The organism is Streptomyces sp. NPDC050439, from assembly GCF_040655335.1.
Classification (GTDB): domain Bacteria; phylum Actinomycetota; class Actinomycetes; order Streptomycetales; family Streptomycetaceae; genus Streptomyces.
Genome location: NZ_JBFAJT010000010.1, coordinates 111,483 through 222,856, shown reverse-complemented (window position 1 = coordinate 222,856; position 111,374 = coordinate 111,483). Strand labels below are relative to the sequence as shown.

The following is a 111,374-nucleotide window of genomic DNA, read 5'->3' as shown; positions in this document are numbered from 1 at the left end:
CAAGTGCTCGTACCAGGCCTGGTAGGCGGCCGCGCGGCGCCGCATGAACGGTGCGCCGCCACCAGTGCCGCTGTAGTCGTTGACGACCTCGTGATCGTCCCAGGTCAAGAACCATGGGTGGGCGGCGTGCGCCTCGCGCAGCGACTGATCGCCCTTGTACAGAGCGTGCCGTTTGCGGTAGTCGGCCAGGGTGAGGATCTCGGGGCCGTCATGGTCGCGCACGTGCTGCTCGGGTACGCCGCCGACCTGGCCGTGCTCGTAGATGTAGTCGCCCAGGTGGACGACGAAGTCGACCTTCTCGCGGGCGATGCCGCGGTGGGCCGCGTAGAAACCGTCGTGGAAGGCCTGGCAGTTGGCGGCCGCGAAGGTGACCTTGTCGATGCGTCCGCGCGGCGCCGTCTTCGTGCGCCCCACACGGGACGTCTTGCCCAGCGCCTTGAACGCGTACCAGTAGTGGCGGCCGGGGGCCAGGCCGTCCACCGGGACGTGCACGCTGTGGCCCAGCGTCGCCGAGGCGGGCGCCGTGCCCCGGGCGACGACGCGGCGCAGCCCGGCGTCCTTGGCCAGGACCCACTCGACCTCGACGACCTCGGGAAGCTGCTGTTCGGCGGCCAGTGGTTCGGGCGCGAGTCTGGTCCACAGCACCACGGAGTGCGGCTGCGGATCACCGGAGGCGACGCCGAGGGTGAAGGGCGCGGGATCGTACTGGGCGCCCAGGCTCTCGGCGGCCTCGCGGGCCTGTGCCGGGGTCAGACCAGGGGCGAGCGGCCAGGCGAGGTTGAGGGCACCGACGGCCGCGGCGGACTTGAGCAGGTCACGGCGGTTGACGGTCATCGACGGCCTCCGGTGGCGCTGAGGGTGAGGGAAAGGGCGTCTGCGTAGCCGTCGTTGGAGGTGCCGCTGCCGCTGCGCGTGAAGACGAGCAGGACGCGCGCCGAGCGGGCGGTGGGCGGCACGGCGGCTTCGGCCGTGCGCTCCAGGAGCCCCGTCTTGTTCTGCCGGTCGCCCGCGCTGACCGGGCCCAGGACGCTGAGGGCCAGGGGGGTGTTCTTGGCATCGCGGAATTCCACGGACAGGCGTGCGCCGTCCTCCTGTGAGGCAAATCCGCCGAGCCAGCCGGCCAGCATGTAGCGGACCTTGCCCGCGTCGACGGCGCGACGTCCGGTCGGACCGCTCCTGGGCAGGTCGATGTCCTGCATCAGCACGGTGCGCGGGCTGTTGCCGCCCGAATAGAAGCGGCTGCCGCGGCGGGCCGGGCCGGGGTCCGACGCGGTCGGGTAACCACCGCCAAGACTGTAGGCGATGAGCGCCGGGGCTCCCTGGGTGATGTTCCAGCCACGGACTTTCGAGACGGGGTCGGCGGTGCCGCCGACCCCGCTCTCCGCGTCGCCGTTGACGACGAGATTCACGCGCGCCTCCTTGATCGATGAGTTGAGCGCGGTCAGCCCACCATTCCCGCGTGAACCAGGAGAAGTATTCCGGCGAATTCTGTTACCACCGCTGCCTGACCGTGGCGGTCTGCCGTCGCTGCCATAGGGAGTCCCACCGTCTTCGGCGCCCGGCGCCCGGCGCCCGGCGCCCGGCGGGTGGTGCGCTATCGGCTTTATCGGTGCGGACCCGCTCGCTCGACTTCCGGATCGCTTCCGGGGCTGCCGGACTCGTGGTGGGGCGAGACACCGCTGACGATCCAGGCCCAACAGGCGGCAGGAGGCCTACGATCGGCAGACTGAAGCCGCGACCGGGCGCCAACACGGCGGCACCCCGTTCCCCGGCGGGACCCTCCACACGCCCGCCACGCAGCCAGGCGCCGCCCTCCATGACGGCCTCGCACGTGACCTCTACTTCGATTGAGCTCCAGCAGCCGGGGCCCGAGGGAACTCAACATCGCCTAGCGGCGAAGGAGAGTTGTAAGCCCAAGCCTTCGAAGCACGTTCCCTTGAACGAGAGGAGCCCCGATGACCGTCGAGCCAGGCGTCCGCACGGGGGCGGAGAGTGATGCCTCGGTGATTGCGCGGTCCCGGGACGACCCCGAGGCATTCGCCGCACTCTTCGATCGCTACGCGGAAGTGGTACACGGCTATCTGGCTCGCAGGCTCGGCGGCGAACCGGCCGACGACCTCATGGCGGAGACCTTCACCACTGCGTTCCAACAGCGGCACCGCTACGACCCCTCGCGAGCCACGGGCGATGGCGCCCGGCCCTGGCTGTTTGGCATAGCGACCAATCTCGTCGGCCGGCACCGGCGGGCCGAGGCCCGCCGCTTCAAGGCCCTGGCCCGCATCCCGGCTCCGGCCGATCACGAGGAGCCGCTGGCCGATCGTGCTGCGGCGCGGGTGGGGGCGCAGGCCGTGGGCCGCGAACTGGCAGCAGCGCTCGCCGCACTGCCCGCCCAGCATCGGGACGTGTTGCTGCTGGTGGCGTGGGGCGGTCTTGGCTACGAGGAGGTGGCCCAGGCCCTCGACGTACCCATCGGCACGGTCAGATCACGGCTGCACCGGGCCCGCGGCAAGCTGCGCGAAGCGCTGGGCGGATCCGATCCGACGACACTGCGAGAGGTATCCGACCATGACTGACGAACTGAAGCTCCTGCGGGACTGGGAAGCGGACGCCGCACCGCTCACCGAAGCGGCGCGGGCCACGGCCCGGCACCGACTGCTCAACACGATGGCGCGCACGCAGCGGCACACGGATGCCGCCCCCAGCCGCCGCCACGCACTGCGGCTTGCGACAGCTGCCGTGGCCGCCGTGGCGGTGACGGGAACAGCGGTAGCGCTCACCCAAGACGGCGTCGACGAGGGCGGTGGTCCCGACCGCGCCGATGGCCTGTCGGGCACGGCGACCCCGCCGATGGGCAATGTCAGTGCCGCAACGGTCCTGAACGGGGCTGCAGTGCACACGGGCAGGCACGAGAAGACCGCGGCGCCGCGTGATGACCAGTTCATCTACTCGAAGCGGATCATCAAAGAGACGGAACGCAAGACCGGTGAGGTCAAGTCCTACGAGGACGAGAACTGGGACTCCGTGGACGGCTCCAAGCGCTCCTTGACCATGGAGCTCGGCCGGGTGATCTGGGAGGAGCCGTTGCAGAAGGGTGAGGGCGTGTGGCCGCCTCGGGAATGGAGCAAACTGCAGAGGCTGCCCACCCGCCCCGAAAAGCTCATCCCGAAGATTGTCGGCGTCGGAACCTCCAGCAAGCCGTTGAGCGACTTCACCACACAGGACTGGTACGACGCCCACTTCATGCTCGGCGCGCTCCTGAAGTGGCCGGTACTGCCGCAAGGACTGCGTCCAGCAGCGTACGAGGCACTGGCCCTGGTGCCCGGGATCCAGGCGACCCCGGGGGTGAAGGACTCCGCCGGGCGCATCGGGGTGGGGATCTCCTATCCCGAGAGTCCGTTCGCGAGCGACAGTGCCCTCATCTTCGAACCGAAGTCCTACGAATTCCTGGGCTTCAGGGACGAGCGAACGTCGGCGTCCGGCGACAAGACGTACGACCAGGTGTCCCACGTAGTGGACTGGGCGATCGTCGACCGCTTGAAGCAGCGCCCCTGAAGCCGGCCCCGCTGCCCGCTGCCCTATGGGGGCAGGCCGTGTCAGAGCAGGTTCAGGATGGGCCGGTCGTGATGTCGAGGCACACGAAGGGGATATGGCGGCCGGCCTGCTGCTAGGAGCGGACGCTGCCGTCCAGGTCGAAGCCCATGAAGGTGCGCGCAGGTTCAGGTACCAGGCGGCGTTCGGACCGAATCCGGAGGCCAGGACCACGCTTCCCTTCTCGGCGTCGTACTCGACGACTTCCAGGACCACTTGCCGGTCAAGGCCGCTGGCCCGCCTGCGCATGCTCCCGGTAGCGCAGCAAGTTGCGTTGCCGGGTCCGTGCGGCTCCCACGTCAGCTTCCTACCCTGCCGATGTTGGTCACCAGGGGGCGCTTTTGCGCCACATCCCTACGATTGTTGTGCGGAAATATTTCGATGTGTGAAAGGTAGCGTCCTACTCCCATAGATTTTGTGGCTATTTGGCGGCTACATGTGGAAGGGCTAGTTCTGCCTCGCATGCTGGGGGACTTTGGGGGAACGCCCGGGCGCTGGTGGTGATGGTGTGTCAATTTGTGTGCCTCTCGTGGCCATTGGGGTCTGCGAGATGTGTCTTCCTGTGGGGGGAAGCCTTGATGCATCGCACCTTGGGTGCGCGCCTTTCGCGTGCCCGGAAGAGAACCAGCCTGGCCACGGCTGCAGTGGTGGCTTCTGGCGCCCTGGCCCTGTCTCTGCTGCCGGCCGCAGGCGTCGCCTCGGCCGCCGATGAGCCGGGATCGGCGTGGGGCAAGGACGCCCCGACGTTCACCATGCCGCCGGTGAAAGTGGGAACGAACGAGCCGGTGGAGCCGCAGGCCGAGCGCACGCCCTCCGATGAGCTGGCACGGTGGCGGGCGGAGCAGAAGAAGCGCGCTCAGGGCGGTGAGGAGGCCGGCAGATCGGGCCGTGCGGCGCCCAGTGACTACGTCCCCGAGGGGCAGGGTGATGTGCCCTGGCACAAGATCAGCAACTTCGCGATCACGGACGCGCTGACCGCCCGGGTCAACTACTCGACCGGCAACCTCATGCTGACCGCCACCGACTTCCAGATTGCCGGGGTGGGCCAGAACCTGAGCCTGTCGCGCACCTACAACTCCCTGGATGCCCCGTGGGGCAAGGTCTCCCAGCGGTGGTGGCAGCAGTACGAGCGCTACCTGCAGGTCCTGGACGGCGAGGTCGTCCTCTACGACGCCTCGGGCGACAGCCTGCGCTTCACCCAGAAGGCAGACGGTACCTACACCACGCCCAAGGGCTACTCGAAGGAACTGAAGAAGAACGCGGACGGCACCTACACGGTCACCAACTGGAAGTCCTCCTCCAAGGACACCTACAACGCTGATGGCACACTGACCAAGGTCACCGAGAAGAACAAGGGCACGATCACCGTCACCCAGCACGACGAGGGCGGCGAGCACAAGGGTTTCAAGCTGACCGAGACCCGCTCCGGCCGGTGGATCGACCTGGTCAAGACCGACGCCTCGCAGTGGCAGGCCAAGGACAACTCCGGCCGCACCGCCGTCTTCGACCTCGACCCGGCCGGCAACCTGCACAAGAGCACCAACGCCGAGGGCAAGACCACCACCTTCGACTACGACTCCTCCCGACGCCTGACAAAGATCACCACGGCGGAGAAGCGCGTCACCGTCTTCACCTACGACAGCGCCAACCGCGTCACCTCCATGCTCCGCGCCACCGAGTTCAACGGCTCTGGCCACACCGGCCCGACCTGGAGGTACGAGTACGACGCCACCACGCCCACCGCGGCGGGCACGACCAAGGTGACTGACCCCGAGGAGCACGCCACCCGGTACAAGCACGACGGTGACGGCCAGGTCGATGAGGTCACCGACGCCTTGGGGCACAAGCGCTCCACGAAGTACGACGCGAACCACAACGTGGATACGGCCACCGATGCGATGGGGTCAGGCACTACCCCCGGCAATGTGTCCGACTACGGGTTCAGCACTCGCAACAACCTGGAGAGCGCGGAGTCCCCGACGGGCGGGAAGTCACTCACCAGCTGGCAGACGATCGCCGGCGGCGACGTGCCCAAGGACTCCACCAACGCGGACGGCGAGAAGACCAAGTACGGCTACGACACGGCGGGCAACACGAAGTCGGTGGCTCAGGAGGGCACCGGCGGCGGCAGCGTCTCCTACACCTACAACCCCGCCACTCCCAACTGCGGTGGTTTCGAGGGCCAGCGGTGTGCGGCCGAGACGAAGATGTCCGCCTCCAAGACGGTGAAAACGTCCTTCACCTACGACGGCAAGGGCAACCTGACCAAGGTGAGCCCGCCGGGGCCGCTGGGCGAGAGCACCTACACCTACGACAGCCTGGGCCGCACCGAGACCCTGACCGACGGCCGGGGCATCAAGAAGGTCTTCACCTACGACCACCTGGACCGCATCAAGACGGTGTCGACGACCAACGACACGGTGCGCTACTTCTACGACGACGACGGCAACCTGCGTCAGCGCGACGACAACACCGGCACCGTCAAGTACCAGTTCGACCCGCTCCAGCGCGAGACGATCCGCACGCTGCAGGACGGCTCCCAGACCCTGCTCGCCTACACCCCGGCCGGCAACGTCGACTACTACCAGGACCCGGCCGGGAAGGTCGACTACACCTGGAACGACGTCAACAAGCTCAAGGAACTGAAAGACCCGCAGGGCCGGGTGACGTCGTACAAATACAACAACAACGACGTCCGCACCGAGACCGCCTACCCCGGCGGCACGGTGCAGAAGGTCGACGTCGACAAGTCGGGCCGCCCCGAGAAGATCAGGGCCACCTCCAGCAAGGGCACCCTGGTCGACCTCGCTTACACCTATGGATACGGGACGGACGCCAAGACCGACGGCGCCAAGATCCGCACCAGCACGGACGCCGTGGCAGGCACCAAGACGACCTACAGCTACGACGGTGCGGGCCGCTTCTCTTACGCCGCGGAGAACAAGGGCTCCACGCTGAACGAGTCCTGGCAGTACTGCTACGACCTGGCCGGCAACCTCACCAGCCAGGGCACCGCGAAGGGCTGCCCGCGCGGCACCACCTACACGATCAACGACGCGCAGCAGATCACCGCGAAGAACGGCTCGTCCACGAACTGGTCCTACGACAAGGAGGGTCACGAGACGGCGGCGGCGTCGACCCCGGAGGGGACCCGCACGGGCGAGAAGTGGTCGGATCACAGCCAGCTCACCTCACTGACCGTCGGTGGAAAGACCTACGCCGGCCAGTACGGCTCCACCGACCAGAGCGAGCGCATCAAGCTCGGCGACACCTACTTCCACAACGGTCCGATCGGCCTGTCGGCCAACTCAACTGCGGGCGTGGACACGGGCTTTAACCGGGAACCCGGGGGCACACTCAATTCCATGACCCGGGACGGCAAGGCCTACTACTACCTCACCGACGCCCTCGGCTCCGTCGTCGCCACGGCAGACGAGTCCGGCGCGAAGGTGAACTCGTACGGCTACAGCCCCCGCGGTGTCACCCGAGCGGCGAGCAGCGAAAAGGTCTCCCAGCCCTACCGGTTCGCCGGCGGCTACCAGGACCCGACCGGGCTGTACCACTTCGCGGCCCGCTACTACGACCCCAACATCGGCCGCTTCAACAGCCCCGACCCCTCCGGCCAAGAGAAGAATCCCTACCTGTACGCCGAAGGCGACCCCGTCAACCGCATCGATCCCAACGGATTGCTCTCGATTGGCGACGCGCTCGGTTATGCCGGTCAGGCAGTGGGGCTAGCAGCTGCCGTCACGGCACCTACCCTGGGCGTGGGGCTCGGCCTCGCAGCACTGAGCACTGGACTGGAAGTAGCCGGTGGAATCGCGAATGGCGATAGTCCCTCGAAAATCGCAGGCGGAGCCATGGTGAATCTCGTGGGCGCGAAGGTGGGACTCGGCGCGGACCTGCTCAAAGCCAGTAAGACGATGTCCCGTGGCGTCAATACCGCCTACTGGGGGCTCGGAGTCGTAGCGGGAAGGGTCATGTGAGAGAAGCGGGAGAGATATGACTGAGCTCAGTGCATTCATCTCGAACAGTACACCGATGATGATCATTGCGTTGCTGATCGGCGCGGTAGTCTTCATCCTGGTGACTGTACGGTCAAAGAAGAAAAAGTAGTCCGAGATGTTGGCAACCGGCCTTTAGGTGTCGGTTGCCAACATTTTGGATTGGTTGCGGCGATCGAGGTCAGTCCTCATTTGCTGGCTGTGCTGGTCGTTGTGCCTACGCTTCAACGCTGATCTGCAGTGGAGGGCTCTAAGCAGCCACGGGGCTGGTAGGGCCCGAATAGAAGGCCGCGCCCCGCAACCAGGGGGAGGGGAGAGGTCAATGATCCATGCTGGCGCAGGCATTACCGATAACCCGCCGGTGACGGTTGCCGTACTCGTGATCGGCTTCGCTATTGGGATCTTTGTCATAGTTCGAGGGCGAAACAAGTAAAGGATCTGGTATTGATGGCATGCCGGTCCGGAGGCTAGTGCCCCTGGACCGACGCTGCTCTGTAATCAGCCGGGCGGCGTGCGGGCCGTGAGACACCGCACCCCGCCTTCCCCGGAAAGAGGGGTCATCTTGGAAACGATCGCTGCGGGACGCTGGTACCCCGACGGCACTGGTGGTTTAGTTATTTTCCTCGTGGCTATGGCAGTGCTGGTAGCGATGATCTTCTACGGACGCCATCAGAAGAAGCGGGGCAAGCAATAAGACGACCGAGTTCTCGAGGGGTACATCCCACCCGGTAACGGGCTACATTTTCGCGTAGCCGCCGGCGGCTCGCCTTCGCCTCAGTCCGATTCACTCGAAGCGCAGGCGCAGCGACTCCCTTTCGGCTTCCTCGATCTGTTCAACCGTCAGGCCCGGCAGGTTCAGTTGGGCCAGCGTCACCTCGGCACTGGTCGGCTGGGCGTCGGCGGGTATCCACTTCTCCGGCTGCCACGCATGGGCGCGCATCAGCGATTTGGGGCAGTGGGGGTAGACCTGGTCGACGTGCACTACCAGCGCGGATACGGGCGGCTTACCGACCGGCGTGAGCTGCGCGAGCAACTCCGGGCGGGCCGAGACGCAGGCGCGGCCGTTGACGCGGAGTGTGGTCGGCCGGCCGGGGATGAGGAAGAGAAGGCCGACTTGTCCGGTCTGCAGCACGTTGTTCATGGTGTCGAGTCGCTTGTTGCCGGTCGCGTCGGGGATCACCAAGGTTGTCTCGTCCAGCACGGAGACGAAGCCGGCCGGGCCGCCGCGCGGCGTCACGTCTGCCTTGCCTTCGCCGTCGGCGCTGCCGATGAACACCAGGGACGAACAGCCGATCAGCGCGCGGGTCTGTGCGGTCAGGTGGTCGATCTCCTTGCGGAGCGCGTTCGGATTCGCCTGCGGGTAGAGCTCACGCAGCTGATCCGGGCTGGTCAGGGCATCGGCCCGGAGGGCGTCGAAGAGCGAACTGGTGGTCCCCGTGTCGGTCGTCATGCAACGACCCTAAAAGATGACCAAGGCCGCGCGAAGATCAATGGGCGATCTCGCCCGCGTTAACCGGTCGCCACGCCCCGGCGTGCAGCAGGAGGGGCGTGGTGGTGGCGAGGCGGGTCAGTGGCTCGTCATCGGACAACAGTGATCACCGGAAGTGGCTGCTGCCATTCACCTAGTTCCGCAACGAGAACCCGGCGCGCCAACTCCCGGGCCTGAGCCCAGCCGTTGTCGGTGGACAGGACACCCCTTGCCCACAGATCAGCGTCATCGCCCTCGTACATCCCGCTGAGGACCACGTCGATCTCACGCAGGTCCGCCATCACCTCACCGCTGAGTCGACCCTCCTCCACCAGGGCTTCGGCCATACGGAAGGCGTGATCGAAGTCCAGGGTGATCTCGTCTGTCGCCACGCCATGCTTGTCCAGCCAGTCCGCCTGGGTCTGGGCGTCGGCCGCCAACATGGTCAGCGAATCGATCAGCAGACGGCGGCGAAACGAAGCATCGGGACTCGGCACATCACGATCCTCGCATGCACTCGCATCTCACGAGGCAGGCGACCAACTAGTGCGGCAGGCCGCCCGCGGGAGTTGACCTCGGCGGGAGAGTGCCGAGTTCGTAACAGTCACCGCTCCCGAACGGCGTAGGTCACATGCGTCACCCTCGGGGAGCGCTCCGAGCGGACCTGTTCCAGGGCCACGCGGCCGGCGTCCACACCGTCGAACAGGCGGATTCCGGAGCCGAACAGCACGGGGGAGAGGGCAATCGAGAACTCGTCGATCAGGCCGGCATTGACGTACTCCAGGATCGTCGCGCCGCCGCCCGCGATGCGGACATCCCGGTCGCCGGCCGCTTCGCGGGCCTGGTCGAGGGCGGACTCGATGCCGTCGTTGACGAAGTGGAACGTGGTCCCGCCGGGCCGCTCCCAGGGATCACGCTTCTCGTGCGTCACGACGAAGACCGGCGTGTGAAACGGTGCCTCCTCCGGCCACATCTGCTCACCGGCGTCGAACATGTTCTTGCCCATCACGCTCGCGCCGGTGCGCTCGAAAGTCTTCCGCAGGATGTCGTTGTCACGCCCTTCCTCGCCGCCCTCGCCCAGATGCAGGTTCTCCCGGAAGAACCGCTGCGGGAAGACCCACTGCTGCAGCTCCATCCACTGCTGCCCCATCAACTCGGCGGAGGTCTCGGGTGCGATGAAACCGTCCAGCGACATCGACACGCTGAAGAACACCTTCCCGGCCATCAGCCCTCCGCTCCCTTGCGAACGTTCGAGGTGACGTAGGCAGCCAGGTTGCTCAGGGTCTGCTGGCCGGCCTCGATGGCGTGATACTTCTCGGCCGCCTCGTCGCGCGCCTCCTTGGTGGGGAACAGCGTGCGCATCTCGATCCGGGTCGCCGTGCCATCAGGCTCGAACGTCAGGACCGACTCGAAGGCGTTCGGGTCGTCGCGGGTCTCACCGTGAAGCAACGCGATCCGCTCCGGCGGGGTGAGCTCGGTCCAGGTGATCCACTCCTGGTAGTCCGTCCCGTCCGGTCCGTGCATCACGAAGTCCCACTCTCCGCCGACGCGGAACTCGAACGCTCGCGTGGTGGTGGTGAACCCCTCCGGTCCCCACCACCGCGACAGGTGCCGCTCCTCGGTGAACGCCTCGAAGACGAGCTCCCGTGGGGCGTCGATGCTCCGGGAGATGACGATCTCGCGGTCGGCTCTCGCCGACTGCGTCACCTGCCCCGGCGTTCCGTGTTCCGTGGTGCTCATCAGCTACTCCGCTTCCCTGGTCTGTTTCAGGTCCTGCACGTAGGCATCCAGCCGGTCGAAGCTCTCGTTCCAGAACTGTTCGAAACCGCCTGTCCACTCGTGAACGGGCCGCAGTCCGCTGGCGTCAAGGCCGTACAGGCGCTGCTTGCCCGCCTTGCGGTCACGCACCAGCCCGACCTCCCGGAGCACCCGCAGGTGTTTGGACGCCCCCGGCTGGGTCATCCCCAACTCCTGAGCCAGCTCGTTCACCGACCGCTCACCCGCCCGCAGCAGTGCCAGGATCTCCCGGCGCTGCGGCTCGGCGATCGCGTTGAAGACGTCCGATGTCGTCGCTGCTCGTGCCATGGATCCATCGTATGCCGATATGGGCATAGGTCAAGGAGGTGGTCCTCCGGGGTAGCGCTGCGAAGGCAGTCTGCGCACTGGCCCCTTGCGCTTTCGGGCGGGAAGGAATCGTGGCGCCGCAATGCGTTAGAGGGCGTCGAAGGGCCTGGCGATGAGGGTTTGCGCTTCGACGACCAGCAGCCCAGGCCGCGTGACGACGAAAACTCGATCGTTCCGGCCGCGCCATTCACGAAGTCTCAAGGAACTGCTGGCCCTCGTGATCGCTTCAACTCCTTGGTCGGCTTCGCGTCGCGGGTTTCTCGCGCGGCGCCCCATGGCGACGCGTATCAGCGGACCCACCATGATTCAGTTTCTCCGTACGGACGCCGCCCAACAGGGCAGACTGGTGGCCTGGGGGAGCACTGGCCCCCACGGGGGAGGGAAAGCTTTGTGGAACCTGCCGTTGTGACCGTTGCAGCAACCGCTGCGACCACGCTCGTCGCAGCCATGACCACCGACGCCTGGGGGCACGTCAAGCACGGCTGCGCCCGGCTGCTGCGCCTGGAGGGGGCGGCGCGGAGTGCGGAGGACACCGAGCAGGATTTGGAGCAGGCGCGTACGACGGTCCTCGCGGCCCGCGACTGTGGCGACGCGTCAAGGGAACGCGCCGTGCTCGACCTCCTGGCGGAACGGCTCGGGGCGGTCCTGGAGGCGAATGCGCAGCGTGCGGACGAAGTGGAGGACCTGCTGCGTCAGGTACTCGCCGGGAACCCGACCGCAGACCGCCAGATCCACGCACTCATGGAGGCGTTCAGGCAGCGCGGCAGCACCGTCTACAACCAGTGGGTGGACAACGGCGGTGGCGGCGCCCAGGGCCCGCAGGCCACGGTGACGGTGAACAACAACCGCGCACCCGGCACCCCCGACCCGTCGTGACGCAGAACCGGTACGAACAGCGGGTGGCGCCCGGCGCGGCGGGAGCCCAGGGGCCGTACGGGACGGCAACGGTCAACAACTACTTCGGTGCTCGCCTGCCCACGGTCGAGGAGTTACCCGCGCCGGTCGCTCCCGATGCGGCCTGGCTGATGGCTCAACCCAGCCGACTGCTCGACGCCCGCAGTCACGTCGTGCCCTTCACCGGCCGCGAGGGGGAGTTGGACCGGCTGCAGGAGTGGCGGGACGCCGGGGGCTCCCGGCTGTCCGTGCTGTTGCTGCATGCCCCCGGCGGGCAGGGCAAGACGCGGCTCGCCACCGAGTTCGCCGAACGCTCCCGGGCGCCGGAACGTCCGGCCGGGCAGCGGTGGCATGCCCTGCAGGCGGGGTTCCGTGGCCGAGCCAACGGCTTCTCCCTCGTCGACCCCGGGACCACTGCCTCGCCCGACGATGCCGCGGGGGTACTCCTCATCGTCGACTACGCAGACCGGTGGGTGCACAGCGAACTGGAACGCCTGCTGTCCGAGCCGGTGCTCCACCAGCAGCTCCCGGCCCGCGTACTCCTGGTCGGCCGGACCGCCAAGTGGTTCGCGGCGCTGCGCGCTTCGCTGGACGAACGCCGGGCTGACGTGAGTGACCTCCTCTTACCGGATCTGGCCACGGACCGGCTGCGCATGTTCACCGCTGCACGCGAGCGCTACGCCGCACCCGATCTGTACGGCTGCGACGACGCCGGAGCCATACAGCCGCCGGGCGCGCTGGAGCACCGTGAGTTCGGACTGACCCTGACCCTGCACATGGCGGCCCTGGCCGCCGTCGACGCCCACGCGCGCGGGGCACGGTCTCCGGACCGGCCGCACGAGTTGTCGGCCTACCTCCTGGACCGTGAACGCCTGGCGTGGCAGCGGCTCTCCGAGGCCGGGATTCACGGGCAGGACTTCCGCACCCGTCCGGCCACCATGGCCAAAGTGGTCTTCACGGCCGCTCTTACGGGGGCGGCCAGTCATCGCACCGGTACCAGGGCCCTGCGCACACTGGAGGTGCCGGGCGACCCGCAGGACCTTCTCGTGGACCACCGCTTCTGCTATCCGCCCGCAGACCGGGACCTGGTCCTGGAGCCGCTGTATCCCGACCGGCTCGCGGAGGACTTTCTCAGCTTGCTGACGCCGGGGCACGACATCACGGGCGACGACCCCGATCCATGGACCCTTGATGTTCCGGCCGCGTTGACGGAAGAGAGCATGCTCCGGTCCGTCGTGGCCCCCCGTACGGTCACCATGCTGGCCTCCGCCTCCGCACGCTGGGCACACATGGGCCGAAAGGTGCTGTATCCGCTGCTACGGGCCGATCCCGGCGTCGTGGTGGAGGCGGGCGGCCCCGCCCTGACGACGCTGGCTGAGATCGGCGGCTCGAATTTCTACGACGGCCGGCTCGACACCGACCTGCTGTCTGTCTTGGAAGCTGTCGAGACCCGGTTGCCGCAGGGGCGGCACGCCGACCTGGACGCCGGAATCCTGGCGATCGAGGAGATCCTGATCGCCGGGCGCCTTGCCGGCACCACCGATCCCGCCCGGCTCGCCCGGCTGCACAGCACGTTGGCCTGGCGCCGCGGCAACGCCGGCCGTCGGGACGAGGCACTCGCCGCCGCCCGGGAGGCCGAGAGGCTGGACCGGCAGGTGGCCGCGGTGGACCCACGCCACCGCCGCAGCCTGGCCATCTCCCTCACTGACCTGGGCAACCGGCTGTCCGATGTGGGCCTGGAGGAGGAGGCGCTCGCCGCCGCCAAGGAGTCCACTGCCATCAGCCGGGACCTGACCGGAACCGCGCAACAGGCCGACCGGGACGCTCTGGTGGCCTCGCTGATGAGTCTTGGCGCCAGGCTCAACGCCCACGACCGCCGCGAGGAGGCGCTGGCCGTCACCCAGGAGGCTGTGCCCCTGTGCCGCGCGCTCGCCGAGGAAGATCCGCATCGGCACCGGAGCAGCCTGGCAGGGGTACTGGGGAATCTCGGCGCGGGACTCTCCAGCGTGCGCCGCCACGAAGAAGCACTGCCCGTGATCCGGGAAGCCGTTGCCCTGCAGCGGCAGCTGGCCGAGGCCGACTCCGCCACGCACGGCCCCGAACTCGCTGCGGCCCTCATCAACCTGGGACACATAGCGTCCGTGGCGGGCCACGCAGAGGAGGGGCTGGCCGCGACGCGCGAGAGCGCCGACCTGTACCGCCCGCTCGCCGACGCCAACCCCGACGCGTTCCGGCCGGAGTTGACCAAGGCGCTGATCAACCTGGGGAACTGTCTGCGCGGCACGGCCACCGACGAGGAGGCCCTTGCCCCGGTAGAGGAAGCTGTGGCCATCCAGCAGCGGTTGGTCGAGCAGCATCCCGGAGCTCACCGGGCGGGTCTGGCACTGGCGTTGAGCGCGCTCGGCCACCAATTGGACGCGATGGGCCGTGCCGACCAGGCGCTGGTCGCAACGGAGGAGGCCGCCGCTCTCCATCGGCAGCTGGCCGAGGCGAACCCCACCATCACCTCTTCCGAGCAGGCACACGTACTGAACCATCTCGGCCGACGGCTGGCCGCCCAGGACCGCAGGGAACAGTCACTGGCCGCCACGCAGCAAGCCACCGAGTTGTACCAGCGCCTCGCCGAGGCACATTCGGCCACTGTCCTCCCCGACCTGGCCCGTTCGCTGCGCAACCTCGGCTGGTCCTTCACCTCCGTGGGGCGCATCGACGAGTCCGTGGCCGCATGCGAGCAGGCCGCGGACACCTACCGGATGGCGGGTGATCTGCGCCAGGCGGCCGAGGTCCTCAACGAGTTCGGCAATGCGCTGCTCGACATGGGTCGACTTCAGGAGTCAGCGGCCCTCAGCCAGCGGGCCGCTGTCCATTACGCCGACTCCGGCCACCGAGTCTCCGAGGCCGGGGCCCTGGTGAACCTGGGCCGGGCCCTTACCGAGGACGGGCGGATCGAGGAATCCATCGGCGTTCTCGAGCGGGCCGCGGCCCTCTTCCGGGAGACCGGGGCACTGTTCCTGGAAGCCGTGGTGCTGACCAATCTGAGCCAGGCTTGGACGAGCCGGGAAGAATTCGACCGGGCCGCGGAGGTGAGCGCCCGCGCGACGGCCGTCTTCGAGGAGGCCGGTGCCGGGCCTCAAGCACAACCGCTCCACAACCACGGCAACGCGCTCCTCTCCATGGGCCGCGCCGCAGAATCCATTCTCCCCAGCAGGCAGGCAGCGGAGACCTACCAAAACCAGGACGACCTCCGCCACGAGGCCGACTCCCGCCTCAACCTCGGCGACGCCTTGTCCCGGACCGAGCGGTACGACGAGGCCGCCACGGCCTACGAACGGGCCGCCGGCCTCTTCCGCGACACCGGCGACCACGTCCTGCAGGGGCGCGCACTCTTCCGGCTCGGGACCAACCTGATCCGGGCCCAGCGATACGAGGAGGCCGCGGCGGCCAGTGACCAGGCCGCGGCCGTCTTCCGCGCCACCGGCGACGGGCAGGGCGAGGCAGAGGCATTGACCAACGTCGCCGGTGCCCACAATCGGACCGGACACTGGGACGAGGCCCTCACCGCGGGGGCGCGGGCCGCGGCGTTCTTCCGCGAGACGGCCGACCCGAAGGGTGAGGCCGATGCGCTGGCCAACGTGCACGAGGCTCTGACCGGGGCAGGACGGTACGAGGAAGCCGTCGGCGTCGGTGAACGCTCTCTGGCCCGCTATCGCGAGGTCGGAGACCGCGCACGCGAGCGCGTCCTCCTGCACAGCCTCGCGATCAACCTTTTCGCCGTCCACCGCACCGCGGAGTCCGTCACCGCCTTTCAGCAGGAACTCGTGATCTGCCGCGAAACGGACGAACACCCTGATGAAGCGCCGGCGCTGCACGGCCTCGGCACCTCCCTCGTGGCCGCCGACCGCTTCGACGAAGCGGTGTCCGTCCTCGAACGTGCCGCGGTGCTCTACCGCGAGGCAGGTAACCACGCGGGTGAGGGCAAGGTCCTGGAGCGCCTCACGGCCGCGCTGCGTGGCCTGGGGCGAGGGGCCGACGCCGTACGGGCCCTGCGCGGGTCCGCCGCTGCCTCCCGGCGGGCCGGCAACCGTGCCGACGCGGCGCAGGCACTGGGCGAACTGGGCATCGCCCTCGGGGAGAGCGACGATCCCGAATCCCTGACAGCGCTGCACCGGGCCGCCGAACTCTACCGGGAACTTGGGAACAGCGGCCACGAGGCTCTGGCCCTGCTCCACTTGGGCACGATCCACGAGAGGTCCGGTCGCTCCGCGGAGGCCGTCCCCCTGTGCTCGCGAGCCGTGGCGCTGTACCGCGAGGCCGGTGACGGCCCCCGCGAGGCCAAGGCGCTGCGGGAACTCGGAGGGGCGCTGGGGTCGGCGGGGCGGTCGCAGGAGTGCATCGCCGCGTGGCGGCGTTCCGCCGCCCTCTGCCGGCAGGACGGCGACGCCGAGGGGGAAGCCCTGACGCTGTACGCCTTGGGCGGCGCCTGCCTGGACGTGGGTCTGTTTGAAGAGGCGGTCGCCGCGAATCAGCGGGCCGTCGAGGTTTTCCGGGCGGCGCAGGTCACCATGGCCGAGGCCAGCGCACTGCTCAACCTGAGCCGGGGCCTGCTGGAGCTGGAGCGCTGGGAAGAGGCCATCACCGCCTGCGGTCGAAGCGCTGTCCTGCACCGCGCGACGGGCGACCGCCCCCGCGAAGCGCAGGCCCTCTACGACCTTGGCAAGACGCTCCTGAGGGTGAACCGGCACAGTGAGGCGGTCCCCGCCTGCGAGGGGGCTGCCGCGGTGTACGAGGAGCTCGGTGACCGGAGGGCGGCAGCCTCAGCGCTGAACAACCTCTGTCTTGCGCTCCTGAAGACGAAGCACTTCGAGGAAGCCGTCGCGGCCGGCCGCCGGGCCGCCACCACCTGCGGGGCGGCCGGCGAGCGGAGCGCCGCGGTCCACATGCTGTTTCAGCTGGCCACCGGCTTGTTGGACGCAGGGCAGAAGCAGGTGGCCCTCCAGGTCCTGCGGCCGCTGCTCACGGCGTGTCAGCAGTCGGGGGATCGCTCGCGCGAAGCGCAGACGCTCCTCCTGCTCGGCGCCACGCTCGTCGATCTGGGCTCGTACGAGGAGGCCATCGGCATCACAGAGCAGGCGGCCGACCTGTACCGGGCGCTCGGCGACCTCAGCGGAGCGGAACTGACGTCGGAACACCGGCAGATCGCTTTGCGCGCCCTGGGCAGGGGCGGGGAGCGGCGGCGGCGCTGGCGCCGGTGACGGACGCCGACGTCGGTAGATCCTCGGGTCCGAGGCCCCGAGGGAGGGGCCGCATGTGTCCTCAGCCGAAGATGTCGTACGTCCGGCGGTAGATCGCGTCGGTGTGGCCGCGCACGTCTCGGAACACGTTCTCCAGGCGTCGGTACAGGTGGTGATGGGCCTGGGAGGGCAGGAAGATTTCGCCGGGACGGACCATCGCGTCGATCGCCTCGTCGAAGTCGGCGTACACGCCCAGGCCCACCGCCGCGCAGATCACCGCGCCGAGGCCGGCTGCGCTCGATGCCTCGGCGCGGCGGGCCGGGATGCCGTGGACGTCGGCCTGGATCTGCATCATGAGGTCGGAGCGTGAGCCGCCGCCCGAGACGATCACCTCGCCGTACTCGGTGGCGAGTTCCTTCGCCATCCGGGCCGCCGAGTCGTGGATCGTCATGGCGAGCGCTTCCAGGATGGAGCGGTAGATGTGGGAGCTGCCGTGACGTCCGTCGAAGCCGAGGATCGAGCCTTTGCGGAACGGGGCCTCGCCGGGCGCGAGCCAGTCCAGGATCGTCATCAGGCCGTCGGAGCCCGGTGGGACCTTCGCCGCCTCGGAGTTGAGGTGGTCCTCGACGCTCACTCCGGCTGCGCCGGCCCGGGCGACCGCTTCCTCGCCGAGCAGGTCGCGGTACCAGGTGACCGTCCACATTCCGCGGCGTACGCCGCCGGACTCGTAGAGGTACGAGTGCGGCAGGGATGCGTAGTTGGTCCAGAAGTCGGCGGCGTTCTTGACGTTGCGTGGGCCTGTCGTCATGCCCGCCACGTACGTGCCGAGTGAGACGAGGAGCGTGTCGGGGGAGCGCAGGCCGCAGCCGAGGGCCTCGACCGCCTTGTCGTTGGCGGTGGCCACCACCGGTACACCCGCAGGGATGCCGGTGTGCCGGGCCGCGGCTTCGGTGACCTCGCCGAGGATGTCGCCGGGCAGCACCAGGTCGAAGAGCATGGCGCGCGGGATGCCGGACTTGGCGAGCTCCGCGTCGTCGTCCGTCCACTGCCAGGTGTCGGAGTCCAGCGGCCAGATACCGGCGTAGTTGGCCGCGGTGTCGCGGAAGGCGGCGGTCATGCGGTGGCTGATGTAGCCGGAGGATGTCGTCACATACGCCGCGTCGGGGTTGGTGTGCGCGTAGGGCGTGCCGACCCGCTCGTCCATCCAGCTCATGACGGGCTGGGCGAGGGTGCCGTCCGCCTTGAGGACGGCACGGCAGAACCGGATGGTGCACAGGCCCACGCCCATGATGTCCGCAAGGTCACCGGTGAACCCCGCCATCGCCGCGCGGCTCGCCTCGCCGATCGACGTCCACAGGTCGTCGTCCGGGTGCTCCACGACGCCGGGGCGCGGGGTGTCGTAGGGGCGCAACGCGGAGCGTCCCTCGCTGACGGCGCGGCCGCGGTCGTCGAAGACGGTCACCTTGGACGACTGGGAGCCGTTGTCGATGCCGATGAAGTAGCGGGGACGGGTGCTGGACATGCCCACTCCGGGAGGATGGATGGAGGAATCTGCGGGGGAAACGGGAGGGGGCGGCGGCACCGGCCGGACGGGGGGTTGCGACCGGCGCCGCCGCGGAGGGGTGACTCAGGAGCCGATCGGGAAGATCGTGCCCTTGTTCATGATCCCGTTCGGGTCGAACGTCTCCTTGAGCTTGGCGAGGATCGCGTACGCGCTGCCGTGCTCCTGGGTCGTCCACGGGGCGCGGTACTTGCCGATGCCGTGGTGGTGGACCATCGAGCCGCCGACCTTGAGGGCCTCCTCGACGATGATCGCGTTGAGCGGGATGTGATACTTCTCGATCTCCTCGCGCGGCTCACAGTTGATCTTGTAGTCGTAGACGAAGTACAGGTTGGTGCCCGTCTGGTAGCTGTGCGAGGAGTGCGCGCCCAGCATGACCAGGTCGTCGGCGGCCGGGTACTCGCCCTGGATGCGGCCGATCACGTTCTCGTACAGCTCGACGGTGCGCGACCAGTCGACCGACACCTCGGTGGTGTAGCCGAGTTCGGCCTTGGCCAGCATGACCTGCTGTTCGGCCTCGATCTTGTCGACGCCCCAGTTGAGGTTGTCGAACCAGTTCTCGATGAGGGCCGGGTCGACCTTTTCGTGCGGGTACTGGTCGACGACGCGCCCGATCTCCTCGCTGGTGGCGCGCACGAGACCCTTGGGGCCCTCGGCGACGAAGACGACGACGACCTTGTCCTTGTAGAAGTGGGCGAAGTGCTGGCGGGCGTCCTCGGGAGAGTAGACGCGCACGACCGACGGCTTGAAGCCGTTGGTGACGACCTCGCGGATCACCTTGATGCCGGTGGCCATGTCGTCGACGAGGAAGCCGTGGAACTCGTTGTTCTCCGGCTGGTACTTGAAGATCTTGACGGTGACCTCGGTGATGTAGCACAGGGCGCCCTCGTTGCCGATGACGATGTGCCGGATGTCAGGGCCCGCCGCGCGGCGCGGCACGTTCTTGATGCGGGTGACCGAGCCGTCGGGGAAGACCGCCTCCAGGCCGACGACCATGTCCTCGATCGCTCCGTACAGGGTGGAGAACTGGCCGATGGAGCGGGTGGATACCAGACCGCCGTATTGGGCGAGCGGCTTGGACTGCGGGGAGTGGCCGGTCGTCAGGCCCTGCTCGCGCAGCTTGTCCTCCAGGACCTGAAGCGGTACGCCGCACTGGACCGTGACCTGCATGTTCTCGGCGTCGACCTTGATGATCTCGTCGAGGCCCGAGCCGTCGAGCACGATGGTGTCCTCGACCGCGGTCTCCAGGCCGCCCTCGGTGCCGGTGCGGCCGGTGCGCGCCACCACGTTGATCTTGTTCTCGTCGGCGAAGGCGAGGACCTTCGAGACGTCATCGGTGGAGCGGGCGTTGACGATCGCGGCCGGGATCGGGCCGTCGAAGATGCCGTGCACCGACTGGTACTTCTTGAATCGGTCGACGCTCGCGAGCTGGAGCTGCTCCTCGTCCGTGACGATCTGGTCGGCGGCGAGCAGGTCGGTGAGCCGGGCGCGGATGTCGTCGCGGGTGAGCTTGGAGAGCGACTGGGCCATGGTGATCTACCTCTTGGTGTGCGGTGTGGGGGGTGCGGGCGAACGGGGTGGGGGAGCGGTCGGGCTCAGCGGACCAGATAGCCTCCGTCGACCGGGAGCACGTGGCCGTTGACGTAGTCCGAGGCGCGGGAGGCGAGGAAGACCGTCGCTCCCATCAGGTCGGCGACGTCGCCCCAGCGGCCGGCCGGGATGTGGTCCAGGACGCGCTGGTTGGTCTCGGGGTTGGCCCGCGTCTCCTCGGTGATCTTCGTGGCGAAGTAGCCCGGGGCGATCGCGTTGACCTGGATGTTGTGCTGCGCGAGTTCGTCGCAGTACGCCTTGGTGAACCCGGCGATGCCGTGTTTGGTGGCGGCGTAGGCGGGTGACCACTGACCGCCGAGGAAGGAGAACATCGACGCGATGTTGATGATCTTGCCGGAGCGCTGCGGGACCATGAAGCGGATCGCCTCGTGGCTCAGCTCGAAGGGGGCCGTGAGGTTCACGCTGACCATCGGGTCCCACTGCGCGCGGCCGAACTCCTCGACATCGGCGATGTTGCAGATGCCCGCCGAGTTCACCACGATGTCGACCGACCCGAAGGCCTCCGCGCAGCCCTCGACGATCTGCTTGGGCACGCCCGGCTTGGTGAGGTCGGCCTCCAGGAACTCCATGCGGCGGCCCTCGGCCTCGATCAGCTTCTGCGTGGTGCCGTCGTCCGCGGCCATGGAGGGCACGAAGACATTGGCGCCGGCTTTGGCGAGCGCCAGCGAGAATGCCTGGCCGAGGCCGGTGTTGCCGCCGGTGACGATGGCGTTCTTGCCGTCGAGGGAGAAGAAGTCGCGGTTGAACTCGGTGATGTCCATGGGGAGTTCGCTCTTTCCGGTGCGGTACGTGGTGCGGTGGCGCGGGTCGGGTCGGGTGGTTCAGGCGGTCACGGGCACCGCCTCCGGGACGGGCCGCGGGGCGCCGGCGGCCAGTTCGCGGCGTCGGGTGCGGTCGGTGAGCGTGGTCAGTCCGACGCCGAGGAGCGCCATGGCGAGCAGGAAGAGGAAGAGGGTGGTGTAGCCGCCGCCGTGCTCGGGGACGGCGGGCGTCGCGGCCGGATCGCCGATCCACCAGGCGCTCAGGGTCGGCAGGAACGCGTCGGGCAGATACGCGATCCCGGACGCGAGGCCGATGACACCGCCCCGCTCGTTGGCCGGGACCTCGACCTCGCCGACCTGCGCCCAGTAGACGCCCCGGCTGGCGAACACCAGCAGGCACAGCGCGAACATCAGGGCCAGCGCCACCCACTTGAAGGCGGAGTCGCGCGGCAGCACCAGGAACGTCACGGCGACGGCCGCGCAGCCGATGAACATCCAGCGCAGGAAGCGGGGCGTGGACTTGGTGGCCTTGTCGACGACGACCCCGCCGGCCGGCCCGGCGACAAACTGGAAGACGTAGGTGCGCACGACGCCGATCACGCCGATGAGCGCGGCGGCCATGCCGTACTGGTGCTCCAGGAGCGGGGAGAAGTAGCCGAGTGTGGTGTAGAAGCAGTACATCAGCATGACCGTGCCGCCGATGAGCCACGTGTACTTGTTCCGCGCGGCCAGCCACAGCTGGCGCAGGGTGACGGTGCTCGAACCGAGGTCGGCGAGGCGCCGCTCGTCCCCCTTGACGAACAGCCACACGAGGACGGCGTAGACGAAGCACAGGATGCCGTAGATGCGGATCAGCCACAGCACGCCCGCCGCCTCGGCGACGCTCGCCGCGACGACGGCCGTCCCCACGAAGCCGACGATCGTCGACGTGACACCGCGCACGCCCTCAAGGAAACCGAACAGACGGCCCTGTTCCGAGGAATCACCCAGCATTCCGATGGCTTTCACCAGGGCGGCCCAGTACAGGCCCATCCCCATCACTGCCATCAGGATGTGCCCGGCCAGAATCCCCCAGTAACCCGGGACGGTCCCGAGGTAGAGGTCGGCGATGCCGGTACCGACCAGCGCGGTCACGATCAGGACCTTCGGCGAGAACTTGTCCGCGAACCAGCCGCCGAAGAAGTACATCACCATGGCGACGACGCCGAACACCGAGATGATGTTGGCGTACTGCTGCGCCGAGAGTTCGAGCGCCTTGGCCGTCGGCCCCAGGAAGACGAACCGGATGTACGCGACCTGATAGATGACTCCGCCCGTCATCGACAGGATCAGGAAACTGACCCACTTCTGGGACTTGGTCACGGCGCTCACCACCTCTTTGTGGAAATGCAGGGCAGGAAAGGTGCTCAGATGTGCGGGTGCAGGCAAAAGAGCACAAAAAAGAACAGCAACTCTCCCCTGTCGGGAAGGAGTTACTGTTCTCTGGTCTCTAGTAACTGCCCCGGAACAAGAGTCGACGACTCTTGTTCCGGAAGCCGATATGCGGTTGTGGTGTCAGCTTGGGGGCGGGCCTTTTCGGCCTGCCCGGCAAAAGTAAATCGAGGGTGTCGGCAGTGTCAACCCCCGATGTCACATCGCCCCGACCTGCACCGATGTGTCACATCGCCCAGACCTCGCGGTTGGACGAGGCGATGGCGCTCGCGCCCGCCTTCAGCGCGGCGAACACGTCGTCCCGGTCGCAGACGAGCCCGCCCGCGATGAGCGGCACGTCGATGTCCGCGACGACCCAGGAGATCACCCGTGGCATGCAGCCCGGCAGGATCTCCACGCAGTCGGCCTTCGACATGCGCAGCTGCGGGGCGAGATTGCGGTACGACATCGAGTCGATGAGGAAGAAGCGGTGCACCGCGTAGAGGCCAAGATCGCGGGCCGCGCGCAGCATGAACGCCTTGGAGCTGAGCACGCCGTCGGCGGCCGTGCGTTCCTTGATGTACCGGACCACGATCTCCTTGCCCGCGAAGCCCTCGAGCAGGTCCACGTTGACGAGCACGATCCGCCCGTCGTCCTTGAGTCGCTGCACGATCGCGGGCAGGTCGAGGACAGTGCCGTAGAGCAGGAAGACGATGCGGCAGTCCGATCGCAGGACGGCCTCCAAATCGTCGGCGTCCTTGACGCTGGCGACGACCGGGTGGTCCTCCAGGAGCGAGGGGAGCGGCGGGGTGTCCATGGGGATCTCCTGGAGTGCGGCGCGGTGACAAGCTCCCTCAGGAGCGACAAGCACCCTCAGGGTACGGCCGGGGGCGCTGCCGCCACGCGGGGCCCCGGCCCTCCGCCCGCCCTCCTCGACCCCGTCTACCGTTCGGCGCGCGCCGCGTGGGGGGATCCATGTCCGTGGTATCCGGCGCCAGGAAGTGCGAGATCACACCGCCGAGCGCGAGCAGCCCGGCCCCGACGAGCAGCACGAACTCCGGGCCGAAGCGCTCCAGGCCCATCGGCAGCAGGAACGTGCCGATCGCGGCACCGACCCGGCTCATCGCCGTCGAGAAGCCCACCCCGGTGGTGCGCAGCGCGGTCGGGAAGACCTCCAGGGGGTACGCGGCGGTCCGTGCGCTGGAGGCGGCCTCGAGGAAGATGAAAAACGGGGAGCCGCCCACCACGACCGCGGTGACGTCCGGGAAGAGCGCCACGACGGCCAGACCGAAGGCCCTGTCGTCGTCTAGGCACTGAACGGAGGCCCGAAGTCGGGCGTTCGCACCGGCCAGGGGTGCGGTCACAGCGTGCTGGACAGCCAGATGGTCGTGGCCGCAGTGGCAATGAGCCCGGTGTTGAGCGCGATGCGGCGGTCCTCCCCGGTCAGGTGCACGGCGATCGCACCGGCCTGCAGGAAGACGAAGCCGATGGCCGCGGCCGTCGCCAGCCAGGGCGCGATGCCGGTCAGCGGGGGTAGGACCAGGCCGATCGCGCCGAGTAGCTCGACCGTCCCCAGGGCCCTGATGACGGGCAAGGGCACGCGGTCGACCCAGGCCATCATCGGTCGGAGTTGACCGCGGCTGCGGAACACCTTCAGCGTGCCGGCGTAGAAGTAGAACGACGCGAGCAGGCCCGCGACGATCCAGTAGACGATGTTCATGGTTTCCGTTCATGGGCCGCCGGTTCGCGGCGACCTGTCGATTACGTCGACGTTCAGGAGTTCTCTGGACGTCAGGGCCCCGCGGCTGCAAGGAGTTCGACCTGGCCATTGCCATCTGGCCATTGCGATCTGGCCGTTGCGACCTGACCGTTGTGGCCCGGCCGTTCCCTCCGTCGATTTCAGGTGAAGTCGACGGCAGGCTCAGTCGCGTACCGGTGCATCGCGTCGATGTTTGCCTGGGGCGTCAGCGGCCGGCCGCCGGTGAGCACGTCCCGCAGGTCCCGGAAGTACTGCACGTACATGTCGGGGGTGAAGGTGCTGAGCATGACGGCGGGCTGATCCGTCCGATTGGCGAAGGTGTGGGGGGTGCCGGGCGGGACCATGACGAGCGTGCCCGTGGTGGCGTCGTACTCCTCGTCCCCGACGGTGAATCGCACGGTGCCGGAGAGGATGTAGAAGCCCTCGTCGTGTTGGGCATGGCGGTGCTGGGGCGGTCCCTGGGTGTGCGGGGCGAGGACGGACTCGGCTATCGCGAGGCGGTGCCCTGTGTGGCTGCCGTCCTCCAGGACGCGCATACGTGTGGGGCCCAGAACGATCGTCTCGCCGTCGCCGGGACCCACCACCGATACGGCGGGCTCGGCCTGCGGCTCACGGTGCTTCGCTTCTTCGGTCATGCTCACGAGTCCACCGCCAGGGCCCTGCCGGTGTCCAAGACCTGTCCCGCGAAGCCGATACCTGGTGGGTATCGTTGCAGCGTGGAGCTACGAACCCTGCGCTACTTCATCGCTGTCGCCGAGGAACTCCATTTCGGCCGGGCCGCCACCCGCCTGCACATGAGCCAGCCGCCACTGAGCCGGGCGATCAAGCAGTTGGAGGCCGAGGTCGGGGCTTTGCTCTTCGCCCGCTCGCCCACCGGCGTCACGCTCACTGCGGTGGGCGCGGTGTTGCTTGATGAGGCGCGGGCTCTGCTCGACCATGCCGATCGGGTCCGGGTACGCGTCAGCGCGGCGGCCGGCGTGGCGACCCTCACCGTCGGGATCCTGGGCGACGGCACGGACCCGGGAGTGGCCAGGCTTGCCGCTGCTTATCGGCGACGCCATCCCGGCGTCGACATCCGCATCCGCGACACCGACCTGACCGACCCGACGTGCGGGCTGCGCGCCGGTCTCGTCGACATCGCCTTGACCCGGGCGCCGTTCGACGAGTCCGCGCTGACGGTGCGTGCGCTGCGAAGCGATCCGGTGGGCGCAGTCCTGCGCGCCGACGATCCGCTGGCCCACCGCGACGAACTGCGGCTTGCCGAGCTGAGCGAGCGCCGTTGGTTCCAGTTTCCGCAGGGCACCGACCCCATCTGGCAGTCGTACTGGAACGGCGGCAGGCCGCGCGAGGGCCCCGTCGTGCGCGCCGTCCAAGAGTGCCTGCAGGCGGTGCTGTGGAGCGGCACAATCGGCCTGGCGCCGCTCGGACACGACCTGCCCGCGGAGTTGGCCGTGGTACCGCTGATCGACATGGCACCGAGCCGCGTGGTCGCGGTGTGGAACAAAGGTGACACCAACCCGCTGATCCGATCCTTCGTCGAGACCGCGACAGCCGCGTACCGCCACTGAGCGCCGGACCCCACCCCTCCCTGCTACCCCTGACCCATCCTGTTCCCCTGCGAGCTATCCTGCGCGCATGCGTGAGCAGTTCACCGGCTGGCCTGAGCAGGCCATGGACGTTTTGTTGCAGCTCCAGGGCGAGCCGTCCCAAGCGATTCGCGCGCGCTACCGTGCCGACCGCGAACGGCTGGTCCGGCAGCCGATGATCTCCCTGCTCAATGCTGTCGCGGACGCCGACGCTCGCTATGAGGACTTCTCCGTCTGGCACTACCGCACCGACTCCTGGTGGTGGCAGCACCAGGCCGCGGTGATCCGGCTCGGCCGCAAGATCGAGATCGGCCTTCGGTTCTCCTTGGACGGCCTGCGGATCCAGGGCGCCTGGTGGTACCCCGATCCCGGCCAGGTGGACGTGTTCCGCAAAGCGGTGGCCGCCGAGGGGAGCGGGCGCGAACTGTCCGCGATCGTCGACGACCTGGGTACGAGGGGTTACGACATCTCCGGGGACGTCATGAAACGGCCCCCGCGCGGCTATCCGACCGATCACCCCCGTACTGACCTGCTGCGCCACCGTTCTCTGATCGCCGCCCGGCCGCTGGGTTGCGAGGCGTGGCTGCACACCTCCGAGGCGGTCGACCGGGTCCTGTCGTCCGCCGCCGACCTGGACGCTCTGTTGATGTGGCTGGTCCGGCACGTGAAGCGCGTCGCCTGACGTCACGAGGGTGTGGTGCGGGGGCTGAGGAAGAACGCGCGGTCGGGGGCGATCGGTCAGGCGGCGTATACCGGCGCGAGGTCGATGTAGATGCGCCACTCCCGCGCCTTGTCGCCGCGGAAGGTGAGGATGTCGGCATTGGGCACCGTGACCTGCTTGCCGTCCTTCCTGGTGTAGGTGACCTCGGTCTGGACGATGATGGTGTCGCCCTCTTCCCAAGTGCGCAGCAGACGGTGCGACAGGCCCGCGATGGTGGCGAAGAAGTCGGCGACACCCTGCCGTACCGCTGGGCGCCCGATCAGCTCAGGGCTGTTGGCGAAGCGGAACACCACGTCCTTGGTGAGGTGGGCGACGAACTTGTCGGGGTCGAAGGTGTCGATGTCCCGGAAGATGCGGGCGACGTCACGGCGTCGCTCCGCCGCTCGGGCGTGGGGCACGGCGAGCCCTGCAGGGCCGTCGTCCTGCCCCCTGGTGCTGGTGTCGTTGCCGTGACGCGGTGTCGAGGGGTGGTCGCCAGTGCGGTCCACGGTGGTCTCCTCCGGCCGAGGGCTTGACTGCTTGCCCCAACCGCGCACGGTGCTCCGTGTGCGTTCGATGAGCGCAACTCCGCGTGCAGGCAGGGCAGTTGCACCAGCATCCCAAGAATGTCCCGACGGTGCGACCCGAACCCCGCCCGCACGGAGATTGCCCGAATGGGCGCCCGCGACCCGAACGCCGCCCGCGCGGAGATTGCCCGAATGGGCGCCCGCGATTCGAGCCGCGTTTCGCGTCTGTTGCTGCGCCCGCGACGACCCACAGCTCACCGAGGCCACCCTCCGCGCTCGCTTGGCCGGCGTGATCTGTGATCGAGGCGTTGCGCGCCGACACGTGAGCACCTGGTGATCGGACAGGGGCGGGGCGGACGTGGCGGGCCGCGGCGCGACCTGTCCCCCAGGAAACCTGGAGACCACACCTACTTGCCGTCATCTCCTGAACTCACCGCTTCAGCCCGTGATCGCCAACTCCTATTTCTGTCACGGATATTGACACCCTCCCTTCGGGAGTCCTACGTTCACCGCGCCTGAGAGCGCTCTCAGCAGACCGTCCGGTCAAGACTTCGAGGAGCTGCCTCCCATGCCCACCAACCGCCGCGCGTCCCGCGTGTGGCCACCCCTCAGACGCACCGTCGCCGGCCTCGCCTCGGCCGCGCTCGCCGCCACCGGCCTGGTCGCCCTCGCCGCCGCGCCCGCCTCCGCCGCCACCATCCCGGTCGGCGCCGGCAGTTACTCCGACACCCGCCCCGCAGGCACCGTCGGCCCCACCAACAACGTCGGCGGTGCCGTCACCCCCAAGGTCACCGCCGCCGCCAAGGACAAGCCCGTACCCACCAATGACTGGTGGTCCTCGCTCGCCTTCCAGCGATACCCGGACAACCCGTACTCCACCCCGATGTACGGCCACCCCCTCACCTACCAGGCTGCCTCAGGCGGCCTCGACGTCGGCTACCCGACATCGGCCGCGATCGTCGGCGACGGCCGCCAGTACGAGTACGCCCACAAGAGGGACCTCACCCTCGGGCTGACCGGCCTCAACTCGCCGGACACCAAAGCCGATTCCTGGTCCGACTGGACCGTCACCCCCTACTGGTCCGACGGCAGCCGCACCCTGCGCACCACCATCGGCCATGGCCTGCCCTTCGTCTACGCGACCGGCTCCGGCGGTGACGCCCGCGTCACCACCGCCAACGCGCCCACCGTCTTCTCCGACCAGGGCAACGTCATCGGCATCACCGTCGGCGGCCACCACTACGCGCTCTTCGCCCCCTCCGGCACCGACTGGAGCATCTCCGGCTCCACCCTCACCGCGCCCCTGACCTCGGCGAAGAACTACTTCTCCGTCGCCGTCCTCCCCTCGACCGGCGACCTCGCCACGTACAAGAAGTACGCGTACTCCTTCGTCACCGGCTCGAAGGTCTCCTGGTCGTCGACCGCGTCCGGCCAGACCAAGGCCACCTACGCCCTGGAGACCACCCCGAAGGAGGGCAGCGAGACCGGCACCCTCCAGGCGCTCTACCGCCACCAATGGCAGGCCACCGACTCCGCGCTGACCAACCTCACCTACGTCTCCCCGCGCGGCACGATGAAGGTCCGCGAGGGCACCTCCTTCACCACCACCCAAAAGGCTTCCCCGGTCCTGCCGACGCTGCCGTCGGTCTCCGCCGTCGACAAGGCCCGCCTCACCGGCTACCTCAACGATGTCGCGAACGCCTCCGACCCGTTCAACGGCGCCACCGACACGTACTGGACGGGCAAAGCGCTCGGTCGTCTCGCCCAACTGGTCCCGGTCGCCGACCAGATAGGCCAGACCGGCACCCGTGACAAGTTGATCGGCCTGCTCAAGGGCAAACTGCAGGCGTGGTTCACGGCAGGCGGCGGACACGAGTTCAGCTACGACAAGGACTGGCGGACGCTGATCGGCTACCCGGCCTCGTACGGCAGCGACGCCGAACTGAACGACCATCACTTCCACTACGGCTACTACATCTACGCCGCCGCCATCGTCGCCCAGTACGACCAGGCCTGGGCCGCCGACTCCGCCTGGGGAGGCATGGTCAAGACACTGATCCGCGACACCGCCAACCCCTCGCGCACCGACTCCGCCTACCCCTTCCTGCGTGGCTTCGACGTCTACGCCGGCCACAGCTGGGCCTCCGGCCACCAGGGCTTCGCCGCAGGCAACAACCAGGAGTCCTCCTCGGAGTCCACCCAGCTCAGCGCCGCGCTCGTCCTCTGGGGCTCTGCCACCGGCGACGCGTCACTTCGTGACCTCGGCTCCCATCTCCTGACCACCGAGTCCGAGGCGATCGCCCAGTACTGGTTCGACGCCGACGAGCAGGTCTTCCCCTCCGGCTTCGGCCACGACACGGTCGGCATGGTCTGGGGAAGCGGCGGCGCCTACTCCACCTGGTGGACCGCGAACCCCGAGGAGATCCACGGCATCAACGCCCTGCCCATCACCTCCGGCTCCTCCCTCCACCTGGCCGCCCACCCGGCCGCCATCAAGCGCAACCTCGCCGAGATGGAACGCGAGAACGGGGGACCGGCCGTCGAATGGCGGGACATCCTCTGGGAGTTCCAGTCCCTGGCCGATCCCGCCGCCGCAAAGTCCAAGTGGGACGCGGGCAACGGCTCCTACACCCCCGAAGCCGGCGAGTCCAAGGCCCATACCTACCACTGGCTCACCACCCTGGACGCCCTGGGCGCCCCCACCCCCTCGGTGACCGGCTCCATCCCCACCTCGGCCGTCTTCACCAAGGGCACCACCCGAACCTACGCCGCCCACAACTACACCTCATCGGCCGTCACCGTCACCTTCTCCGACGGAGGCAAGCTGAACGTCCCGGCCCGCTCCACGGCCACCGGCAACGGCACCGCCCCCGAGGAACCGGAGGAGCCCACCGATCCGCCCACAGGCAACACCTTCCGCCTCACCACCGGCGGCGCCCTGACCACCTCCACCTCCACCACCACCGGCTCCGACACCATCGCCTCCGCCAGTGGCGCCAACCACGACGGCAGCCCGAACCAGCCCCTCACCTACGTCATCAAGAACGTCAACGGCAAGGTGAAGTCCGGCAGTTCGACCAGTTTCCGACTCCAGGTCGACGCGGGAACGACCGTCGCCCTCGGACAGCAGGCCCGCATCTCCTACGACCTGACGGGCGACGGCACGTACGACCGCGTGGAGACCTACCAGTACTTCGCGAGCGACCCGGTCACCGGCTGGGAGGAGTACACCCAGGCCAAGGGCCTGAAGTCCACCACCGGCAGCCTCGGCGAGCTGAAGGGCGGCAGCGTCCGCCTGGAGGTCTGGAACGCCATCGGCAACGGCACGGCGAAGCTGAAGACGGGGGCCGCGGACACCGTGGTGGTCATTCCCTACGAGTGAGGAGTGCCGTGAAGGAACAGCCGCACCCTTAGCCGGCCGCAGGCCGCAGGCCGCCGGACCCGCGAGAGATTGCGGGTCCGGCGGCGATGTCACCCGGGCGGGCCCGCCGGGCCGCCTTCCGCGTCAAGGCGCGCCACCCGCCGGACGCCGGCTACCTGACGGTAGGACGTGTCGAGGAGTTCGGCCACCTCCTGCCAGCCCACCTCCTGGGGGAGCGTGGTGCCGCCGGCCGCGAGGTCGATGCCGATCCAGCCGGACGGAGCGAGGTAGGCAGGGACGAAGAAACGCTTGTCCCCGGTGAGGGCCGCACGGTCCGCGTCGTCTGGCAAGACGATCAGAGCTCGGTCGTAGCGGATACGGTCACCGGCGGTGCCCTTGGTCGAACCGCCGTACCAGGCGAAGTATTTGCCGGCCCGGAAGCCCGGCCGACCATGGGCGATCTGTTCCTCCGCATCCGGGAACGCGAGCGCCACCCTGCGCAGCCGCACCAGGTACGGGTCGTCGTCCTCGAACATCACAGCATGTGGCATAGCCCCAGATCCCGTCTTGATGCTTTTGCGACCTGTTCCAAGGTAGGCGTGTCCGGGCGGAGCCGGCCGAGAGACAGCGCACCGTAGGGCGTTTCAGGTGACGTGAGTCGCGCTCTCCGCGCGCCCATCGCTGGATGGCCCCTGTCTCCATGCAGGCTGAGCGTTCCCTAGAGGAGGAGTCTCATGTCTGTGTCTGTGACCGCCCGTACACCTCGCCGGATGTCGACTGCCCTCACCGCCGTGGGGGGCGGCGTCTGCGCCCTTGCGCTGGTCCTGTCCGGTACGGCGGATGCCGCACCCTCAGCACCCGAGCCCACCCACCCCGAAGACGATTTCGCCGGCTCGCAGATCTCCAAGCATGAGGCTGAGGCAACGACCAGGAGCGGCGGCGTTGGACTCACCGCCGCCGCGGGAACCGAGGGCGTGGACGTCAGCAGTCATCAGCGCAAGGTCGCATGGTCCACGTTGCGCAAGTCCGGGGTGAGATTCGCGTACATCAAGGCCACGGAGTCCAAGAGCTACAAGAACCCGTACTTCACCCAGCAGTACAACGGGGCATACAACGTCGGCATGATTCGGGGTGCCTACCACTTCGCCCTCCCCAACACCTCCAGCGGCGCGACCCAGGCCCGCTATTTCCTCGCTCACGGCGGTGGCTGGTCCAAGGACGGCAAGACACTTCCCGGTGCGCTGGACATGGAGTACAACCCCTACGGAGCCACCTGTTACGGACTGAGCAAGCAGGCCATGGTCAACTGGGTCAGGGATTTCTTCAACACCTATAAGGCCAGGACCGGCCGGGACGTCGTCATCTACACCTCGACCAACTGGTGGAAGAACTGCACCGGCAACTACGCCGGGTTCGGCAAGACAAATCCGCTGTGGGTGCCGCGCTACGGTTCATCGGTCGGAGCCCTGCCCGGGGGCTGGAAGTACCAGACCATCTGGCAGTACACGTCAAAGGGACCGACGGTCGGCGACCACGACCGGTTCAACGGGGGCCTGGACCGCGTACAAGCGCTGGCGAACGGCTGACCTACGGTCTCCTCTCAGGCGCATGAACCGGCTCCGCGCCCTGGGACGGCAGCCAGGTGTCGATGACCTCGGCGACCAGGTCGGCGCCGCGGCTGTTCTGGTGGATGTGGTCGGTCGTGAGCATGAGACCCCGGCGCCGCGAGACCGTGTCGAGGCTGCGGCGCAGCACGGCGTGCCGGACGAAGGCGCCGACGCCCGCTGCAAGCGTCGGCTCCCGGTACGGGATCGGCGGTGGGTCCGCCTGGCGTAGTTCCTCCATCTGGCGTTCGTGGAGCGGGAGATAGGTCGCCTTGTTGCTGGCGGCGACCTCGGCTATCAGCCGGCTGTACGCCTGTGAAGCCAGCGCCGCCGCCCCGTCGAGCTGTTGTCCCAGGACCGGGAGCGACAGCAGCCCGATCGTCGCGTCGGTCTCCGTGCGCAGCCTTTCGACCACGGCTCCCAGGCACTGCTGGAACCAGCCGGTCGACGGGCGCTCGGGGAGCCGCTTGCGCTTCATGGCCTGCTCGACGGGATAGCCGGCGAGGCTCGCTCGGGCATCGTTGGTCCCGATCAACACGGTGATCACGTCGGGCGGGTCCGCGACGACGGCATCGAGGCGCCGCAGCAGGTTGTAGGCGAAGTCGCCGTTGGCGCCGAAGCGGACGAGCCGCATGGCGCCAGGAGGGTGGCGTTGGCTGAGTAGGTCCAGGTAGTCGACGCTGAGCTGCGCACGGGTGAGGCTGTCGCCGAGGCACGCGACGCGGGTCGTCACGGCGCTTGCGGGCCGGGCGTGCCGACGTGCTCGGTGGGGCGGACGTCGACGCGGGGACGGTGATCGGTGCCGAGGCCGGCGGTGATGGTCAGGATGGTCGACGGCCCCGTCATGTCGACCGCGTGCCATGTTCCGGCCGGGTTGACGGTGGCTTCGCCCGGCCCGAGCACAACCTGCTCGTGCACACCGTCCACGTCGCGGGTGACGGTGACCGATCCGCTGAGGCAGACGATCACCTCGTCGCCGGCGGGGTGGCGCTCCCACTCCTCACCGCGGCCGTCACCGTCGAAGATCGTCACGATCCGGCCCTCGGCGCCGTCGGCTGCGACCGCGGCGCTGTATGCCTGGAGCACTTGCGGCTCCCAGGCGAAGCCCTCGATGGGTTTCGCTCGCGATCCCAGACCCAGGTGCACGGGAGTGTTGCGCAGGTCGATGGCGTTGCGTTCGTCGTTGAGGAGTCTCATGCCGACGATCGTCACAGGACGGCGCTCGGGTGGTCTTGAAGAAAAGGGAACGGAATGAAAGTGGGCGCAACGGGCGCTTGGTCGGCGTCTATGCGGTGCCGAGGAGGAGTTCACCGCGACGCCAGACTGTTGGTGATCGGCCTGTGAACTCGCGCCAGTCCCGGACGAGATGGGCCTGGTCGGCGTAGCCGCAGACGCTCGCCAGCTCGGCCCAAGCGAGCGGGTCGGGCGCCGTCGCCAGTTCGTGGGCGTGCTCGAAGCGCAGAACGCGGGCGAATGTCTTGGGCGACAGGCCCACCTCACCGCGAAACCGGTCGGTGAGGTAGCGGCGGCTCCACCCCAGTTCCGCGGCGACTGCCCCCACCGGGAGGCGGCCCCGCGCGGCGACGAGACGGCGCCATCCCTCGGCCACCTCGGGGCGAACCCGGGGTACGCCGTCGCCGCCTGCGCCGCGGGCCACGGCGCGCAGGAACACCTCATCCAGCACGGCGAACCGCGCGGCCCAGCTCCTCGCGGCTCGAAGCCGGTCGACCAGCTCAAGGCCGAGCGCTCCAAAAAGCTCCTCAAGAGGGACCAGCTGATGGGCGAGCGCGGCGGCTGGCATGCCGTAGATGGCCCGAGCCCCCAGCGGTGTCAGCGACACCTGCACGCCGTGCTGGCGTCCGTCGTGGTGGATCGCGACGGAGCGGCACATCAGACCGCCGGCCAGGCTGTCGAAACGGGTGAGGGGTGACCCGTCGTCGACGCCCGCCGCCACCTCCAGAGGGTCGGACAAGCTGACCACCGTAGTGAGCATGTGTCCGGGCGGCCCGCAGTGCACCCCCACCGGGAAGCCGCGAAGGTCGAAACCAATGTACGAGCCGACGTACCGCCGCAAGGCGGGCGCCGGAGGTGCAGCGATCCTGGTAGCCGAAGGGTCCTCCACCCTGCTCAGTGTACGAACCGGCCCGCCCGGCGGGACCATCACCCGAGCAGGGGCCGGTCGGCGGAGAAGGTCTCGCTGGAGTGGGTGGTGGCGCGCGCCCTACCCGTAGCGGACCCTCAGTGCCACAGTGCGGGTATGAATTCTCCGATCATGGCTGGGACTTCGCAGGCTTGGGCGGCACTGGGTGCCGATTCTGCGCTGCTTGACCGGGTGTCCTACGGCGGTGCGTCCGGAGGGCTGCCTGCGCGGCTGCCCGTCATGGAGCTGGCTCGGGCCACCGTGGCGGTGTGCTCGCTCGCGGCTGCCGAGCTTGCTTCCCTGCGAACTGGGCGCCCCGTGCCCCGTGTGCGGGTCGATGACGAGGCGGTCGCGACAGCGTTCCTCAGCGACCGGTTGGTGCGGGTCGACGGCAAGGCGTGGTCGACCTTCTCGCCGCTGTCCCGCTTCTGGCGGGCAGCCGACGGATGGGTCCGTACGCACGCCAACTACCCGCACCACCGGGCCCGATTGCTCGCCGCTCTCGGGGTGCCGGGGGACATCGGCGAGGAGGCGGTGGACGCGGTGGCCCGGGCGATCGCAGGGCTTACCGCGTGCGAGGTGGAGGAGAGCGTGTACGCGAGCGGTGGTCTGGCCGTCGCGGCACGCGGCCCCCAGGACTGGGCCAGGAGTGAGCAGGGGTCCCTGGTTGCGAAGCAGCCGTTGCTGACGACGGCGCGCCTCGATGAAGCCACCGAGCGGGTGCTCGGTGATGCCGCACTGCCGTGCGCGGGGCTGCGTGTCCTGGATCTGACCCGCGTACTGGCCGGACCGGTCGCCACCCGAACGCTGGCGCTGCTCGGCGCCGACGTGCTGCGGATCGACGCCCCACAACTGCCGGAAAGCCAGGAAGCCCACAACGACACCGGGATGGGAAAACGCTCGGCCACCCTGGACCTGGCACAGGCCGCCGACCGTAAACGCTTCGGCGACTTGCTCGATGCGGCAGACGTAGTGGTCACCGGCTACCGGCCGGGAGCGCTGGATCGGTTCGGGCTGACGCCTGAAGCGCTCGCCGAGCGCCGTCCGGGGCTCGTGATCGCCCAGCTCTCCGCGTGGGGCCGCTACGGGCCGTGGCACGAGCGGCGCGGCTTCGACAGTCTGGTCCAGGTGGCCACCGGAATCGCCGAGTTGGAGGGTTCGCCGGACTCGCCGGGTGTGCTGCCCGCCCAGGCGCTCGACCACGGCACCGGCTATCTGCTCGCGGCCGGGGTGCTGCGCGCGCTCACCGAGCAACACCGAACGGGCGGAACCCGTCTGGTCCGCCTGGCGCTGACGCAGACCGCGCACTGGTTGGTCCACGACCTGGCACACGCTCCGGGCGAGGACGAGGGCTTCGACGCCGGGCACCGGCTGACCGAGACCGACAGCCCCATGGGCCGCCTGCGGCACGCGCTGCCGCCCGTCTCGTACGAGGGGGGCCCGGCGAACTGGGCGCGCCCGCCGGGCCTGTGGGGGACAGACGCCCCGGTCTGGTGTGGCGCCTGACCGACGTGGATGAGGGAGGACAACCGGTGGAGCGTTACAGGGAGCCGGGGAAATTGGTGCGGGACCGGATTCCGCAGATCATTCGCGAAGCCGGTGCGGAGCCTGTCATTTACACCGCGGATGCGGAGGAGTACCGAAGCCGACTGCGAGACAAGCTCGGCGAGGAGGTCGCCGAGTTCCTGGGCGCCGACGAGGCCGCGGCGCCGGAAGAGCTCGCGGACGTGCTGGAGGTCGTGTACGCCCTTGCCGAGGATCTGGGGATCACCAAGGACCAGCTGGAGAAGATCCGTGAGGCCAAGGCGAAGGAGCGCGGTGGCTTCGCCGAGCGCGTCGTCTGGAGCGGGAACCGCTGACCGTCTAGCCAGCTAAAGTCAGACGCACTCGGAGTAAAATTTTTTGAGACAGAACTCAAAGTCTCGTGTAGCGTCCCTGTCATGTCCGAGACCGAAGAGTCCGATGTCACGCTGGGGGACCGCCTCCGGCGTCGTCGGAAAGCTCTCCAGCTGACGCTGCAGCAGGTTTCCGAAGCCACCGGCATCACGGTCGGCTATCTGTCGCAGCTTGAGCGCGGGCGCGCCAACGGAAGTGTCAGCACCCTGCAGAAGATTTGCGGTGTGCTGAAGCTCAACGTCGGTGATCTCTTCGCGTCCAGCAGTACGCCGACACGTCCGGTGCTGCGTTTCGCCGACGCCACCAGCAGGCAGTTCGGCAACAAGGCGTCGAAGGTCAAGCTGACCCCGGCGCACTTCGATCACCTCGAAGTGCTTCTCGGTACCTTCGAGCCCGGCGGCGACACCGGCACGGACCAGTACACCCACGGAGCTTCCGAAGAGCTCCTGGTGGTGCTGGAAGGCCAGGTCGAATTACAGGTCGGCGCCACCACCCACGTCCTCGGCCCGCTCGATTCGGTGAGCTACAACAGTGGTCACCCCCACAAGGTCAGCGAACGTACGGGCAGACACTCCGCCAAGGTCATGTGGGCCATGGCACCCCCCACTTACTGACCGCACGCACACCCCATGTCACGCCGGCGTGGCCCTGAGCCGCACCGTTCGCGCGCGTCCCGCCCGGGCGTTTGAGCCCGGCCGTCCCTGCGATCCGGCTCGGCGCTGCCAGGCCCCACCCGCTTGTGCCCGCCAACACCGGGCGGACGAACCCCCGTCCGGCACATCGACACGTCGACACGTCGGCATGTCGGCGCACCCGCACACCCTGGCGACGTAGCACTCGGCAATAGCCCGCGCTCACCTCTCGAGACACCCTGGGAGTCGTTTTGTCTGTTACGTCCCCGCAGCGTGCCCAAAACGCGAGATCCGAACTCCGAGGCGTCGGGGGAATGGCGTTCGCTGAACTCTGGGAACGCTTCTCCTTCTACGGCCTGCAGAGCATCCTCGCCTTCTACCTCCTCGATGCCTTGAGCGAGGGAGGGCTCGCGCTTCCTGCCGCCGCGGCGGTCGGCATCACGGGCGCCTACGGCGGCGCCGTCTACCTGGCCCAACTGCTGGGCGCCTGGGCGGGCGAGCGGCTGGTCAGCCCTCATGCGCTCGTCTTCGGTGGCGGCATCGTGATCGCGCTGGGTCACATCGTGCTCGCCGTCACGCCGGGGCTGCTCGGGCTCGGCACAGGTCTTGTCCTGATCGTCGTCGGCACGGGCGCGTTGAAGACCAACATCACCTCCATCGTGGGCTTCATCCTGGCGAGCGAGAGTGCGGCCAAGAAGGACGCGGGCTTTTCCTACTTCTACATGGCGATCAACACGGGAGCCGTTCTGGGCCCGCTGACCACGGGCCTCGCCCAGAACCAGTGGGGCTTCCACGTCGGGTTCGGGCTTGCCGCGGTCGGCATGGTCATCGCCCTTGTCCAGTACGTCCGTTCGGCAGCGTCTCTGCCGCCTCGTGCCCGTCAGGTCGTCAACCCCCTGCCCGCGACAGCACTGCGCAAGGCCCTCTGCATCGCAGCCGTCGCGATCGTGGTCATCACGCTGGCGGCCCTGTCCGGCCTCCTCAAGGCCGAACGGCTCTCCATGATCGTTACGGTGGGCACCCTCTTCACCGCCGCCGTCTACTTCACGCTCATCCTGCGCTCAGGGAATGTGGACGCCTTCGAGCGCCGCCGCGTGAGCTCCTACATCCCCCTGTTTCTCAGCGCGTCCCTGTACTTCGGGCTGCTCTTCGCGAAGTTCACCGCGATCTCGCTGCTGGTCAAGAGTCGTGTGGATCTCGACATCGGTGACTGGTCGTTCCCCGTCGGCTGGATCACCATGATCTCGTCGGCGTCCGGTGTGGCCATGCTCCCGGTCGGCGCCGCCATCTGGAAGAGGATGGGAGCACGTCAGCCGAAGGCCGGCACCAAGTTCGCCATCGGCCTCGTGCAGATAGGCCTGGGCTTCGCGTTCATCATGGTGATCTCGGCGCTGTACGACGGCACCACGATTCCGTTCGCCTACATCGTCGTCTTCATGTTCATCATGGGCAGTTCCGAGATCTTCGTCGGGCCCATCGGTCTCTCCCTGGCCACACAGATCGCGCCCAAGGCCTTCACCGCGCAAATGGTCGCCATCAACTTCCTTACGCTGGCTCTGGGTTCCTCTCTCTCGGGCCTGCTGGGCCAGTACTTCACTGCCGTCTCGAACAACACCTACTTCCTGACGCTCGCGCTCGGAGCAGTGGCTGCGGGCCTGACCCTGTACGCGTTCCGCAGGCCCATCCACCGCAGCCTGTACGCCGGAATCGAGATGTGATCCACATGCCCACTCCTCGCATCGCCGTCATCGGCACGGGAACCATCGGAGCGCAGACGCTCTGGCAACTCGCCAAGCTCGGCGCCGACGTGACCGGCTACGAACTCTTCAGCCCCGGACACTCACGCGGAGCCGCCGGCGGCGAAACCAGGCTGTTTCGCCACATCGACGTAGAACACCTCGAGTACCTGCCCATCACCGGGCGCTCAGACCTCATATGGCGCGAGCTCGAAAAGGAATCCGGGCGCACGCTGCGCAACCTGACCGGCGCCCTCGCCATCGGCAGCTCCACCAGCCCCGCAACGCACACCGCGCTCGAGAGCGCGGCCCTGCTCGGCAGCCGCGCCGAAGTACTCACTCGCGAGGAAGCACAGCAGCGGTTCCCGCACTACCGGCTGCACGAGGACGAGATCGCGATCCTCGACAAGGGCGCCGGGATCATCTTCCCCGAGCTCACCGTACGTACCGCCGCGGATGCGGCCATCGCACGCGGCGCACGCATCCTCCGCGAATGCCGTGTCACCGCCATCAACCAAGTCGGCAGCCAGGTCGACATCGTCACAGGCGACGGCACGCAACGCTACGACCGGGTTGTCGTCGCGGCAGGCGCATGGACTGCCACCCTCCTGCCGGACATGGCCCCTTACCTCGCGACGCGGCGCCTCATCTCCTCGTGGTACCTGCCCAAAGCCGGCAGCACACTCGACGGCATGCTCCCCTACCTGCGCACCGAACCCCACTACTCGTACGGGCTGCCGACCGCCGACGGCCTGGCCATGAAGCTGGGCGTCGGATTCCGTGACCACTTGCCCATCGAGTCCCCGGACACCGCGCCGCTGCGGATCGCAGACGAGGACATCGAGCCCATCCGCGCGGTCGCGCGCGACCTCTTCCCGATTCTGGAGGACTACCCGATGCGTGCCCAGGCGTACTACGAGGCCTACACGCATTCACGCATCGAGTATCTGCGCGAACACCCGGTCATGCCCTCGGTCTTCGTCTGCGCCGGGTTCTCCGGCAAGGGCTTCAAGAACGCACCGGTCTTCGGCGAGGCAGCCGCCCGAGCGGTCCTCGGGCTGCCGCCGGTCGACGACAGCATGGCGTTCATCCTCAACGCCGAGCATCCCGCCAGCCCGGTATCCGCCTGACCAACTCTCTTACTCGCGTTGTGCATTCGCTGCGGGAAGCACGTCACCGCTGTCCGCGCCCACTACGTCCAACCCCGCCAGCAGACGCAGTCCGTCCGCGGCGGGGGAGCCGGCGGCCGCGGTCAGCACCAACAGCTCCATGCCTGAGTCGTCGGGCAGCGCAAAGTTCTCCTGGTGCAACTCAAGCAGCCCGACCAGGGGGTGGCGGTACACCTTGCGACCATGGGTGCGGGCGCGCACGTCCGCGCGGGCCCAGAGACGACGGAAGCGCTCGCTGCCCATCGCCAGTTCGCCGATGAGCGAGGCCAGGCGCGGGTCATCGGGATATTTGCCGGCGGCCAGACGCAGGTGCCCGACCACGTCGAGGGTGCAGCTCTCCCATTCCGCGTACAGGCCGCGCTCGGCCTCCTCGAGGAAGATGTGCCGGGCGGTGTTCAGGCCCGGCAGCGGCCGGCCGAAGAGCAGCCCGGCGAGGCGGTTGCCGGCCAGCACATCGAGACGATGGTCCATGATCAGCGCGGGGGCGTCGGCGACCAGGTCGAGGACGCGTGAGACCTCCGGCCGGACCCGCCCGCCCGGCGCCTTCGCGCGCCGGCGGCGCTGCCGGGCGAGCCGGGAGAGATGCTCTCGTTCGGTCTCGTCAAGGCCGAGGACGCGGGCCAGCGCGTCGAGGACCTGCTCGGAGGGCTGGGTCGCGCGGCCCTGCTCCAGGCGTACGTAGTAATCGACGCTGACTCCGGACAGGTGCGCGACCTCTTCGCGGCGCAGCCCTTCGACCCGGCGGCGGCTGTCGGTGGGTATGCCGACGGCCTTCGGGTCGACCCGGGAACGCCGGGTCCGCAGGAAGCTCGCGAGATCGTCCATGCCTCCCAGTATGGCCACGGCGGGCCCCACGAAGGTGGTACTGCCGTTACCAGGAAGTCCCGTCCGACGGAAGCGGCGCCCCTGAACACCGGGCGCCAGGGTGCCCAGAATCGAAGGCATCCGATCCCAGGGAGTTCTCATGAAGACGCTGATCGTCTACGCCCACCCGGAGCCGAAGTCGCTCAACAGCTCGCTCAAGGACCTCACGGTATCCACATTGGAGAACGCCGGTCACCAGGTGCGGGTGAGCGATCTGTACGCGATGAACTGGAAGGCGGTCGTGGACGCCGCGGACTATGGCCCGCACGCGTCAAGTCCGCTGCAGGTCGCGCGGGATTCGGGCCGGGCCTTCGATGCCGGGGCACTCACCCCGGACGTCCGCAGCGAGCAGGAGAAGCTGCTGTGGGCCGACACGATCATCTTCCAGTTCCCGCTGTGGTGGTACTCGATGCCCGCGATCCTCAAGGGCTGGGTGGACCGGGTGTTCACCTTCCACTTCGCGTACGGCGTCGGTGAGCACAGCGACACGAAGTACGGCGAACGCTTCGGCGAGGGAACCCTCGCGGGCCGCAGGGCCCTGCTGTCGGTGACCGCCGGAGGCCCGGAGTCGCACTACGCCGCCCGTGGGATCAACGGCCCCATCGACGACCTTCTCTTCCCGATCCATCACGGCATCCTCTACTACCCCGGCATCGAGGTGCTGCCGCCGTTCGTGCTCTACGGCACCGACCGGCTTACCGACCAGGAGTACCCGGACGTCGCCAAGGCCTGGGAACAGCGCCTGCTCACCCTGAAGTCGACCGAGTCGCTCGCGTTCCGGAAGCAGAACTTCGGCGACTACGAGATTCCCTCGCTGCACCTGAAGGAGGGACTGGAGCCCGCGGGACGCACGGGTTTCGGGCTGCACGTGCGGGGCTGAGCGTCGGCGACAGTCCGCAGGCCGAGTCAGCTCCAGCTCGGTGAGGAGCTGGACCGCCTCACCCATCGGGTAGTAGCCCTTGCTCCACACCTCAGGTGCTTCGGAACCGTCCCAGGCGTCGACGACCTGGCGGGCCCGGACCTCCGGCTTCGGCGCCGAGCCGGGGTCGCTGATCTCCGCCCCACTGCTGCGGGGCTCCTCACTGCTGCACCCCTGCGACGGCCCAGGTTCGGGTTTTCCTGTTCTACCGTGCCGGTTGTTGGTACCTCACAGGCTCGCCCAGTTGCAGTCGCCACCCCGGATGGGCGGAGATTTTGAGGGGGAGTCAGGTCGGGGCCGTGGCGCCGAGATCAGCCGGGCCAGCGTGCCTGAGTGGGGGCGGTCAGTTGGTGACGCGCAGCAGCAACTTGCCGGTGGAGGTGCGTCCGCCCATGAGTCGGTGGGCGTCGGCCGCGTCGGACAGCGGGAACTCCGCGGTGACGGGCAAGGACACCACGCCTTCAGCCACTGCCTGCAGGGCATGTTCGGTCAGGGAGCGGACTGCGGCCGGTGCCGTCTGGGCGAGCGCGAGAACGGAGAAGCCACCGATGGAACGGCCTTGCGCGTACAGGTCGGGCTGCCCCACGTGCCAGGGCTCAGAGCCGCCGGCGTTACCGAACGACACCAGACGTCCGAAGACGGCCAGCGCGCTCAGCCCACGGCGCAGCGTGTCGCCGCCCACCGGGTCGAGGATCAGGTCGACCCCTCTGCCTGCGGTCGCGCGACGGACGTCCTCGGTGAAGGCATCGGCCAGGAACACCTCGTCGTAGCCGTGCTGGAGGGCGTACTTGGCCTTGGTGTCGGTGGAGACCACGCCGTACACCGCACTCGCGCCCGCCGCCCTGGCCAACTGCCCGACCGCCGTGCCAATGCCGCCCGCCGCGCCGTGCACCAGCACGCTCTCCCCGGCGCGCAGCCGCCCTACCTCGTGGACGAGGGCGCGTGCGGTCGGCAGCACAGTCGGCACCGTGGCCGCGGTCCGCAGGTCTACCCCGTCGGGCAGCGCAAACACGGCCGTGGCTTCGGCGAGGACCACCTCGGCATAGCCGCCGCCGTCGACGAGCGCGGCAACTTCCTGTCCCACCCGCAGCCCCTCGACACCTTCCCCGACCGCCCGGATGTGCCCGGAGACCTCCAAACCCGGGCGGAAGGGCAGCGTCGTCACTCGGTAGCCCTCCGCGCGCGCCTTGACATCCGCGAAGTTGACGCCGGCCCAGGCGGATTCGATGGTCACCTGGCCCGGCCCCGGCTCGGGAACCGTGGCCTGCACGCTCCGCAGGACCTCGGGGCCGCCGTATGTACGGAACTCGACCGCGCGCATGCGCATACCGCCCTTCCATGAATGTTCAACGGGAAGCGAACATCGGTAATGTAAGATAGGCATCGAACATTCGGCAAGCGGTTGTGACGGCCGCACAGGAGGACGAGCCATGGTTCAGCAGGCCGAAGCCTCAGGGCACCGACCGGCACCCGTGCATACGCACCCCGACGAGGTCTCGCTCCTCTCCGCGCTCTCCGCTCTCGCAGACCCCGTGCGCATCCAGCTGGTCCGCGACTTGGCCGGACACCCCGACTGGAGCCTGAGCTGCAGCAACTTCGACGTCCCCGTGGGCAGGGCGGCCAAGAGTCACCACTTCGGCGTCCTGCGCGACGCAGGCCTCGTCGAACAGCGCGATCAGGGCACCAAGCGCCTCAACCGACTGCGCCGGGCGGAGTTCGACGCGCGTTTCCCCGGGCTTCTCGACCTCACCCTTCGCGCCGACGACACCGTATGAGCAGCATTCCGTCGTGAGCTCGGCCTTTCCGGGAAGGGTCGTACGTAGCACCAGGAGCAGTCCGGTGAGGCTCGCGCGGAGATCCTCCTCGCCCGCGTGCCGGGACACGCCCCGCCGTATCAAGTCAGGCAAACACGGGCTCGATTCCGGAACGTGGGGGCTTCTGGCTTCCACCCATTCGTGTCATAACCCCGCCGTACCGCCTCCACGGACGGTGCGACCGGCACATGATGCTCCCCTCATCGCAGAGTCCCAGGGGGGAACCATGAGTGAGTCGCAGCAACCGTCTGGATGGGGAACGCACCCTCAGCAGACGCCCCAGCCCCAACCCCCGAAGAAGTCCAAGACCGGGAAGTTCATTGGCTTCGGCTGCCTCGGCGTCGTCGCTCTCATCGTCGTGATCGCTGCTGTCGGCGCAGCGGGCGGAGGCAACTCCACGGACGGGGCCGGCAGCAAGAAGGCCGCGACGACCGACGACAAGCCGGAGTCGGGCGATGCGAAGAAGGACCCGCCCGCCGAAAGCGAGGGAAGTCAGGCGGACCAGTTCAAGGCATGTGTCGCCAAGGGCGGCAGCGCGAGCGAGAAGGCGGCTGCCAAGCACGTCACCAAGGTGTCCGGCGCGGACAAGAACAATGACGTACTCGACGCGGCCGAAGTGTTCACCGACTTCACCGGCGGGATCGTGGGACCGCATGCGTCGGACGGGAAGCTCATTGCGAGCGCGTTCGGCTCTTGCTACGACTCGGAGAACGGTCTGGTGACCGTCTATGACAAGAGCGGCGAGGTTTTGTCGAACGGGAACTACTGACGAGACGCATTGAACCGTCACCTTGGTCAGCCGCCACGAACTGGGCTTTGCCGAGGGGTGAGCGCAATGTGGCAGCCGTTCGTCCTCGGTCTCGCCGATCGGGCTCGCCGTGCAGATCAGCTTTCGACAGGTACGGGTTGCGCGTGGACGGACACGGCGGCGAGGTAGAGACCGTCGCCGCTGAGCCGGAGCGTCGGGGGCAGGCTCTCACCGAGGGCGTCCGTAACTTCGGCGGTTGGGTAGCCAAAGAGGTCGATGCCGCCGAGGACAACCGGGCAGGCGGAGGGGCCGGTGAGTGTCAAGGGGTCGCGAGCGAGGCCGATTTGCGCCAGTCCCAGGGTGTCCTGGTGCCGGCCGCTGCGGTCCGTGGTGTCGCCGTATATGTCGAGTGTGAGTCCGTGGTACTGCGCGCTGAAGGCCCACCGAGCGCCACAGACCCAACCTTCGCGAACGTCCCCGATGGTGGCGACGGCCCGCTGAGCGGCGCGCTCGTCCATGCCGAAGTCAAGGGTGCCGGCAGAGCCAGGCAGCCGGAGGCCGACGTCGGGGAGCAACTCGAACATGCGGTGATGGTCGCAACGAACCGCACTGTGCCACAAGCCGGAAACGTCCTGCACGACACCCCCGGCGTCCTCGGCGAGCAGTAGCGCGTGGAGGTCTTCGAACGCCGCCAGGCGAGGTGACCCGCCCCGGCTCTGGGACCCCGTTGGGGCCGTCGCCGTTGAAGCCGGATGCACCGGCCAGAACGGCGGAGCCGCGGTAGTTTGGTCTGCTCGCCGTAGAGGTTCGCGCCACCGCCGCCGTACATGGTCAGTTGGACAGCGCCGCCGGAGCTGCACCCTCGTCGCGTCCGCCGCTTTGACGCTCACCACGGTCGCCACGGCGTGGCTATGCGGCGCATGTCAGAGAACTCCGGGGCCGTATGAATGGTCGACGCGCGGCGAGGCCCCCTCCTGGGGGGGAGAGGAAGGGGCGCCCGCCGCGCTTCCTGCCATCCGACACCGGGTGTGTGCCGCACGCTCGCCTGACAGGGCCGACCGAGTGCTGGAGCGGCGGGCCCGCCCCCGGTGTGGTGGGACCGGGGGTGGACCCTTCGACGGCTGCGCAGTCGGTCAGTCGTGCTTCGTCAGAACGGTGCGATTCCTGGCCGTGTCGGTACTCGGGTCGGGGAGCATGCCCACGGGCCGACCGGTCGAGCGTTCCGCCCCTTTTCGAGCGATCTCGCCGACGATGTGGGCGGCGGGCTGTATCTCTTCACGGGGGGTGGGGTGTGCGGCACCCTCCGGGTGATGCATGTCGGCGGTATCGGCGAACGCTGCCGCCGTCGGCATGGCGACGGCGGTCAGCGCGCCGAGGACGATCATCAGGGCCCTAAGGTGCACGCGCAGGGGCATCGTCTGGTCCTCGGCTCCGGCTTTCGCCTCAGGCGGCCGGTGCGAACGGGACGCCGGTGTCGGGGGCCGGCTGCGCGTCGGTCTTGGTGGGATCCGGCTTCGGAGCGGGCTTGACGGCGTCGGTGTCCGGGACGGGCTGCGGGTCGGGCTTCACCTCGTCGTCCGGGGTGGGCTCGGGGTCGGGCTGCACCTCGTCGTCGGGGGTCGGCGCGGGCGCGGGCTCGTCCTGTCCGGCCTTCTCCATCCATGAAGTGAGCTTGCCGTCGGGCTGAAGCGCTATGTGCATGCCGTTGTTCTGGCCGTAGGCGGCGCGTCCGTTGGCGTCCAGAGAACCGGCGCCGGCGATGTCGGCCTGGTAGTGGTTCGTCGAGAGCTTGTAGACCTTCGCGGTGGTGCCGTCGGCAAGCTTGGGCGTGGCGACCAGGACACGCTTGTTCGGGTTCGGCTTGGGCTTTGCCTTGTCCATCCACGAGGTGATGGAGCCGCTCGGGGTGAGCTTGATGTGCATGCCGTTGTGATTGACGTGCACGGTCTTGCGGTCGGCGATGAGCGTGCTGCCCTTGGGGCCGGAGATGACGGCCTTGGCCTTGTTCTTGCCGAGCTTGTAGACCTTGGCGATGGAGCCGTCGCGCAGCTTCACCGTCTTGGCCTTCTTGGCCTTCTTGGCCTTGGAATGCGCGACGGCCTCGACGTTGATCGGCTTGGAGCTGGTCGTCGGGGGAGCGGTGGCGGCCATGGCGCCGGAAGCGGCTCCCAGGCTGATGCCGGCGGTGGCGACGAGAGCGATGGCGGTGGTGCGCAGGGTGCGGGTAGTACGCATGGGGAATGAGGCCCTTTCGGGTCGTTCTCGGTGGGGGGATGAGCCGCTGCGTTGCGGCGACATCTACGAAGTTACGCATCTCACATCAAGGCAACCCGTAAGAGATGTAACAGTCATACTGCGCATATACGGCAAAAATGTCACTAAAGCGGGCGTGCCACCGTAAGATTTGTTGTTGGATCAGGGGCGTGGCGGGATGTGGGGGAGGGGCGCCCGTACTGGGCCTGCGGATGCCGTGCGGATGCGGGTCCCGCAGTGACAGGTGAGGCTGGCGCCATGGTCGAACCGCTCCCCGTCGTCGTGTCCCCGCCTTCCACCGCCGGAGGCCGCCGCGTCCGTGTGGACGGCCAGATCCTCGGTCTCGCGCACACCATCGCCGACATTGTCGCGTTGCTGCGGAGCGCAGGGATGGACGAGGCCGACGCCTACTTGGTCGAGACCTGCATGTTCATCCACTGGATGGGCGGTGGCCCGGAGGTGTGGTCCCGGTCGGGCAACGGCGGCAAGGTCTGACCGGTCGCCCGGATGTGTGTGGGGCGGCGCTGGTGTGCGTGGCGCGTCGCGAGCGGCTTCGGGGCCGCCCTCCGTCCGGCGTAGGGACGGAATTCTCGCCGACCGCCCCGACGGAACTCTCGCCGACCGCCCCGACGGAATCCTCGCCGACCGCCCCGGGGGGAATCGCGGGGGAATCCACGGACCCGTGATGCGCCCGGGTGATGTGTCGTTACCCCGGCACGCCCACGCCGTTGTCGGTGAAGGTGCCCGAATGCGCTACCCGCAGATGCCTGGGTTCCGTCCGCCTGCCGGAAAGGGTCCCCTCCATGCATTCGCGTTTCGCCACCACGGCCGTCGCCGCTGCCTGCTTCCTGGCCGCCCTCACCTGCTCGCCCGCGCTCGCCGCGGCGAGCGCGCCCGACGAACCCCGGCCGCACCACGACACTGCCCTCGGGGCCACCGTGCCCACCCTGCTCTCGCCCGCGACCGCCAATTCCAGCCCGCCCGGCGCCCAGGGGAACCCCACGATCCCCTGCCAGGCCGGCGCGGACCTGCGCGCCCACCCCCGGCCAGTGGTGCTGGTGCACGGGACGGCCATGAACGCCTACAACAGCTGGAACGCGATGGCCCCCGCCCTCGCCGACGCGGGCTACTGCGTCTACGCCCTGAACTACGGCGCCAACGGCAGCCCGCTCAACGCCCTGGGAGCCAAGGGTACCGGCCGGATCGAGGACTCGGCGAGGGAGCTGGCCGGCTACGTCAGCCGCGTGCTGCGCACCACCGGAGCTCACGCGGTGGACCTCGTCGGGCATTCGCTGGGCGGGCTCATGCCGCGCCAGTACCTGAAGTTCGAGGGGGGCGCCTCGAAGGTGCACCGGCTGATCGGGCTCGCCCCGGACAACCACGGAACGACGGCGAACGGCCTCGATGTCCTGGTCAAGGCCGTGGCCCCGACGACCGACGTGGTCGTAGGCCCCTCATCGCGGCAACAAATGGTGGGGTCACCGTTCCTCAAGCGGCTCAACGCCGGTGGCGACACCATGCCCGGGGTCGATTACACCGTGGTGGCCACCACCTACGACAAGATGGTCACCCCCTACACATCGGGCTTCCTCACCTCCCCAGCCGACCGCCCGGAAGCCGTCGACAACATCACGCTCCAACACGTGTGTCCCACCGACAGGTCAGGTCACCTCGACACCCTGTACTCGCCCAACGTGATCAACCTGACCTTGGACGCCCTCGACCCCGCGCACCGCGGCACTTGGGCCTGCAAGGCCCGTATTCCCCTCCTCCCGCTGCCCTGAGGGGGACGCTCCACGCAGTCAGCGCGGCGGGCCACGGCCGTGGTCACGCGGGGGAGTTGGGCTACGGCCGCTGCGCGCGCAGGGTAGCGGGCAGGCGAGGTTCAGTCGGTGGAGAGCGCTTCGAGAAGACGTCCCGCGTCGGGGGCGTCGAGAGCCCGGGCGGCGTCCGCGAGCGCGACCACGCCGACGAGGGCAGTGCCGTCGATGACGGGCAGGCGTCGGACCTTGTGCTGGGTCATCGTGTTGAAGACTTGTTCCGCGTCGTCGTCCGCGCCGATCGTGACGGCCTCGCCCTGCGCCAGGGTGCCCGTCTCCACCTCCGCAGGATCAAGTCCCTTCGCAAGGACCTTCACCACGATGTCCCGGTCGGTCACGACGCCGACCAGCCGGTTGTTCTCGCCGCAGATGGGCAGGGCACCCACCTGCAGTTCCGTCAGCTTGCGAGCCGCGTCGAGGGCGCTGTCGTGCCCCTGAACGCACTGCGCGCCGCCGGTCATGATGTCCCGTGCCCTTTTCGTGGCCATGGTGCTGAGCCGTCCTCTCTGTCTTTGGGTACTCCGGCATGCTTCCGCGCCGGAGGCTGTCAGGATCGGGTGACCGGGAGAGGTGCCCGCGAAACAGGATCGCCGGAGTTCATCGGTCCAGCAGAGAGGCAGGAAGCCTGGTGTCGGTCATCGATGCGTGGATGCAACACCCCACGCTCCGTCACTCCAACCACGAGATGTTCGAGTCGTTGCGCCGGTGGACGGGGCATGGGCTGCTGGACGAGCCATTGCCGGTCGAGGAGACGGTGGCGTCGATGGCTGCCGCCGACGTGGAGATCGGTCTTTCGGCAGCCTGGTACGGACCGCAGGGGCCGTTGATCAGCAATGATGAGGTGGCTGAGTTCGTGGCTCAGGCCGACGGGAGGCTGCGCGGGGTGGCCGGCGCGGATCTCACCCGACCGGTGCACGCCGTACGGGAGTTGCGCCGCGCGGTGCAGGAGCTCGGCTTCGTGGCCCTGCGCATCGTGCCCTGGCTGTGGCAACTGCCGCCCACGGACCGCCTGTACTACCCGCTGTACGCCGCCTGCGTCGACCTCGGCATCCCCTTCTGCACGCAGGTCGGACACACGGGGCCCCTGCGGCCGTCCGAAACCGGTCGCCCCATCCCGTACGTCGACCAGGTCGCGCTCGATTTCCCGGAACTGACCATCGTGTGCGGGCACATCGGCTATCCGTGGACCGCGGAGATGATCGCGGTCGCGGACAAGCACGCCAACGTCTACATCGACACCAGTGCCTACACGGCTCGCCGCTACCCGCCCGAGCTGGTCGACTACTTGCGTGGCCGGGGCCGCAGCAAGGTGCTGTTCGGCACGAACTACCCCATGATCACGCCCGCTCAGGCTCTCGAACACCTCAGTGAGCTGGGCCTGGACGAGGAGGCCACCGAACTGTTCCTGTCCGGCAACGCACGACGGGTCTTCCGCCTGTGACCGGGAGCTGAAGGAGTGCGGGCGTGAGTTCGTCGCCCCGCGCGAAGCGGCGGCCCTCGAGACCGCCGCGTGCCGCGTAACCGAGGCGTACCGCGTGCCCGACGCGCACAGGCACTCGGGCACCACAGCTGACGCTGGGTGGCTCAGAACGGAGCCGGGCCGTCGCCCGTGATCGCGGCGCTTCCACTCTCCGCGTCCATGTCGATCCGGGCGGTCCCCTGGGCGCCGTCGGGCATGCGGATCGTGACGCTGCTGCTCTGCACCGCGGGCCAGAACGATGCCTGCAGCCCGTCGGCGTGCACCGTGCCCGACCAGGTCCTGGACGCTTGGTGGTCGACGGCTTGCAGGGCAGCCATCACCTGGGTCGCCTCTCCGTTGATGACAAGGGTGACGGGGCCTTCGTAGATGTCGGTCATGCCTCCCGCCTGCCCGAAGAATCAGCGACGACTCCGTCCTCGCCTCCCCGAACTCGGCCGCCGCCATGCCGTGGGCGAAGTGGCGGGCAAGGGGGACCATGCGGATCGCCTTGACCGGCACCCGGGCTCTGACGTGCAGGACCGTGCCCAGTAAAGTGCGCCTTTGTTGTCCCCCTGAGCCCCGAGGTATCGAGCAGTGGCCCCCGCACGACCCGCGCCGTCCGAGTCCGCGGATGCAGCCGATTCCGCCGTGAGTGTCGTGGGTATCGGAGCCGATGGCTGGGAGGGGCTCTCCCCGTCCACGCGCGCGGTGCTGCTCGCCGCCGAGGTGCTGGTGGGCAGCGAGCGACAGCTGGCGCTGCTGCCCGTCTCCTGCACCGGGGATCGGGTCGCCTGGCCCTCCCCTCTGCGCCCGGCCGTCCCCGGTCTGCTCGCCGCACACGCGGGGCGCGCCGTCGTCGTACTGGCCAGTGGGGATCCGATGTTCTACGGAATCGGACGCACCCTCGTCGAGGAGTTGGGCCACGGAGCCGTGCGTGTCCTGCCGCACCCCTCGTCCACGGCGCTGGCCTGCGCCCGGCTCGGCTGGCCGTTGGAGGAGACCGAGGTCGTCACGCTCGTGGGCCGCCCGCTCGCCCGCCTCGCCGCCGCGCTGCACGAGGGCCGCCGGATCCTGGTCCTGAGCGCCGACGCCACCACGCCCGCCGACGTGGCCGCGCTGCTCCGCGAACAGGGCTTCGGCCCCAGCACGATGCGGGTCCTAGAGCAACTGGGCGGGGAGCGGGAACGTACGACGCGAGCGAGCCGTGCCGACGACTGGCAGCACCCTCCCGGCGACCCTCTCAACATCGTCGCCGTCGAATGCCGCCGCGCTCCGGAGGCATTGCGCCTGGGCGCGGTGCCGGGCCTGCCGGATGCCGCCTACGAGCACGACGGCCAGCTCACCAAGCGGCATGTGCGCGCCGCCACCCTCGGCGTGCTCGGCCCGGCCCCCGGGGAGCTGCTCTGGGACATCGGCGGCGGCTCGGGCTCGATCGCCGTCGAATGGCTGCGTACCCACTCCTCGTGCCGGGCGGTCACCGTCGAGCGCGACCCGGTGCGCGCCGAGCGCATCACACGCAACGCCGCCCGGCTCGGAGTGCCCCAGCTGCGGGTCGTCACCGGCGCCGCACCCGCCGTGCTGGCCGAACTCCCGCCTCCGGACGCGGTGTTCGTGGGCGGCGGCCTCACCGCGCCCGGTCTCCTCGAAGCGTGCTGGGAGGCGCTGCCCCTCGGCGGGCGGCTCGTCGCCAACACCGTGACGCTGGAGTCCGAGGCGCTGCTCGCCGACGCCTACCGGCGCCACGGCGGTGACCTGGTGCGGCTCGCGGTCGCGCACGCCGTGCCGGTGGGCGGCTTCACCGGCTGGCGCCAGGCCATGCCGGTGACCCAGTGGGCCGTGCGGAAGACGGCCGTTCCAGCTCACGAGACATCCGATCCGACCGATCCCGTTGCAGGAGCAGACAGATGACCGTGTACTTCATCGGCGCCGGTCCCGGCGCCGCAGATCTGATCACGGTGCGTGGCGCCCGTACGCTCGCCGCCTGCCAGGTCTGCCTGTACGCGGGCAGCCTCGTCCCGCGTGAGCTGCTCGCCGAGTGCCCGCCGGACGCACGGCTGGTGGACACCGCGCAGCTCAACCTCGACGAGATCACCGCCGAGTTGCTCCGCGCCCATGAAGCGGGGCACGACGTGGCCCGGCTGCACTCGGGGGACCCGTCGGTGTTCAGTGCGGTCGGTGAGCAGATGCGGCGGCTGGACGCGGCGGGGGTGCCCTACGACGTCGTGCCCGGCGTCCCCGCTTTCGCCGCCGCGGCGGCTTCCCTCAAGCGGGAACTGACCGTGCCGACCGTCGGTCAGACCGTCATCCTCACCCGTGTCGCCAACCGGGCCACCGCCATGCCGGAGGGCGAAGACCTGGCCACCCTCGGTCGCAGTGGCGCGCTGATCGTGCTGCACCTGGCCGCCCGGTACGTGGACCGCGTGGTGGGAGAGCTGTTGCCGCACTACGGTGCCGACTGCCCCGCGGCCGTGGTGGCCTACGCCTCCCGCCCCGACGAGTTGATCATCCGCGGCACCCTCGACGAGATCGCCGGAAAGGTGAAGGAGGCGGAAGTGCTGCGCACCGCCGTCATCATGGTCGGGCGGTCGCTGGGCGCGGAGCACTTCAGGGACAGCCACCTGTACTCGCCCGAGCGGGAGCGGCATTCCTGCTGACGAGGCACCGAGGGGCGGGCTGCGGACAGGACGGGCCGCGTGGCGGCGCCGTCGCCTAGCGGACCGTGCTGCGGCCCACGACCGTGCCCGCTCGGTCGATGCAGATCACGTCGACCGTGACGGGCGCACCCCGCAGCACCGCCAGTGCCTCGTCGCGGGCGGCGACCGCCACCAGGTCGCCGAGCGGAACCCCGGCGGCCTGGCACAGCTGGAGCGCGGCGAGCCCCGTGTTGGCCGAGGTCACTTCGGCGACCAGGGTCTGGTTCGCGCCGCCACGGCGGGCCAGTTCGCCGAGGAAGCCCTTGTCGACCTGGGAGCGGCCGGAGTGCAGGTCGAGATGGCCCGCCGCCAGCTTGGACAGCTTGGCGAAACCGCCGCAGATCGTGAGCCGGTCGACGGGATGCCGGCGTACGTACTTCAGTACGGCACCCGCGAAGTCCCCCATGTCGAGCAGGGCGTCCTCGGGCAGCCCGTACTCGGCGACCACCGTCTTCTCGGACGTCGACCCCGTGCACCCGGCGACATGCGTGCGTCCGGCCGCGCGGGCCACGTCCACTCCGCGCCGGATGGAGTCGATCCACGCCGAGCAGGAGTAGGGCACCACGATGCCGGTCGTGCCCAGGATCGAGATGCCGCCGAGAATGCCGAGGCGGGGATTCCAGGTGGAGCGGGCGATCTCCTCGCCGTGGTCGACGGACACCGTGATCTCGATATCGCCGGTGCCGCCGTACCGCTGTGCGGTCCGGGCGATGTGGTCGCGCATCATCCGGCGCGGAACCGGGTTCACAGCCGGTTCGCCGACCGGCAGGGGCAGACCGGGCCGGGTGATCGTGCCCACACCGGGACCCGCCTTGAACACGACTCCGGCACCCGCGGGCAGCCGCCGCACCGTCGCACGCACGAGCGCGCCATGGGTCACGTCCGGGTCATCGCCCGCGTCCTTGACGATGCCCGCCATGGCGTGCGAACCGGCCAGTTCCTCGGCCGCCAGCGCAAACGACGGGGTCTGCCCCTTGGGCAACGTGATCGTCACCGGATCGGGGAACTCGCCGGTCAGCAGCGCGGTGTACGCGGCGGTGGTCGCGGCGGTCGCACAGGCACCGGTGGTCCAGCCGGGCCGCAGGCCGGTGTGCTTGAGTTGGGCGCCACGACCGCCCTTGGGCTCATTCATGAAGGGAACCGAGCTTTCGTGCACGTATTGATCTTGGGCGGCACCACTGAGGCCCGCCGCCTGGCCGAACTTCTGGCTGAACTGTCGGCGGACGCCGCCCTGCCCGGGCTGCGGGTGACGAACTCCCTGGCCGGCCGGGTGGCCGCGCCCCGGCTGCCGCCCGGCGAGGTGCGCGTGGGCGGCTTCGGCGGGGCCGAGGGGCTGGCCTCGTGGCTGCGTGAGCACAAGGTGGACGCACTCATCGACGCCACGCACCCTTTCGCCGGAACGATCAGTTTCAACGCGGCACACGCCGCCGCCACCGCCCATGTTCCCCTGCTCGCGCTGCGACGCCCCGGGTGGGCCCCGGTGGCGGGCGACGACTGGCACGAGACCCACTCGCTCGAAGGAGCCGCGCAGCTGCTGCCCGCCTTGGGCCGCAGGGTGTTCCTGACCAGCGGGCGGATGGGTCTTGCGGCCTTCGCGGGCCTGGACGAGCTGTGGTTTCTCGTACGGTCCGTCGACGCGCCCGAGCCACCGCACCCGGCCCGCATGGAGGTCCTGCTCGACCGGGGCCCCTTCACCCTCGACGCAGAACGGCAACTACTGCGCCGCCACGCCATCGACGTCGTCGTGACCAAGGACAGCGGGGGCGCGGCCACGGCGCCCAAGCTGACGGCCGCCCGCGAGGCCGGGCTGCCCGTGGTGGTGGTGCGCAGGCCGCCCGTGCCCGAGGCCGTGCGCGTCGTGGCCGAGCCGGAGCAGGCGCTCCGCTGGATGAAGGACGTCCAGGGCTCCGGTCTCTTTCCCGAGACCGGCTGACGCCGAGCATGCCGGGCTGAAGGCGGCGGCGTGGCCCGGGCAACGGGCCACGCCGCACCGCCGATTCACGCCTCCGGATAGCGGCGCGGCGTCCAGACGATCTCCTCGCCGTCCCCGCGCCGCACGGCCTGCGTCTGGGACGAGCCGACCAGCAGGATGGTGCGCATGTCCACCACGTCCGGGTCCAGTTCGGCGAGGCGCACGATGCGCACCCGCTCGTCGGGCCCGCCGACGTCCCGCGCGACCACCACAGGGGTGTCCGGCGCCCGGTACTCAAGGAGCAGCTCGCGGGCCTTGCCGACCTGCCACGTGCGGCTGCGTGAGCCGGGGTTGTACAGGGCGAGCACCAAGTCGGCGGCCGCCGCCGCACGCAACCGCTCGGCGATCACTTCCCAGGGCTTGAGCCGGTCGGACAGGGACAGCGTCGCGTAGTCGTGGCCGAGCGGGGCGCCCGCGCGGGCGGCGGCCGCGTTGGCGGCGGTCACGCCTGGCAGGACACGCACCGGAACGTCCGCGTACTCCTTCTCGGCAGCGGCTTCCAGGACGGCCGTGGCCATCGCGAACACCCCGGGGTCGCCCCCGGAGACGACGGCCACCCGGCGTCCGCGCTGGGCCAGTTGAAGGGCGAATTCGGCGCGCTCTGCCTCCACGCGGTTGTCGGAGCCGTGCCGCTGCTGGCCGGGACGCACCGGTACGCGGTCCAGATAGGTCGTGTACCCGACCAGGTCGTCGGCGTCCGCGAGGGCGCCCCGGGTCTGCGGGGTCAGCCACAGCGGGCCGGCCGGACCGGTGCCCACCACGACGACCTCGCCGCGCTCCCGTTCGGGACAGGGGGCGTCGACCTGGCTCGGCAGGACGGCGACCGAGAAGTAGGGGACCGTCTCCGGCTGCACGTCGGCGAGCTCGGCCAGGCGCTCCCCGCTCATGGTGGCCCGCTCGACATACCGGGTCCGGCCGAGTTTCCCCGAGCTCTCCAGTGCGCCGCGCACCTTGGGGAACGTGCGCCCCAACTTCATGACCACGGCCGTGTCCGTGGCGGCGAGGCGGGCGGTCAGTTCCTCCTCGGGCAGGGTGCCCGGCAGGATCGTCAGGACCTCCTCGCCCTCGACGAGCGGCGTGCCGAGGCGTGCCGACGCGGCGGACACGGAGGTGACCCCGGGGATGACCTCGGTGTCGAAGCGGGCGGCGAGCCGCTTGTGCATGTGCATGTAGGAGCCGTAGAAGAACGGGTCGCCCTCGGCGAGCACGGCGACGGTGCGGCCCGCGTCGAGGTGGGCGGCGAGCCGGGCCGCGGCCTCGGTGTAGAAGTCCTCCATTGCGCCCTTGTAGCCGCCGGGGTGGTCGGTGGTCTCGGTGGTGACCGGGTAGACCAGCGGCTCCTCGAGGTGGTCGGCACGCAGGTGCTCGGCCGCTATCGAGCGGGCGATGGACCGGCCGTGCCGGGCACTGTGATACGCGATCACATCCGCCTCGGCGATGACCTCGACGGCCCGCAGGGTCATCAGGGAGGGGTCGCCGGGGCCGAGCCCGACGCCATACAGCTTGCCGCTCACGGTCACTCTTCCTCGCTTGCGATGGCGTTGAGCGCGGCGGCCGCGATGGCGCTGCCGCCACGACGGCCGCGTACCACCAAGTGCTCCAGGCCCAAGGGGTGGTCGGCCAGCGCGTCCTTCGACTCCGCCGCGCCGACGAAGCCGACCGGGACGCCGATGACGGCGGCGGGCCGGGGCGCGCCCTCCTCGATCATCTCGAGGAGACGGAAGAGCGCGGTGGGCGCGTTGCCGATGGCGACCACGGAGCCCTCGAGCCGGTCGCGCCACAGTTCCAGGGCGGCCGCGCTGCGCGTGGTGCCCAGCTTGGCGGCCAGTTCGGGGACGGCCGGGTCGGAGAGCGTGCACAGCACGTCGTTGTCGGCGGGCAGCCGCTTGCGGGTCACTCCGCTGGCCACCATCTGCACGTCGCAGAAGATGGGCGCCCCGGCGCGCAGGGCGGCACGGGCGCGGGAGACGACGTCCGGGGTGTAGGTGACGTCGCGGACGAGGTCGACCATCCCGCAGGCATGGATCATCCGGACGGCGACCTGGGCCACGTCGGCGGGCAGGCCCGCCAGATCGGCCTCGGCGCGGATCATGGCAAAGGACTGCCGGTAGATCGCCGGGCCGTCCTTCTCGTACTCGAACACCGTGCTCCTAGTCATGCGTTGTCCTGGCGGGCCACTGCCAAGGCGGCGGCCCGCTGTGAGGGGTTGTCGTGCGTGGTGACGGTCCGCGTACGACCGGCACGGCGTACGGAGATCTGGTAGGTGGCGCCGTGCCCGGCGACCACGTCCACATGGTCCCCTGGAGGGTGTCCGCAGCGGCGCTCGCACCCCGACCAATAGACCGGGAGTCCGCCGCCCGCATCCGTACTGTCCGTACGCGTCATGTCCGTACTCGTCGTGGTGGCGTCAGCCCGGACGTCGGCCTGCGCCTTCGCGCAGCCCGGACGCCCGATGCACGCGCCGACGCCGGCCAAGGCGGAGGCCGGGGAGGTGATGAGCCCGGCCGCGGTGAGGCCGTGCAGGAGCTCGGCGGGGGAGTCGGGAACGATCACGCCACGCCACGGCGTCAGGCGCAGCTCCCGGGATGCGGAGGTCGTCAACTGCGCCCACTGGGCGGGCGCCATGCGGCCGAGCGGGGCCAGGACAGACAGGGCCGTGGTGCCGTCCGGCGCGGTGACGACGCCCGGCTCCGGCTCCGTGCCGAAAGTCCAGGAGGTCTCGACCGGCCCGGAAACGGGTATGCCGCACGCCCGCAGGTGACCTGCGACCGCAGCGGTCAAGTCGCTTACGCTCGTGGGGAGTTCGGCCACGCGCCAGGCCTGCCCGCCGCTCGCCTCCAGGAAGACCTCGGCTGCGAGCAGCGCGGAGCGAGGCCCGTCGGCGGCGGGCACGCGCAGCACACCGCAGGCACCCAACCGGAGGAGGGCTCCTTCGTCCGGCGCGGCACGCAACGTGACATCGGCGTCGAGCGCGGCGACGTCACCGCGTCCATCGTCCAGGGCGAACAGGAACCGCCCCGAAAGCCCGCTCGCCGTGTCGCTCGCGCACAGCAGGCCATCGAGCGCGGTCAACCACGGCCGCACGTCACGGTGTTCGCGGCCATCGAGACCGGACAACGGCGATGCCACGATGTTGCGGACCCGCTCGTGTCGGGGCGATGGCAGCAGTCCCGTGGCGGCCAGCCGCCGCGCCAGCTCTACACCGTCGTCGGCGTCCAGGCCCCGCAGCTGCACGTTGCCGCGTGAGGTGAGATGAACATCACCGTCCCCGAGTTCGAGGGAGGCTTGTCCCAGCGCCGCGGCCTGATCGGTGCGCAGAACGCCCCCGGGCAGGCGTACGCGGGCGAGCGCCCCGTCGTGCGCGGAGTGCAGCCGCAAGGCGCCCGGGCATGCGTCACCGCGGTCCCGGACGGCAGCTGTGGCCTGGGACGAAGGAGGGAGGGGGGCCGAGGGCATGGCGGCGAGCATACCGACCATCACACTGGCCTCGTACTCCCCGCGTCGGGTCGCCGACCCTTACTATGCTCCTGGTGGATCATCAGGTCCGCCATCGCCACGACGGCGACAGGGAGGAAGCCCGGTGCGAATCCGGCGCGGTCCCGCCACTGTGAGCCCGATCCGTGAGGGTCGAGCGAGCCAGGAACTCCTGCCGTCCGACACCGCCCGGGGCGCGGACACCCCGAGGAAGGCCGCCAGCGCATGCCGCATTCGTCCGGGGGACACCCCACGCACTCCTCCATCCTGCTCCTGTCGACGTCCGACACGGACCTGCTCAGCGCCCGGGCTGCCGCCGGCCCGGTGAGCTTCCGCTTCGCCAACCCGTCCCGGCTGTCCCTGGACGAGCTGCCCGCGCTCCTGGACGGCGTGGACCTGGTCGTCGTACGCCTGCTCGGTGGTATCCGCGCCTGGCAGGACGGGCTCGACCTGCTGCTCGCCGACGGCCGTCCCGTGGTGGTCCTCACCGGCGAACAGGCACCCGACGCCCAGCTCATGGCCGCCTCCACGGTCCCCGTCGGGATCGCCGCCGAGGCCCACGCCTACCTGGCCCACGGCGGCCCGGCCAACCTGGAGCAGCTGGCCCGCTTCCTGTCCGACACGGTGCTGCTCACCGGCCACGGCTTCGACGCACCCGCACCAGCGCCCTCCTGGGGGCCCTTGGAGCGGTCCGCGCGCCAGACGCCGGACGACGGCCCCACCGTGGCCGTGCTCTACTACCGCGCCCATCACATGAGCGGAAACACCGCCTTCGTGCACGCGCTGTGCGATGCCGTGGAAGCGGCGGGCGGACGCGCGCTGCCCCTGTTCGTGGCGTCCCTGCGCGCTCCCGAACCGGAGCTCATCGAGACGCTGCGGGCCGCGGACGCGATCGTCACGACGGTCCTCGCGGCGGGCGGCACGAAGCCCGCCCAGGCCTCCGCCGGCGGCGACGACGAGTCCTGGGACGCGGGCGCCCTGACCTCCCTGGACGTGCCGATCCTGCAGGCCCTGTGTCTCACCGGCTCGCGCGCCGCCTGGGCCGAGAACGACGAGGGCGTCTCCCCGCTGGACGCCGCCAGCCAGATCGCCGTTCCCGAGTTCGACGGCCGTCTCATCACGGTGCCGTTCTCCTTCAAGGAGATCGACGCGGACGGTCTGCCGGCCTACGTCGCCGACCCCGAGCGCGCCACCCGCGTCGCCGGAATCGCCCTGCGCCACGCGCGTCTTCGACACATCCCGGCCGCCGAGAAGCGGCTCGCCCTGGTGTTGTCCGCGTATCCGACCAAGCACTCCCGGATCGGCAACGCGGTCGGCCTGGACACCCCCGCAAGCGCGGTCGCGCTCCTGCGCCGCCTGCGCGAGGAGGGCTTCGACTTCGGCGCGGCGGATGTGCCCGGCCTCGCCTCCGGTGACGGCGACGAACTGATCCGTGCGCTCATCGAGGCGGGCGGCCACGACCAGGACTGGCTCACCGAGGAACAGCTCGCCAAGAACCCCGTGCGTGTGCCCGCCGCGGACTACCGGCGCTGGTTCGCCACGCTGCCCAAGGAGCTGCGCGCCGCCGTCGAGGAGCACTGGGGCCCGGCGCCCGGCGAGATGTTCGTCGACCGCAGCCGCAACCCCGAGGGTGACATCGTCCTGGCCGCCCTGCGCCACGGCAATCTGCTGATCGTCATTCAGCCGCCGCGCGGCTTCGGCGAGAACCCCATCGCCATCTACCACGACCCGGATCTGCCGCCCTCGCACCACTACCTGGCCGCCTACCGCTGGATAGCCGCCGCGCAGGAAGACGGCGGCTTCGGCGCCGACGCCATGATCCATCTTGGCAAGCACGGCAACCTGGAGTGGCTGCCCGGCAAGAACGCCGGCCTGTCCGCCGCCTGCGGCCCGGACGCGGCGCTTGGCGACCTGCCGTTGATCTACCCCTTCCTCGTCAACGACCCCGGCGAGGGCACGCAGGCCAAACGCCGCGTCCACGCCACCCTCATCGACCACCTCGTCCCGCCGATGGCGCGCGCCGATTCCTACGGTGACATCGCGCGCCTGGAGCAGCTCCTCGACGAGTACGCGCAGATCGCCTCCATGGACCCGGCGAAACTCCCTGCCATCCGGGCCCAGATCTGGACCCTCATCCAGGCCGCCAAGCTGGATCACGACCTCGGCCTGGCCGATCGTCCCGACGACGACGGTTTCGACGACTTCCTGCTGCACGTCGACGGCTGGCTGTGCGAGGTGAAGGACGCCCAGATCCGCGACGGCCTGCACGTCCTCGGTGCGTCGCCGCAGGGCGGGGACCGGGTCAATCTCGTTCTCGCCATCCTGCGCGCCCGCCAGATCTGGGGCGGTGCGACGGCGCTGCCCGGGCTGCGCGAAGCCCTCGGCCTCGACGAGTCGGCTGCGACCCGCACCACCGCGGACGAGGCGGAGGACAGGGCTCGCGCCCTGGTCCAGGCGATGGAGGACGCCGACTGGGACCGTGCTGCGGTCCCCACCGAACACGGTGAACAGGTTGCCGCCATTTTGGAGTTCGCAGCCCGCGAGGTCGTTCCCCGCCTGTCGGCCACCACCGACGAACTCGACCACGCCGTCCACGCCCTGAACGGTGGTTTCGTGCCGGCGGGGCCCTCCGGCTCCCCCTTGCGCGGCCTGGTCAACGTCTTGCCGACCGGCCGTAACTTCTACTCGGTCGATCCCAAGGCCGTCCCCTCCCGCCTGGCCTGGGAGACCGGACAAGCCCTGGCGGACTCCCTCCTTGAGCGCTATCGCACCGACAACGGCGACTGGCCCACGTCCGTGGGCCTGTCCCTGTGGGGCACCAGCGCGATGCGCACCGCCGGGGACGACGTCGCCGAAGCCCTCGCCCTGCTGGGCGTGCGCCCGGTCTGGGACGACGCTTCCCGCCGCGTGACGGGACTGGAGGCCATCCCGGCCGCGGAGTTGGGCCGCCCCCGCATCGATGTGACGCTGCGCATCTCGGGCTTCTTCCGTGACGCGTTCCCGCACACCATCGGCCTGCTCGACGACGCCGTACGCCTGGCCGCTTCCCTCGACGAACCGGCCGAAGCCAACCACGTGCGCGCCCACGTCCAGGCCGACCTCGCGGCGCACGGCGACGAACGCCGCGCCACCACCCGCATCTTCGGCTCCCGGCCGGGCACCTACGGCGCCGGTCTGCTCCAGCTCATCGACTCCCGTGACTGGCGCACCGACGCCGACCTCGCCGAGGTCTACACCGTCTGGGGCGGCTATGCCTACGGCCGTGAGCTCGACGGTTGCCCGGCCCGCGACGAGATGGAGACGGCGTACAAGCGCATCGCGGTCGCCGCGAAGAACACGGACACCCGCGAACACGACATCGCCGACTCCGACGACTACTTCCAGTACCACGGAGGCATGGTCGCCACCGTCCGTGCCCTGCGCGGCAGCGCCCCCGAGGCGTACATCGGCGACTCCACCCGCCCCGAGACGGTCCGCACGCGCACCCTCGTCGAGGAGACGTCCCGGGTCTTCCGGGCCCGCGTCATCAACCCCAAGTGGATCGAGGCCATGCGCCGCCACGGCTACAAGGGCGCCTTCGAACTGGCCGCCACCGTGGACTACTTGTTCGGCTACGACGCCACGACCGGCGTGGTCGCCGACTGGATGTACGACAAGCTCACCGAGACCTACGTCCTGGACCCGGTCAACCGCAAGTTCCTCCAGGAAGCCAACCCCTGGGCACTGCACGGCATCGCCGAACGGCTCCTCGAGGCGGAGTCCCGGGGAATGTGGGAAAAGCCGGACCCGGCCGCTCTCAACGCCCTGCGCCAGGCGTACTTGGAGACAGAGGGCAACCTGGAGGGCGGGGACTGATACCGGCTCCGCCACGGACCCGTCCCTCGCGACATGCGTGCGCCGGCCGGGGAGTGATCCCCTCTCCCACGGCCGGCTCATCTGCGGGCCTTGTTTACGGAGCTACCTCTTCTTGCGGTGGGTGGTCCGCGTCTTTCCCTGGTGGATGGTTGCGCGGGTCTCCTCGGCCTGCGCCTTGATGGTCTTCTGGACCGAGGGGGGCAGGCCCTTGCCGCGGAACGTGTCGACCATCTTGTTGAGGACGGAGTCGGCTTCCACCAGGTTTCCGTCCTTGGCGTGGACACGGGCGAGACGGCGCATCGCCTTGTTGAGGGTGATGTTGTCCAGGCCCTCGTCGCCGGTGGAGGCGTTGATGGCGGCGCTGAGCTGCTGGACGCTTTCCTTGATGTCGGGTTCGCGGACGACGAGATGGCCGTCGCGTATGTACTGGAAGTGGCGGCCGGCGTTGGCGCCACGGGCCAGGCGGGCGTGCGCGGCGAGCGGGTGGTCGCCGTAACGCTCGATGATCTCCTGCAGGGCGTCGTTGCCGTGCTGCAGCTGCGGCGCGTCGGAGCCGAGGAACGTCAGCAGCTGTCCCTGGTCGTCGCCCTGCAACAGCTCGCCGATGTGCTGGTCCGCGGCGGCCAGCGGCTGGCGGACGCGGATCGTGCGCGGGGCGGAGACCACGCGGGATCCGTCGGGGGCCTGGTAGGCGGCCGTCACCTTGTACAGGCCGGGTTCACTGAAGTAAAGGCCGTCGGCGCCGTATCCGAGGTACACGCTGGTGTAGAGGGCCGGTGTCTCGGCGGTGAGCGTGGTGGTCTCGTGCGCGCAGGTGCGGGTGAGAGGCAGGAAGAGGCGGCTCTGCCCGTAGGGGTCGGTGATCGCCACGGTGACGCTTCCTGCCTCCGGGTTCAGGTCAGGGGTCACGGTGACCTGGCTGCGGCTGCCGGTGCGGCCCAGCTTGAGCTGGGCGACGACCGGCTCGCCGTAGGCGAAGGCCGCTTGTCCCTCCAGCTCCAGTGCGAGACCGGTTTCGTCGGTCAGGGGCTGCGCGACCAGTTCCAGGGAGGGCTGCTCCTTGGCGGCGCCGGTCCCGAAGTTGCTGCCGCCCAGGATCACGTTGCGGTAGAAGCCGTGCCGCAGGTGGCGGATCTCGTCGTCGGTGAAGCTGAAGGGGAAGGCCCGGAAGAACGCGGCGCTCCGCCCGTCCTCGGGCACGCTGGGATCTCCGTCGTAGAGGTGCGGGTAGGACATCCACGACAGGTCGCTGTAGCGGCCGCGGGGATTCAGCGGTGCGGGCGGGACGGCCGCGTCCTTGGCGAAGGAGTGCAGCAGGTTGAAGGCATGGCCGAGTTCGTGGACGTAGGTGTGCAGTTCGTCGTTGGTGCCGAGGGCGTTCCACTTCGTGAACACCGCGATTCCCTGCCGTTGCAGGCCGGAGGTGTCGAACATGACGCCGGCGACCTGGTTGCCGTCGGAGTAGTCACGCGCGACGAGGGTCCACAGCTTCCACTGGGGTATGTCGCGGTACTGGCTGAAGTTGGCCTCCATCGCCGCGTGCAGTTCGGCCTTGGACCACAGGAGGTCCGCGCCGGATCCGGTGGTGTCCAGGACGTTGGTGGTGCCGGCGGTGCGCAGCTCGACGCCCGCCTCGGCGAACGAGGAGGGCACCGTGAGCACTCGGTTCGTGTATCCGGGCGGGGTGGCGGCCTTCGACGTGTCGTAGCTGCCGATCGCGGTCTCCCCGGTCACCGTGTCGACCTCGTAGTCCACCGTACGGAAGTACGCGGATGTCCTGGGCAGATCCCGCCAGAGGGCGAGGTAGTAGGAGTTCGCGTCGTCCAGCGTCAGCCACGCGGCAGCCCGCTGCGGCTGACCGGCAGCGGTGAGATTGATCAGCATCCGGACCTGCACCAGGTCAGGGGAGGGGGTGGCCCAGGTGAGCCCCTTGGCCACGATCACCACGTAATCGTGGGTCCACTGCACATCCACGCTGGTGGAGCGGAAGGAGTTGGCGTAGGTGGTGGTCTGGCCCGACACCGTGAACAGGTCGCCGCTGACCGTGGACAGCGTGCCGACGCCGTCGACGTCGACCCGCGCCTCGATGCTCTGGCCTGTGTTGGTGCCCTGGTAGGTCCCGGACAGGGGGAGGTAGCGCGTCGTGTAGTTCGCCGGAAGCTTGCCCAGGCCGGTGGTGAGTGAGGTGAGAGCGCCCGACTTCTCCACGCCGGTGCTCCAGTTGAGGATGATCCCCTGGGTTCCCTTGATGAGCAGCGAGCGGCGTACGCCGGCGGCGGGCGGCAGCGCGACGACGTGGTCGAGGTCGGAGCGGAAGTCGGCCGGGAGCTTGGCCCACCCGGGCGCGTCCGCGTCCGGGCCTTGCGTGATCAGAACATTCCGTTCGACGGACTCGGAGTTGACACCCCAGTTGTAGGTGAGGACGCGGCTGCCCTTGAACAGGTACGTGCGCCATTCGTTCGCCGAGGAGTTGGGTGCCTGCAGCAGTGCGTCGACGTTGTTCTGCCAGTCGGCGGGCAGCCAGCCGCGCATGACCAGCTCTTCGCGCTGCACCACGCCGGTGCCCACGCGATAACGCAGACTGTCCGAGCCGGTGATGAACAGGTACTGTGCCGAGCCGTCCGAGTGGGCGGGCAGTTGAAGTACGGCGTGCGGGTATAACTTGAAGTCCTGGTACTGCGTCTGCTGCAGCTCGGTGAACTGGCTCCCGTACACCTGGTGCGTCGACGCATCGGAGAGCAGCGCCGTCTCGCTGATGGCCGCGGCGGTGGAGGGCCGCAGGAACATCGCGGACCACTCCTGAGCAGTCGGGCAGGCCACCGCGCAGCGGAACCCCGTGGACTTGTGCCTGAGGAACGCCATGAGCGTCCCCTCTCTGAAAAGGTCGCGGCTTCAAGCACGCGAACGCTGGGCCTTCACCACAGCACCGAGGCGCACATTCCCCCAGACGCGCTACCGGCCATCTCGTCCCGATGGGGACTCCGGTCAGCGGACGTGTCCGCCGGGCAGTCAGAAGACCCATGGGCCGGTGGTGGCCCGCCTTGCTCGCCAGCATCTGGCGCCCGACGCCTTGGCCCGGGACCGATGGCTCCGCCGGTCGCAAGAAGCTCTCTCGCCTCATCCGGCGGACCCGGGGCTTCCACCGTCCGGACACCGGACAACCACCACGGCCGGAGTTCGCGAACCAGCCGAACTGTCCATGTGGTACTGCTCGCGGACCCCGGTTTCAGCCGGTGGTTCGTCGTGGGGGTAGCACCGGAGGCGGCTGGGGCAACTTGCCCTGGGTGACGCCCGCAACAGCCTCACCGACGTCCCCGAACAGCACATTCAGCGCGGGGCAACGGGGCGATCGTAGATGTTCTTGGGGGTGACGATCTCAGTGATCGCTCGGGCGACCAGCGAGGACGGCTCCTGACCGTCATGCGTGATGTCGGTGTTGAGCAGCAGAACCAAGGTCGCCTTCTGCGAGGGAAGGTAGACCGTCACGCTCTCGAAGCCCGGGATGGAGCCGTTGTGCCCGATCCAGCCGCCGGTCTTGAAGATGCCGAGGCCGTAGCTCGTGCCGGGGTGGCCGGTCGGCAGCATCCGGAGCCGCTGCTTCTGGGTCTCCGGGCGCAGCAGCGTCCCCGTGGCGACAGTCTTGGCCCAGCGGCGCAGGTCATGCAGGTTCGAGATCATCGCCCCAGCAGCTCCGGCCCAACTGGGGTTCCAGTCGGTGGAGTCCTCGACCTTGCCGCTCAGCGTCTGGTTCGTATAGCCGCGGGCATGCGGCTCGGGGAACTCGGGGCCGTCGGGGAACAGCGTGTGATCGAGGTGGGCGGGGTGGAGCACCCGCTTGTGGATGACGTCGGCGACGCGATGGCCGGTGACCTTCTCGATCACCAGGCCCAGAAGAACCAGGTTGCTGTTGGAGTACTGGAACTGCTTGCCCGGCGCGAAGGTGTTCCGGTGCTTGAAGCCGTACGCGAGCACCTCCCGCTGGGTGAACGAGCGGCCCGGGTCGCTGAGCAGATCGTGCACGAAGTCCGGGTCCTCGGTGTACGGGAACAAGCCGCTGCGCATCTCGGCGAGGTGGCGCAGCGTGATCCGGTGCCCCTTCGGCACGCCGTGGACGTAGCGGGAGATCGGGTCGTCAAGCCGGATGCGCCCGTCGTCCACGAGCTTGAGCAGGGCGGTCACCGTGAAGGTCTTGGTCTCGCTGCCGATCCGCGTGTACAGGTCAGTGGTCATCGGTCGGCCGGTGGTGGTGTCGGCGACCCCGCTCGCGCGTACGTAGCGTCCCTTGCCCGGCATCCACAGCCCGACGGTGACGCCGGGGATGTTGGCCTCCCGCCGGACCTTCTCGACGGCCTTGTCCAGTCGCGCGGTCATGGCACGGCTGAAGCCACCCGGCCGGTGCCCGTCCTTGTCGTGACGGTCGGCATCCGCGATGCGGGGGGCCGTACCGGCCGCAGCGGGAACCGCCCCCATCGGGGCCAGTAGGGACGCCGCCAAGATCGCAGCTGCGAGCAGGCGTCGGGAGGGAGTACGTCGCATGTCGGTGCGCTTCTTCCGGATCGGGGTTGAGGGTGCAACGGCACCATCCGGAGTCCGGTGGGAGGCTCTCCTGCGGCAGGCGTCCTTACGAATCCACTCGATCGGACCGATGTTCTTTTGGTTGCCGAAGCGATCCAGGCGGGGCGCGGGACGGCATGGCGGGATGGCCCCAGGGTCACCGCGCATGCCCGGCTTCGGGCGGCGCTACCAGGCGGTCATCGCGGGCAGCGGCAGCCTGGCGCCCTATTTCTGCAAGACGGTCACGTCGCTGCAGCCATGCCGGGCTGCGGACTGCTCGGCGAATTGACGCAGCGCTGCTCGCGCGTAGCGGAGCTGCGGCTTGGGGTCGTCGTCGTATTCGCGATAGTCGATCGCGAAAACCGCCGGTCGCGGTGAGCCGGGGCAGGCTGCCTCGGCCCGGAAGAGATAGTCCGTCACGAGTGCATCGGCGTTGGACAGACCCCGCGTCGTCTGCGTCTTGAACCGCTGATCGTCCGCGAAGGTTCCGTAGTAGGAGGACAAGCGGAACAGGGGCCTGTCCTTGCCGTCGATCAGCAGGCAATCCTCGACGGGCGCGTGGCCTGTTGCGGTCCCGTGGGCACGAGTGATCAGCCAACCTGGCGTCACGCCCGCGCACGTGCCACCGGCCTGAGCAAGGGCCGGTGCATCCGGGTATGTCTCTCGGCCGTAGTCGAGTGTCTCAACTCGCCTTATGTGCCCGCCAGTACGGGCGTCGCAGCCGTACTCGCGGGCTGCGGCCTGCGCGGTCTGCGTCGCGAACTGGGCCAGCCGCACGCGCTGTGCCGCCTCCTTGTAGGGGCGCGAGCCCCAGCTGTGCACGAACAACGACAGACTGTCCCCGGCGCGTGACCCCTTCGCGTTCTGGCAGTCAAGGGTGACAGTGGCCGCGGCGCCCTCGTCCTTGAGATTCACCATGCCCGACCAGCCCTTGCCGATCGGCACCGGAAGCGCCGTGCTGAAGGACCTGGCCTCTCGTCCCGAGACGGTGTGCGGGCCCCACGCCTTGGAGCGCCACTCCATCCGGACCACTGCCCGCTGCGTGTACCCGCCGGGCCCATCAAGCCAACAGATGACCGGCGGGGTGGAACCATCTGGGGACTTGCCTGCCGCGGAGCTGTGGCTTGTGTCGCCGCTGACATCATCGGTGCCGAGCAGCGTGCGTGCCTGGTCGACAGACACCGTGCCGTCGCAGGCATCGGCCACGGACCGCTCGTCGCGCCAGCGCTCGTAGCCGCCGCCGACGAAGAACCATCCCGCCACGAGGATCACCAATAGCGTCAGCGCAGCGGCACCAAACCGTACGCCGCGGTGTCGTACAAGCCCTGCCCACTGCACCCCGGAACCCCCGCTGAACTTGTCATGATCGCGTACGCGACATTACAACGCGGCTGTCTGATCAGGTTGACCGCCGCGGCACAGTCCACAAACGGGTCCAGGGCTGTCGCACGCGCGCGGCAGGGAACGGTCGCGCCACAACGGGCTCGTCGCGGTCGGGCGACACGAGAGGGGGCCGCGGCCGGACGGGCCTTACCGACTTCGGTGCCCGCCTTCGCGAGGTCGTCACCTGCCAGGACGGACGCCGAGCCAGTTCGCCGCATGTCCACAACCGACGGCTATTTCATTCCGGAAATCTTGAACAGCACGTGCGCGGTCTCGCTGTCGAACCGCCGGGACAACTGGCGCAGCGCCGTCGCGCCGCAGGTCATCAGCCCCGCATCGCAGGAGCAGCGTGCGTCATGCTCGAGGAGGGCCCACAGGTCAGGGTTGGCGGTGAGCACGGTGGGGTCGATCTCGACCCTGGCGCCGTACAGATCGCGCAGCACGAGACGCTGAGAGACCCCATCGATCCAGCGCACGGAGATCAGGCGGTCGGTGCGCACGCGCTTGGTGCGCAGCAACCCCCGTGAGGCCAGCCACCCTTGACCGGCGCTGACCTTGGGCGGAAGCAGGACCGCGAAGAGCAGTGTCGCGAGCGTGAACCACAGCGCGGTCCGCAGGAGCGTGAGCTCGCCACGGCCCGCGTCGAGCACGATCAGGAGCGCGAGCAGCACACCGGCGCACAGGATGGTGTCGCGCAGGTCGGCAGACCAGTGGCGGTCACGCGCCACGCGTTCGGGCGGTGGCGCGCCGGCTTCGGCTGATTCGGTACGAGGTCTCATGAGACCGAAGCTAGGGAGCGAGGCAGCCCTGCTACATCCGTGTTGACGAGCCCCTGATGCCGTGCGAAGCGAACCTTGACGGCTTGGACCGGCCTGTCCGCCTTCGGGCGTCAAGGCTGCGTGAAGACCGGGGTCTTCGGCGCGAAGAAGGCGCAAGGACGGTAGGAGAACAGCCGGGAGCGGACCGAACCTGACGGGACCTGACCTGACGGGACCTGACCTGACCAGGTTGAGCTCGAAGGAGTACGTGCATGTCCGTCCTGACCTCCGATTCCGGTCCCGCCTCCCCAGCCGAGGAGCCCCCGGCTACCGCGGAGCGCCCGGATGCCGGGGAGCGTCACCGCCTCACCGCCCTCACCGGCCTGGCTGCGCTCTCGCTCGACGCGATGGCGTCGGTGGCGTATGGCCCGGAGGCGATCGTGCTGGTCCTCGCTGCCGCCGGCGGCTTCGGCCTCGGCTTCACGCTTCCCGTGACCCTGGCGATCGCCGGCCTGCTCGCGGTCCTGGTCGCCTCCTACCGGCAGGTCATCGCGGCCTTCCCGAACGGCGGCGGATCGTATGCGGTGGCCAAGACACATCTGGGCCGACGCACCAGCCTGGTGGCCGCGGCTTCCCTTGTCCTGGACTACGTGCTGAACGTCGCGGTGGCCGTCACGGCGGGCGTCGCCGCGCTCACCTCCGCCTTCCCGGGGCTCTACGCCGAGCGGCTGCCCCTCTGCCTGGGTGTGCTGGTACTGATCACCGCGGTCAATCTGCGGGGCATCGTCGAATCGGCCAAGGCCTTCATCGTGCCGACCGCGGTCTTCGTCATCTCGATCCTGGTCCTGATCACCGCGGGCCTCTTCCGCGATGGCCCGGTCTCCACGGCCGCAGCCGACGGACACGGCTCGGTCGTCGCGGACAACGCGACCACGGTCGGGGCCCTGCTCCTGCTGAAGGCGTTCGCCTCCGGCTGCTCCGCACTGACCGGCGTCGAGGCCATCGCGAACGCCGTGCCCTCCTTCCGTAGCCCGCGGGCGCGCCGTGCCCAGCATGCCGAGGTCGCACTCGGCGCCATCCTCGGATTCATGCTGATCGGCCTCGCGGTACTCATCTCCCGCTTCGGCCTGCAACCGGTCGAGGGCGTCACCGTTCTCGCGCAGCTCGCGGATGCCTCGCTCGGACACAACTGGGGTTTCTACGTCATCCAGTTCGCGACCATGCTCCTGCTGGCGCTGTCCGCGAACACCTCTTTCGGCGGCCTGCCCGTCCTGCTCAAGCTGCTCGCCCGCGACAACTATCTGCCGCACGTCTTCGCGCTCAAGGCGGACCGTCAGGTGCACCGTCACGGCGTGCTGAGCTTGGCCGCCGTGTCGGCCGCGCTGCTGCTCTTCTCAGGCGGCGACACAAATACCCTCGTCCCGCTCTTCGCGATCGGTGTCTTTGTCGGCTTCACGGTCGCGCAGACCGGCATGGTCCTGCACTGGCGCCAGGTACGCGGGCCGAGATGGCTGGGCAAGGCCGCCCTCAACGGTCTGGGAGGGCTGCTCACGGGTGTTTCCGCGATCGTCGTCACGGCCACCAAATTCCACGACGGCGCCTGGCTCATCGTGATCGCCCTGCCTCTGCTGGTCGCCGCCTTCGAGGCGATTCAGCGCGCGTACGCCGGAATCGGGGACCGCCTCGGCATCGGCCGCGTACCCGAAGCCCCGCACCGCACCCGTTCGTTGGTGATCGTCCCGGTCTCCGGCCTTTCCCGACTCACCAGCGAGGCGCTCAACGCCGCTGTCTCCCTCGGCGACGAGGTACGCGCCGTCACCGTCACCCACCTCGAACCCGAGGACCGCGAGGCCGCCGCCGCTCTGCACCGTGACTGGGAGCTGTGGAATCCTGGCGTCGAGCTGGTGGAACTCAAGTCCGAGCACCGTACGGTCGGCCGCCCGGTCGCGGCGTACGTCCGGAGAATCTACGACTACCACCCGGGCACCCGCGTCACGGTCCTGATCCCCGAGGTCGAGCCGCCCAGACTCTGGCAGCGCCTGTTGCAGAACCAGCGCGGCGCGGTCGTCGCCCACGCGGTGCGCCGCGACACACCTGCGGTCATCTGCCGACTGCGGTTTCGTCTCCCCGGTCAAGCCCTGCACTGAGCACGCGCGCGAAGACGTCGCTGTCTAGGCACCGAACGACGCGCCAGCTCCTGCCCACCACGCCAGACTGAGCCACCCGCAGCCCGGAACCTCGTGCGGCGCGCGCGAGGAAAGCCCGGCCAAGCCCGCCACTGTGCCGTGACTGATGTGGGGGTGCTCAACTGGCCTGATGGACAGGAAGTTTCAGAGAATCAGCACTCACCGCGCCAGGTGACCCTCTTCCCTGTGACGCCGACGTAGTTCGTCTTGTAGGGGGAGTCTGGGGGGTAGTGGAAGCACTTGCTGAACGTGTTCCCGTTGTACTGCCAGGTGAAGGTGACGTGGTCGTATCCCGGTTGCGGATTCCCGTTGTTGTACACGGACCTGATGCCGTTGAGGGTGCCGGACCAGTTGCTGTACTTCGGGTACATCGTGCCGGTCTGGTTCGGTCCGGTGTACATACAGAATGCGCCCGGGGGACAGGCCGCGGTGGCGCCGGTGTCCCGAGCGGCGGCAGTACCGGAGAAGCTGACGGTCGCCGCCAGTGCTCCAATGGCTGCGACCATCCCAATGATCCTCATACGCATGGTGTGTACCCCCAGGTCAGGCTGCTGTTCGGACAGGATCAGCATCCTGGGCAGACCAGTCGGGGGGAACCTCTGACAACCGAGGGTCGAGTGCATTGACACGCTTGGTGTTGCAGGATGTCGTCGGGGAGAGCCGCGAAGAATCCGCATCCCGCCGCTACTGCGCCCTCGTTACGTCGAGTTTGGGCCGGCGGCGGGCGCGGTCTGTTCCTGCTTGCGGAATCGGGCCGACTTCAGATGCTCCGAATCACGTGGGAAACTGCCTTCCCCGCTGTGATGACGGCGTCGGCTTTCTCAGTGTCAGGCCTCTCCACCCCTTGCTCTTTCCCGGCTGCTCGCTTGCCGGCGTCGTAAGCAATGATGCGAGTGACGCGGCCGTTGTAGCGCATGACGGCCACCGAATAGTCGATGAATTCCCGCCGCTGCGCGGGTTCCATGTGATGGATGGTGGACAGGCTCCCGGACAGCATCGGCGCTGGTAGGTGGGTGGCCGTCTGCTGGTGGGCCATCTCCACTGTCACGCCCACATCCATGTCGATCGCCCGGAAAGTCGCTGCCTCAGCCTCCAGTTGGTCCTTGGCGGCGGCGCGTGCGACGAGGCGGAAGCGGCGCACTCGCGCGCGGCGTGTTCCTGGCCATGGGGCGCGGCTAGTGTGCCCCGCGTTTGAGGTGGGTCGCGGGGACGCAGCCTTTTGGGGTGGCGCGTAGAAGGAGAAGGCCGGACGCTCTGCCCGGGCACCCGGTGCGGGACGTGTCGCCGCCTTCCGGGCGGGGTTCTGGGGTGCGAAGGCCTGGCCGGGCGTGGGTGCTGGGCGTCGGTGCGGTAGGGGTGAGCTTGCTGCTCGTCGCGCTGATCGTCGTCGTGGCGCCGCGCCACCTGCTGGACTGGGACACTGCCGGAGCCCGCGTTCCCGACCGCGCGAAGGCGATCAACGACATTCGGACCACGCTGCTGCAGGGGCTGGCCGGAGTGGCATTGCTTGTCGGAGCCTTCTTCACCTGGCGGCAGTTGCAGGTGACGCGGTACGGACAGCTCAGCGAGCGATTTACCGCGGCGGTCGAGCAGTTGGGCAGCCCGAGCGTGGAGGTGCGCATCGGGGCGGTTTTCGCCCTGGAGAGGGTCGCAGTCGATTCCCGGGACGATCGCGAGGCCGTTTCCGAGGTGCTCTGCCTCTTCGCGCAACGCAACGCACTCGCCACACCGCTCGAAGCCCGCCCGGCTCCTCGCGACATCGCAAGAAGCGCTGAGGTGGCACTGGCGCACGCGGGTGACACTCTGCTGGTCCTCCGCTCCCCGGATGTGCACGCGGCGGTCACCGTGCTCGGCCGCGCTCCACGCCCCCAAGGGCTGACACTTCGTCTCCAGCGGGTGGACCTACGACGCTCGATGCTGGACCACGCAGATCTCGTCGACGCGGACCTGCACTATGCCGATCTGACGAACGTGCATCTGCAGGGAGCCCGGCTGCAAAGAGCCGACCTGTCCGGAACGTGGCTGGTCAGAGCCATACTTCTGGGGGCCGACCTGCGGCAGGCTTCTCTGCGGTCCGGGCTGCTGTGCCACGCTCGGCTCGACGACGCCGACCTGCGCGCGGCGGACTTGAGCAATGCCGACCTGACAGCGGCCGTCATCGGCGCCGCACGCTTCGAACTGGCCGATCTGCGCGGCGCGGTTCTGACGGGCACGGACCTGACCGGGGCGACGTTCACCGAGGCGGTGGCCGACACCACCACAGTCTGGCCTCACGGTTTCGACGCGGCAGCCGCCGGGGTGCTCTCCGCACACAACGCGCCGCCGATCCAGCCCCTGAGTTTCTTTCCGCAAGATCCCGCCTAGCGATGGGCTGCCTCACGTAACTGGAGCTGGGGTCAAGGCGAAGGTGCCAGAGATGGTCGCAGTCTTGGCCCGTGGCAGGGCTGAGCTGTACGGCGTGGGTTGGCGTGGGATCTAGAACACGTCGCGGAGGGTTTGCAGGAGGCGGGCGATGTTCGCTTCGTCGCGGCGGTAGTAGGTCCACTTGCCCCGCCGGGTGGCGATCACCAGCCCTGCCTGGCGCAGCATCGCGAGGTACTGCGAGGTGGTGGACTGTCCCAGACCTGCCCGCTGCTGGATGTCGCTCACGCAGACGCCGATCTCGACGTCGTCGGGCTCCTGGCCGGGAAAACCCATCGGCTTCTTGAGCCACACCAGTATCTGCCGACGGGCCGGGTTGGACAGGGCCCGGAACACGGCCAGCAACTCCTCCTCCGAAAACACGTGGTGATCGTAACGCAAGTACATATTGATAATTCGCGATGTGTCGATCTAAGGTCGTCGCATGTCGACCTTGATGCGTGTGATGGAACTGGTCCGCTTCGGTGACGCGGACACCGCCTTCGCCACCCGAGAACTGCCACGTCCTGCTCCCGGACCTGGGCAGGTGCTGGTGCGCGTGCTGGCCACATCCGTGAACCCTCTGGACCTGCAGACCCGGCGCGGCGACTACCGCGCCCAGCTGACGCTGCCCGCGGTGATCGGCAACGACGTGTCCGGCGTGGTGGTCGAGGCGGGCCCCGGGGCGGGTGACTTCCTGCCGGGGGACGAGGTCTGGTACCTGGCGCCGGTGTTCGCCGGGCAGGGAACCTACGCCGAGTTCCACGTGGTCGACCAGGCTCTGGTCGCCCGCAAGCCCGCACGGTTGTCGCACGTCGAGGCCGCCGCTCTCGCGCTCGTGGGTGTGACGGTGTGGGAGGCGCTGGTCGAACGCGCCGGGGTGCGGGCGGGGGAGCGGGTCTTGGTGCACGGCGGCGCAGGCGGAGTCGGCTCGGCCGCGATCCAGGTCGCCAGCGCGCTGGGAGCCGAGGTGGTGACCACCGCGCGCGCACGCGATCATGAGTTCGTCACCGAACTGGGAGCCGACATCGCGATCGACTTTTCGGCCGGCGACTATGTGCCCAGGTCCGCGCGCTGGGCGGGGTGGACGTCGTGCTGGACACGGTGGGCGGGGACACTCTGGCCCGCAGTCCTGAGGTCCTTGCCGACCGAGGCCGGCTGGTGTCCATCGTGGACATCCCCGAACCGCAGAACCTGCTTGCCGCGTGGGGCGTGAACGCGACCTACCACTTCCTCTTCGTCAGCCCCGGCCGGGCCAAGCTCGCGGCCCTGGGCCGACTGGTCGACCAGGGCAAACTCCGGCCGGTGATCGGTACCGTGCTCCCGCTGACCGACATCGCCCAGGCGCACACCCTGTTGGAGGGCGGTTCTGACGGTCGGAGTCGCAGACGCCCACGCGGCAAGATCGCCGTCGCTGTGCACCCCGTGGACGAGCCACCGAGCCGGGCCACGCCTTCGCCGTAGCTTGCTGCGCAATGCGTGCAGGTAATCCGGCCCGATACGGAACTTGCACTTGGGCGAGGGAGGTGACGGAGGCGACGGGGCGACGACTCGGGTGTTGCTCAGCTACCCGGAAGACTTGAACGTTGCATCTATGACGACCTGCGGACACGCCAGAGCCGCGGGTTCACGCAGGCCGCCGGTACGCCGTCCAGTTCCACTGCGCCTTGCAAGACGACGCCTGGTGCGTCGGAATGATCATGCAGTGGATGGCGAGTTCACGGCGTCGGCCCTGACACCGGCGGGGCGCCAGACCGGGGAGACGGTCGGACGGCAGGGTTCATCGCTGCCGGTTCCTCTGCACGCGGCGCTGCACTTCGGCGGAGGGGCATGCGGCCTCGGCCTGGTGCTCGCGGTCGGCATGGCGCCGTAGATCCTGCTCCTGCTGATCGGTGGCACGGTAGGTGACTGTTGATCACGCGCCACCGTGATGGTGTGGACCCCTCAGAGGTGACCGAGAGTGCTCTCAACATCATTTGCGTGTCCATGTGCAACAGGGGGTACACGGGCCTCATGGCCCTCACCTTGATGCGCCCCGCATACGACGTGTGGCGCCCAGGCGAGCACCATGGCCCGTTGAGGGGCAGCCGTCAGGCGTCCGTCGGTGCCATCGGGGCACTGGAGTTGGACCGGCCGAGTGAGGCACGTGGGGTGCGTGAGGCCGTCTGCCGGGCGGGGCTCATCGTCGAAACCGCCGGCCCCCGAGACGAGGTGGTCAAGCCGGTGCCTGCGCACTGACCGTGGCGGAGTAACCGCGCGAACAGCCCCTGGCGCGACTCGATGCGTCCTTCGACCACGTCGTCGACGCACGCACACCAGCCACCGGGAACCCGGACCGGAGACACCCCCACGCCCGCGCCCGCGCCTGCGACCGCCAGGCTGCGGGGCTGATGAACGGAGAATGGATGTCAGTCGACCTCATCGGCTTTCTGGGCGTGGTGCTGGTTGCCTATGTGGTCCCAGGGCCGGACTTTCTGGTGGTGCTCCGTTCAGCGGCCGAGCACCCCTCCCAAGGCCGGGCGGCAGCGCTGGGAGCCCAGGCGGGGCTGTGCGTGCACATGCTCGCCGCCGCCGTCGGCCTGTCCGTGATCGCTGCTCGTACACCCGTGGTGTACGACTCCATCAAACTCCTGGGCGCCGCCTATCTCGTCTACCTGGGCGTACGGGCGGTGCTTGCCGCGCGGCGCAACGCCCGGGAGCGTGCCGCCGCGGGCCCAGAACAGCGCACGAGCTTCCGCGCCGCCGCCCAAAACGTCCCGGGGCAACCGCAGTCGGCGGCCGCACGATGGCGCTCCAGCTTCACCCAGGGATTTTTCACCAACGTACTCAACCCGAAGGCGGCGCTGTTCTTCCTCAGCATCCTGCCGCAATTCGTCAACGGAGGCGGCTCCAGGACCCAGCAGATCTTCTTGCTGGGGATCTTGGATGTCCTCATCGGGGTCGGCTTCTGGTTCGCCCTGGTCGCGGTCGCCGTGCGACTACGCACCTTGTTGGCCCGGCCGAAGATCCGCCACCGCTGGGAGCTGACCACCGGCTGGCTGTTCATTGCCATGGGCATCGGGGTCGCCACCGCAGCTTGACCGCAATCACAAGTGGGGGTGCTCTATGAGGCCCGAGGTCTTCCTCGGCGGGTGGAGTGTCACTTACGCCACGACTGTAGCGTCGGGAGGGGGCCCGGCGGTTGGGTGGTCAGTGTGTGGCCGTCGGTGCGCCCGGTGAGCCAGCCCAACAGTTCCGCCGCTGGGCCGTTCACGCGCAGTCCCGGACCGTCGCCGATCACCCGGAGAATCTGATCTTCGTCGGCGCACAGCGTCATGGGTGGCGTGTGGGGGTTGGTGCGCAGTTTCGCGGTGGTCGTATCCAGTTCGCGGGCGGTGAAGAGGGCGGGCCAGTGAGCCGGTTGGTGACCGGTGGCCAGGTCGGTGTGGTGGACCTCCACCTCGCGCAGCATGCTGCCGACGGCGCGGCGCACCGGCCGCAGGCCGGCCCCGAGCCAGCGCACCGGCACGTCCCAGGCGTCGTGGGGATGGTCATCGGCTGCACAGAGGAAGCGGCGCAGCGCGGCGTCCATGTCGTCGAAGAGGGCGCCGGCGAGCCGACCGGCACCTTCCTCGATCTCCCGCTCGCGCTGGTCGTCGCTGGTGTATTGCGGCAGGTCGGCGCCCGTCCGCGCGGAGGTGAGCAGCCGGGTCCGCGAGTCGGCGCTGCGGGCGAGGTGCGTCAGGACGTGGGCGCGGGTCCAGTCGGGCAGCAGCGATGGCGCCCGTACGTCCTGGTCCGACAGTGCGGCCGCCGTCGCGAGCAGCCGGTCCACGCAGGTGCGCAGCAAGGGCAGGAGCGTGGCGATGCTGTCTTCTTCGTCATCGTGCGGCATGAGTCTCCGATGCGTGTGGTGGCGTCGCCCTACCTGTTCCCGGCATGCGACGTCGTGCACGCCTGTCACCGGTCTGAGCGGGCGAGGACAGCGCACCGACACGGGCCGGTCAAGAAGCGACGTACCTGCGCCACCATCTGCGGCGCCGTTCGATGATGGGATGGTGTTGCCCCGCTGTAGTGGCTTGGCCAGCAGCGCACGGCAACGGCCTGCGCGGGCGGGCGTCACGGTTGGACGTCCCACCCGCGCAGGGCAGCGAACATTTCGCGGATGACTTGCCGAGCAGCAGTGCTCAGCTACGGGCCCGTCGTGTCCGGTCCAGGAGGATGAGGGGCACGGCGGCCGCAGCGAGGGCGGCTCCGATCCAGCTGACCGACGTGAGAGCGGCGCCGTGGGTGAGTACCGCTGCGGCCAGTACGGGGGTGATGCTGATGCCCAGTTGGAAGGCCGAGACGGTGGTGGCACCGGCGAGAGTCGGGGCATCGGCCGCGATGGCGAAGACCCGTCCGTACAACGCCGGATTCAGCACGAATGCGGCGACACCGAGCAGGAACACCGTGGGCAGCACGGCCCAGACCCGGTGAACGGCCGCCACCATCAGGAGCGACAGCAGCGCGGTTGCCAGGGCGCCGGTGAGCAGAGCGAGGTGGGGGCGCCGGTCGGCGATCCGGCCGCCGATGGAGAGCCCGGCGAAAGCCCCGGCGCCGAACAGCGCGAGGACCGCCGGGATCCAGCTCTCGGGCATCTTCGTGATCTCGTCGAGCATCGCCGCCAGGTAGTTGAACGTGATCATGTATGCCGCGGTGGTCAGGACCGTGATCGCGTAGATGCCCCACAGCGATGGCTTGCGCATCGTGGCCAGCTCTGCCGCCACCTTCGGCCGCCCGGCGGGCGTGGCGCCAGGGCGAGCGGCAGGGAGACCGACCAGGCAGCCGACCATCCCGACGACGGTCAGCACCACGACTGCCCAGAAACCGCCGCGCCAGGTGGTGAAGTGGCTCAGCAGCGTGCCCGCCGGTCCGCCGGCGACCATCGCCACGCTCAGACCGCTGACCACGACGGCGGAGGCCCGCGCGGTGAGGTCCGGCGTCACCAGCCGCTGCGCGGTCACCGAGGCGACGGCGAAGAATCCGGCGTAGGCGATGCCCGATACTGTCCTGCTGAGCAGCAGGACCTGGTAGTTGCCCAGCAAGCCGGCCGCCACACTCGCGGCGAAGACGGCCTGAGTGGCCACGAGCGTGGTGCGCCGCGGCCAGCGCAGGCTGAGCACGGCGAACGGGGGCCCGCCGAGCACGACGCCGACCGCGAACGCCGTGATGAGCAGCCCGGCGGAGGGCAGCGTCACGTTCAGATCGTCGGCGACCGACGGCAGCACGCCGGCCAGCAAAAACTCCGCGCTTCCCATGGCGAACAAACTGAAGCCCAGCAGGTACACCCCCGCGGGCAGGCGGTCGGCGCGTCCGCCCCAACGCCGCCCGGCAGCCATGGTCGTCGATTCCGTCCCGACCGGATCCATCCCCATTGTGTCCATTCGGATCACCTCCGCCCACAGGATCCGCAGCCCTGGCCGATATCGGCAAAAGGCGTTGCCGTTTCCGGGACGGAATGGTTGCCTGCTGCTCATGGACGATCAACCGAGTGTCGATGCGGTCATCGAGCAGATCGCCCCCCGGCTGCGGCGCGCGCGCGAGAAGAAGGACCTGAGCCTGGCCGAACTCGCCCGCGCCACCGGCATTTCGACCAGCACGTTGTCCCGCCTGGAATCCGCGCAGCGCAAGCCGAGCCTGGAGCTTCTCCTGCCGGTCACCGCGGCGCTGGGCATCCCCTTGGACGAGATCGTCGCCGCGCCGCGGATCCTCGACCCGCGCGTACAGCAGCAGCCTTCCAGGAAGAACGGCCGCGTACTGGTCCCGCTGTCCCGGCAGCAGGCGGAACCGCGTGCGTACAAGTTGACGATCCCGGCCCACGACACGGAGCCCCATCTGCGCACCCATGCGGGCCACGAATGGCTCTACGTGCTCCGCGGACGGCTGCGCGTTCAGCTGGGCGAGCGCGACTTCATCGTCGGGGCAGGGGAGGCCGCCGAGTTCGACTGCCGCATTCCGCACTGGTTCGGTGCCGCCGGGCGCGGCAGCGTCGAAGCGCTGAGCCTGTTCGGCAAGCAGGGCGAGCGCATCCACTTCCATACAGCGAGGCGGTGACGACCGATTCCGGGACGGCGTACGGGACACAGCCACCCGACGGGATAGGTCCGCCCACGACTGAGCCGTGATGCACTGAACCGGTAGACGTGCAGGGGACGTTGGCGGGTGCTGTACGTCTACCGAGCGTGGCGAAGCAGCTGGGCTGTTCCAGCAGAGTGGAATGATCGACATAAGGTGTCGTCCATGTCTACCCCACACAGTCAGCACGCCGCCCGTCTCGGGCGGCGGTTTGCGCTGATAGCCGTCGGTGCGATCACGGTGTGCGCCGTCAGTGCCTGCTACCCCTCCGAGGCCGAGTCGTCGAAAGACGCCGCCGGCAAAGGATCCGAGGCTCCTAAGAAGCTGCGGATCGGTCAGCCGAGCCCGGAGCAGGAGATTTCCAGCTACAAGAAGACCGCCAAGTTCGTGTTCACGCCGACGAAGGTCGTTGAGGGCAAGCCGAAGGATCTTGACGAGCTCGATGAGCCCGACAAGTACGCGGGCAAGAAGGTCGTGTGGGTCTACGTCAACGCCCGCCACGTCGGAGGCGACGCGCTCAGAAAGCCGCCGTCGGTGATGAGCAATGTCAATGTCGAGACCGCGTCGGGCCCGGGCACGAAGTTCATCCTCATCGGTGCGCTCAGCAGCACGCCCAAGGACTGCAACCTTCTCAACGGTGTCAAAGAACTCGGGACCGAAGACGTGTGGAAGAAGGGCGAGAAGCGCACTGTCTGCGACCCCTACCTCATCCCCGAAGGGGACAAGGTGGACAAGGTCACCTACTCCCAGGGGTACTACAACGAGCCTCTGAAGTGGAACGTGAAGTAACCCGTGCCTGCGCGGGTCCTGCGGCGGGGCGTCGCTCAGCCATCCAGTAGCAGGTAGGCGATGACGAAGGCCACGAGGGCGTGCCCGGCGACACTCAACCGCAGTCCCCAGATGTACTCGCGGCTGTGGTGTTTCCAAACGCCCCCGCTGCCCGCCCATAACTCGCGGGCGTGCCTGGCATTGGCAGAGGCCAGGCATCGAACCAGTGCCATGCGGGCCCGGTGTATGGCCTGCACGTACCGGAAGAAGAGCGCCGACCCGATGAGAGCTATGCCAACGCCCAGGACCAAAACGGTCCGAAGGGCCAGAGGAAGCCCTATGAGCCGTGAGAACGGGAGCTGTGTCAGCGTCACCAGGATGGCCGTGAGCGACACCGTCACGTACATGTTCACGTGCTTCGCGTCTTCACCAGCCATCTCAGCCAGGGCAGTGATGTACTGCAACTTCCGTTCTTCAGGCCCATCCAGATCTGAGTGATCTGGCGGAAACGAATGATCTGCCACGGCGCCCCCCTGGTATGGCCTTCGGCCTTCTGGGAACAATGCCCAAACCGTGGCTGTGGACACCACTCACTCACGAGCCCGAAGCCGCAGCAGTTCGCACGACCGGATGGCACGCCCCGGGCCTCCGCCCGCGAACGGGGGCGCCGTCACCAGTACTGGATCATCACCTTGGTCAGGACGATGACCCCCACACCGAGCACACCGAGACCAAAAACCATCCCGAACATGTCCTTACCTGGCTGAGGTTCGCAGCCAGTGGCCTTGTCCGGCTCGTCGCATGTGTAGTACACCAGCGCCTCGTCGCCCGGCTCGCGGCCGGCCGGGCCGCCTGACTCCTTGAAGCGGACGGCCAGTCCGTCCGCCGTCGTGAAGTCGTACTCGTGCCACTGAATGCGCCGCGCCACGTTGTTGACCATCTGGACAGTGACCCAGGCGCGCACCACCCGCGCCGGCGCAGTGAGTCCGCTCTCCCACGCCGTTCGGCGTTGCCGCGTTCGGCGCACGATCGCGTAGGCGGCCCAGAACATCAGCACGATGAACAGCGGGAAGAGTATGTGGAAGACAAAATCCATGTCGTATGTACCCCCGTACATGTGGAAAGCGATCGATGCGCGCGCCGCGCGGCAGTCGATCACGGTGCACGGGGACCCTATCCGAGTGTGTCAGGGGCATGGCATCTGGGCGGCGGTGGACGGTGAGGCGCTGAAGGGCCGAGGACTCGGTTGGGGCCGGGCGGGAGCCGGGCACCCCCGGCCGCTTTCCACACGCCGCTCTCGTGATCCGGAGCAGTTCAGTTCGACCGGGAACGAGTAGCGGGGCGGGGCCCTGACCGGCGAAGGCGCCGAGAGCGCCCAGTGTGTTGTGCCGGCCAGACCGCGCAGTCAGTCACGTCCGCAACGACGAATCGGCACGTCTGGAGCCACACCCCCGGGGTACACGACGGCGTGTTGTCCACTGCAAGCCCCCTTGAGACCCCGAAGAACTGCGAGGCCTGATGACCGCCAAGCCGTCGACCGAGCAACCGTCGAGCACACCGGCGGCGGCCGAGCAAGCGCCCAGCGAGCAGGCCGCAGAGAATAAGTCGTCGAAGGACCAGGAGACGAAAACCACCGTGTGGGTGGCGCTTGCCGCGAACCTGGTCATCGCCGTGGCCAAGGTGGCGGGCGGACTGTTCGCGGGCTCACCCGCGCTTCTCTCAGAGGCAGCCCACTCGATCGCCGACAGCATGAACGAGGTCTTTCTGCTGGCCGCGCTGCGCCGCAGCCGTAAGCCGGCCGACCCCCAACACCCCTTCGGTTACGGCAAGGAACGCTTCTTCTGGTCCCTGCTCGCCGCCGTGGGCATCTTCGTCACCGGTGGATGCTTCTCCGTCTTCCAGGGCATCGAGGCGCTGCGCTCTGAAAGCTCCGAGACCACGACCGGCTACATCATCGGTCTGGTCGTGCTCGGAGTCGCCTTCTTCGCCGAGGGTGCTTCCCTGGTCCGTGCGCTGTGGCAGGTGCGGAGGCAGGAGGGCGGCATCGGCTCCGACCCGGCCTTGCGCACCGTCATTGCCGAGGACGGTACCGCCGTGCTCGGCGTGACCCTCGCGATGATCGGCATGGGACTGCACATGGCGACCGGCGAGGTCGTCTACGAGGCGGCTGCCTCCATAGCGATCGGCCTGCTGCTCGTCGCGGTGGCCTACCGCCTGGGCAAGGAGGCCAGGGAGCAGCTCATCGGCGAGGCCGTCGACCCCGAACTGCGCGAGGAAATAGCGCACTTCCTCGCCGAGCAGCCCGAGATCGACCGTGTCGCCAGCCTGCTCACGATGCGGCTCGGCATGGACTCGACGCTCGTCGCCGCCCGCATCGACCTCGCGCCCGGCCGGGACAGCGAGGTGGTGGAACTCGTCATGGAGCGCATCAAGGCCGGCGTGGTCGAATGCTGGCCGCAGGCCGACCAGGTCTTCCTCGACGTCACCGAAGCGCCACCCGTGCCGGGCGCCGAGGTCGACCAGGACCTCACGGCGCGGTAGAAGACGTTGCCCGCCGCCACGGACAAGCTTCTCCGTTGACCGTGGCGGTTGACCGCGGCAGCACAGTCAGTCCGGCAGCTGCCGGAGGCGTTTGCTATTGCTTGTTCCTCCGCAGCCGGACTGCCGCGTCCACGGAAGGCTGGCCCGGGCACGATGGGGCCCGGGCCACAGAGTTGTTTCGCCGAGGCCAGTGGCGCATACATCACCGGGACGGGACGTTCGATTCCTCTGGCCCAACGCGCCGCGCATGCCGGAATGTTGACGTCTGCATGGCGCACCGCCTGGGCCCGTCAGCGGCTCCATGTACCTGCGGAAGGGCTGCGGGCTCGCACCGCACCTCGTGTCGCTGCCAGCCGCAGCCGCGGCGCCCTCTCACCGGCCATGCAGGTTGCCGTCCGACGTGAGTTGTCGGGATCAGATCCGTCGAGCGCGGCCCTTCTTGATCCATTGCCACCTGATGGTGCAGGCCATGAAGGGCGAAATGAGCATCGATAGCATCCACAAGCCCACACTTGCGGGGGAGTAGATGTAGTAGTGCCACGCCACCGGCAGCAACGAAGGCGCGAGCAGCAGGACGATCAGCCCACCCCACACGGCCAACGTTACGGCTGCGATGCGTGCCCCCACCATTCTCCCCACCTTTTACCGAACCGACGGACTCCTTGGGGAGGACCGTAACGCTTACCCCATCCCCCCTGCGCCCGGGGGCGGGGACGGCAGCCCAGTAGCTGACCACGAGCCCCGGCACGGTAGGACGGTGTCTCGACCATGGCTCGCGGATGTGACGTGCCTGGCATGATCCCCTCCTATGAGTTCTGGTGCATGGAGTACGCACGCGGTGGAGTTGACTGCTGACCACGTGGTCAAACGGTTCCCCGGAGGGGACGGCGGGTGCGCCGAGCGTGAATGGCGTGCCCTGCGACTCTTGTCCGTTCATGCACCAGGGCTGGCCCCTGAGCCCGGGGAGGCCGACATCACCAAGACCGGGTCAACCGTGGTGATGTCTCGTCTTGCCGGTGTGCCCTTACGGGGGTTCGTTTTGAGAGACGAGCAGGTCAGGGCACTGGCTGAGGCAGCACGCAGGATGTATGCCGCAGTGCCCGCCGACACGCTTCGTGAGGTGCCGATCAGGCCCGGACAGCAAAGCGATCTCATCGCTCACCTCAAGGGCTGGGCAGCCACTGCCCGTCCCGCGGTTTTGGATGGCCCGGTGGCACGGGCCATGGACTGCGGGCTGGACTGGCTCGCCCACTCGGGCCTGGATGCGAACCCAACTGTGGGTGTTCCACCGGTATTCGGTCCGGGAGACGGCAACCTTGCCAACTACCTCTGGGATGGCTCCAGCGTCCGGGTGGTCGACTTTGAGGATTCGGGTCGCAGCGACCGCGCATTCGAGCTTGCGGAGATCACCGAGCACGTGGGGAGCTGGGTGGAGCACCCGCTCGATGTCCCGTTGTTCTTGAGTCACTTCGACCTGTCCGCATCTGAAACCGCACGGCTTGAGCACTGCCGCCGACTCCTCGCCTTGGTCTGGCTGTTCCTCCTGAACTTCGACAACACAAGGAACCCCGCCGGCACGGCGGAGCGGCAGGCTGACCGTCTGATGAACCTGCTTGCCTGAAGGAATGTGTCTCCCGCCGACGCATGCATGCTTCGGTGGGCCAGGTGGCTAGGCGGCCCACGGCATCACGTTGCCGTAGGCGATGCCGCGGTGTGTTGCTGACGGAGCTGCAGGCCACTGGCCTGCAAGACGTGGGTGACACCGCGGTCGATGATCCACACCTCCGCTCCCTGAGAGGCCGGTCCATCCATGCGGGACTTTCACCGGCTGACCAGCCCGGCCCGGCCCAGTCCGGCAGCGAGCGTAGTCGTCGGGGGCGGGACCCCGGCGGGCGGTGCCTGGGCAATTTCCAGGATCCAGGATTGCGGTCAGCCGGGTCCCATCGTGGGCGCTAAATCGGGACAAACCGCACGGGATGCTTCTCGACGGGGAGGGAAGCGCGTCGCTACCTCACCGACGGCCTAGGCTCCGCCGATGTGGCGGTCGTCGAAACATTCGGCGCCAGGGTCGGGCATGCGCGATCATCACGGGAATGAACCCTCGTTTCCTTGGCATCCCTGAGTTGGTCGAAGTCCCGTCCGTGGCGGTCGTGGTCGACGTCATGCGTGCTTTCACCGTGGCCGCCTGGGCTTTTGCCCAGGGGGCGGAGAAGATCGTTCTTGCTGAGTCACTGGACGAAGCCCTGGCGCTCAAGGCCCGCCACCAGGATTGGGTGGCGCTCAAGGACGGTCCGCCCGCGCCCGGTTTCGACACCGTCAACTCGCCGGGGCTGCTGCGGTCAATGGACCTTGGCGGACGGACCGTTGTGCAGAAGACCACGGCAGGGACAGCCGGGGCCCTGGCGGTGAAGGAGGCGTCACTGGTGCTGTGCGCCAGCTTCGTGGTGGCGGAGGCGACGGCTCGGCTCTTGCGGACACACAAGAGCGACAGTGTCACGTTCGTGGTCACTGGCGAGGACGGACGGGCCGATGAGGATCTGGCGTGCGCTCAATACATCGCTCGCAGGGTCACCGAGTCCGGGACGGATGCTGCTGAGTTCGTCCGCCGTGCCGGAGAGTCGCGCGCCGCGGTCGAGTTGACGGAGGGCGTGCGCCAGGGAGTCCATCCTGACCACGTCGCACTCTGTCTTGAGCTGGACCGGTTCTCCTTTGCCATGGTGGCGAAGGTGGAAAACTCACTCATGGTCCTCCGCCCACGCGCCATGCCTTCGCCGGCCGACGAGACTTCGAGCTGATCCCTGGTGGGGTCCAACTCCCGCCATCAAGCGGTGACTGGGGTGATCACGGTGGCCACCCCGGCGCGCAGGAGAATCAGGCGCGCTGTCACCTCACTGACGTCCTCCTCGGCGCCATCGTCGCGCGCGCCGACGGGACTGATACGAAGGTGACCGCGTACGCCTGCAGCCCCGGCGGCGTCACCCGGGCTGCGTGCAGTAGAAGGTCGCCATCGACCCGTCATGCCTATTCAGCTTCAAAGCTGGCTTGGCCCCGAGAACACGCAAGCGGAGGCTTGAGGATGAGCGCTCTCACTATTGCTCTGGTCGGTGCCGTCATCGGGCTCGTGGTCGGACCGATAGCCGTACTGCTGGTGACAAAGGCCCGTAGGAGGCGCTGAGTTGGCGTGAAAGGACGACAGGCGCACGAGGTCGCCGCCTCACGTGAAGCTTTCCGCGCCCGCGCCGACCGGGGAACCCCCCTCCGTTTGCCTTCACGACGCCTGGCCGTGCCCGTGGACGTACTACGAATGCGAAATCCAGCATCAAGCGGTCGTCTGATGGGTCAGGGCCGTTGTGACAGGTCGGCCAGGCGCACGCCGTGCCGTATGCGCAGGCGTCGCAGTTGCCAGTAAGCCAGGAGGACCAGCGTCACCGGGCCGGTGAGGCCAAGGATGAGGCGCACCGGCATGGAGACCTGGTCGTACATCGGGTCTCCCAGGGTGGGCAGGGTCAGGCAGAGCATGAAGGCTGTCGGCAGCAAGACGGGCAGGCAGTCGTGGACATCGGCGCTGCGACCTCCGTTGAGGACGAGGAGCACCATGCCGTACAGGCCGAAGAGTCCCAGCCACAGGCCGCAGGCGGCGGACAGGGGTGAGGCGGGCGGCCAGTCGGAGAGCCTGGTTTGCATGACGACCATCCAGGATGTGCAGGTGAGGACGTAGGCCAGGAGCGGGCCGCGCCACAGCTTGGCCGCGGCCCACTTGCGGCCCTTGGGCGCCAACGCGATCGTCATGCCGCAGAGATTGAAGATCAGCAACATGGCGCCGACGGTGTAGGCGAAACTTTCCCAGAACCGGCCGGGGATTTCACGCACGGGCACAAGGCCAAGGATCAACCAGGTCGCGACGGTCAGGGATAGGCCCAGTGCACCACGCCCGATCTGCGCCCTGCCCATCGCGCGGTCCCTGACCCGGTCGGGGCGGGTCGGTGAGCACAGGCGGTGCGCGGTGATCACCGGCACCAGCCAGCTCAGCCACCACCAAAGACCGCGCCGCTCACGGGGGATGACCCGGAGAATCGGCGCGGGGGCCTGGCGGGGCCGTGGCCCTGGGAGTGGCGGACTTGGACGTCTGGTACCCGGTTGCGCCATCGCTGCCCCCCGTGTCCGGTGTCGGCACCACTGTAGGGAGACGCGGACGGGGTGTCACCGGCGCTTCGCCGGAGAGAACCGGCCCGGTGACGGGGTGTCACCGGCGCTTCGCCGGAGAGAACCGGCCCGGGTTTGTGGTGCGGTCGAGACCGGTCGGTGGGAAACGGCCACAGGCCGACCCCGGCCACACCACCCCACCCCGCGACATCACCGCCCCGACCCGCCCAGAGTTGCGGGCTATCTGCGGTCGTGGCGGCCCGAACGGTCAGCGTGAGGAGGCAGCAGGCGAGGGCGGAGAGACTGGGGACGTTGCTTGGAGGGGCTGTCGCGGCGCCTTCTTGTGAGCATGGCGGTCATGTGGGCTGGGGTGATGCGTCTCAGGCTTTTGGTTGGCCAGGGACGCGGTCGGCAGCGGTCATGGCTGACCGAGCCGTGGCAGATCTGTGCCACGCCGACGCTCAACCTCCAGCGCTAGTACCTGCACACCGTCTGCCCCCGGCATCTTCCTTCTTCCTCTCCGACGCAGGAGGCAGGGAGCCGGATTTCTGCACTTGGGAGTGCCGCACTGTCCAGACTGTCAATGTTCACGGCCGCGTTTTGTACACATACAGACCGCGACGGGGAGGGGGTCCAGGCGTATAGCCTGGACCCGCGATCAGCGCGATACGCCAGAGGCAGGGAAGCCCCGGCCCGAACTTGAGACACCTCCGCGCCCAGGCCATCTCGGACTGATCCCAGCAGCTCGAACTCGCCCTACAGCAGGGGCGGCTGATATCCACCGGACCACTTCTCATCGCTGCGTAACGGCGGTGCGACCGGAGATACCGCGTCGTATCGCCCAGCGCCTATGGCCTACGTCAGGCAACGGCGCGCGACAGGAGCCAGTGGCCATGAGACCAAGCACGGCGAAGCCCAGAAAGAGGACGCCAACATGAGTCGCAGAGCGGACCGCCCCACCGAACCTCCTGCAGTCGAACTCCGTTGCGGTGGGCTGCATTTAACCGTGCAACGCGTGCCTGTGTGGCTCCTCTCGCTGCTCGCCACGGCCGCCGGAGCCGGGGCGGCCTGGTGGACGAGTCATGGCTGATCGTTTGTGGATGGCGACGCACGACGTCATCTCGGATTCGCCCGAAGACGGCCGCGAGCTGGACAGCGGACCCATCGGCGAAGGGACGTGCTGGTGGAGATGGGGGCAGGGCATTGGCATGCACAGCCTGCGGACGGTGGGTGGCAAACGCCGCCCCTGGTGTTCGTCCACGTCGAGAACACCGGAGCCCGCCCGGTGGAGGCGCAGGACTACGCCGCTTTCGCCGAGGACACGTTCGGCTCGCGCATCCGCTTCCCCGGGCGGCTGGTGGCCGGATTGGTGGTGGCCGGATTGGCGGTGGCCGAGGTCAGCCACCCTGCCTGGGCCCGGTCATCGGCCTGAGCATGGCTGCGGTCATCAAGGCGGTCGCCTCGCTCATCCACGCCAAGGCGGACATGTTGAGAGCCCGAGCAGATGCGCAACAGGGGCGGCCCGCGCAAGAAACGCCGGCCGAGGAGGAGGCGGGAGGCACGGCCGGGGAGGCGGCGTTGGGCGCTCGTCAAGCGGACCCTCATTGAAGCGTGCACTTGTGGACGTCACATGTGGGATGCCGCGGGCCGAGCTCCGGATCGTCTCGGCCCGCGGCAGCCCGTGGCCGCCCGTGGCCGCCACCGCATGGAAATCAGTGCTTCACCATGGCCGGGCGACGGTCACAATCGTGAGATCGCCCTTCTCGCCGGCGACGCCCTCGATGTCGCCGAACGGGTTCTGCCAGGAGCCGTCGCCGAATCGAATGGTGTGCCACAGCCGTCCCGCAGCGTTGACCGCACAGACATGGAGCTCGGCACCCGCGGCAGCCGCGCCGACCTGGGCGAGGTCACCCATCTCCCCGGTCTGGCCCTCGATGTCACCGAACGGGAACCAGGATCCATTGGCGCGACGGATGGTGTGCCACAGCCGGCCGGCGGCATTGACCGCGCAGACGTGGAGCTCGGCGCCCGACCCGGCGGCTGCGACGCGTTTGACGCCCCCGACGTCGCCGGTCTGCGCTTCGATGTCGCCGAAGGGGTTTTGCCAGGAGCCATCGGCGAACCGGATCGTGTGCCACAAGCGGCCCTCGGCGTTGACGACGCAGAGATGGACTTGGCCGTTGGCGCCTGCGGCCAGCGCAATGTCGGTCGCTTCGCCGATGTCACCGGCCTGGCCCTCGACGTCCCCGAACGGGAACCAGGATCCATCGGCACGACGGATGGTGTGCCACAGCCGGCCGTCGGCGTTGACCGCGCAGACGTGCAGTTCATCTCCCACTCCCGCACATGCCACCTTGACGACGCTCCCGATGTCGCCCGTCTGTCCTTCGATGTCGCCGAAGGGGTTTTGCCAGGAGCCATCAGCGAACCGAATCGTGTGCCACAAGCGGCCGGCCGCGTTCACCGCACAGACGTGCAGGGTGGGTCCGACGCCGGCGCAGGCGGTCTCGGTGGTGCTTCCGATGTCACCGGCCTGCCCCTCGATGTCACCGAACCCGAACCACGACCGGTCCCCACGGCGGATGGTGTGCCAAAGGCGACCCTCGGCGTTGATGGCACAGACGTGGACGCTCTTCAGGGCCTCGAGTGTCCGCAGGACGTTGATCCGCCCGTAGCCCATCTGCTGGTTGCGGGTGCCGTTCGGGAAGCCGGCGGCCGCAGCATAGGGAGTACTGCCGACCTTGTCGGTGCTGCGTTCGATGACCTCGCGTACATCGTCCGCCGACAGGTCGGGACGAATGCTGCGGACCAATGCGGCAAGGCCGGCGACGTGCGGCGTGGCCGAGGAGGTTCCGTTGAAGGTGGCGAAGTAGTCCCCGGTGCCGTTGTATCCGTCGCCGCCTTGGATGTCGGTGCTGGGGATCCGGACACCGGGGGCGACCACCGAGACGCCAGGGCCGTAATTCGATCCCCACCAGGTCTCGCCGTCCGGGCTGCGCGGGTTCTTGCGCTCATCGGCCTGATCGGAGGCGCCGCACGCGATGACTCGGGGGTGCCGGGCGGGATAGCGGTTGATCCGGCCGTAGTCCTCGTTCCCGGTCGCGGCACACAGGATCACACCAGCTGCGAACGCCCTCTCCAAGGCCGGATCGATGAGGGCGAAGTTCCATCCTGTGGGGCCCCTGCCGTCGCCCGGAGCGTATACCCCGAAGCTCATGCTGATGACCTGGGCGCCGTTGTCCACGGCCCAGTTGATGCCGCGTACGACTTCGACGTCGGTCCAGTTGACGAAGGCCGCGGGCAGGACGCGGCAGCCGCCGGCCACGCCGGCCACACCACTTCCGCTGTTGATGCGGGCGGCGACGATTCCTGCACAGCAGGTGCCGTGGCCGCGGACATCGGCGCTGCCGTGCGGGCTACCGGGCGCGGTCATCCTTGCGAGCTCCACACCGGGACCGGCCAGCGGCAGCAGGTCGGGATGGGTCTGGTCGACGCCGCTGTCCAGTACGCACACCAGCACCGACGCAGAACCGGTCTCCAGGTCCCACCCGGTGACCCCAGGGCCGCCCGCCGAAATCCTGGTCATGCCCCACTGGCTCGGAAAGAGCGGATCGTTGGGGACCAGCGAGAGCGGCACGGCCATCGGCATGACCTCGAAGTGCACGTCGGAGACCAGGGGTGCGGTGGCGCCCTGCGCTTGCAGCTCTTCGCGCATCTCGTAGGCGTTCGAACGGTCCGGGTGCTGAGTCTGCCAGTACTGCAGCCCGTCCAGATGCGCGGAGAGCTCGGTGGACAGCTCCCAGCCGCGTCGGCGCAGCTGCTCGGCCAGGGCGACATCGGCCTGCTCGTCGCGTGATGCGATCACCAGGACGTTGGGCAGTGCGGCCACCAGCCCTTCCAGCCCCTGTACGCCGTCGAGCCGGTAGACCGGGGCGACCCACTCGACCTCTGTCGCCGTGGCGAGCAGGGCGATCTGCGCTTGTGGCACTGCGTCTCCGGTGGTCGAGTGCGCCCAGATGCGCTGCTCGGTTTCGTTGACCACCGGCTGGTTCATGGCTCCCGTGGCCGCCGTGGCCTGACCGCCGCTTTCTCGTTCCAGTTCCGCGCCGCGCAGCAAGGCGTCCACCACCGCTCCGGGGTCCGTCGCGGTGAGCGCGGCGGGCGGAGCGAACGAGACGAGAACCCTGTCCGGATCCCGGACCATGGTCGTGCCCGAGCTGTTGGGCAAGCTGTCTGGGAATACGCTCATTGGACATCCTCCCCCAAGGATGAGCCGTCAGATGCGCTCATGCTGCTCCTGCTCGGGGCGGCCCAAAAGAGGCCGGGACGGAGAATCATCGAATGCCGAACACGAACGAGACAGCAAGGTGACAAGAGTGGGGCGAGGGCTGATGGATGCCCGCTGTGTCGCGCCCAGCGCCTGAGCGACGATCAAGACTGAGAGTGCATCCACCAAAGATCCGGTCCTTCGCAGCCCGCGTGCACCTTGGAAGTGGATCTCTCAGGGCTGCTGGGTACTCACCTCCACGTGCTCTTCCTGCACGGTCGTGGAGCCGATGGCCGCCGTGCCCGCGCCGAGGAGGACTGCGACAGCTGTCGCCACGCCTACGACCGCAACTCGCAGGCGCGGGCGGCGCCGCCGTACGGAAGGCGTTGCGACAGGTGCCGCGGGCATTACGGGTGCGACGGGCACGGCGGGTGCGACGGGCATGGCGGGTGTGGCAGATGGCGGTGCGCCCATCGCGAGTTCCCGGCGGGCGGCTACCCATCGCCGGGTGTCGTCGGCGTCGAGGCCGCAGGCAACGACGAAGGCGACCAGGACGGCCTCACGGGGCAGGCTCTCCCGGCGCAGCATGGTCGCCGCCGTCGAATACGGCAACACCTCACCGGCCGCGGCAGCCGCGCGCTCCAACTCCCGGTAGCTGAGCCCCGACCAGGCCTTCAGGCGGCGCAACTCCGCCATGAACGCCGACGTTTCGGCGGTGCGGGGTGGCACGGGCGGTGGCGTCATGCGGGTCCCTCCGGTTCCGATGTGTGTCGCTGACCTGTGCATAGGCAGACTCGCACAAGCTCGAACAGCTCATCCGTTGAACGAGCTCGCACGCGGCGATCAGCCTTGGTCTCACATCCGTCGTCGTTGTCTTGGAGGCATACGTGGGCCGCCTCGGTTCCCTCGTGCTGTTGCTCGTGCTCGCACTCGTCGGGTGCTCGGATGCGCACACCGTGGCCGGAACAGGCTCCGGTGGCAGGAAGGCGGGGGAGACCCCGACGAGCCGTGACCCGGCGGATCCGGACATCGACCGTTACCTCGACCGCGTGCTTCCGCAGGGGGTGAGCATCACCGTGGCCGCCGCCCGCGGAGGCACGCTCCAGCATTGCGCGGGCCGCGGACTCGCCGACCGCGCGGCGAAGACCCCCGCGACCTGCGACACCGTGTACGACGTCATGTCGATCACGAAGCAGTTCACCGCCGCCGCGATCCTGAAGCTGGAGATGAGCGGCAAGCTCCGGGTGAGCGACCGGATCGGCGCCCATCTCGGCTCCGTGCCCAAGGACAAGCGGGCCATCACCCTGCACCAGCTCCTCACACACACGGCGGGTCTGCCCGACTCACTCGGCGACGACTACGCGCCCCTGTCACGCGCGGACATGCTGGACGGGGTGCTCAAGGCCCGGCTGCGGTCGGCTCCCGGCAAGGAGTTCCGCTATTCGAATGTCGGCTATAGCCTGCTCGCCGCGATCGTCGAGAAGGCCTCGGGCCTCAGCTACGAACGCTACTTGGCCGAGAGCCTGCTCAGGCCCGCCGGAATGACCCGTACCGGCTACGTCCTGCCCGCATGGAGGCGCGAGCAAGTCGCCGTCGAGTATGACCAGCACGGGCGCGCGCAAGGACGGCCGATGGACCACCCCTGGGCCCCCGACGGCCCGTCCTGGAATCTGCGCGGCAACGGCGGAATGCTCTCCACGCCCCGGGACATGTTCCGCTGGCACCGTGCCCTCCTCGGCGACGGCGTCCTGTCCGAGACCGCGAAGCGGAAGCTGTTCGCCCCGCAGGTGCGGGTGCCGGAACTGGACGGTGCCTACGGCTATGGCTGGGTCGTAGTTGACTCCGACGACGACCGGGTCGCCTGGCACGACGGGGGCAACGACTGGTCACTGGCGACCGTCGCCAGGTTCCGCCGCGACGGGATCATGGTGTTCTGGGTAAGCAATCAGGCCTACCAGAAGGGGAAATGGAACCTAGAGGACGATCAGATGAAGCTGACGCATGGCATCGCTGAGCGGCTGCGACGCCGCACCTGACGACAGGGGCCGTCGGCGCGGGCTGGTTGGCATCGGTCCGCACCCGCACCGCGCCTGCGCGGCCGTCTGCCTCAACCTGCCCGAACCCATGTCGTGAAGGCATCAGCGAGTCCGGGCGGGTTGGCGGCTTCTGTTCGGCGGGCGATTGCCTCGTGGTATTCCAGCTCGTGAACGATCACCGGTATGCGCCTTCCGATCGCGCCCTCGAGGACACCACTGTCGTGGAGGTGCTGAGCGAGCTGGACGCATGCCTGGTTGAAGTGGGCCTCGATCTGCGCGGCGAGCGGTCCGACGGTTGCCGCCCAGTCCGCGGAGTCAGCGGGTTCGTCGTACCAGAGGCCGAGTTCGCTGATCCACCGGCGGCGTGCTGCCGCTCCACCGGGGTCCCGGGTGCGGTCACCGATCACAGCCAGCTCGTTCTGGAGCCAGAAGGCGTAGTTCCAGCGAGCTTCTGACCTGTCGGAGGCATCCGCGCTGCTGCGCCGGAACTGTGCTTCGGTGTTGTTTCCGATGGTCAGGACGGGGTGTCGTGGGTCGTCGTCCTCGTTGCCGACAAGGAACGAGATGGCGTAGATGTCGGTCGCCTCGGCGGCCGTGATCGATGTGATCACTTGCATGGCTTGCGTGTGGAGATGGCTGTGGAAGGTCACGAATACGGGGCCTTTCGAGTGCGATTGCTGACGGCGACGGCGGCGGTGAAGTCGGCCCAGTCGCCGGCGGGACCTCATCTGGCGTCGCAGGCCCTCGTCGATGCTGCTTACCCTGGCACCAGGGGGTGGCTCGTGGGCGGTTCGGGCAGCCAGTCTCGAGCCGGGTCGTACTCCAGCCATCGACTTCGCCCGGCTTCTGCCGCGCAGGCGGCGATGAGGCTGTCCAGCCCCGGGTGCCCGTCGCCGGTCCGCCACAGCAGTGACCAGGCGTACAACGGCGTTGGGTCGATCAGAGGGACGGTGCGCAGTCCGGGGACCTCCGGCAGTGGCACGTCGGCGGGCAGCAGGGAGAAGCGACGCGGCTCCCTTGCAACCTCGGCGAGGAAGTGGGCGAGCCCGAGATTGACGCTCGTGGCCGTGTCGTGGATCTCGAATCGGTCGGCGAACCGGTGGAGGAAGTCGAGCCGGTCCAAGGTGCCCGGTGCCCACAGCACGCTGCCGCGCAGCTGGTCAGGCCGCAGCGCCGGTTCGGCTGCGAGCGGGTGGTCGGCGCTCAGTACGGCGTCCACCGGTTCGAGGCGGACAAGTCGGTGGGCAAGGCCGGCGGGCAGCGGGGGGTGGACGCGGCCGAAGGCCGCGTCGATGTCGCCGTGCAGCAGTGCTATCGACACCGACGGCAGATCGCGGCCGTGACCTAACGTCAACTCTCCGGTCTGACCTGCGACGTGGGCCAGCGTCCGCGTTGGCGCGTAAAGGTGACCCCAGACATCTACGCGCAGGGGACGGTCCTTGCCGACTGCCGCTGCTACGGCGGCATCGGCGGCGGCCAGGGCCTGCCGGGCAGGTGAGAGGAAACGCCGGCCGGCCTCGGTGAGGCGTACGCCGTTGCCGCCGCGCTGCAACAGTTGGGTGCCGAGCAGGGATTCCAGCCGCGCGATCCTCTTGGACAGCGCCTGCTGGGAGAGGGCGAGCGTCCCGGCCGCCCGCCCGAAGTGCAGTTCCTCGGCGGTGCGCACGAAGGCTCGTACCTGCGCCACGTCGAGATCCATGGCTCCCACCATAGGCGACAACCAGAAGTTGTCGCCGTTGCCTGTTCGTTGTTGGATCGCGGGGCTGCCCCGAAGGTTGCATCCTCTGCATGCAAAGACTGATTCCCACCGGAGAAGCGGCGCGCCCGGTCGCTTTCGCCGAGGCCCCCCAACCCGTGCCGGGGCCCATGGAGGCACTGATCAAAGTCGAGGCGTTCGCCCTGAACCGGGGCGAGACCTTCCTTCTCGAGGAACCCCGGCCGGGGGCGCTGCCCGGCAAGGACATCGCAGGGCTCGTCGTACAGGCGGCGGCTGACGGCTCCGGCCCCGGCATCGGCACCCGCGTGGTCGGGCACCCGGCGCAGGGCGGCTGGGCCGAGTACGTCGCCGTGCCCACGCACTCGCTCGCGGTACTCCCGGACAGCATCGACAGCGCACAGGCGGCGGCCCTGCCCCTGGCCGGGATCACCGCCCTGCGGCTGCTGCGTACGGCCGGCTCCCTGGCCGGCCGACGGGTGCTGCTGACCGGCGCCTCGGGAGGCGTCGGCCACTACGTCACCGAACTGGCCGTCGGCGCAGGAGCCGAGCTGACCGCAGTGACCGCCACGCCCGCGCGGGGCGAGCGGCTCGTGGAGCTGGGCGCGCAGGTGGCGCACGAGGTCGCCGCAGCCCACGGACCGTTCGATGTCGTGCTGGAGTCCACCGGCGGGCCGACTCTGCCACTGGCCCTGGCCAAGGTACGCCCGGGCGGCACGCTCGTCTGGTTCGGCCAGGCCAGTCGCACCCCGGTGACCCTCGACTTCTTCCAACTCCTTGGCGGGCCCGAGCGCGTCACGATCCAGCACTTCCACTACGCCGACGCCCCCTACGGCTCCGATCTCGCGGCACTGGTACGCCTTGTGGAACACGGCCGGCTGCACCCGGAGATCGGTCGCATCGCCGACTGGGGGCAGACCGTCGACACACTGATCGACCTGCGAGAGCGCCGGATACGCGGCAAGGCCGTCCTGCTGATCGGAGGAACACGATGAACGCCGCCGACTTCGCCGCCGCCCAGTGGACACGTGCCACGGGGGCGGGCGTGGACCCGCACGAGTACCGGCGCGTCACCGAGGACCTCACCTCCCTCGACGACTGGGGGCCCTCCTTCGTGCGGACCGCAAACAGTTACCTGCAACGAGCGGACGACGCGAGATCTCCCCGCTCGGCGGGCGAGTCCCTGCTGATGGCGGCCCGGTGGTTCCACCTGGCCACCCTGGCGCCGTACGCGGACGCACCGCGGGCTGTCGTAGAGGCGGATCACGCCTTGGGCCAGGCGCTCACCGTGCTGGATCCTGGTGCGCGACGGGTGAGCGGCGAGGGATTCGACGGATGGCTGCGTGGCCCCGTCGCCGCGCCGGGGACCGTGGTTGTCGTTCCCGGTCTGGACTCAGCCAAGGAGGAGTTCCTCGATCTGGTGTCCGCGCTGCTGGACAGGGGGCTTGCGGTGTTCGCGATGGACGGCCCCGGACAGGGCGTGCTCGCCGCCACCACGACGTTCATACCGGACTACGAGCGGGTCATGGGCCGGGTCATCGACGCCCTCGGCGTCGCACGCATCGGCCTCGTCGGCTTGAGTCTGGGCGGATACTTCGCGGCCCGGGCCGCAGCACTGGAGCCGCGCGTGGCGGCCGTCGCCACCGTCAGCGGTCCCTTCCGCCTCGACTGGGCGGAACTGCCCCCGCCGGTACGGGACATCATGGCCCGGCGCACCGGAGGAGTTGCCGCCGCCCACCAGTTCGTGGGCCACGTGGACCTTGCCGCCCTGGCACCCCGCATCACTGCTCCGCTGCTGGTCGTGGACGGCGGCCAGGACGTCATCCCTGGGGTGGCGAAGGGTGAGCCCCTGGCCCGATTGGCGCCGCACGGCACGTACCTGTCCGTCCCACACGGCGACCATCTCCTCGGCAACGCGCGGCCCGACTGGCTGCCCCACCTGAGCGACCACCTCACGCACACCCTGACGGGAACATCGGCATGACCGGCATGAACCGCTTCACCCACAAGACCGTCCTCATCACCGGAGGCACGAGCGGCATGGGCCTCGCGACCGCCCGCCGCCTCATCGCCGAAGGCGGCCACACCATCGTCACCGGCCGCACCCGGGCACGAGTGGACGCCGCCGTCCAGGAGCTCGGCCCGCGGGCCTCGGGGATCGTCGCCGATGTCACCGACCTCGGCGCGGTCGACGCGCTGATGGCGACCGTCCGGGAGCGTCACGGCCAGCTGGACGGCCTCTTCGCGAACGCGGGCACCGGCACGTTCCTGCCCTTCGAGAACATCACCGAACCGGACTTCGACCACGGCATCGACGTCAACTTCAAGGGCGTGTTCTTCACCGTACAAAAGGCACTGCCGCTGTTGGCGGACGGAGGCGCGATCGTCATCAACGCCTCCTGGACCCTCCACCGGGGCAACAGTGTCCTGACCCTGTACTCGGCGACCAAAGCCGCCGTGCACAACCTGGCTCGAACCCTCGCCGCCGCACTCGCCCCGCGCGGCATCCGCGTCAACTCCGTCAGCCCCGGCTACATCGACACCCCGATGTACCCGCCGACGCACTGAATCAAGCGGAGGCGAAGGCGGTCACCGGGCAGATCGTCTCCGGCCGCTTCGGACGCCCGGACGAGGTTGCCGCCGCCGTGGCGTTCCTGGCCTCTTCCGACGCGTCCTACATCAACGGCCAGGATCTCGTCATCGACGGTGGCCTGGTCGGTGCGGTACCCGTCTGACGAAACTCATGGTTTGTGGGTGACCCAGAGCAGTTCCGCCGGCCAGCGGTGTGCCCAGTCGGGCGGGTCGGTTTCGTTGTAGCCGTTACGTGTGGCGCGTTCGGGCCGCGGTTCGATGAGGTCGTCGATGATGAGACCCGCGCCGCGCAGGACTCTGACCCAGTCGCCGTAGGTGAGCTGATAGCTCAGCGCGCCGTCGTCTTCGGCGATGGTGTGCAGCCCGAAGTAGTCGGTTTGCATCGTCGTGGTCACGCGGCTGGCTGCTTCGTCGTAACACGCTTCGAACCAGGGGCTGGCGACGTTGAACACCAGGCGCCCGCCTGGGCGCAAGACGCGTGCGGCCTGGGGTACGGCCAGGTGCGGGGGCGCCCAGCTGAGCCCGCCGAAGTCGCAGAAGACCAGGTCGAAGCTCTCGGCGGCGAAGGGTAGTTGTTCGGCCGCGCCCTGCACCAGTGGGTAGCGGGCCGTCCCCATCGCTCCGGCTGCCGCGGCGAGCTGGGCTTCGGACAGGTCGAGCCCGACCACGGTGGCGCCCTCGGCGGCCAGCGCCCTGGACCACTGGCCGGCGCCGCAGCCGAGTTCCAGGACGCGCTTGCCGCTGACGTCGCCCAGGGCCTGCAGCTGCGCGTCGGGGATGGAATACATGCCCCACAGCCGGGGGGTGGCGCCGATTTGTGGGTCGTGCTCGTGCTGGTAGGCGCTGCTGATCTGATTCCAGAGCCGCCGGTTGGCGGGGATGCTGTCCACGTGCCGACTCCAGCACTGCCTGCCAGGAGAGGTCAACACGTTTAGGGCACCGGCCGGCCCTCACCTCGATCCGGCGTTCCGGTGCTCAACTCGCCTTGGGTACACGACCGAGCGTAGGTCGGAGAAGCGGTGCATGGCGGGCCAAGAAGTCCCAGAGCTGGCCGGCGATCGGTCCGTGCGGGCGATCGCGCCGACGCGCTGCCGAGAGATCCTCCACCACACCGGGAAAGTGCCGTCCGGCGATGGAGAGCAGACTTCCGTCACGCAACTCCTTCTCGATCATGAATCGCGGCACGTGCCCCCACGCCATGCCGTGCAGGATCAGTTCCTTCTTCATGAGGTGGTCAGGAACAGAGCTTTGGGGCGCGCCTTCGACCAGGAAGTGGCCTTGCTCGAACGGTTGCCGCGCCGAGTCCCGGACCACGCATTGGGTGAAGGCCTGCATGCGCTGCGGTGTGATGTCGGCGTCCGGAGGGAAGGGCAGGAAACCGGGCGCCACGACGGGCACCAGCGCGACGCGGCCGAGATCGATCCACTCCATCCGCACGTCGCTCTTGGGGACGCGATGCACGATGAGGTCGGCTTCGTCCTCCAGCAGCCGCTCCCAAGGACCGGTGACCGTCTCGAACTGCAGGCGCAGTCGTGTCTGCGGGCACTGCGCGAAGAAGCGGCTGAGCCTCTCCAGCACCGGTGGAAGGGGGCACAGGTCTCCGAGCACCACGCGCAATTCGGCCTCTTCGCCCATCGCCAACTGTGCCGCGTAGGTCTGTAGTTCCTCCGCCTCGTGCAGCAGGAAGCGCACCTTGCGGTGAAAAGCTTGCCCCGCCTCGGTGAGTTGCACCCGGTAGCCCGAGCGATCCAGCAGGTCCAGACCCAACTGGCGCTCCAACTTGGCGACTGCCGCGAACACGGAAGGGTGCGAACGGTGCAGCCGCTCGGCGGCCGCCTGGAAGCCGCCGTCGATCACAACGGCGTTGAAGCACTGCAACTCGTGGAGCGTGAAGTTCGACATCGTCCAGGAAACCTACAGGGTTCTTCTGATCTTTGTAATAGAAGTTTGCAGAGGGTGTTCTTAGGCTGGGCGCATAGCCGCTACGAGCACTGGAGCTGACATGACGTCACAAACAAGTACTGCTATCACCACCGGCGATGGCGTCCGCATCGCCTATCGCTTCGACGGTGACGAGAACAAGCCGGTGCTGCTGCTCTCGAACTCCATCGGTACCGACCTCCACATGTGGGATGGCCAGGTATCGGCCCTGACGGAACACTTCCGGCTGCTGCGCTACGACGCGCGCGGCCACGGCGCCTCAGATGTCCCCAAGGGCTCGTATTCCCTGGACCGGCTGGGACGCGACGTGGTGGAGCTGCTGGACGCCCTCGGCCTGCAGCGGGTGCACGTACTGGGCCTGTCTCTGGGCGGAATCGTCGCGCAGTGGTTGGGAATCCACGTTCCGGAGCGCGTCGACCGATTGGTGCTCTCCAACACCGCCGCCTACCTCGGCCCGGCCAATCAATGGGACCAACCGATCGCCGAACTGTTGGCAGCCCCCGACATGCAGGCCACTGCGGAGATGTTCCTGCACAACTGGTTCCCGGCCGGCATGCTGGGAGGCGACGACGAGGTGGTCGAGGGTTTCCGCCGCACCCTGCTCGCCACGCACCGCGAGGGTGTGGCCGGGAGCTGGGCCGCGGTACGCGACTACGACCTGCGCCGCACGGCCACCCTCATCCCGAACCCGACCCTGGTCATCGCGGGCGAGCACGACACCGTCACGTCCGCCGACCACGGCAAGGAGCTCGCCGCGATTGTCCCCGGCGCGCGGCTCACCGTTCTGCCCACCGTGCACATGGCGAACGTCGAAGGGGAGGCGCAGTTCCTGGATGCTGTGCTGGCCTTCCTCACCGCGTAGCCGCGACGAACACTGCCGCCACGCGCGCAACTGCTTCCGCGCGCCCAAGCGGCACGATCCTCACACGCAGTAAGGGCGGTCTGCCCGCATCGGAGCGATTCGGTCACGGTGTGGGTCAACGGACACTGCTTTCACCTCTGGGACAGGAAGGGCAACGAGATCGACCCGTACGTCTACGGGGGATGCCCAGCCCAGAACCCTGCCCAGAATCAGGCGACCTGAGGATGTGCTTAATTGGACCGCTTGTTTCCCTGGTGCGCCCGGCGTCACGGTTCGCGGGAGAACTTGGCATCGAAGCCGCACGGGTCGTCCGGGTCGATGGAGGCGCAAAGCTTTCTACCGCCGTCGACCGCGGCGAGGTCGATGTTGCAATCTCCCTGCGGCACACCGTTGAACGACAGCCCGATCCAGGATCCCGATGCCGCTTTCTCCGAGACCACCGACAGTGCGTCGCTCTTATCGACCCAGAAGCCCCAGCTGCCCGCCACTTTGCCCGGCCGGCATTGGCTGTCGGCAAAGAAATCCGCCTTCAGACCGGACGCTGTGAAAGTCCGGTCGGCGGACAGGGAGAAACTCCCTCCGCCGGGCTCGGCCCATTCGCCGACGACGTCAGCCACGCTGACCTTCGCCGTCTTGTCGCCGTAACCGCACGAGGGAACGACGAGGATGGCTGCCATCACCAGCGGCAGGCAGCATCTCAACTTACTCATCCGCGCATGATGCCCTCTCATGACCAGCTGCTCTCACTGGGGGGGCGTCGCATACACGGGTATCCGTCTCGTGCGATGCGAAAATCCTGAGGCAGTGAGAGGTGATTGCGCTACGCCGGACTCGGCGGGGGCGGGGGCAGCCGCTCGGTGATCCGGTCGAACAAGTCCGTCAGCGGTTCGCTGATGTGCCGCCCGAACTCGCTTAGCCCATACGTGACTTGGGGCGGTGTCGTCGGCTCCACCGCCCGCCAGACCAGACCGTCCTTGACCAGCGCGCGCAGGGGCTGGGCGAGCATTTTCTCGCTGACGCCCTGGATGCTGTCCCGCAGCTCGTAGAACCGAAGGTCGCTGTTTCGCAGAGAGATCAGCACCCAGACGCCCCACCTGCTGGTTACGTGGTCGACCATGTCCCGCGCGGGGCAGTCGGTGTGAAACACCTCATACCGGGGGCCCGCTTCGGCCCCTGTCAGCTGCGTGCCTTCCTTCATGTCCGGAGCTTACCTCTGGGTATGTCCTTACGGAATGTAAGCCCGGCTCCTAGCGTCAACCTCCGCCGTGCACAACCACCGTGCACAGCCGCAGCGCGCAGCGCACAACAAACTAGGAGCTGAACATGATCGTGGTGACCGGGGCTACCGGGAATGTGGGCCGGCCTCTGACGCAGGCTCTGGCCGAAGCGGGCGAGCAGGTGACGGCGGTGTCGCGGCGCGCGGCGACTGCGCCGGAGGGGGTGCGGCACGCGACTGCCGACCTGGCCGAACCGGCAAGCCTCAAGCCGGTGTTGAAGGGGGTGAAGGCGCTGTTCCTCCTGCTGTCGGGCGATCTGCACGCCCCCGAAGCCAGGGCCGCCGACCTTATCGACCTGGCCGTGTCCTGCGGGGTCCGCCGGGTCGTCCTGCTGTCTTCGCTGGGCGTGGCCACCAGACCGCTGGGCCCGACGCGGGTCGCGATGCGCGCGCTGGAGGACGCGCTGCGGGAGTCCGGTCTGGACTGGGCCGTCCTGCGCCCGGGCGGCTTCGCCTCCAACGCCCTGGCCTGGGCGGAGTCCGTCCGTACGAACGGAACGGTCGCCGCACCGTTCGGCGATGTGGGAGTGCCGGTCATCGACCCGGTGGACATCGCAGAGGTCGCGACGGCCTGCCTGCTGGACAAGCGGCACACCGGTGGGGTGTACGAACTGACCGGGCCGAAGGTGATCACACCGCGTCAGCAGGCGGAGGCGATCGCCGCCGCGCTTGGTTCGCCCGTACGGTTCGACGAACTGACCCGTGACGAGGCGAAGAGTCAGATGACCCGGTTCGTGCCCGCCGAACTCGCCGACGACACCCTGGACATCATCTCCGCCCCGAACCCGGCCGAACTGCGGATCAGTCCGGACGTGGAACGCGTACTCGGCCGTGCCCCGCGCCCCTTCGACGCCTGGGTCGCCCGCAACATCGCTGCTTTCCGCTGAGGCACATCGATGCCTCGGGTCGCTGGTGCCGTGACCGAGAAGGTTCGCCGGGGTGGTGGTGCCCGGCGTCGCTCCGGTTGGATGTGACAACACGACTGATTCGGTGCGGGGAGGCACGACGACACATCCGGTCCGGGTGCGGACGTTGGCCGAGGGGGAAGGGCAGAGGCTTCAACGCATCGTGCGCCGGGGTAGTGCCAACACGCTGCGGTTTCGCAGGGCGATGATGCTGCTGGCCTCGGCGGGCGAGAACAGCGTCCCGGTCATCGACCGCCTCGTGCAGGCTGACGAGGACACCGTCCGCGCCGTCCCCGCCTGCTCAACGGTGACGACGAGAACATTGTCATCGAGGCGGCCACTACCCGCCCCACAAGCTCGGCAAGCCCTTCACCCGCTGGTCGATCTGGAAGCTCACCGACCACTCGCGTCGCACGTCGCTACGGGTCGGACGCGAGGCGCTGCGCTGCCTGCTGGTCCGCCGAGGGATCACCTTCCAGCGCACCAAGAGGTGGAAGGAATCGAGCGCCCCGGACTTCGACGCCAAGCTTGACCGGATCGAGTACGCGCTCACCCAGTGGCCCGAGCGGACCTTCGCCTTCGACGAGTTCGGGCCTCTGGGGAGCCGTCCGGCCGCAGGGTCTTGCTGGGCAAGGCGGCACAAGCCCGACCGATTGTCGGCGACCTGTCACCGCACCCACGGCACCCGCTACTTCCACGGCTGTTACGCGGTCGGCGATGACACTCTGTGGGGTGTGGTCCGGCGCCGCGAGGGCACCGGCCCGACCTGGTCCGCGCCCAAATCGATCCGGGCGGCCCGTCCGGACGGCGCCCCGATCTACGCGCACTTCGGGCCGCTGAGGCAGTTCACTCTCGACAACTCCAACCACCCCAACCGCACACTCCAGACCCGCGAGTTGCACCGCTACCTGCGCCGGCGCAACCAGTACCCCCGGCACCCCGACGTTCTCGCGGCCCAACGCCGCGAACGAGCCCGCGTCCGAAGCGAGCAACGCATCCGCTGAGGTGGCCGACCCGTCGCTGCAGCAGCCTGAACAGCACCGGAGCGCTAGGAGGTCTCCTTGTGGACGGCTTCGATGTTGTTGCCGTCCGGGTCGCTGACGAATGCACAGTAGGCGCGGTACTCGCTCCATACGCGGGGCGCGTGCCGGGAGGTGCCTCCGGCCGCTACCGCAGCCGTGTGGAAGGCGTCCACCGCATCCCGGTTGACCGCCGTGAACGCGATGTGCACCCCTGTGGTGACGCTGGTCTCATCCTCCGCGCGTTCCAGGGACAACGACGGCGTGTCCTGCTCCGGACTCCAGTACTCCGCGACGCCGTCGGCCCGGTAGCCGACGCCGATCCGCAGTGCCTCCAGCGCAGAGGTGTAGAACCGTTCGCTGGCCTCGAAATCCGAAGCGACCACGCCGAGGTGATGAACAAAGGACACCGTTGTCTGCATGACGACCGAGCCTACGGACAAATCGAGCGAACACGCCGACGCTCGCCACCACCCCGGCGAACCTTCCCGGTCACAGAACTAGGAACGCTCGGCCCGGGCGGAGTGCACGAGCCGTTCGGCAAGGGCCTCGACGAGGTCGCGGAGCTCTTCCGGGCGTTCGATGACGAAGGGCCGGTCCAACGAGGCCAGTACGGCAGGCAGCCAGTCGAGCCGGTCCACGCGCATCTCCACGCGGACCCACGGCTCGTCCGGTGGATCCGAGCTGTTCGGGGTCTTGTGGGCCGCCAGTTCCTCCACGAGCGCGACGCTCGGCGGAAGCCGGGTGTGGATGTGCTCGGCCGTGCCCTGGACGCGCAGGGTCACCGCATGCCGGTACGGAGCCGTGGCGAGTGTCGTCAGGACGTGTTCGGCAGGGTCGAGTCCAGCGGGTGGTGCGAAGGAGCCCGGCAGGGTCCGCACGTCGGTGACGCGGTCCAGACGGAACGTGCGGTCCTGGCCGCCGGTCGAGAGGTCCGCCCCCGTCACGTACCACTTGCCGGAGTGGGCCACGAGTCCATAGGGGTGCAGTGTGCGTTCGCTGGGACGGCCCTTCGTGTCGGTGTACTTGATCGAGATGGACCGGTGGTGGTTCACCGCGTCGGCGACTGGCAGCAGGACTGCAGAGTCCGGGGCGATTGTTTCGTCGGGTTGGGCGGTGAAGGCAAGGGAGGTGAGCACGGCGTCGAGTCGGAGCCGCAGCCGCTCGGGCAGTACTCGGCGGATCTTGGCCGTCGCCGTCTCACCCGCCGTCCCGGTGGCAGCCGTCAGTCCGGCGCGCCGGCCCGCGACCAGGCCGAGCAGCACGGCCAGCGCCTCGTCGTCGCCGAGCATCAGCGGAGGCATGCGATGGCCGGGGGAGATCCGGTAGCCGCCGTAGCGGCCGCGGACCGCTTCGACGGGCACATCGAGGTCGACGAGGTGGCTGACGTAGTGCCGCACCGTGCGTTCGTCGACGCCGAGCCGCTCGGCGAGTTCGGACGCGGTCCTGAGGCCGCCCGACTGCAGGAGCTCAAGGATGGTGAGGACGCGGGCGATGGGACGGGTCATGTGCGGAAGTCTGCCCGATAAACCGGGCGGGTTTCGCCCGGTATTGGTCATAGCCTCAGGTCAGAAGCACGGAACGACCTGGAGAAAACCCATGAACTTCGCCAACTTCGTCTCTGTCCGCATCATCACGAGCGACGTAGCCCGCCTCGTCGACTTCTATGAGCGCGCCACCGGCATGACCGCCGACTGGGTCAACGAGGACTTCGCCGAGCTCAGGGCCGCCTCGGCCACCCTCGCCATCGGCAGCACCCGCACGGTCCCACTGTTCGCGCCCGGATCCGCCCGCCCGGCCGACAACCACAGCGTCATCCTCGAATTCCTCGTCGACGACGTGGACGGTGTGCACCGGAACCTGACCGGCTTCGTGGAGGACTTCGTGAACGAGCCCACCACGCTGCCCTGGGGCAACCGCTCGCTCCTGTTCCGCGACCCCGACGGCAACCTGGTCAATTTCTTCACCCCCGTCACACCGGCGGCCATCGCGAAGTTCGGCCGCTGAGGGGGAGCAAATAGTCTCAATGGTGCTGGAGCGCGGAGTCGCTGCCATCGAGGCCGCCGGCATCGACGACGGGCCCGCGCCCAGCGCGACGGGACGGGCCGCCTGACCCATGACACCCGCCCTGCACATTGATGTGACCTCCCTTCACCCCCGGGCCGAGCCCGGCCTGCCGTCCCTGCGTGACCCTTTCGAACAGCACCTCGGCCAACTCAAAGGCTGGGTCAGCGACTTCTGCTCGTTTGCTGGCCTCGTCACCGAATGGGGAGAGGTGGTCACCGAGGCCGCCGGGCGCGGGTGGGGCATCATCGGCCTCACATGCTGATCGCCCCGCGCAGCGCTGGTCGCCCATGACGACATGGAAGCCATGATCTCTTCCTTGTCGGGGTCAGGGACGATCAGTGCGTGAGAGCACTCCGGAGACACTGGCGGAAAAGGGCTCTCGGACGGTGCGAGGGAGAGTGACTTCGGTGAGCTTCCCGTCGTACAGCATCCACAGGCCGAAGCAAGCATCCTCCTCGTCACGTACCAGTACTTGGACCGACTGAGGGTCGGGCCAGGGAAGTGATTCGAGGTGGGACAGCAGACCGTGCCAGTTGTGGCGAATGAGCTGAATGACCCACGCGTAGCACTCTTGGGACGGCTCAGCCGATCCGGCGAACACGTGGTCTCCGACACGCGTGAAGCACTGGTGCCATTCACGGTTGTCATCGCGCCGGATGAGAGGCTCCATGACCTCTTCGGCCTCTCTGGCCAGGACCATGACTTCGGCGAATCTGCTCATCCGCTGAATATCGCGGCCTCGCCCCATGACAGCAACTCATTATTGTCCACGCCATGAAGTCGGGGTGTGTCAGGGGTTGTTGAGGTAGGTGAGGACGGCCAGGACGCGGCGGTTGTTGTTGTCGTCCTCGGCGATGCCGAGTTTGTTGAACAGGGAGGTGGTGTATTTGCTGATGGTGCTTTCGCTGAGGAAGAGTTGTTGGCTGATGGCGTGGTTGGACAGCCCTTGGGCCATGAGGCTGAGCACGGAGTGTTCGCGTGGGGTGAGGGGGTGGAGGCGCCGGTTGGTGGTTCCGCTGGACAGGAGTTTGGCGATGACCGCGGGGTCCATGGCGGTGCCGCCGGCGGCGACGCGTGCCAGAGCGTCGATGAATTGATCGGCGTCGAAGACGCTCTCCTTGAGGAAGTAGCCGATGCCGCCGGTGGCGTCGGCCAAGAGTTCGCGGGCGTAGAGCTGCTCGACGTACTGGGAGAGGATGAGGATGGGCAGTCCGGGCAGTTCGCTGCGGGCGGCCAGGGCCGCCCGAAGGCCCTCGTCGGTCTGGGTCGGGGGCATGCGGACGTCGACGACGGCGACATCGGGCCGCGTCGTCAGCAGTGCGTGCAGGGTCTCGGGGCCGGTGGCTGCGGTCGCCACCACCTGGTGCCCGTAGGCCTCGATGAGGCGGACCATTCCCTCACGCAGCAGGTAGAGGTCTTCGGCTACGACGATGCGCATGGCACCTGCATCCTCACCCGTGTCGGGCCGCCGTGCGGGCTGGTGATCTCCAGAGCACCGTCGAAGACCGCGAGGCGGCGGCGTAGCCCCGCCAGTCCGCCATCGGTGTGCAGGACGGCCCCGCCGCGGCCGTTGTCTTCGACATCGATGACGATGCTGGTCTCGTCCGCGGTGATGGAGACGTGAGCTGTCGTCGCGTGAGCGTGCTTGACGGCATTGGTCAGCAGTTCGGCGGTGGCGAAGTACAGGGCGGACTCGATCGGCGGCTCCAAGGTGAGTTCGAGGTCTGCGCTGACAGATGCTTCGAGCCGGCAGTCCAGAACAAGGGCGCGCACGGCATCGATGAGCCCGCGGTCGTTCAGCACGGGCGGGTTGATTCCCTGCACCAGCTCACGCAGCTCGCTCAGGGAGGCGGTGGCACCGGCCCGCGCTTGTCGCATCAGCGTCCTGGCCTGCTCCGGATCGCTCTCCATCAGCTTCTCCGCGGTCGCCAAGGACAGCCCGAGCCCGACCAGGCGAGCCTGTGCCCCGTCGTGCAGATCCCGCTCGATCCGGCGGATCTCTGCGGCCTGGGCAAGCGTCACATCCGCGCGCTGGGCGGTCAGTTCCTCCACCCGCCCTGCCAGCGCCATCGCGGGGGAGGGGCGCAGGAAACGGACGGCCACCGGTGCGAGACACCGCCAGGCATAGGGGGCGCCGGTCAGGGCCACGACCAGGCCGAGCGCCCCCACAATGTGGGCGAAGGACCCCGGCTGGGCCAGCCCCAGGATTGCCGCGGCCACCCCGGCCGGCGGGAGGGCAGCGATGATGCCCGCAGTGAGCGGCACGATTGCCGTGAACCGCAGGTCACGCCAGCGGGCGGCATCGGACCACCACACCCGCCACTTCTGGTCCATCAGGGCGTCGCGGCGAGTGCGCTCGTAACCGAAGCCGTTCCACCAGTACCCCGTGGACATGAGTGTCACCGGTCCACCCTGCCGGTATCCGGCGGGAATGACGGTGGCCGTCCACCGCGCGACCAGGAAGCGGACCATCTGGCAGACCGGGCGGGCCAGAGCGAGCGTGCCCCCGCACACCAGGATGACCGGCAACATCCACGACCAGGGGTTAGCCGCACCCCACCAGATCCCCAGCGCGACCGCGGCGGCCCACACGGCCGGGACCAGCATGCTGATGACCGCCACCAGGCACGCCCGTAGAAACCCCACGCCAGCGCGCGCAGGCCACGAACTCAGCTGTCTCAACATCTCTTCCCTCGCATTGCCTTCGCTTTGCGTCCGGTGCGCCCCTCGTGCACCGCACGGAGCCTGCCACGGCCAGAGCCTGCCGGACAGTGGGGCTACCCCCACTCAACCGTGGGCCCAGGCCGATACCGCCTGCGCCGGGTGCTCCATAGCGTCACTGAGCATGGAAACCAACAAGCACACGACCCAGGCGACGCTCGTCAACACCCCCCACGCCCACGGGGCCTTCGAGAGGGTGCACCACAGCGTCAAGGCCTACGGCGCGCTCAGCACCCTCGCCCTGCTGGCGGTCATCGCGGTCTCCGGCAGCGGCCATCTGGTCAACACGTTCATGTGGGTGCGGGCAGGCCTGTTGCCTGTCGCCGCCGTGCTGCTCTATCGGATGACCGTTGCTGCCGCCTGGGGTTCTCGACGGGCCTTCGAGCGCCTGAGCGCCCTCACCGTGATCATGCCGATCGCCATCGTCGGCGTCGACCTGATCCCGGGCCTCTGCCCGCCGTGGTACGCCCTGATGCAGGCCCTCTGCGTGCTGCCCCTCATCCCCGCCGCATGCGTCGCCCGGTCCAGCGCACTGCGCGCCGCCTTCCCCACCTCACGCTGACACAGCTACCTCCTGCGCGCTGCCCAGAGCTGACACCCCGCCAACGGCACGGCACGGCACGGCACGGCATGGCACGGCGCGGCATGGCACGGCAGGCGCCCGCGCCGTGGTCACGCTGCTCCGGCGTTTCACGACCACACAAGTCGCCCGTCTGTGACCGTGCAGACCGGATGGCTTCCCTCGGCGATCCTCGACAGCATGTCCGCCACGGAGTCGAAATAGTCAGCCAGGGAGGCGTACTCGCCGGTGACCGTGATCTCACCCACGCACCATCTGCCGATGCGCCCGTCGCGCACGTCGATGAACTTTCCCGCCCAGCCGTCCTGGTCCGTCAGGAACGGGATCCACTCATTGCGCCAGAACGGATTGTCCAGCTGGCCCGGGGGATTGATTCCACCGGGCAGGGAGCGATTCGCGTAGAGCTGCTCCATCGCCCGTATGCCCAGGTAGAAGCGTCCCTCGTCGGGGAACCCGGCGAAGCCGGAACATGCCACTTCCTCGTCCACATCTTCCTCAGGAAGATCCAGATTGTTCTGCAGGAGCCAGGACCGCAGATCCTGAGGCAGGAGAATACCCATCCGTTCTTCGGCCGCCACGAGGGCTTGCTCTGTCGCGGGCCCTGGCAGGTCCGCGTGATCGGCCGGGGCGTGCTGACGCAGAAGACTCATCAAACGGGACCAGCTTGCCGCTGCGCTCATCGTTCACTGCCCTCCCTGTACGGACACCTCATGTGACCGTACGAGTGCGGAGGTTACTCCTCGACGTGTCGACTGCGGCTCCCCACCCTGCACGGGACGGAGACTGTGCTGGCGGCATCGAAAACAGCACCCACCGGCGATGACGTCCCGGTCGTCTGGCCACGGCAACCGCCAGCGCAGTAGAGCAACTTGATGGTGGTGTGCGGTCGGCCGTCCCGTCCGTGATGAGGGCTGGGGTGAAAGCGAACTCCAGCCTGGCTCCTGCCTCTTGGGATCACCGTCACGCAGGTGCGGTAGGTTGCCCGCCATGACCGACCTCGGACCTGTCGCCTGGCCGCCTGCTCCGATCAGGACCCAGCGGCTCGTGCTGCGTGCGTCCGAGGCTCGCGACCGTGCGGCGTTCATCGAGCTGTTCGCCTCGTCCGAGGTACGCGCCCATCTCGGCGGCCCCCGTCCGCGTGACGAGCTCGAATGCTCGGTGCCCGAGGTACCCGGGCGGCGCCCTGGGCTCTTCGTCATCGCTCTCGAGGGGAAGATGATCGGCACGATCTCGCTTCTCGATCTGCGCGACGCCAAGCGTCCGGGACACATTCGCCCGCAGGGCGGGGAGACCGAACTCGGTTACATGGTCCTGCCCGAAGCCTGGGGGTGTGGTTACGCCGCCGAGGCGTGCGCGGCGGCACTCGACTGGTTCGCTGACGCGTTCCCCGGCGAGCCGGTGGTGCTCTGCACCCAGATCGCCAACAACCGCTCGATGCGCCTCGCGGTGAAGCTGGGGTTCAGCGAGGTGGAGCGGTTCGAGGAGTGGGGCGCGGAGCAGTGGTTCGGCGCGTGGAACGTGGCTTCACCGCGCGGTTGAGCCGTTCAAAGGTCGCACCGGCTCCATCGGTTGCTTGCGATGAAGCAGCACGTTCGTGGTCGACCCCGATACGAGGGTGTAGCTCGGCAGGCGCCAGGGCGAGGGAGCAGGGGCATGTCTCGGCGAGGAGTGAGAGCGGTGCTTGTTGCCTCTCGGTGATGCCCCATGAGCGCCAGGTCATGACCGTTCCTCGGCGCGGCGGCGCAGGTCGGCGAGCTGGGCTCGCGGCACTTCTTGGACGAGACGACGCGACAGGCCGATGAGGCGCCGGCGCAGGGCGGTGTTGCTGGTGGCGGGGGCCTGGGCGAGAGCGTTGTAGGTGCGGGTCCAGTCACGCTGGGTCTGCACGATGCCGGGGGAGTGATCTCTGTGCACCATGACCCTAGTAGAGCATGTGTTCGATTTACGATGCGAGTCCGAGGAGTCCCCTCCACGCCGGTGGCTGTCCTGTGTCATCGCACCGTGAGCATTGCCATGGAAGGTCGATGATCACTAGGTTTGGGCCGTCGACATTTGCGTCGCACGGGGTGCTGATCGTCAGGGGTGGCAGCCGGGGGAGCTCGCGGGTGCGTACGTGGACCCGGGGCTTGGCTCTGCTGTGACACGTGGCAAGTCAGATTTCCTCTGGCAACCTTCCTTGCGTCAGGAGCCCACGTGGTGACACCCAGGTCCTCCTTCGCCCTGTTGGGCTGTGCAGTCCTCCTGCTCACGGGGTGCACAGGCCATAGTGGGAGTCGGGACGGGAAAGCCGACGGTTCGTGGGAGAACCGGCCGGCACCGCGGGATCGCGACGGTCGCAGCGACTCCGCCACCGGTGACTTCGACAAGGACGGCTACGACGACTTCGTGGCCGTTGAAGCGAGCCGCACCCCTGGCGGGTCAGAGGCCGGACGCAAGGTCGCCATCGTCGTCCTCCCGGGCTCGCGGAGCGGGCTGGACACGGCCCGCGCCACGCGTTACCGCGCTGCCTACAGTGGCCCGCTGCTCCGCGGTGACCTCGACGGTGACGGATTCACGGACCTGGTCGCCACCCGTGAGCCCACGGGACCGGGGCAGAAGGCCGGACCGGACGTCGCCTACCAGGCGGTGGTCCTGTTCGGCGGGAGGAACGGGCTCGGCAAGCCAGTGACGATGGTCGCGCCGCGCCAGTTCCTCGCGACGGCGGTTGCCGATGTCAACGGTGACGGGGCCCTCGACCTGATCGACCGGGGCAAGGGGGCGCAGGAGAAGGACCCGAAGCAGATTCCAGGGCGGATCGCGTACGGCCCCTTCGACCGAGACGGCGCCCCGGCCCGGCTGGCTGAGCAGGACTGGGAGGCCGCTGGAGGCGGGGCCACCTCCGGTGACTTCGACGGCGACGGCTCCGACGACCTGCTCTTCACCGGCAGCTCGC

At 68.7% G+C, this 111,374-nt stretch carries 107 protein-coding genes, 2 pseudogenes and 1 riboswitch (2 of these 110 cut by a window edge); of the genes and pseudogenes, 50 read left to right on the top strand and 59 right to left on the bottom strand.

Going from position 1 to position 111,374, the window contains the following annotated elements; genetic code table 11:
* Positions 1-834: the 5' portion of an alkaline phosphatase D family protein gene (locus AB0I66_RS35675; RefSeq protein WP_363212184.1), read on the bottom strand. The gene continues 732 nt to the left of window position 1, outside the view; 834 of the gene's 1,566 nt are visible here — the first part of the coding sequence; it begins with the start codon at positions 832-834; its stop codon lies off the left edge, out of view.
* Entirely contained in the window at positions 831-1,409 is a 579-nt protein-coding gene (locus AB0I66_RS35670; protein ID WP_363212183.1) for a phosphoesterase, read from the bottom strand. Before AB0I66_RS35670 ends, AB0I66_RS35675 begins: the two co-directional genes overlap by 4 nt.
* A 546-nt stretch (positions 1,410-1,955) precedes the next feature.
* Between AB0I66_RS35670 and AB0I66_RS35665 the strand changes: the two genes are divergently transcribed.
* Together AB0I66_RS35665 and AB0I66_RS35660 are read left to right on the top strand one after the other, a co-directional pair.
* The gene (locus tag AB0I66_RS35665) at positions 1,956-2,573 is read left to right on the top strand and encodes an RNA polymerase sigma factor (RefSeq protein ID WP_363212182.1); all 618 of its coding nucleotides are present in this window, start codon (positions 1,956-1,958) and stop codon (positions 2,571-2,573) included.
* Complete coding sequence (locus AB0I66_RS35660; protein ID WP_363212181.1) at positions 2,566-3,552, top strand: CU044_5270 family protein; 987 nt, start codon at positions 2,566-2,568, stop codon at positions 3,550-3,552. Before AB0I66_RS35665 ends, AB0I66_RS35660 begins: the two co-directional genes overlap by 8 nt.
* A 153-nt stretch (positions 3,553-3,705) precedes the next feature.
* On the opposite strand, the pseudogene AB0I66_RS35655 reads toward AB0I66_RS35660, so the two are convergent.
* Positions 3,706-3,828 (bottom strand): annotated as a pseudogene (locus AB0I66_RS35655) (nitroreductase family deazaflavin-dependent oxidoreductase); the annotation flags it as partial.
* Between the two features lie 512 nt (positions 3,829-4,340).
* Here AB0I66_RS35655 and AB0I66_RS35650 point away from each other — a divergent pair.
* Entirely contained in the window at positions 4,341-7,574 is a 3,234-nt protein-coding gene (locus AB0I66_RS35650; protein WP_363212373.1) for an RHS repeat-associated core domain-containing protein, read from the top strand.
* 802 nt (positions 7,575-8,376) lie between these two features.
* Here the strand turns inward: AB0I66_RS35650 and AB0I66_RS35645 are convergent.
* From AB0I66_RS35645 to AB0I66_RS35625, 5 genes are all read right to left on the bottom strand, one after another.
* Positions 8,377-9,042: an MSMEG_1061 family FMN-dependent PPOX-type flavoprotein gene (locus tag AB0I66_RS35645; RefSeq protein WP_363212180.1), complete on the bottom strand. Its 666-nt coding sequence runs from the start codon at positions 9,040-9,042 to the stop codon at positions 8,377-8,379.
* Positions 9,043-9,170: 128 nt separating this feature from the next.
* Positions 9,171-9,557, bottom strand: coding sequence for a hypothetical protein (locus AB0I66_RS35640; RefSeq protein ID WP_363212179.1), 387 nt, complete (start codon positions 9,555-9,557; stop codon positions 9,171-9,173).
* 107 nt (positions 9,558-9,664) lie between these two features.
* Positions 9,665-10,285, bottom strand: a complete 621-nt coding sequence (locus tag AB0I66_RS35635) for a dihydrofolate reductase family protein (protein ID WP_363212178.1) — start codon at positions 10,283-10,285, stop codon at positions 9,665-9,667.
* Entirely contained in the window at positions 10,285-10,800 is a 516-nt protein-coding gene (locus tag AB0I66_RS35630; RefSeq protein ID WP_363212177.1) for an SRPBCC family protein, read from the bottom strand. The genes AB0I66_RS35635 and AB0I66_RS35630 overlap by 1 nt, the downstream gene beginning before the upstream one ends.
* Before the next feature lie 3 nt (positions 10,801-10,803).
* Positions 10,804-11,145: a metalloregulator ArsR/SmtB family transcription factor gene (locus AB0I66_RS35625; protein ID WP_363212176.1), complete on the bottom strand. Its 342-nt coding sequence runs from the start codon at positions 11,143-11,145 to the stop codon at positions 10,804-10,806.
* Between the two features lie 444 nt (positions 11,146-11,589).
* Between AB0I66_RS35625 and AB0I66_RS35620 the strand changes: the two genes are divergently transcribed.
* Positions 11,590-12,060 carry a hypothetical protein gene (locus AB0I66_RS35620; RefSeq protein WP_363212175.1) on the top strand — a complete coding sequence of 157 codons (471 nt, stop codon included), beginning with the start codon at positions 11,590-11,592 and terminating at the stop codon, positions 12,058-12,060.
* Entirely contained in the window at positions 12,057-17,330 is a 5,274-nt protein-coding gene (locus tag AB0I66_RS35615; RefSeq protein ID WP_363212174.1) for a tetratricopeptide repeat protein, read from the top strand. Before AB0I66_RS35620 ends, AB0I66_RS35615 begins: the two co-directional genes overlap by 4 nt.
* A 61-nt stretch (positions 17,331-17,391) precedes the next feature.
* Here AB0I66_RS35615 and AB0I66_RS35610 read toward each other — a convergent pair whose 3' ends face one another.
* From AB0I66_RS35610 to AB0I66_RS35575, 8 genes are all read right to left on the bottom strand, one after another.
* Complete coding sequence (locus AB0I66_RS35610) at positions 17,392-18,831, bottom strand: FGGY-family carbohydrate kinase (RefSeq protein ID WP_363212173.1); 1,440 nt, start codon at positions 18,829-18,831, stop codon at positions 17,392-17,394.
* Positions 18,832-18,936: 105 nt separating this feature from the next.
* On the bottom strand, positions 18,937-20,400 hold the full coding sequence (locus tag AB0I66_RS35605) for an FAD-binding oxidoreductase (protein WP_363212172.1): 1,464 nt from the start codon (positions 20,398-20,400) through the stop codon (positions 18,937-18,939).
* Between the two features lie 65 nt (positions 20,401-20,465).
* A complete protein-coding gene (locus AB0I66_RS35600; protein ID WP_363212171.1) occupies positions 20,466-21,242 on the bottom strand; it encodes an SDR family NAD(P)-dependent oxidoreductase in 777 nt (258 codons plus the stop codon).
* Positions 21,243-21,302: 60 nt separating this feature from the next.
* On the bottom strand, positions 21,303-22,604 hold the full coding sequence (locus tag AB0I66_RS35595; protein ID WP_363212170.1) for an MFS transporter: 1,302 nt from the start codon (positions 22,602-22,604) through the stop codon (positions 21,303-21,305).
* Positions 22,605-22,899: 295 nt separating this feature from the next.
* A complete protein-coding gene (locus AB0I66_RS35590) occupies positions 22,900-23,469 on the bottom strand; it encodes a glycerol-3-phosphate responsive antiterminator (RefSeq protein WP_363212169.1) in 570 nt (189 codons plus the stop codon).
* 37 nt (positions 23,470-23,506) lie between these two features.
* Positions 23,507-24,016 (bottom strand): hypothetical protein, encoded by a 510-nt coding sequence (locus AB0I66_RS35585; protein ID WP_363212168.1) that lies wholly within the window; start codon positions 24,014-24,016, stop codon positions 23,507-23,509.
* A complete protein-coding gene (locus AB0I66_RS35580) occupies positions 24,013-24,372 on the bottom strand; it encodes a DoxX family protein (protein WP_363212167.1) in 360 nt (119 codons plus the stop codon). The genes AB0I66_RS35585 and AB0I66_RS35580 overlap by 4 nt, the downstream gene beginning before the upstream one ends.
* A gap of 179 nt (positions 24,373-24,551) precedes the next feature.
* Positions 24,552-25,046 (bottom strand): cupin domain-containing protein, encoded by a 495-nt coding sequence (locus AB0I66_RS35575; RefSeq protein WP_363212166.1) that lies wholly within the window; start codon positions 25,044-25,046, stop codon positions 24,552-24,554.
* Positions 25,047-25,127: 81 nt separating this feature from the next.
* Between AB0I66_RS35575 and AB0I66_RS35570 the strand changes: the two genes are divergently transcribed.
* Together AB0I66_RS35570 and AB0I66_RS35565 are read left to right on the top strand one after the other, a co-directional pair.
* A complete protein-coding gene (locus AB0I66_RS35570) occupies positions 25,128-25,979 on the top strand; it encodes a LysR substrate-binding domain-containing protein (protein ID WP_363212165.1) in 852 nt (283 codons plus the stop codon).
* A gap of 67 nt (positions 25,980-26,046) precedes the next feature.
* The gene (locus AB0I66_RS35565; protein ID WP_363212164.1) at positions 26,047-26,679 is read left to right on the top strand and encodes a DUF2461 family protein; all 633 of its coding nucleotides are present in this window, start codon (positions 26,047-26,049) and stop codon (positions 26,677-26,679) included.
* Positions 26,680-26,735: 56 nt separating this feature from the next.
* On the opposite strand, the gene AB0I66_RS35560 is transcribed toward AB0I66_RS35565, so the two are convergent.
* Positions 26,736-27,206: a nuclear transport factor 2 family protein gene (locus tag AB0I66_RS35560; RefSeq protein ID WP_363212163.1), complete on the bottom strand. Its 471-nt coding sequence runs from the start codon at positions 27,204-27,206 to the stop codon at positions 26,736-26,738.
* A gap of 586 nt (positions 27,207-27,792) precedes the next feature.
* Between AB0I66_RS35560 and AB0I66_RS35555 the strand changes: the two genes are divergently transcribed.
* On the top strand, positions 27,793-30,606 hold the full coding sequence (locus AB0I66_RS35555) for a glycosyl hydrolase (RefSeq protein ID WP_363212162.1): 2,814 nt from the start codon (positions 27,793-27,795) through the stop codon (positions 30,604-30,606).
* An 89-nt stretch (positions 30,607-30,695) separates the two neighbouring features.
* Here the strand turns inward: AB0I66_RS35555 and AB0I66_RS35550 are convergent, their stop codons facing one another.
* Entirely contained in the window at positions 30,696-31,136 is a 441-nt protein-coding gene (locus AB0I66_RS35550; RefSeq protein WP_363212161.1) for an MmcQ/YjbR family DNA-binding protein, read from the bottom strand.
* Positions 31,137-31,319: 183 nt separating this feature from the next.
* Here AB0I66_RS35550 and AB0I66_RS35545 point away from each other — a divergent pair, with 183 nt between their 5' ends.
* Positions 31,320-32,171, top strand: coding sequence for a lysozyme (locus tag AB0I66_RS35545; protein WP_363212160.1), 852 nt, complete (start codon positions 31,320-31,322; stop codon positions 32,169-32,171).
* A gap of 1 nt (position 32,172) precedes the next feature.
* Here the strand turns inward: AB0I66_RS35545 and AB0I66_RS35540 are convergent, their stop codons facing one another.
* The 3 genes from AB0I66_RS35540 to AB0I66_RS35530 form a co-directional block, all read right to left on the bottom strand.
* A complete protein-coding gene (locus AB0I66_RS35540; RefSeq protein WP_363212159.1) occupies positions 32,173-32,922 on the bottom strand; it encodes an SGNH/GDSL hydrolase family protein in 750 nt (249 codons plus the stop codon).
* Positions 32,919-33,386 carry a cupin domain-containing protein gene (locus AB0I66_RS35535; protein ID WP_363212158.1) on the bottom strand — a complete coding sequence of 156 codons (468 nt, stop codon included), beginning with the start codon at positions 33,384-33,386 and terminating at the stop codon, positions 32,919-32,921. Before AB0I66_RS35535 ends, AB0I66_RS35540 begins: the two co-directional genes overlap by 4 nt.
* A gap of 88 nt (positions 33,387-33,474) precedes the next feature.
* Positions 33,475-34,311 (bottom strand): helix-turn-helix domain-containing protein, encoded by an 837-nt coding sequence (locus tag AB0I66_RS35530; RefSeq protein ID WP_363212157.1) that lies wholly within the window; start codon positions 34,309-34,311, stop codon positions 33,475-33,477.
* A 150-nt stretch (positions 34,312-34,461) separates the two neighbouring features.
* On the opposite strand from AB0I66_RS35530, the gene AB0I66_RS35525 reads away from it, so the two are divergent.
* From AB0I66_RS35525 to AB0I66_RS35505, 5 genes are all read left to right on the top strand, one after another.
* Positions 34,462-35,835, top strand: coding sequence for a CoA transferase (locus AB0I66_RS35525; RefSeq protein ID WP_363212156.1), 1,374 nt, complete (start codon positions 34,462-34,464; stop codon positions 35,833-35,835).
* A gap of 26 nt (positions 35,836-35,861) precedes the next feature.
* The gene (locus AB0I66_RS35520) at positions 35,862-36,188 is read left to right on the top strand and encodes a nucleoside triphosphate pyrophosphohydrolase (RefSeq protein ID WP_363212155.1); all 327 of its coding nucleotides are present in this window, start codon (positions 35,862-35,864) and stop codon (positions 36,186-36,188) included.
* A gap of 81 nt (positions 36,189-36,269) precedes the next feature.
* On the top strand, positions 36,270-36,839 hold the full coding sequence (locus AB0I66_RS35515) for a helix-turn-helix domain-containing protein (protein ID WP_363212154.1): 570 nt from the start codon (positions 36,270-36,272) through the stop codon (positions 36,837-36,839).
* A gap of 332 nt (positions 36,840-37,171) precedes the next feature.
* Positions 37,172-38,575, top strand: a complete 1,404-nt coding sequence (locus AB0I66_RS35510) for an oligopeptide:H+ symporter (protein WP_363212153.1) — start codon at positions 37,172-37,174, stop codon at positions 38,573-38,575.
* A 5-nt stretch (positions 38,576-38,580) separates the two neighbouring features.
* Complete coding sequence (locus AB0I66_RS35505) at positions 38,581-39,723, top strand: FAD-dependent oxidoreductase (protein ID WP_363212152.1); 1,143 nt, start codon at positions 38,581-38,583, stop codon at positions 39,721-39,723.
* A 9-nt stretch (positions 39,724-39,732) separates the two neighbouring features.
* Here the strand turns inward: AB0I66_RS35505 and AB0I66_RS35500 are convergent, their stop codons facing one another.
* Positions 39,733-40,587: a helix-turn-helix transcriptional regulator gene (locus AB0I66_RS35500; RefSeq protein WP_363212151.1), complete on the bottom strand. Its 855-nt coding sequence runs from the start codon at positions 40,585-40,587 to the stop codon at positions 39,733-39,735.
* A 139-nt stretch (positions 40,588-40,726) separates the two neighbouring features.
* Between AB0I66_RS35500 and AB0I66_RS35495 the strand changes: the two genes are divergently transcribed.
* Positions 40,727-41,506, top strand: coding sequence for an NAD(P)H-dependent oxidoreductase (locus AB0I66_RS35495; protein ID WP_363212150.1), 780 nt, complete (start codon positions 40,727-40,729; stop codon positions 41,504-41,506).
* Between the two features lie 382 nt (positions 41,507-41,888).
* On the opposite strand, the gene AB0I66_RS35490 is transcribed toward AB0I66_RS35495, so the two are convergent.
* A complete protein-coding gene (locus AB0I66_RS35490) occupies positions 41,889-42,866 on the bottom strand; it encodes a zinc-binding dehydrogenase (protein WP_363212372.1) in 978 nt (325 codons plus the stop codon).
* A gap of 109 nt (positions 42,867-42,975) precedes the next feature.
* On the opposite strand from AB0I66_RS35490, the gene AB0I66_RS35485 reads away from it, so the two are divergent.
* Both AB0I66_RS35485 and AB0I66_RS35480 read left to right on the top strand, forming a co-directional pair.
* Positions 42,976-43,320, top strand: a complete 345-nt coding sequence (locus AB0I66_RS35485) for a helix-turn-helix transcriptional regulator (RefSeq protein WP_363212149.1) — start codon at positions 42,976-42,978, stop codon at positions 43,318-43,320.
* 265 nt (positions 43,321-43,585) lie between these two features.
* The gene (locus AB0I66_RS35480) at positions 43,586-44,128 is read left to right on the top strand and encodes a hypothetical protein (protein WP_363212148.1); all 543 of its coding nucleotides are present in this window, start codon (positions 43,586-43,588) and stop codon (positions 44,126-44,128) included.
* Between the two features lie 116 nt (positions 44,129-44,244).
* On the opposite strand, the gene AB0I66_RS35475 is transcribed toward AB0I66_RS35480, so the two are convergent.
* The 3 genes from AB0I66_RS35475 to AB0I66_RS35465 form a co-directional block, all read right to left on the bottom strand.
* On the bottom strand, positions 44,245-44,691 hold the full coding sequence (locus AB0I66_RS35475; RefSeq protein ID WP_363212147.1) for a hypothetical protein: 447 nt from the start codon (positions 44,689-44,691) through the stop codon (positions 44,245-44,247).
* Positions 44,692-45,240: 549 nt separating this feature from the next.
* On the bottom strand, positions 45,241-45,522 hold the full coding sequence (locus tag AB0I66_RS35470) for a hypothetical protein (protein ID WP_363212146.1): 282 nt from the start codon (positions 45,520-45,522) through the stop codon (positions 45,241-45,243).
* Between the two features lie 28 nt (positions 45,523-45,550).
* Positions 45,551-46,342 (bottom strand): hypothetical protein, encoded by a 792-nt coding sequence (locus tag AB0I66_RS35465; RefSeq protein WP_363212145.1) that lies wholly within the window; start codon positions 46,340-46,342, stop codon positions 45,551-45,553.
* Positions 46,343-46,618: 276 nt separating this feature from the next.
* On the opposite strand from AB0I66_RS35465, the gene AB0I66_RS35460 reads away from it, so the two are divergent.
* Positions 46,619-46,855: a hypothetical protein gene (locus tag AB0I66_RS35460; protein WP_363212144.1), complete on the top strand. Its 237-nt coding sequence runs from the start codon at positions 46,619-46,621 to the stop codon at positions 46,853-46,855.
* 308 nt (positions 46,856-47,163) lie between these two features.
* Entirely contained in the window at positions 47,164-48,144 is a 981-nt protein-coding gene (locus tag AB0I66_RS35455; protein WP_363212143.1) for an alpha/beta fold hydrolase, read from the top strand.
* A 101-nt stretch (positions 48,145-48,245) separates the two neighbouring features.
* Here the strand turns inward: AB0I66_RS35455 and AB0I66_RS35450 are convergent, their stop codons facing one another.
* The gene (locus AB0I66_RS35450) at positions 48,246-48,668 is read right to left on the bottom strand and encodes a CBS domain-containing protein (protein ID WP_363212142.1); all 423 of its coding nucleotides are present in this window, start codon (positions 48,666-48,668) and stop codon (positions 48,246-48,248) included.
* Positions 48,669-48,808: 140 nt separating this feature from the next.
* On the opposite strand from AB0I66_RS35450, the gene AB0I66_RS35445 reads away from it, so the two are divergent.
* A complete protein-coding gene (locus AB0I66_RS35445; RefSeq protein ID WP_363212141.1) occupies positions 48,809-49,621 on the top strand; it encodes an amidohydrolase family protein in 813 nt (270 codons plus the stop codon).
* 143 nt (positions 49,622-49,764) lie between these two features.
* Here AB0I66_RS35445 and AB0I66_RS35440 read toward each other — a convergent pair whose 3' ends face one another.
* The gene (locus AB0I66_RS35440; RefSeq protein ID WP_363212139.1) at positions 49,765-50,037 is read right to left on the bottom strand and encodes a DUF4873 domain-containing protein; all 273 of its coding nucleotides are present in this window, start codon (positions 50,035-50,037) and stop codon (positions 49,765-49,767) included.
* 196 nt (positions 50,038-50,233) lie between these two features.
* Between AB0I66_RS35440 and cbiE the strand changes: the two genes are divergently transcribed.
* Both cbiE and cobM read left to right on the top strand, forming a co-directional pair.
* On the top strand, positions 50,234-51,547 hold the full coding sequence (gene cbiE / locus AB0I66_RS35435; RefSeq protein WP_363212138.1) for a precorrin-6y C5,15-methyltransferase (decarboxylating) subunit CbiE: 1,314 nt from the start codon (positions 50,234-50,236) through the stop codon (positions 51,545-51,547).
* Positions 51,544-52,293 (top strand): precorrin-4 C(11)-methyltransferase, encoded by a 750-nt coding sequence (gene cobM, locus AB0I66_RS35430; RefSeq protein WP_363212137.1) that lies wholly within the window; start codon positions 51,544-51,546, stop codon positions 52,291-52,293. The genes cbiE and cobM overlap by 4 nt, the downstream gene beginning before the upstream one ends.
* A 55-nt stretch (positions 52,294-52,348) precedes the next feature.
* Here cobM and AB0I66_RS35425 read toward each other — a convergent pair whose 3' ends face one another.
* Positions 52,349-53,464, bottom strand: a complete 1,116-nt coding sequence (locus AB0I66_RS35425; RefSeq protein WP_363212136.1) for a cobalt-precorrin-5B (C(1))-methyltransferase — start codon at positions 53,462-53,464, stop codon at positions 52,349-52,351.
* Positions 53,465-53,482: 18 nt separating this feature from the next.
* On the opposite strand from AB0I66_RS35425, the gene AB0I66_RS35420 reads away from it, so the two are divergent.
* Positions 53,483-54,265, top strand: a complete 783-nt coding sequence (locus AB0I66_RS35420; RefSeq protein WP_363212135.1) for a cobalt-precorrin-6A reductase — start codon at positions 53,483-53,485, stop codon at positions 54,263-54,265.
* Between the two features lie 65 nt (positions 54,266-54,330).
* On the opposite strand, the gene AB0I66_RS35415 is transcribed toward AB0I66_RS35420, so the two are convergent.
* From AB0I66_RS35415 to AB0I66_RS35405, 3 genes are read right to left on the bottom strand one after another with little or no spacing between them, the layout of a single operon-like run.
* Positions 54,331-55,818 carry a precorrin-2 C(20)-methyltransferase gene (locus tag AB0I66_RS35415; RefSeq protein ID WP_363212134.1) on the bottom strand — a complete coding sequence of 496 codons (1,488 nt, stop codon included), beginning with the start codon at positions 55,816-55,818 and terminating at the stop codon, positions 54,331-54,333.
* 2 nt (positions 55,819-55,820) lie between these two features.
* Positions 55,821-56,447: a precorrin-8X methylmutase gene (locus AB0I66_RS35410; protein WP_363212371.1), complete on the bottom strand. Its 627-nt coding sequence runs from the start codon at positions 56,445-56,447 to the stop codon at positions 55,821-55,823.
* A gap of 11 nt (positions 56,448-56,458) precedes the next feature.
* Positions 56,459-57,760 (bottom strand): cobalamin biosynthesis protein CobG, encoded by a 1,302-nt coding sequence (locus tag AB0I66_RS35405; RefSeq protein WP_363212133.1) that lies wholly within the window; start codon positions 57,758-57,760, stop codon positions 56,459-56,461.
* 85 nt (positions 57,761-57,845) lie between these two features.
* A riboswitch (cobalamin riboswitch) is annotated at positions 57,846-57,955 on the top strand.
* 48 nt (positions 57,956-58,003) lie between these two features.
* Here AB0I66_RS35405 and cobN point away from each other — a divergent pair.
* Positions 58,004-61,633 carry a cobaltochelatase subunit CobN gene (gene cobN / locus AB0I66_RS35400; protein WP_363212132.1) on the top strand — a complete coding sequence of 1,210 codons (3,630 nt, stop codon included), beginning with the start codon at positions 58,004-58,006 and terminating at the stop codon, positions 61,631-61,633.
* Between the two features lie 102 nt (positions 61,634-61,735).
* Here cobN and AB0I66_RS35395 read toward each other — a convergent pair whose 3' ends face one another.
* From AB0I66_RS35395 to AB0I66_RS35380, 4 genes are all read right to left on the bottom strand, one after another.
* Positions 61,736-64,495: a hypothetical protein gene (locus AB0I66_RS35395; protein WP_363212131.1), complete on the bottom strand. Its 2,760-nt coding sequence runs from the start codon at positions 64,493-64,495 to the stop codon at positions 61,736-61,738.
* 465 nt (positions 64,496-64,960) lie between these two features.
* A complete protein-coding gene (locus AB0I66_RS35390; RefSeq protein ID WP_363212130.1) occupies positions 64,961-66,169 on the bottom strand; it encodes a serine hydrolase domain-containing protein in 1,209 nt (402 codons plus the stop codon).
* Between the two features lie 243 nt (positions 66,170-66,412).
* Positions 66,413-67,462 carry a hypothetical protein gene (locus AB0I66_RS35385; RefSeq protein WP_363212129.1) on the bottom strand — a complete coding sequence of 350 codons (1,050 nt, stop codon included), beginning with the start codon at positions 67,460-67,462 and terminating at the stop codon, positions 66,413-66,415.
* A gap of 341 nt (positions 67,463-67,803) precedes the next feature.
* The gene (locus AB0I66_RS35380; RefSeq protein ID WP_363212128.1) at positions 67,804-68,349 is read right to left on the bottom strand and encodes a hypothetical protein; all 546 of its coding nucleotides are present in this window, start codon (positions 68,347-68,349) and stop codon (positions 67,804-67,806) included.
* A 251-nt stretch (positions 68,350-68,600) separates the two neighbouring features.
* Between AB0I66_RS35380 and AB0I66_RS35375 the strand changes: the two genes are divergently transcribed.
* Positions 68,601-70,475, top strand: coding sequence for an APC family permease (locus AB0I66_RS35375; RefSeq protein WP_363212127.1), 1,875 nt, complete (start codon positions 68,601-68,603; stop codon positions 70,473-70,475).
* Between the two features lie 191 nt (positions 70,476-70,666).
* Here the strand turns inward: AB0I66_RS35375 and AB0I66_RS35370 are convergent, their stop codons facing one another.
* Both AB0I66_RS35370 and AB0I66_RS35365 read right to left on the bottom strand, forming a co-directional pair.
* A complete protein-coding gene (locus AB0I66_RS35370; protein WP_363212126.1) occupies positions 70,667-71,086 on the bottom strand; it encodes a peptidase inhibitor family I36 protein in 420 nt (139 codons plus the stop codon).
* Positions 71,087-71,274: 188 nt separating this feature from the next.
* Entirely contained in the window at positions 71,275-71,655 is a 381-nt protein-coding gene (locus tag AB0I66_RS35365; protein WP_363212125.1) for a hypothetical protein, read from the bottom strand.
* A 221-nt stretch (positions 71,656-71,876) separates the two neighbouring features.
* Here AB0I66_RS35365 and AB0I66_RS35360 point away from each other — a divergent pair, with 221 nt between their 5' ends.
* Positions 71,877-72,878, top strand: coding sequence for a pentapeptide repeat-containing protein (locus AB0I66_RS35360; RefSeq protein WP_363212124.1), 1,002 nt, complete (start codon positions 71,877-71,879; stop codon positions 72,876-72,878).
* A gap of 111 nt (positions 72,879-72,989) precedes the next feature.
* Here the strand turns inward: AB0I66_RS35360 and AB0I66_RS35355 are convergent, their stop codons facing one another.
* Positions 72,990-73,298, bottom strand: coding sequence for a metalloregulator ArsR/SmtB family transcription factor (locus AB0I66_RS35355; RefSeq protein WP_363212123.1), 309 nt, complete (start codon positions 73,296-73,298; stop codon positions 72,990-72,992).
* Positions 73,299-73,359: 61 nt separating this feature from the next.
* On the opposite strand from AB0I66_RS35355, the gene AB0I66_RS35350 reads away from it, so the two are divergent.
* The 4 genes from AB0I66_RS35350 to AB0I66_RS35335 all read left to right on the top strand — a co-directional run bounded on the left by AB0I66_RS35350 (position 73,360) and on the right by AB0I66_RS35335 (position 75,994).
* Complete coding sequence (locus tag AB0I66_RS35350) at positions 73,360-74,130, top strand: alcohol dehydrogenase catalytic domain-containing protein (protein ID WP_363212122.1); 771 nt, start codon at positions 73,360-73,362, stop codon at positions 74,128-74,130.
* Positions 74,019-74,378 carry a zinc-binding dehydrogenase gene (locus AB0I66_RS35345; protein WP_363212370.1) on the top strand — a complete coding sequence of 120 codons (360 nt, stop codon included), beginning with the start codon at positions 74,019-74,021 and terminating at the stop codon, positions 74,376-74,378. The genes AB0I66_RS35350 and AB0I66_RS35345 overlap by 112 nt, the downstream gene beginning before the upstream one ends.
* A gap of 241 nt (positions 74,379-74,619) precedes the next feature.
* Entirely contained in the window at positions 74,620-74,787 is a 168-nt protein-coding gene (locus AB0I66_RS35340; RefSeq protein ID WP_363212121.1) for a hypothetical protein, read from the top strand.
* Positions 74,788-75,319: 532 nt separating this feature from the next.
* The gene (locus tag AB0I66_RS35335; protein ID WP_363212120.1) at positions 75,320-75,994 is read left to right on the top strand and encodes a LysE family translocator; all 675 of its coding nucleotides are present in this window, start codon (positions 75,320-75,322) and stop codon (positions 75,992-75,994) included.
* A gap of 59 nt (positions 75,995-76,053) precedes the next feature.
* Here the strand turns inward: AB0I66_RS35335 and AB0I66_RS35330 are convergent, their stop codons facing one another.
* Together AB0I66_RS35330 and AB0I66_RS35325 are read right to left on the bottom strand one after the other, a co-directional pair.
* Positions 76,054-76,788, bottom strand: coding sequence for a maleylpyruvate isomerase family mycothiol-dependent enzyme (locus AB0I66_RS35330; RefSeq protein ID WP_363212119.1), 735 nt, complete (start codon positions 76,786-76,788; stop codon positions 76,054-76,056).
* A 292-nt stretch (positions 76,789-77,080) separates the two neighbouring features.
* The gene (locus AB0I66_RS35325; RefSeq protein ID WP_363212118.1) at positions 77,081-78,319 is read right to left on the bottom strand and encodes an MFS transporter; all 1,239 of its coding nucleotides are present in this window, start codon (positions 78,317-78,319) and stop codon (positions 77,081-77,083) included.
* Positions 78,320-78,410: 91 nt separating this feature from the next.
* Between AB0I66_RS35325 and AB0I66_RS35320 the strand changes: the two genes are divergently transcribed.
* Complete coding sequence (locus AB0I66_RS35320) at positions 78,411-78,989, top strand: XRE family transcriptional regulator (RefSeq protein WP_363212117.1); 579 nt, start codon at positions 78,411-78,413, stop codon at positions 78,987-78,989.
* A 186-nt stretch (positions 78,990-79,175) separates the two neighbouring features.
* Positions 79,176-79,799 (top strand): hypothetical protein, encoded by a 624-nt coding sequence (locus tag AB0I66_RS35315; protein WP_363212116.1) that lies wholly within the window; start codon positions 79,176-79,178, stop codon positions 79,797-79,799.
* Between the two features lie 35 nt (positions 79,800-79,834).
* Here the strand turns inward: AB0I66_RS35315 and AB0I66_RS35310 are convergent, their stop codons facing one another.
* Both AB0I66_RS35310 and AB0I66_RS35305 read right to left on the bottom strand, forming a co-directional pair.
* Entirely contained in the window at positions 79,835-80,302 is a 468-nt protein-coding gene (locus AB0I66_RS35310) for a hypothetical protein (RefSeq protein ID WP_363212115.1), read from the bottom strand.
* Positions 80,303-80,448: 146 nt separating this feature from the next.
* Positions 80,449-80,937: a DUF3592 domain-containing protein gene (locus tag AB0I66_RS35305; protein WP_363212114.1), complete on the bottom strand. Its 489-nt coding sequence runs from the start codon at positions 80,935-80,937 to the stop codon at positions 80,449-80,451.
* A gap of 359 nt (positions 80,938-81,296) precedes the next feature.
* Here AB0I66_RS35305 and AB0I66_RS35300 point away from each other — a divergent pair, with 359 nt between their 5' ends.
* Positions 81,297-82,319 (top strand): cation diffusion facilitator family transporter, encoded by a 1,023-nt coding sequence (locus tag AB0I66_RS35300; protein ID WP_363212113.1) that lies wholly within the window; start codon positions 81,297-81,299, stop codon positions 82,317-82,319.
* A gap of 414 nt (positions 82,320-82,733) precedes the next feature.
* Here AB0I66_RS35300 and AB0I66_RS35295 read toward each other — a convergent pair whose 3' ends face one another.
* A complete protein-coding gene (locus AB0I66_RS35295; RefSeq protein WP_363212112.1) occupies positions 82,734-82,949 on the bottom strand; it encodes a hypothetical protein in 216 nt (71 codons plus the stop codon).
* Between the two features lie 178 nt (positions 82,950-83,127).
* Here AB0I66_RS35295 and AB0I66_RS35290 point away from each other — a divergent pair, with 178 nt between their 5' ends.
* Together AB0I66_RS35290 and AB0I66_RS35285 are read left to right on the top strand one after the other, a co-directional pair.
* Positions 83,128-83,940: a phosphotransferase gene (locus AB0I66_RS35290; protein WP_363212111.1), complete on the top strand. Its 813-nt coding sequence runs from the start codon at positions 83,128-83,130 to the stop codon at positions 83,938-83,940.
* A 472-nt stretch (positions 83,941-84,412) separates the two neighbouring features.
* Entirely contained in the window at positions 84,413-85,114 is a 702-nt protein-coding gene (locus tag AB0I66_RS35285; protein ID WP_363212110.1) for a 2-phosphosulfolactate phosphatase, read from the top strand.
* Positions 85,115-85,658: 544 nt separating this feature from the next.
* On the opposite strand, the gene AB0I66_RS35280 is transcribed toward AB0I66_RS35285, so the two are convergent.
* Complete coding sequence (locus AB0I66_RS35280) at positions 85,659-86,189, bottom strand: hypothetical protein (protein WP_363212109.1); 531 nt, start codon at positions 86,187-86,189, stop codon at positions 85,659-85,661.
* Between the two features lie 1,522 nt (positions 86,190-87,711).
* Here AB0I66_RS35280 and AB0I66_RS35275 point away from each other — a divergent pair.
* Entirely contained in the window at positions 87,712-87,894 is a 183-nt protein-coding gene (locus tag AB0I66_RS35275) for a hypothetical protein (protein ID WP_363212108.1), read from the top strand.
* A gap of 288 nt (positions 87,895-88,182) precedes the next feature.
* Here AB0I66_RS35275 and AB0I66_RS35270 read toward each other — a convergent pair whose 3' ends face one another.
* Both AB0I66_RS35270 and AB0I66_RS35265 read right to left on the bottom strand, forming a co-directional pair.
* Positions 88,183-90,711 carry a S8 family serine peptidase gene (locus AB0I66_RS35270; RefSeq protein ID WP_363212107.1) on the bottom strand — a complete coding sequence of 843 codons (2,529 nt, stop codon included), beginning with the start codon at positions 90,709-90,711 and terminating at the stop codon, positions 88,183-88,185.
* 252 nt (positions 90,712-90,963) lie between these two features.
* Positions 90,964-91,473, bottom strand: coding sequence for a hypothetical protein (locus AB0I66_RS35265; protein ID WP_363212105.1), 510 nt, complete (start codon positions 91,471-91,473; stop codon positions 90,964-90,966).
* 143 nt (positions 91,474-91,616) lie between these two features.
* Between AB0I66_RS35265 and AB0I66_RS35260 the strand changes: the two genes are divergently transcribed.
* Positions 91,617-92,765, top strand: a complete 1,149-nt coding sequence (locus tag AB0I66_RS35260; RefSeq protein WP_363212104.1) for a serine hydrolase domain-containing protein — start codon at positions 91,617-91,619, stop codon at positions 92,763-92,765.
* Between the two features lie 71 nt (positions 92,766-92,836).
* On the opposite strand, the gene AB0I66_RS35255 is transcribed toward AB0I66_RS35260, so the two are convergent.
* Positions 92,837-93,382 carry a hypothetical protein gene (locus AB0I66_RS35255; RefSeq protein ID WP_363212103.1) on the bottom strand — a complete coding sequence of 182 codons (546 nt, stop codon included), beginning with the start codon at positions 93,380-93,382 and terminating at the stop codon, positions 92,837-92,839.
* Between the two features lie 140 nt (positions 93,383-93,522).
* Positions 93,523-94,464: a LysR family transcriptional regulator gene (locus tag AB0I66_RS35250; protein WP_363212102.1), complete on the bottom strand. Its 942-nt coding sequence runs from the start codon at positions 94,462-94,464 to the stop codon at positions 93,523-93,525.
* 89 nt (positions 94,465-94,553) lie between these two features.
* Between AB0I66_RS35250 and AB0I66_RS35245 the strand changes: the two genes are divergently transcribed.
* From AB0I66_RS35245 to AB0I66_RS35230, 4 genes are read left to right on the top strand one after another with little or no spacing between them, the layout of a single operon-like run.
* Positions 94,554-95,474 carry a zinc-binding dehydrogenase gene (locus AB0I66_RS35245; RefSeq protein ID WP_363212101.1) on the top strand — a complete coding sequence of 307 codons (921 nt, stop codon included), beginning with the start codon at positions 94,554-94,556 and terminating at the stop codon, positions 95,472-95,474.
* The gene (locus tag AB0I66_RS35240) at positions 95,471-96,463 is read left to right on the top strand and encodes an alpha/beta fold hydrolase (protein WP_363212100.1); all 993 of its coding nucleotides are present in this window, start codon (positions 95,471-95,473) and stop codon (positions 96,461-96,463) included. Before AB0I66_RS35245 ends, AB0I66_RS35240 begins: the two co-directional genes overlap by 4 nt.
* On the top strand, positions 96,460-97,047 hold the full coding sequence (locus tag AB0I66_RS35235; RefSeq protein ID WP_363212099.1) for an SDR family NAD(P)-dependent oxidoreductase: 588 nt from the start codon (positions 96,460-96,462) through the stop codon (positions 97,045-97,047). Before AB0I66_RS35240 ends, AB0I66_RS35235 begins: the two co-directional genes overlap by 4 nt.
* On the top strand, positions 97,044-97,214 hold the full coding sequence (locus AB0I66_RS35230; protein WP_363212369.1) for an SDR family oxidoreductase: 171 nt from the start codon (positions 97,044-97,046) through the stop codon (positions 97,212-97,214). Before AB0I66_RS35235 ends, AB0I66_RS35230 begins: the two co-directional genes overlap by 4 nt.
* A 6-nt stretch (positions 97,215-97,220) precedes the next feature.
* Here AB0I66_RS35230 and AB0I66_RS35225 read toward each other — a convergent pair whose 3' ends face one another.
* Both AB0I66_RS35225 and AB0I66_RS35220 read right to left on the bottom strand, forming a co-directional pair.
* The gene (locus AB0I66_RS35225) at positions 97,221-97,961 is read right to left on the bottom strand and encodes a class I SAM-dependent methyltransferase (protein WP_363212098.1); all 741 of its coding nucleotides are present in this window, start codon (positions 97,959-97,961) and stop codon (positions 97,221-97,223) included.
* An 85-nt stretch (positions 97,962-98,046) separates the two neighbouring features.
* Positions 98,047-98,973: a LysR family transcriptional regulator gene (locus AB0I66_RS35220; protein ID WP_363212097.1), complete on the bottom strand. Its 927-nt coding sequence runs from the start codon at positions 98,971-98,973 to the stop codon at positions 98,047-98,049.
* A 100-nt stretch (positions 98,974-99,073) separates the two neighbouring features.
* Here AB0I66_RS35220 and pcaD point away from each other — a divergent pair, with 100 nt between their 5' ends.
* Positions 99,074-99,874 (top strand): 3-oxoadipate enol-lactonase, encoded by an 801-nt coding sequence (gene pcaD / locus AB0I66_RS35215; protein WP_363212096.1) that lies wholly within the window; start codon positions 99,074-99,076, stop codon positions 99,872-99,874.
* A 266-nt stretch (positions 99,875-100,140) separates the two neighbouring features.
* On the opposite strand, the gene AB0I66_RS35210 is transcribed toward pcaD, so the two are convergent.
* Together AB0I66_RS35210 and AB0I66_RS35205 are read right to left on the bottom strand one after the other, a co-directional pair.
* Entirely contained in the window at positions 100,141-100,584 is a 444-nt protein-coding gene (locus AB0I66_RS35210) for a hypothetical protein (RefSeq protein ID WP_363212095.1), read from the bottom strand.
* A 110-nt stretch (positions 100,585-100,694) separates the two neighbouring features.
* Positions 100,695-101,072 carry a helix-turn-helix domain-containing protein gene (locus AB0I66_RS35205; RefSeq protein ID WP_363212094.1) on the bottom strand — a complete coding sequence of 126 codons (378 nt, stop codon included), beginning with the start codon at positions 101,070-101,072 and terminating at the stop codon, positions 100,695-100,697.
* A 125-nt stretch (positions 101,073-101,197) separates the two neighbouring features.
* Between AB0I66_RS35205 and AB0I66_RS35200 the strand changes: the two genes are divergently transcribed.
* Positions 101,198-102,037, top strand: a complete 840-nt coding sequence (locus tag AB0I66_RS35200; RefSeq protein ID WP_363212093.1) for an NAD(P)H-binding protein — start codon at positions 101,198-101,200, stop codon at positions 102,035-102,037.
* 223 nt (positions 102,038-102,260) lie between these two features.
* Positions 102,261-103,059: pseudogene (locus AB0I66_RS35195) on the top strand (IS630 family transposase).
* 44 nt (positions 103,060-103,103) lie between these two features.
* On the opposite strand, the gene AB0I66_RS35190 reads toward AB0I66_RS35195, so the two are convergent.
* Together AB0I66_RS35190 and AB0I66_RS35185 are read right to left on the bottom strand one after the other, a co-directional pair.
* Positions 103,104-103,496: a VOC family protein gene (locus AB0I66_RS35190; protein WP_363212092.1), complete on the bottom strand. Its 393-nt coding sequence runs from the start codon at positions 103,494-103,496 to the stop codon at positions 103,104-103,106.
* 78 nt (positions 103,497-103,574) lie between these two features.
* Positions 103,575-104,582 (bottom strand): YafY family protein, encoded by a 1,008-nt coding sequence (locus AB0I66_RS35185; RefSeq protein WP_363212091.1) that lies wholly within the window; start codon positions 104,580-104,582, stop codon positions 103,575-103,577.
* Between the two features lie 91 nt (positions 104,583-104,673).
* On the opposite strand from AB0I66_RS35185, the gene AB0I66_RS35180 reads away from it, so the two are divergent.
* From AB0I66_RS35180 to AB0I66_RS35170, 3 genes are all read left to right on the top strand, one after another.
* Positions 104,674-105,081: a VOC family protein gene (locus tag AB0I66_RS35180; protein WP_363212090.1), complete on the top strand. Its 408-nt coding sequence runs from the start codon at positions 104,674-104,676 to the stop codon at positions 105,079-105,081.
* Between the two features lie 109 nt (positions 105,082-105,190).
* Positions 105,191-105,403 (top strand): hypothetical protein, encoded by a 213-nt coding sequence (locus AB0I66_RS35175; protein ID WP_363212089.1) that lies wholly within the window; start codon positions 105,191-105,193, stop codon positions 105,401-105,403.
* A 249-nt stretch (positions 105,404-105,652) separates the two neighbouring features.
* Positions 105,653-105,919, top strand: coding sequence for a hypothetical protein (locus tag AB0I66_RS35170; protein WP_363212088.1), 267 nt, complete (start codon positions 105,653-105,655; stop codon positions 105,917-105,919).
* Between the two features lie 12 nt (positions 105,920-105,931).
* On the opposite strand, the gene AB0I66_RS35165 is transcribed toward AB0I66_RS35170, so the two are convergent.
* On the bottom strand, positions 105,932-106,579 hold the full coding sequence (locus AB0I66_RS35165; protein WP_363212087.1) for a response regulator transcription factor: 648 nt from the start codon (positions 106,577-106,579) through the stop codon (positions 105,932-105,934).
* On the bottom strand, positions 106,564-107,823 hold the full coding sequence (locus AB0I66_RS35160; RefSeq protein ID WP_363212368.1) for a sensor histidine kinase: 1,260 nt from the start codon (positions 107,821-107,823) through the stop codon (positions 106,564-106,566). The genes AB0I66_RS35165 and AB0I66_RS35160 overlap by 16 nt, the downstream gene beginning before the upstream one ends.
* A gap of 163 nt (positions 107,824-107,986) precedes the next feature.
* Here AB0I66_RS35160 and AB0I66_RS35155 point away from each other — a divergent pair, with 163 nt between their 5' ends.
* Entirely contained in the window at positions 107,987-108,424 is a 438-nt protein-coding gene (locus AB0I66_RS35155; RefSeq protein ID WP_363212086.1) for a hypothetical protein, read from the top strand.
* Positions 108,425-108,552: 128 nt separating this feature from the next.
* Here the strand turns inward: AB0I66_RS35155 and AB0I66_RS35150 are convergent, their stop codons facing one another.
* The gene (locus AB0I66_RS35150; protein WP_363212084.1) at positions 108,553-109,122 is read right to left on the bottom strand and encodes an SMI1/KNR4 family protein; all 570 of its coding nucleotides are present in this window, start codon (positions 109,120-109,122) and stop codon (positions 108,553-108,555) included.
* Between the two features lie 307 nt (positions 109,123-109,429).
* On the opposite strand from AB0I66_RS35150, the gene AB0I66_RS35145 reads away from it, so the two are divergent.
* Positions 109,430-109,981 (top strand): GNAT family N-acetyltransferase, encoded by a 552-nt coding sequence (locus tag AB0I66_RS35145; RefSeq protein WP_363212083.1) that lies wholly within the window; start codon positions 109,430-109,432, stop codon positions 109,979-109,981.
* 177 nt (positions 109,982-110,158) lie between these two features.
* Here the strand turns inward: AB0I66_RS35145 and AB0I66_RS35140 are convergent, their stop codons facing one another.
* Positions 110,159-110,359 (bottom strand): hypothetical protein, encoded by a 201-nt coding sequence (locus AB0I66_RS35140; protein ID WP_363212082.1) that lies wholly within the window; start codon positions 110,357-110,359, stop codon positions 110,159-110,161.
* Positions 110,360-110,827: 468 nt separating this feature from the next.
* Between AB0I66_RS35140 and AB0I66_RS35135 the strand changes: the two genes are divergently transcribed.
* Positions 110,828-111,374, top strand: the start of a protein-coding gene (locus AB0I66_RS35135; RefSeq protein ID WP_363212081.1) for an FG-GAP and VCBS repeat-containing protein. 686 nt of this gene lie beyond the right edge of the window; the window shows 547 of its 1,233 coding nt (coding positions 1-547); it begins with the start codon at positions 110,828-110,830; the stop codon falls past the right edge of the window.

Coding starts and splice junctions, on each gene's coding strand:
- AB0I66_RS35390 (WP_363212130.1), bottom strand. CDS start 66,169: ATGCGACGTACTCCCTCCCGACGCCTGCTCGCAGCTGCGATCTTGGCG.
- AB0I66_RS35220 (WP_363212097.1), bottom strand. CDS start 98,973: ATGTCGAACTTCACGCTCCACGAGTTGCAGTGCTTCAACGCCGTTGTG.
- AB0I66_RS35440 (WP_363212139.1), bottom strand. CDS start 50,037: ATGACCGACATCTACGAAGGCCCCGTCACCCTTGTCATCAACGGAGAG.
- AB0I66_RS35475 (WP_363212147.1), bottom strand. CDS start 44,691: ATGTTCGAGTTGCTCCCCGACGTCGGCCTCCGGCTGCCTGGCTCTGCC.
- AB0I66_RS35265 (WP_363212105.1), bottom strand. CDS start 91,473: ATGACGCCACCGCCCGTGCCACCCCGCACCGCCGAAACGTCGGCGTTC.
- AB0I66_RS35480 (WP_363212148.1), top strand. CDS start 43,586: ATGAGTGAGTCGCAGCAACCGTCTGGATGGGGAACGCACCCTCAGCAG.
- AB0I66_RS35485 (WP_363212149.1), top strand. CDS start 42,976: ATGGTTCAGCAGGCCGAAGCCTCAGGGCACCGACCGGCACCCGTGCAT.
- AB0I66_RS35460 (WP_363212144.1), top strand. CDS start 46,619: ATGGTCGAACCGCTCCCCGTCGTCGTGTCCCCGCCTTCCACCGCCGGA.
- AB0I66_RS35515 (WP_363212154.1), top strand. CDS start 36,270: ATGTCCGAGACCGAAGAGTCCGATGTCACGCTGGGGGACCGCCTCCGG.
- AB0I66_RS35610 (WP_363212173.1), bottom strand. CDS start 18,831: ATGTCCAGCACCCGTCCCCGCTACTTCATCGGCATCGACAACGGCTCC.
- AB0I66_RS35605 (WP_363212172.1), bottom strand. CDS start 20,400: ATGGCCCAGTCGCTCTCCAAGCTCACCCGCGACGACATCCGCGCCCGG.
- AB0I66_RS35210 (WP_363212095.1), bottom strand. CDS start 100,584: ATGAGTAAGTTGAGATGCTGCCTGCCGCTGGTGATGGCAGCCATCCTC.
- AB0I66_RS35525 (WP_363212156.1), top strand. CDS start 34,462: ATGGCTGGGACTTCGCAGGCTTGGGCGGCACTGGGTGCCGATTCTGCG.
- AB0I66_RS35580 (WP_363212167.1), bottom strand. CDS start 24,372: ATGAACATCGTCTACTGGATCGTCGCGGGCCTGCTCGCGTCGTTCTAC.
- AB0I66_RS35405 (WP_363212133.1), bottom strand. CDS start 57,760: ATGCCCTCGGCCCCCCTCCCTCCTTCGTCCCAGGCCACAGCTGCCGTC.
- AB0I66_RS35185 (WP_363212091.1), bottom strand. CDS start 104,582: ATGACCCGTCCCATCGCCCGCGTCCTCACCATCCTTGAGCTCCTGCAG.
- AB0I66_RS35320 (WP_363212117.1), top strand. CDS start 78,411: ATGGACGATCAACCGAGTGTCGATGCGGTCATCGAGCAGATCGCCCCC.
- AB0I66_RS35270 (WP_363212107.1), bottom strand. CDS start 90,711: ATGAGCGTATTCCCAGACAGCTTGCCCAACAGCTCGGGCACGACCATG.
- AB0I66_RS35335 (WP_363212120.1), top strand. CDS start 75,320: ATGTCAGTCGACCTCATCGGCTTTCTGGGCGTGGTGCTGGTTGCCTAT.
- AB0I66_RS35550 (WP_363212161.1), bottom strand. CDS start 31,136: ATGCCACATGCTGTGATGTTCGAGGACGACGACCCGTACCTGGTGCGG.
- AB0I66_RS35500 (WP_363212151.1), bottom strand. CDS start 40,587: ATGGACGATCTCGCGAGCTTCCTGCGGACCCGGCGTTCCCGGGTCGAC.
- AB0I66_RS35370 (WP_363212126.1), bottom strand. CDS start 71,086: ATGCTGATCCTGTCCGAACAGCAGCCTGACCTGGGGGTACACACCATG.
- AB0I66_RS35330 (WP_363212119.1), bottom strand. CDS start 76,788: ATGCCGCACGATGACGAAGAAGACAGCATCGCCACGCTCCTGCCCTTG.
- AB0I66_RS35455 (WP_363212143.1), top strand. CDS start 47,164: ATGCATTCGCGTTTCGCCACCACGGCCGTCGCCGCTGCCTGCTTCCTG.
- AB0I66_RS35250 (WP_363212102.1), bottom strand. CDS start 94,464: ATGGATCTCGACGTGGCGCAGGTACGAGCCTTCGTGCGCACCGCCGAG.
- AB0I66_RS35180 (WP_363212090.1), top strand. CDS start 104,674: ATGAACTTCGCCAACTTCGTCTCTGTCCGCATCATCACGAGCGACGTA.
- AB0I66_RS35290 (WP_363212111.1), top strand. CDS start 83,128: ATGAGTTCTGGTGCATGGAGTACGCACGCGGTGGAGTTGACTGCTGAC.
- AB0I66_RS35645 (WP_363212180.1), bottom strand. CDS start 9,042: ATGACGACCGACACGGGGACCACCAGTTCGCTCTTCGACGCCCTCCGG.
- AB0I66_RS35380 (WP_363212128.1), bottom strand. CDS start 68,349: ATGAGACCTCGTACCGAATCAGCCGAAGCCGGCGCGCCACCGCCCGAA.
- AB0I66_RS35165 (WP_363212087.1), bottom strand. CDS start 106,579: ATGCGCATCGTCGTAGCCGAAGACCTCTACCTGCTGCGTGAGGGAATG.
- AB0I66_RS35450 (WP_363212142.1), bottom strand. CDS start 48,668: ATGGCCACGAAAAGGGCACGGGACATCATGACCGGCGGCGCGCAGTGC.
- AB0I66_RS35395 (WP_363212131.1), bottom strand. CDS start 64,495: ATGGCGTTCCTCAGGCACAAGTCCACGGGGTTCCGCTGCGCGGTGGCC.
- AB0I66_RS35145 (WP_363212083.1), top strand. CDS start 109,430: ATGACCGACCTCGGACCTGTCGCCTGGCCGCCTGCTCCGATCAGGACC.
- AB0I66_RS35545 (WP_363212160.1), top strand. CDS start 31,320: ATGTCTGTGTCTGTGACCGCCCGTACACCTCGCCGGATGTCGACTGCC.
- AB0I66_RS35315 (WP_363212116.1), top strand. CDS start 79,176: ATGTCTACCCCACACAGTCAGCACGCCGCCCGTCTCGGGCGGCGGTTT.
- AB0I66_RS35155 (WP_363212086.1), top strand. CDS start 107,987: ATGGAAACCAACAAGCACACGACCCAGGCGACGCTCGTCAACACCCCC.
- AB0I66_RS35575 (WP_363212166.1), bottom strand. CDS start 25,046: ATGACCGAAGAAGCGAAGCACCGTGAGCCGCAGGCCGAGCCCGCCGTA.
- AB0I66_RS35240 (WP_363212100.1), top strand. CDS start 95,471: ATGAACGCCGCCGACTTCGCCGCCGCCCAGTGGACACGTGCCACGGGG.
- pcaD (WP_363212096.1), top strand. CDS start 99,074: ATGACGTCACAAACAAGTACTGCTATCACCACCGGCGATGGCGTCCGC.
- AB0I66_RS35465 (WP_363212145.1), bottom strand. CDS start 46,342: ATGCGTACTACCCGCACCCTGCGCACCACCGCCATCGCTCTCGTCGCC.
- cobM (WP_363212137.1), top strand. CDS start 51,544: ATGACCGTGTACTTCATCGGCGCCGGTCCCGGCGCCGCAGATCTGATC.
- AB0I66_RS35625 (WP_363212176.1), bottom strand. CDS start 11,145: ATGGCACGAGCAGCGACGACATCGGACGTCTTCAACGCGATCGCCGAG.
- AB0I66_RS35175 (WP_363212089.1), top strand. CDS start 105,191: ATGACACCCGCCCTGCACATTGATGTGACCTCCCTTCACCCCCGGGCC.
- AB0I66_RS35140 (WP_363212082.1), bottom strand. CDS start 110,359: ATGGTGCACAGAGATCACTCCCCCGGCATCGTGCAGACCCAGCGTGAC.
- AB0I66_RS35600 (WP_363212171.1), bottom strand. CDS start 21,242: ATGGACATCACCGAGTTCAACCGCGACTTCTTCTCCCTCGACGGCAAG.
- AB0I66_RS35665 (WP_363212182.1), top strand. CDS start 1,956: ATGACCGTCGAGCCAGGCGTCCGCACGGGGGCGGAGAGTGATGCCTCG.
- AB0I66_RS35300 (WP_363212113.1), top strand. CDS start 81,297: ATGACCGCCAAGCCGTCGACCGAGCAACCGTCGAGCACACCGGCGGCG.
- AB0I66_RS35245 (WP_363212101.1), top strand. CDS start 94,554: ATGCAAAGACTGATTCCCACCGGAGAAGCGGCGCGCCCGGTCGCTTTC.
- AB0I66_RS35295 (WP_363212112.1), bottom strand. CDS start 82,949: ATGGTGGGGGCACGCATCGCAGCCGTAACGTTGGCCGTGTGGGGTGGG.
- AB0I66_RS35510 (WP_363212153.1), top strand. CDS start 37,172: ATGGCGTTCGCTGAACTCTGGGAACGCTTCTCCTTCTACGGCCTGCAG.
- AB0I66_RS35490 (WP_363212372.1), bottom strand. CDS start 42,866: ATGCGCGCGGTCGAGTTCCGTACATACGGCGGCCCCGAGGTCCTGCGG.
- AB0I66_RS35555 (WP_363212162.1), top strand. CDS start 27,793: ATGCCCACCAACCGCCGCGCGTCCCGCGTGTGGCCACCCCTCAGACGC.
- AB0I66_RS35205 (WP_363212094.1), bottom strand. CDS start 101,072: ATGAAGGAAGGCACGCAGCTGACAGGGGCCGAAGCGGGCCCCCGGTAT.
- AB0I66_RS35285 (WP_363212110.1), top strand. CDS start 84,413: ATGAACCCTCGTTTCCTTGGCATCCCTGAGTTGGTCGAAGTCCCGTCC.
- AB0I66_RS35150 (WP_363212084.1), bottom strand. CDS start 109,122: ATGAGCGCAGCGGCAAGCTGGTCCCGTTTGATGAGTCTTCTGCGTCAG.
- AB0I66_RS35495 (WP_363212150.1), top strand. CDS start 40,727: ATGAAGACGCTGATCGTCTACGCCCACCCGGAGCCGAAGTCGCTCAAC.
- AB0I66_RS35630 (WP_363212177.1), bottom strand. CDS start 10,800: ATGAGCACCACGGAACACGGAACGCCGGGGCAGGTGACGCAGTCGGCG.
- AB0I66_RS35650 (WP_363212373.1), top strand. CDS start 4,341: ATGCCGCCGGTGAAAGTGGGAACGAACGAGCCGGTGGAGCCGCAGGCC.
- cobN (WP_363212132.1), top strand. CDS start 58,004: ATGCCGCATTCGTCCGGGGGACACCCCACGCACTCCTCCATCCTGCTC.
- AB0I66_RS35565 (WP_363212164.1), top strand. CDS start 26,047: ATGCGTGAGCAGTTCACCGGCTGGCCTGAGCAGGCCATGGACGTTTTG.
- AB0I66_RS35635 (WP_363212178.1), bottom strand. CDS start 10,285: ATGGCCGGGAAGGTGTTCTTCAGCGTGTCGATGTCGCTGGACGGTTTC.
- AB0I66_RS35660 (WP_363212181.1), top strand. CDS start 2,566: ATGACTGACGAACTGAAGCTCCTGCGGGACTGGGAAGCGGACGCCGCA.
- AB0I66_RS35590 (WP_363212169.1), bottom strand. CDS start 23,469: ATGGACACCCCGCCGCTCCCCTCGCTCCTGGAGGACCACCCGGTCGTC.
- AB0I66_RS35235 (WP_363212099.1), top strand. CDS start 96,460: ATGACCGGCATGAACCGCTTCACCCACAAGACCGTCCTCATCACCGGA.
- AB0I66_RS35505 (WP_363212152.1), top strand. CDS start 38,581: ATGCCCACTCCTCGCATCGCCGTCATCGGCACGGGAACCATCGGAGCG.
- AB0I66_RS35425 (WP_363212136.1), bottom strand. CDS start 53,464: ATGAATGAGCCCAAGGGCGGTCGTGGCGCCCAACTCAAGCACACCGGC.
- AB0I66_RS35470 (WP_363212146.1), bottom strand. CDS start 45,522: ATGCCCCTGCGCGTGCACCTTAGGGCCCTGATGATCGTCCTCGGCGCG.
- AB0I66_RS35255 (WP_363212103.1), bottom strand. CDS start 93,382: ATGCAAGTGATCACATCGATCACGGCCGCCGAGGCGACCGACATCTAC.
- AB0I66_RS35190 (WP_363212092.1), bottom strand. CDS start 103,496: ATGCAGACAACGGTGTCCTTTGTTCATCACCTCGGCGTGGTCGCTTCG.
- AB0I66_RS35535 (WP_363212158.1), bottom strand. CDS start 33,386: ATGAGACTCCTCAACGACGAACGCAACGCCATCGACCTGCGCAACACT.
- AB0I66_RS35200 (WP_363212093.1), top strand. CDS start 101,198: ATGATCGTGGTGACCGGGGCTACCGGGAATGTGGGCCGGCCTCTGACG.
- AB0I66_RS35325 (WP_363212118.1), bottom strand. CDS start 78,319: ATGGACACAATGGGGATGGATCCGGTCGGGACGGAATCGACGACCATG.
- AB0I66_RS35350 (WP_363212122.1), top strand. CDS start 73,360: ATGTCGACCTTGATGCGTGTGATGGAACTGGTCCGCTTCGGTGACGCG.
- AB0I66_RS35375 (WP_363212127.1), top strand. CDS start 68,601: ATGTCCGTCCTGACCTCCGATTCCGGTCCCGCCTCCCCAGCCGAGGAG.